Genomic DNA, 113,332 nt, shown 5'->3' on the forward strand with positions numbered 1-113,332 from the left:
TGATCGACGGCTGGCTGGCCCGCCAGGCCCACAAGCGCCAGGTGATTGCCCGGGCCAACAGCTACAGCGCAGCGCTGAAGATGATCACCGGCACTGATTTCATCGTCACCCTGCCCCGGCGAGTGCAGAAACTGCTGGCGGTCGAGCCGCTGTTCGGCCATTGCGAAGCACCCAACGGCCTGCCGGGGTTCACCCTGGAGATGCAATGGAATGAATCCAGCGAACAGGACAATGCCAACACCTGGTTTCGCGAGCAGGTGGTGAAGGTGTGTGGGGCTCAGGGAGTGCTGTAGCCGCTGCCGAGGTATGAGGCTGCGGCTACAGGATTTCGGGGTCAGCCGATGGCGACTTTGCTATAGGACTCGCGATCGATATCCAGCAGTTCGACACTCAGTTGAACGTGCACGTCAGCAGGCCAGGCACCCAGCTCCTGCAGCACCGCCAGCAGACTCTCCGACAACTGCTTCTTGACCTGCGGTGAACGCCCGCTGAGCAACGCCAGCCTCACCGCGACAAAACCCCGTGGCGCCATGGCGGTGCCAACACGGAAACTCTCGACCTTCACCGCGCGGCTTTTGATATCGAACTCGGCCCCGAACTGACCGGAGGCCACCAGCGCATGATTGAGTCGCAGCAGGGCTTTGTCGGTGTCCAGCTCCGGCAGGTTGGCGGTGTATTCCAGGTGCAGGTGAGGCATGAAAAGCTCCGAGTTGCTGTAAGAAAAGAGTCATAGATATAGCACGAGGCCGGACAGTTTTCAGTGTGAGACCACCGCACTGCTTCGCAACGATAGATTCTCCCAGGCGGCCACCAGTACCAGCACTGCTGTGGTCAACGTGCCCAGCACCAACGCCGAGAATACCTGCTGCAAGCCCAGCGGCAACAACACCAGCAACAGCACCAGGCCGCCCACGTGGGAGAACGGCGGCAACGGCCGATCGTTCATGACCCACTTGAACAACCCGCTGCCCAACAGGAACAACAGCGGCCCGGCAATGATCGCCACAATTCCGGCGGCACTGGCATGGCCTGGGTGCACCAGCACCAGTTCATCGGCGACGGCACTGACGATGATCCCGGCGACAATCAACACATGCAGGTAGGTGTAGGCAATTCGCGCCTGGCGGCCAGGGTCGTCGGAGCTGGCAATACGGTGATGGGCGCGCTCGGCGCCGCTATCAAAGTAGATCCACCACAGGGCAATGCTGCCAACCACCGCCACCAGGAACGCCGCCAGACCGTCCAGGCTCAAGGGCAATTCGGCAAAGGTCGCGCCGGTCACCAGCAAGGACTCGCCCAAGGCGATGATCACAAACAGCCCGCAACGCTCGGCCATGTGATTGCCTTCCACATTCCAGTCCGTCAGGGTCGAACGCCCCATCCCCGGCACCCAGAAATACAGCGATGGGGAAATCAGCTCGATCACCAGCGCCACCGCCCAGCACGCCAGGCGCTGATCACCTTCCAGCAACGCCCCGCTGATCCAGAACACGGCGGAACAGAGCAACCACACCAGGATTCGCTGAAAATTGCGGGTCATGTTCAGCGGCGCATCGCGCACCGCCCACAGCGCAAACAATGTGCGACCAACCTGCATGAACACATAAGCACCGGCGAACAACAGGCCACGGTCGGTAAACGCCTTGGGGATCGACGACGACAGCAGCAATCCCGCCACCATCAAGGCGAACAGGCCGAGGCGGACCGGGATCTTTTCCGGATCCAGCCAGTTGGTGACCCAGGAGGTGAAAATCCATACCCACCAGACCGCGACCATCATCAACGCCACCTGCACCGCGCCGCCGATGGACAAATGGGCCAACAGGGAATGGGACAGTTGGGTGACGGCAAAAACGAACACCAGGTCGAAAAACAACTCGACCATGCCGACCTTGCCACTGTCATGACTGCCGCGTCCGCGCAACAATGAACGGGATGGGTTCATGGGTGGATCTCCATAGGGTTTACTCGCAGCACCGAGATAGGTTCAGGGCCTGGACGCCGCGACCGGCAACAATTCCCGATCACTCATGAACGCCTCCAGCCGCGAGCGCATCCAGCGTTCGGCCGGGTCGGTGTCCACGTGGCTGAGCCAGACCATGGACAAATCCAGGGTCGGGGTTTCGAACGGGAATGGCTCACAGAACAGACTGCCCGAGGCGGCCATGGCCTGGGCGGTGTAGTCCGGCAGGCTGGCGATCATGTCAGTCCCGGCCAGCAGCGCCGGCAAGGAGCTGTATTGCGGCACCGACAACACCACATGGCGCTTGCGCCCGACCTCCGCCAGCCACTCATCGGCAAAACCTGCGACGTTGGCGGTATGGGACACCAGCACATGGGGCCGCGCGCAGTATTCATCGAGGGTCAATGGATGTTCCGAAGCATCGGCGCGCAACACGCAGGGGCGAATATGGCGCAGCAACTTGCGCTTGGCATTGGCCGGCAGGCCGCGGGTCTGGGTGATCCCTACGGTGATATCACCCGAGGCCAGCAGGTCGGGGATGCGCCAGTAATCGACGTGCTGCACCACAAACACCACCTGGGGCGCTTCCTGGCGCAAGGTGCGCAGCAAAGGAGGCAACAGACCGAACTCGACGTCATCGGACAGGCCGATGCGAAACGTCATGGTGCTGATGGACGGGTCAAAATCGTGGGTCAGGCTCAGGGCCGATGACAACGAATCCAGCGCCGGCGACAGATGCAGGATGATCTCTTCGGCCCGCGCCGTCGGTTCCATGCGATGGCCCACACGAATAAACAGCGGGTCATTGAACAAGGTGCGCAAGCGATTGAGGGCCGAACTGATGGTCGGCTGCCCGAGGAACAGCTTCTCTGCCACCCGTGTCACGTTGCGCTCAAGCATCAGCGTTTCGAAGACCACCATCAGATTGATGTCGGCCTTGCGTAATTCATTGCGATTCATTGGCGCTCGCCCCACTCCCCAAGACAAGCGGCAGTGTAGAAAGACCGGGGTGGTGACGTCTATGGCGTTATGCACACAAGGACAGTACAGACGCTGCCGAAACCCGCTCAACAACGCCTGTACGTTCAAGACCGGTCTGCCTCACGGCCTGAGCGGGCGTTCCTCATCCTTCTCGGAAAGCTCGGTGCGGTCGTCATGCTTCCACGTCTGGGGCTTTTCTTCTTCGCGTTGTCGCTTGGCACGCTCCTGATCCGTCTCATCATGCGGCTTTTGCTCGTTGGTCATACCCACCTCCCCTGCGCAAGAATTGATCACACTGGGCAAGCATAGAACAGAGAATGTCCATGTGTAGCTCGGATAATCCGCCCCTATTGATAATTCTCACGCATCAATACATGTAAATAACTCACTTTTCATTTCTAAATGTGTCAGCCACTATCGTCGTTCTTAAGCGAAACAAACACTTTAAAAAGAACGCTGGAGACACAAACCATGCAAAGCCCCTCCCGGCCTGACTCTGCCCGCTCGAAAGCCGGCGCGGTGTTGCGCGTCACTTCTGGCAACTTCCTCGAACAGTTCGACTTCTTTCTATTCGGCTTCTATGCCACCTACATCGCCGCAGCGTTCTTCCCGGCCGCCAACGAATTCGCCTCATTGATGATGACCTTCGCCGTATTCGGCGCGGGCTTTTTGATGCGCCCACTGGGTGCCGTGATTCTCGGCGCGTACATCGATGATGTCGGGCGTCGCAAAGGGCTGATCGTCACACTTTCGATCATGGCCAGCGGCACCCTGTTGATCGTGTTGGTGCCCGGCTACCAGACCATCGGCTTGTGGGCGCCGCTGCTGGTGCTGCTCGGCCGTCTGCTCCAAGGTTTCTCGGCCGGTGCGGAGCTGGGCGGTGTGTCGGTGTACCTGGCTGAAATGGCCACGCCGGGACGCAAGGGCTTCTATACCAGTTGGCAATCGGGCAGCCAGCAGATCTCGATTGTGGTCGCCGCCGCTCTGGGTTTTGGCCTGAACCAATGGATGGAACCTGCAGTGGTCGCCGATTGGGGCTGGCGCATCCCGTTCGCCATCGGTTGCGTGATCATTCCGTTCATATTCGTGCTGCGTCGTAACCTGCAGGAAACCGAAGAGTTCGCCGCCCGTCGCCATCGCCCAACCATGCGCGAAGTGCTGGCCACGCTGGTGAAAAACTGGACCATCGTGATCGCCGGCATGCTGATGGTGGCCATGACCACCACCGCGTTCTACCTGATCACTGTGTACGCGCCGACCTTCGGCAAAACCGTACTGAACCTGAGCACCGCCGACGCGCTGTTGGTGACGTTGCTGGTAGCGATCTCCAACTTTATCTGGCTGCCGATTGGCGGCACCTTGAGTGACCGTTTCGGCCGCAAGCCGGTGCTCGTCGCCATGACCACGCTGACTGTACTGACGGCCTATCCCGCGCTGTCTTTCGTGGTGCAGGCCCCCAGCTTTGCGCACATGCTGGAAGCCTTGTTGTGGTTCTCCTTCCTCTACGGCATGTACAACGGCGCAATGATTCCGGCCCTGACTGAAATCATGCCGGTGGAAGTGCGTGTGGCAGGTTTCTCCCTGGCCTACAGCCTGGCCACGGCGGTGTTCGGTGGTTTCACCCCGGCCATTTCCACCTGGCTGATTCATGTCACCGAGGACAAGGCGTCGCCCGCCTACTGGCTGATATTTGCTGCGCTGTGCGCACTCTGTTCGACCTTGATGCTGTACCGCCGCGCCAACTTGCGTACGCAATTGGTTGTGTAATCCAGGAGCCGCACTGATGAAATTTGCATGCAAGGCACTGGCTGTATTGATGACCGCCACGCTGGCAATGACAGCCCAGGCCGAAGCGCTGAAAGTCATGACATCCGGCGGGTTCACCGCCGCCTACCAATTACTGGGCCCGCAATACGCCAGCCAAAGCGGCGATACCCTCGACACCATCCTCGGCCCTTCGATGGGCAAGGCGCCTGAAGCCATTCCCAATCGACTGGCCCGTGGTGAACAGGCCGATGTGGTGATCATGGTCGGCTACGCCCTGGATGAGTTGATCAAACAGGGCAAGGTCGACAAAGGCTCCCGCGTTGAGTTGGCGGATTCGCGGATCGGCATGGTAATCAAGCAAGGCGCCGCCAAGCCGGTGATTGGCAACGATGCAGAGCTGAAGGCCGTGTTGCTCAAGGCCAAGTCCGTGGCGTACTCCGACAGCGCCAGCGGTGTGTACGTGGAAAAGGAGTTGTTCAAAAAACTGGGGATGGCGTCCAAAGGCACGATGATCGAACGCATCCCGGTGGCTTCGGTGGTTGCCAAAGGTGATTACGAAGTGGGTTTGCAGCAAGTCGCTGAGCTGCTGCCGGTCCCGGGCGTAACGTACGTCGGGAAAATCCCCGAAGACGTGCAGTCCGTCACCCGCTTCGCCGCCGGTATCCCGGTCAACGCCGAACACCCGACCGAGGCCAGGGCGCTGCTGCAATTCCTCGCCTCGCCCCAGGCGCAACCGCTGGTGCAATCCACCGGATTGGACTCGGTGTCACCCTGACCGAAACGGCTTCTCCCGCACCAGGCGCTCCAACTCCAGCGCCGCCGGCGTCAACGTACGCCCGCGGCGTTTGATCAAGCCGACATTGCGCACCACTTCCGGTTCCACCAGCGGCACACTCACCAGAATCGGGTGCGCCCCGGCCGGCATCGCAATCGACGGCACCATCGCCACGCCCAGGCCCGCCTCCACCAGCCCGATCATCGTCGTGACGTGATGGGTCTCGCAAATGCTCGGCTTCTTCACCCGTACCCCGCGCAACGCCTGATCCAGCAAAAAGCGATTGCCCGAGGTCTTGTCCACCTCGATGTAGTCGTGCTCATAAGCCTCGGCCCACGTCACATTGACCCGCTCGGCCAACGGATGATCACGCCGACAGGCCAGTACATAACGTTCTTGCAACAGCAACTCGAACTCCACCTCGTCCGCCAGACTGCCGCTGAAACTCACGCCAAAGTCCGCCTCGCCGCTGGCCACCGCCGCACTGACCTCACCGGCGCTGGCATCCAGCACCCGCAGGCGGATCTTCGGGTACAACTTATGGAACTCGGAAATCACGTGAGGCATGAAGTAGTAGGCGGTCGAGGGAACGCATGCGATGGTGACATTGCCCATGCGGGTCGAAGCGACGTTGCTGATGCCCATCAAGGCAATGTCCAGATCGTCCAGCATGCGTTCGACCTGGGGCAGGAAGGCGCGGCCGACCATGGTCAGGCTGACACGGCGGGTGGTGCGCTCGAACAGCTTCACGTCGAGAGCCGATTCTAGTTTCTCAATGCGCCGGCTCAAGGCGGGCTGGGAGATACGGATCGCCTCGGCGGCGGCGCGAAAGCTGCCCTTGTCTACCACGGCGCGGAAGGCTTGGAGATCGTTCAGGTCGAAGTTGATGATCATGGGGGTGGCCGGTCTGATCGAGATGGAGGGCATTATCGTCTGAGCGCAGGCGGGAAGCTAATCAAGACAAAAGGCATGCGCCCTGCCTGAAAACTGCCACTGAATGAGGTTCGGCTTCCGACAGGCAAGTCAGCTTCTTCCGGTTTTTTCTGAAGCAAAGACACCTCTGCCCAGGTTGCCTAGAATCCCGCGTTCGACTCGTTATGACTAAGGATCAAGCCATGGCCGACCCCATTTCAAAAAGCACACCGCTGACGTGGTATGTTGAAAACGTTGCTGCATTCAGCGGCTTCATCACCGTATTCGCCATTGGATGGTTGTTGTTTTTCATCTACCGACGCTCTGGCTCCCTGTTGTTTCTGCGTGACTGGATATGGCGGTTTTTTGGTGGACAACCCCACTTCGAAACCGAACGGTTCGAACGCATGCGCAAAGACCTGCGTGAGCTGGAATACTACCGCTATGAGTTCAACATTCCTGCAAACACCTTGCACGATGCGGACTCGGCTGAAGAGTGGATGTACGACAATGGGTTCACCCCACGCGACTTCGGCCGAGTAAAGCGCTACATCGACTGGAGCGACTTCACCGCCTTGAGTTTCATTACCAGAAAGTTCGCGCAGTGGAAGATCAATTGCTTTTTCTTGCTCACCATCGTGCTGCTGGCAGGTGTGGCTATCACGCCTCGTTTGATTGAGTCCAGGTACCTGATGGTGTCATTGAAAAACTCGCCAGAGGCACCGTCGTTCTATATCTCCGAAAACAACGTGAAATTCGGAATATGGTCTGACGCACGGCTCACGATAGAGCAATGCCGTTCATCCGAGTCACTCCAGGCGTTCATCCTTCCCGATTTGCCGGAAGAAAAGCTCGACATCATCTGTTCATTCTTCATCGATAAAAACTACAGCAAATACGTGCAAGACGGCCTGAGCCAACAGCGCGGGCTCCTGCTGTGGTTCGTCGTCCTTTCGATGGGGGGGATGATCTGGCTAGTAATCCTGATCGCCCGAATAGAAGTCGCCCGCAAGCTCTACAAACAGTGGCTTGCCAAGCGTCCGTGACAATTGCGGTCTGTCACGGTGATTCACAAGGCGTTCCCCTCCCATAATGTCAAGGCTCCCCTCCAAAACGAGGGGGCCAAAGACGTTGCCGTATTCCCGAGCCCGAACGACCATCCAAGGCCGCCCAAGAGCCTCGCATTGATTGCGCTGATGATGACTATCAAACCGACCGACCTGTTTAATTGTCAGCACTGATTCATATAATTGCCTCCAATTTCCCTTCCCCGGCCTGGCTTCAGGCTGCATTCACCCCGGAACCCAACACCATGCCAAGCGCCAGCCAGGCCCCTCGCAGCCTTCCCGAACATAATCAACAGAGTGTCAAACAGCAGTGGCTGGCGATTCTCTCGGTTGCCGTAGGCGCCTTCGCCTTGGTGACCAGTGAGTTTCTCCCGGTGGGCGTACTCAACGACGTCGCCAGCGATCTCGGCATCAGTGCCGGCCACGCAGGTCTGATGGTTACCCTGCCCGGTATAATGGCCGCCCTTGCCGCCCCCTTGCTGTCTGTCTGCATTGGCGCCATGGACCGTCGGTACCTGCTGATCGGCCTGACGCTGATAATGATCATCGCCAACTCGGTCGTGGCCTTCGCCAGCGACTTTAGCCTGCTGCTGTTCGGCCGCGTACTACTGGGCATCAGTATCGGTGGCTTCTGGGCAACTGCCATCGCCCTCAGCGGTCGGCTGGCACCCAAGGGCGTGGGCGTAGCCCAGGCCACCTCGATCATCATGGTCGGTGTGACGTTGGCCACCGTACTGGGCGTGCCCGTAGGCACCTGGCTTAGCGGCCTGATGGGCTGGCGCATGACCTTCCTGATAACCGCGCTGATGGGCGTACCGGTGTTACTGGCGCAGATCTTCCTGCTGCCGCGGCTCAACCCGGAAAAGGCCATTCGCATCAGTGACCTGCCGGCCTTGTTTATCAACCCACAAGCTCGGGTCGGATTGATCGCCGTCTTACTGATCGGCCTGGCGCACTTTGCCGCGTACACCTATGTCGCGCCCTTCTTCAAACACAGCGCCGGCTTCGACGGGCCGACTATTGGCTCGCTGCTGCTGTTCTTTGGCGTGGCCGGGGTGATGGGTAACATCTTTGCCGGTTTCGCTGCCAACCGCAGCGTACGTCACACCCTGATGCTAGTCGCGCTGATGATCGGCACCAGCACCGCCCTGTTCCCCTACTTCGCCACCGGCATGACCGGCGCAGTGATGCTGATCGCGCTCTGGGGTTTCGCCTTCGGCGCCTTCCCGGCCTGCGCCAGCATCTGGATGTTTGTCGTGGCGCCCAAGGATGTCGAACGCGGCATGCCGCTATTCGTCGCCTTGTTCCAAGTGATTATTGCCCTGGGATCGTTCTTCGGCGGGCGGATCGTCGACCAACTGGGCACCTCGGTGCTACTGAGTCTCGCCACGGCCCTGGTGGGCTGCGGTTTTGTGACCGTGCTGGTGCTGGGGCGCAACGTCAGTAACAGCCTGGCGTCCCAACCCGCCTGATCAAACTTCGGAAAGACAAGCTGGCATGTAGGGCAAGGTTTCTGCCCTGCATGCCCTAAACAATATGACGGAAACGAAAAAGCCCCTGAAATGTTTAACCATTTCAGGGGCTTAGTCTTATTCAATAATGGCGGAGAGATAGGGATTCGAACCCTAGGTACCGGTGAAGGTACAACGGATTTCGAATCCGTCCCATTCGGCCACTCTGGCATCTCTCCAACGGCGCGCATCATAACAGCCTGTTACCGGGAAGCAAAGCTCCGAAGAGAATTTTTTCCGTGCTATCAGATGCTTGCGTCGATTACAGCGGTACGCCGAGACGGTTGGCGACTTCTTCGTAGGCTTCGATGACGTCACCGAGGCCCTGGCGGAAGCGGTCTTTGTCCATCTTCTTGCCGGTGTCCTTGTCCCACAGGCGGCAGCCGTCCGGACTGAACTCGTCGCCCAGGACGATGGAGCCGTCGTGGAATACGCCGAATTCCAGCTTGAAGTCCACCAGCAGCAGGCCGGCGTCGTCGAACAGTTTGCTCAGGACGTCGTTGACCTTGAGGGACAACTCCTTCATGCGCACCAATTGCTCAGCAGTGCCCCAACCGAATGCCACGACGTGGGATTCGTTGATGAACGGGTCGCCCTTGGCGTCGTCCTTGAGGAACAGTTCGAAGGTGTAAGGGTTGAGCTTGAGGCCCTCTTCCACGCCCAGGCGCTTGACCAGGCTGCCGGCGGCGTAGTTACGCACGACGCACTCGACCGGGATCATGTCGAGTTTTTTCACCAGGCATTCGTTGTCGCCCAGCAGTTTGTCGAATTGGGTCGGAATGCCGGCCGCTTCGAGTTTCTGCATGATGAAGGCGTTGAACTTGTTGTTCACCATGCCTTTGCGATCGAGCTGTTCGATGCGCTTGCCGTCGAACGCCGAGGTGTCGTTGCGAAACAGCAGGATCAAGCGGTTGGCGTCGTCGGTCTTGTAAACCGATTTGGCTTTGCCGCGGTAGAGTTCTTCACGTTTTTCCATGATGGGCTCCGCTTGCTAAGTAGGTGGGCTAGGCGATGTGTCGCCAGTCGAGCCCTGAATCTTGATCGGCCAGTTGCAGCCAGTCCGGGTCGCACCCGAGGGTGTCGACAAAACATTGCCGGGCCAGCTGCGGCAGGTTGTTCTTGCTGCTCAGGTGGGCCAGGACCAGATGTTGCAGGTCTTGCCAGCCCAACTCATACACCAGGTACGCCGCCTGGTGGTTGTTCAAATGTCCCAGTTCACCGCCGACCCGCTGCTTGAGAAAGTACGGGTAGTGACCGCGTGCAAGCAGGTCACGGCAGTGGTTGGACTCGATCATCAATGCATCGAGGTTCCGGTAACCGTCCAGCACCTTGGAGCAATAAGAACCCAGGTCGGTGAGCAAGCCGAAGCGGCGCTCGCCGTCACTGAATACGTACTGCGTGGGTTCCTGGGCGTCGTGAGCCACGGCAATCACGTCAATGCTCAAGGCACCGATCTGCAGTTGCTCGCCACCGGCCAGGAAACCTGCGGGTTCAATGGGTTTGCGCATCCCGCGCAAGGTACCGCGACTCAGGTACACCGGAAGATTGTAGCGCCGAGACAGCAAACCCACGCCATGCACGTGGTCGGCATGTTCGTGGGTCACCAGAATCGCGCTCAGCTGCGCGGGGTGAACCCCCAGGCGCAGCAGGCGCCGCTCGGTTTCCCGCAGGGAGAAACCACAATCCACCAGGACGTACGTGTCGTCGTGGGCTACAAGCGTGCCGTTCCCTTGGCTACCGCTGCCGAGAACGGCAAAACGCATCGGATCAGCCCAGGTTGTCCTGAATCACGCCCAACACTTTGCGCGCCACTTCTGCCGGCGCCACAGTGTTGATGTTTTTCTCGACGGTGACCTGCACGCTATCGCCGACCTTGCTCAAACGAACCTGATAACGTTCGGCGCGAGTTTCGACTTCTTCCTTGGTCGGCGCGCTGCCGAACAATTTGCTGAAGAACCCTGGCTCGTCGTCTTTCTTCTCGGCTTTTTCGGCCAGGTTGATGTAGTACAGGCCCAAGCTGCGGTTGATGTCTTCAACCCGCCATTGGCCCTGTTCCAGCGCACGACCAACACTCGACCATGCACGATCAAGGTCTTCACCCAAGTTCAGTACGACGTTGCCGCTGCCATCTTCGCTGAGGCTGACACGGCTAGGGGTATCAAAACTGCCTGCGGCGAGCAGGGAGACAGACCCGCCCTTCTCGGAGATGCGGCTCATGCTGGCAAGCATTTCGTCCACCAGCGCGGAATCAACACCAGTGTTGACCGAACGAGTGGTGAAGTCGACGTCGGCCGTGCTGCCCGCAGGACGCTGGGCACTGACCACATAGACTTCACTGGTATTACGCTGCACGCCTGGCTCGATGCGCACCCGAATACGGGTTTCGCCGTCGCCCGCCACACCGCCGGCTTGCAGGCGCTTGGCCATGGTGGCCGACAGTTCGCTCGGTTGCTGCCACGCTGTGGTGAACTCACCGGTTTGCGGGCGCTGTTGATCCATGCGGAAACCGTTGTCCTGGAAGAACTGCACGGCCACCGGCCAGACTTCGGCGGGCGGGCGCTGGGCCATGATCCAGCGCGAGTCACCGCTCTTCTGCAGGCTGTAGTCGCTGGCATCGGCCACGGCCGAGATCGGCTGTGGACGCGGCACTTCGAACTCGCCCTTGGCAGTGTCATCGGCGACGTTGCGCGGGATCGGCAGCAACGGGTCAAGACGCTTGGCGACAGTGACGTCCGGCGGCAATTGCATCGGTTGGGAGGGTTGTGCTTCCAGGTAATCGCTGCCGCGGTCACGGAAGTAGCCTTCCGGGCCCCAGATCCAACCGCAGCCACTGGTGCTGGAGATAATCAAGGCAAGTGCGGAAAGTCCGGCCAATCGCTTCATGCGTAGTGCTTCCTCAATTAAACCAGGACGCCGGACTGGCGCAGGGCCTGTCGCAGCGGTTCGTGACAGGCTTCGCTGAGCCAGGTGAGCGGCAGACGGATACCGTCCGGCATCAGGCCCATCTCATGCAGCGCCCATTTCACGGGAATAGGGTTGGATTCGATAAACAGGTTCTTGTTGAGCGGCATCAGCTTCTCGTGGATCGCACGAGCAGTGACGGCGTCACCGGCGATGGCAGCGGCGCACAACTCGCTCATGGCGCGCGGCGCAACGTTGGCGGTCACCGAGATGTTGCCCTTGCCACCCAGCAGGATCAGTTCGACGGCAGTCGCGTCGTCACCGGAGTACACCAGGAAGTCGCTGCTCACACCGGCCAGGATGTCCTTGGCACGTTGCAGGTCGCCAGTGGCTTCCTTGATACCGATGATATTCGGCACGGTGGACAGGCGAATCACTGTCTCGGCCTTCATGTCGCATGCGGTACGACCGGGCACGTTGTAGAGGATCTGCGGGATGTCTACGGCTTCGGCAATGGTGCGGAAATGCTGGTACAGGCCTTCCTGGGTCGGCTTGTTGTAGTACGGCGTCACCAGCAGGCAGGCATCAGCGCCGGCTTTCTTGGCGTTTTTGGTCAATTCGATCGCTTCGCGGGTCGAATTGGCGCCTGTGCCAGCGATCACGGCAATACGCCCTGCAACGCGCTTGACCACGTACTCGATCACCTTGATGTGTTCTTCCACATCAAGCGTGGCCGATTCACCCGTGGTGCCGACCGCCACAATGGCGTTGGTGCCCTCTTGCAGGTGGAAGTCCACCAGTTTGCCCAGGCTGTCCCAGTCGAGATTACCTTGTGCATCCATGGGTGTGACCAGTGCCACCATACTGCCCGCAATCATGCAACCGCTCCTGCCGGAAAAAGAGAGCGGTAATGGTACTGGCGCCAAGATGCTTGCACAAGCGAAGTACCGTATGAGTACGCGTTATGGATCAACTTAGTCGCTCGCAATGCCATCATTGAGGCAAAGGAGGGTTTGATGCAGCCGATAACGCAATGAAAACGCCACCTCCTAGCCCTTGGCGATGGTTTTCGCTACCCTTCATCCTTTGATTGATACCGCTGTCATCGTATCGACCGCTCATCGCTTTAGGAAGGCTGCATGTCCACCCCCACAGTTCGCGAACAATTCCTTGTCATCAGTGCCCTTGGCGCCAACCCCATGGAGCTGACTAACGTCCTGTGTCGCGCCAGCCATGAAAATCGCTGCGCCGTCGTGACCTCCCGCCTGACCCGCCATGGCGAGTGCAGCGCGCTGGTCCTGCAGATTTCCGGAACCTGGGATGCCCTGGCACGTTTGGAAACCGGCTTGCCGGGCCTGGCCAAGAAACATGATTTCACCGTCAACGTGGTACGCAGTGCAGCACTGGAGAATCGTCCTCAGGCCCTGCCCTACGTGGCCTATGTCAGCTCGGCCTACCGATCGGACATCGTCAACGAGCTGTGCCAGTTCTTTATCGACCATAACGTCGAGCTGGAAAACCTGACCTGCGATACCTACCAGGCCCCACAAACCGGCGGCACCATGCTTAATGCCACTTTCACCGTGACCTTGCCGGCCGGCGTACAGATCAGTTGGCTGCGCGACCAGTTCCTGGATTTCGCCGATGCCCTGAACCTCGACGCACTGATCGAGCCATGGCGCCCACAGAACCCAATGTAAGGAAGTTTTCATGGCTGTAGTCATCGACAAACCGGTAGCCGACTTCGAAGCCCAGGCCACCAGCGGGCAGACCTTCAGCCTTTCCGGACTCAAGGGCAAGCAAGTGGTGATCTACTTCTACCCGAAAGACAGCACCCCGGGTTGCACCACCGAAGGCCAGGGTTTCCGTGACCAGTACGCAGCGTTCAAGGCCGCCAACACTGAAGTGTTCGGCGTGTCCCGGGACAGCGTTAAGTCCCATGAGAACTTCAAGGGCAAGCAGGAATTCCCCTTCGAACTGATCAGCGACAAGGACGAGGCTGTTTGCCAACTGTTTGATGTGATCAAGCTGAAGAAGCTGTACGGCAAGGAATACCTGGGTGTTGATCGCAGCACCTTTCTCATCGACAAGGATGGGGTGCTGCGTCAGGAATGGCGTGGTGTGAAGGTACCAGGCCATGTAGACGCTGTTTTAGCGGCGGCGCAGGCTTTGAGTAAAGCCTGATCCGAGTCCAACCTGTAGGAGCGACCTCGCGCCTACAGGTTTAAAGCAACGGCGCGACAACCGGCTCCTGCCGCGGCCACGCGTCCAGCACGGCCTTGAACAGCGTTGCCAGGGGAATCGCAAAGAACACCCCCCAGAAGCCCCACAGCCCGCCAAACAACAACACCGCACAGATGATCGCCACCGGATGCAGGTTCACCGCCTCGGAGAACAGCAGCGGCACCAGCACGTTGCCATCCAGGACCTGGATGATGCCGTAGACCGCCATCAGGTAGATGAACTGGTCGCTCCAGCCCCACTGAAACAACGCAATCAGCAGCACCGGCACCGTCACCACCACGGCACCGACATAGGGCACCACCACCGACACACCCACCAGCAGTGCCAACAGGGCCGCGTAATTGAGCCCCAACGCGACAAAGCCGATGTAGGTCACGCCACCACAAATAAAGATTTCAATGACCTTGCCACGAATGTAGTTGGCGATCTGTCGGTTCATTTCCTGGGCCACACGGGTAATCAGCGCCCGCTCCCGTGGCAGGTAACCACGCATCCAGCGACCGATCATTTCCCGGTCCTTGAGAAAAAAGAACACCAGGATCGGCACCAGTACCAGGTAGATCATGATGTTGACCAACAGCGGCAGGCTGGACAGGGAAAATGTCAGCGCCCATTGCCCGAACTTTCCGATCTCGCCCCGCGCCACCTCAATGGCCTGCAACACTTGCTCGTCCGACACTAGATGCGGATAGCGTTCAGGCAACAACAGCAACAGCGACTGCCACTTGGCGAGCATGCCCGGCAGTTCGTTAAACAGGGTGATCACCTGATGCCACAACAGCGGCACGACCACCACGATAAACACCAGCAGCACGCCCATGAACAAGGCAAATACCAGGCCCACCGCCGCCCCGCCGGGCAGTCGCAAACGTTCCAGGATAGTCACCAGGCCTTGCATCAGGTAAGCCAGCACCATGCCCGCCAGGACAGGCGCCAGCATGCCGCCCAAGGTCAGTACGGCAGTGAAGGCCAGAAACAGCAGGACGGCCAGCACTACGGCTTCTTCGTCGGAGAAGTAGCGCTGAATCCAGTCACGTAACACTTTGAACATCAATCGACCTCAGGTAATGGGACAGGCACACTCAAAAGGCTTCAGGCCTTGCGCAACCAATAAAGATAGACACCGGCTTCGTCTTCTTCATGCAGCAACGTATGGCCGGCCAGCTTGGCAAAGGTCCGGAAATCCCGCTGGGAACCCGCGTCCGTCGCAATCACCTTGAGTACCGCGCCGCTGGCCAGCCGATTAAGCTCCAGCTTGGCCTTGAGCAGAGGCAACGGACAGTTGAGGCCACTGGCATCGAGTTCGGCATCAAAGGCTACAGCGTCAGTCATGGTTTTACTCCGGGAGGGCATCGGGGGCCGCTTAGAATATCTGGTCCGAAGCTCAGTGTCCGGCTACAGTAAGCTCTTTGTCGAAAGGCTTTGTGCATGACTTTTTTGCGCCCTACCCTGCTGACGCTGGCTTGCCTGCTTGCCTCTCCAGGCTTCGCTGACGAGCTGCCGTCACTTGGCGACGCCAGTTCTGCCATTGTCTCGCCACAACAGGAATACCAACTGGGCCGAGCGTGGCTGGCTTATCTGCGTGGCCAGGTCTCGCAACTTAATGACCCGCAGCTCAAGGACTACGTCGAAACCAGCGTTTATAAACTGGTGGAGACCAGCCAGGTCAACGACCGGCGACTGGAATTCATTCTGATCAACAGCCCGCAGTTGAACGCCTTTGCGGCGCCTGGCGGCATTGTCGGGGTCAACGGTGGCCTGTTCCTCAATGCCCAGACCGAAGGCGAGTACGCCTCGGTGCTGGCCCACGAATTGGCTCACTTGTCCCAGCGCCACTTCGCCCGGGGCATGGAAGCGCAGCAGCGCATGCAACTCCCGATGATGGCAGTCCTGCTCGGCGGCATCATCGCCGCTGCCGCGGGTGCCGGCGACGCAGGTATTGCCGCGATTGCCGGCAGCCAGGCGGCAGCGATCCAGGAGCAACGGCGGTTCTCCCGGCAAAACGAACAAGAGGCGGACCGTATCGGCATTCTCAATCTGGAGAAAGCCGGCTACGACCCACGCTCCATGCCGACCATGTTTGAACGCCTGATGCGCCAATACCGTTTCGACGCCAAACCACCGGAGTTCCTGCTGACTCACCCGGTAACCGAATCGCGGATCGCCGACACCCGCAACCGCGCCGAACAGTCCAAGCCCGGCGGCAAGGAAGACAGCCTGCGCTATCAACTGATTCGCGCCCGGGTTCAGCTGCATTACGAAGACACCCCGGGGCTGGCGGCCAAACGCTTCCGCGCTCAACTGGATGAAAATCCGAAGAACGACGTGGCGCGCTACGGTCTGGCCATTGCCCAGATCAAAGGCATTCAGCTTAATGATGCCAGGGAGAACCTCAAGCCACTGCTGGCCAAGGCTCCCAACGACATCATCTACAACCTGGCGCAGATCGAACTGGATATCACCAACAACCGCCTGCCTGATGCCCAGCAGCGCACAGACCGGATGCTGGCCCAATACCCAAGCAACTATCCGCTGAATCAGGTCCGAGTGGATCTGCTGCTCAAGCAAAATCGCACCGCTGATGCGGAAAAGGCCCTGGAGGGTTTGCTCAAGTCTCGCCCCGACGACCCAGACGTCTGGTACCAAGTCGCGGAAACTCGCGGCTTGTCAGGCAATATCATTGGCCTGCATCAAGCCCGGGCCGAATACTTCGCATTGGTGGGTGACTTCCAACAGGCCATTCAGCAGTTGGACTTCGCCAAGCGCCGTGCCGGCAGCAACTTCCCACTGTCGTCACGTATCGACGCCCGCCAGCGCGAGCTGATCGAGCAGGAGCGACTGGTCAAGGGGATGATGAGCTAAACCTCTCGCCCACAAAAAAGCCCCGCTTCCGATACCGGAGAGCGGGGCTTTTTATTGGGCTGCGGCTAGCGGATCACTCAGCCAGCTTGAAGGTAATGAAGCTGGCACGACCCTGACGCAGGACACGCATCGACACCGAGCGATTCTTCGGCAACGCCTTGGCGATGTCGGTGAATTCCTTGGTGGAGTTGATGGCCTGGTTGTTCAGGTGAGTGATGACATCACCCGGCTGCAGGCCGATCAAGGCAGCAGGACCGTCCTGAACCTCCTTGATCACCACACCGCTCTTGAGGTCGAAGCTCTTCTTCTGCTCATCGGTCAACTCGACCACGGCAATGCCAAGGCGATTGCTGCTGCGCTCGGCACCGGACTTGTTGCCCAAGGCATCAAGTGTCGAACCTTCTTCCGGAATGGCACCTACGGTCAGCTCGACAGCTTGACGCTTACCTTCGCGGATGACTTCCAGATTGGCCTTGCTGCCCGCCTTGAGCGCGCCCACCAGATGCGGCAAGTCAGCCGACATGACGATTGGCTGGCCGTTCATGCTCAGGATCACATCACCTACTTGCAGGCCACCCTTGGCAGCCGGACCATCGTCCTGAATCTGTGCGACCAGAGCACCGGCCGGCTTGTCCAGGCCGAAGGACTCAGCCAGGTCCTTGTTCACTTCCTGGATCACCACGCCCAACCAGCCGCGACTGACTTTGCCACCGCTTTTCAACTGATTGGAAACGTCCATGGCCACGTCGATCGGGATCGCAAAGGACACACCCATGAAACCACCGGAACGCGTGTAGATCTGCGAGTTGATACCGACTACTTCACCCGCCAGGTTGAACAGCGGACCACCGGAGTTACCCGGGTTGATCGGCACGTCGGTCTGAATGAACGGCACGTAGTTTTCGTTCGGCAGGCTGCGGCCGATAGCGCTGACAATGCCCTGGGTCACAGTATGGTCAAAACCAAACGGCGAACCGATGGCAACTACCCACTGCCCGGCTTTCAGGTCCTGGGACTTGCCCAGTTTCAGCACTGGCAGGTCTTTACCTTCGATCTTCAACAAGGCCACGTCAGAGCGAGGATCAGTGCCAACCAGCTTGGCCTTGAGTTCGCTGCGGTCAGCCAGGCGCACGAGAATCTCGTCGGCATCGGCGATCACGTGGTTATTGGTAAGGATGTAGCCATCTGGCGAGATGATGAAGCCCGACCCCAGGGATTGTGCTTCACGCTGGCCGCCACCGCCGCCACGGGGCGAGCGCGGTTGTGGCATCCCACGCTCGAAAAACTCCCGCAACATGGGCGGCAGGCCTTCAAGGTCAGGCATCTGCTGATTGGAGACTTTGCGATCCGGCAGCTTCTGGGTGGTACTGATGTTAACCACCGCAGGCGACGCCTGCTCCACCAGTTGGGTGAAATCAGGCAGCTCGGCCGCTTGCGCGGTAACGGCCTGACCCAGCACCAGCACCGTGGCGACTATGGATAGGTAAGACTTCAAACGTGGTATCGACATACAGCTCCCGTTACGACGAGCAGGGTTGAGCGACAGGGTTCAATAAACGCCGGAAACTGCGCCCGACATTTTTGTTCCGCGAACAAAACAAGGCCAGAGCCGAGAAGCCCTGACCTATAAAAAACATGGGAACATTTTGCAAGTGAAAATGCTGTCCAGACATTTCATGTTCTCAGCAGGCATCGACTTTCTCCTGCGCAACTGTGAAATATCGGGATGAACATAGGATTAACGACTCACGGCTTGTCGGGCGTCTTACCGCTGCGTACGGACAGGGCGATTCGTTCGGCGGTACCGATGGGAATTTCGCCAACCACCGTCACCATCATTTCACCCTCAGGATCGGTCAGGCGCCGTGAAACGGCCACTGTCGGCCCCAACTGGGTGCGAGTCTCGGTGACCGCCGCACCGTTGAGCGGCTCAAAAAACACCGAAAAGCGCGCCAACCCGTCGCCATACATCAGACTGCTGACGATAACGTTGGTCCGGGAGTCCTTGCGGGCGCGACTGCCGGTTAGTTGGAAGCCCGGCGGCAACCAATCCAGCTTCCAGGTTTGAGGGGTATCAACTTCCGACTCTTTAGTGCTGGAGGCCACCACCGGCTTACAGTCGCTGCTGGGCTGCAACTCCTGATCGTCGGGCACATCGGAGGTGTTCAATTGAGTGAACTGGAAACGCTCCAGCAACTGCCCCTGATCGTTGAGCAACAAGGATTTCAATGGCAGCGCAGTTTCACGGTCCAGATGCAGCTCGAAGCCATAACGGTATTGGTCGCGGGGAGTCAGAGCCACGATCACGGCGTTACGGCCGGCGACGCGCGACTTGCCAATCACGGCAAGGTCGTAGAACGCTTTAAGTGCTTGTGGATCAAGAGCGCGGGCGGAGGAGTCAGGTGAGTCGCCGAGTCCGGCAACCAAAGTGCCGCTGACGCACTGGGTACGTCCATCGACACGCACAACTTCCTGGGCTGAGCCGTCGAGCTGCAACAGCCGTTCACGGACATGACCATTCTGGACGCGATGCCAGATGTCATGGGTAGAAAAACTACCGTTACGCTCGTAGATGAAGGTGCCCTGGAAGCTTTGCTGCTGCTCTGCACGCCCAAGACGAGTCAACCAGTCTTGGGCTTCGTCGGCATGGGCGGGCACTGCAAACCAGCCACTGAGCAAGAGCGCAAGGAGCGGTATGGCGCGCATAAGGCTCCTTAGCGGTTTAGCGGTTTTCCAGGCTTGCAGCGCGGGCGTATGGCAGAGCGCTTTCGGTGCCTTTGAGCGCCGATTGCTGGGCGTGCTGGCGCAGGTAACCTGGCAGACGCTGATCCTGCCAGCCGGATTGACCTTGAAGCACACCATTGGCCATTGGCCCGGTAGCGTCAGAGCTTTCCTTGTAACCCGCCAGTACTGCCGGGCCCTTGACCTGCGGACCGGCCATGACCGGTTGCTGGGTTTGCTGGGCCAATTCGGCACCGGCGATTTCGTCCTGGTTGTACAGACGAACACCCGCCAATACTGCCACGGTCACCGAGGCAGCTACTGCCAGACGACCCAGGCTACGCCAAGGACCGCGAGCAGCCTTTGCCGGAACGGCTTCATCAGCCAGTGCAGCAGAAACGGCCGCAGCAATATCCAGACGAGGGATTAGTAGATCCTTGTGCATCACCGCCCGAGCGACTTGGTAACGAGACCAGGTATCACGGGTTTCGGCGTCGTCAAATGCATTAAGCACTCGACGAAGTTCCAGTTCATCCGCTTCGTTATCCATCACTGCGGACAGCGATTCCTGCAGGGCATCACGACTCATGGCGGTTCCTCTCTTGGCTGTCGCCGCTGTCTTTAGTTTTCCTGCAACAACGGCTGCAGGGCTTTATCGATGGCTTCCCGGGCCCGGAAAATCCGGGAGCGAACGGTCCCCACCGGACACTGCATGACGCTCGCAATGTCTTCGTAACTCAGACCATCGAACTCACGTAAAGTTAATGCCGTACGCAAATCTTCTGGTAGTTGCTGAATAGTTCGATGGACCGTGCCTTCAATCTCGTCGCGCAGCAATGCACGCTCCGGCGACTCGAGATCTTTGAGGCCGTGATCACCATCGTAAAATTCTGCATCTTCCGAACTCACATCACTATCGGGTGGGCGGCGGCCGCGAGACACCAGATAGTTCTTCGCCGTGTTGATGGCGATGCGGTATAGCCACGTGTAAAACGCACTGTCACCGCGAAAATTGCCAAGTGCACGGTACGCCTTGATAAAGGCTTCCTGCGCAACATCCTGGGCTTCATGGGTGTCGTGCACAAACCGCACGATCAACCCGAGAATTTTGTGCTGGTATTTCAGCACTAGCAGATCAAATGCTCGCTTATCGCCGCGCTGAACACGCTCGACCAGCTGCTGATCCTCTTCCTGGGTTAGCATGAACACTCCTCGTTGTACCTGGAGGAGGCTTGCATAACTAAACGATCAGGCTTGCAAACATAGACTCGGGCTTTTCGCAAAAGTTCTCCCCCTCCAAGCAAGTTTCCGGTGCGCACTGTTTTGGCACACACGAAAAACGCAGCACGGGCAACCCCGGCTGCGCGAATAATCTTTCCGTCAGTTTTCTGACACGCCCCATACTCAAGGCCGATCAGTAAATCCAACGCTTTCCCAGCTTTAGGGCAACCTGCTATTGAGTCGGGGCTCATGCAAAAAGTTCCCCCCACTCACACCAGGCCGTTTCTGAAAGCCGTGCAGTTCGTTGACAGTAGTCTCACAATGCCACGAATGCCCGGCTATTGTGCCGATCCCCCCCTCTATATACTAGTGGGCCGTGTGACCCTTTGATTCGCCGATCCAGGCGTCCTGTTTGCGCCAACCCTTCGGATCGCTTTTTGCGGAATCCTTCAAATGAGCCAACAGTTTCAACACGATGTTCTGGTGATTGGCAGCGGTGCAGCGGGATTAAGCCTCGCACTGACCTTGCCGAGCCATCTGCGCATAGCCGTACTGAGCAAAGGCGACCTGGCCAATGGCTCGACTTTCTGGGCCCAAGGCGGTGTCGCTGCGGTGTTGGATGACACCGACACCGTGCAGTCCCACGTTGAAGACACCCTTAACGCCGGTGGTGGCCTGTGCAACGAAGACGCGGTGCGCTTTACCGTCGAGCACAGTCGCGAAGCTATCCAGTGGCTGATCGACCAGGGCGTGCCCTTCACCCGCGACGAAGAGTCCGGCACCGACGACGGTGGTTTCGAGTTCCACCTGACCCGCGAAGGCGGCCACAGCCATCGGCGCATCATCCATGCTGCCGATGCCACGGGTGCAGCCATTTTCAAGACACTGCTCGCCCAGGCCCGACAACGCCCCAACATCGAACTGCTGGAACAGCGAGTCGCCGTCGACCTGATCACCGAAAAACGCCTGGGCCTGCCGGGCGAACGCTGCCTCGGCGCCTACGTGCTCAACCGTGGCAGCGGTGAGGTCGACACCTACGGCGCCCGGTTCACCATCCTGGCCTCGGGCGGCGCGGCCAAAGTCTACCTCTACACCAGCAACCCCGATGGCGCCTGCGGTGATGGCATCGCCATGGCCTGGCGCTCGGGCTGTCGGGTGGCCAACCTGGAGTTCAACCAGTTCCACCCCACCTGCCTGTATCACCCGCAAGCCAAGAGCTTCCTGATCACCGAAGCCCTGCGTGGTGAAGGCGCACACCTGAAACTGCCCAATGGCGAACGCTTCATGCAGCGCTTCGACCCACGGGCCGAGCTGGCACCTCGGGATATCGTGGCCCGCGCCATCGACCACGAGATGAAGCGCCTGGGCATCGACTGCGTCTACCTGGACATCAGCCACAAACCCGAAGCGTTCATCAAGACGCACTTCCCGACAGTCTACGAGCGCTGCCTGGCGTTCAACATCGACATCACCAAAGGCCCGATCCCGGTGGTCCCGGCGGCACACTACACCTGTGGTGGCGTGATGGTCGACCAGCAAGGCCGCACTGATGTGCCTGGCCTGTATGCCATCGGCGAGACCAGCTTCACCGGCCTGCACGGCGCCAACCGCATGGCCAGCAACTCACTGCTGGAGTGTTTCGTCTATGCCCGTTCTGCGGCGGCCGACATCCTCGAACAATTGCCGCGTATCCCGGTGCCCGCCGCCCTGCCCCGCTGGGACGCCAGCCAGGTCACCGACTCCGACGAAGACGTGATCATCGCTCACAACTGGGACGAGCTACGGCGCTTCATGTGGGACTACGTAGGGATTGTGCGCACCAACAAGCGCCTGCAACGGGCCCAGCACCGGGTGCGATTGTTGCTGGATGAGATCGACGAGTTCTACAGCAACTACAAGGTCAGCCGCGACCTGATCGAGCTGCGCAACCTGGCCCAAGTAGCCGAATTGATGATCCGCTCAGCCATGGAGCGCAAGGAGAGCCGAGGCCTGCATTACACCCTCGATTACCCACAGATGCTGCCCGAGGCCCGGGACACTATTCTGGTGCCAGCCACCTACGGCGACTGAACTTCAAGCGCACCCGCAGGCGCCGATGCACATCGGCGACCTGCGAATCCCTCGGCACACAGATCGACCGTACCCACCACTCTCCCCGCACGCGAAAGCGCAGCACCACGATCAACGGCAACGCCAGGCTGTCGGGGCGCAGTTGCACGTTGTGCCAGCCCCGCTCGGGGCTCCAGAGCTGCCACCCGTCAGCATCACGACGCAAGCCGCGAATCGACGAACGGTGAGTCAGCAGGATATGACGCGGCAGGACCCAGCCCGCATGAGCCAGGCAAAGAATGGCGCCCAGCACGGCAGCCCAAAGGGAAACGGCAAGCACCATCAATGCACCCAGCGCGAACAGCTGGGCGAGGAGATACGCCACCAGCAACAGCCGTGAGGCCTGCCAGCGGCATTCGAAGCTATTACTTGGGCTGGACACGATCCAGAATCATCCGAACCATGCGCTGCAGCTCCGGATCTTCCGATTCGGCCCGTTCCATGAACCAGCCGAACATGTCCTGATCTTCGCATTCCAGCAGCTTGCGGTAGCATTCACGGTCGACGTCATTGAGGTGCGCATAGACCTCCTTGACGAACGGTACCAGCAACACATCCAGCTCAAGCATGCCACGACGGCTGTGCCAGTACAGGCGATTGAGTTCTACATCTTCGACCATGGAGCGCTCCTCAAATAGAGCGCAAGTATACAGGCCCAAGAAGCTCGGAACAGTCGGCTTTGGTCGGCATATGGAAACTACCCATTTGCCGGACGCCCCTCTATGATGCACTCATAACTTTTCAACCTGCGATGACCCATGGCTGACTCTGCTTTCTTCTGCCCCCTGTCCCACGAAGGCGTTCTTGCCGTCCGCGGCGCTGACGCTGCCAAGTTCCTGCAGGGACAACTGACCTGCAACCTCAATTACCTGAGCGACACCCAGGCCAGCCTCGGCGCCCGCTGCACCCAGAAAGGCCGCATGCAGTCGAGCTTTCGCATCCTGTTGCAAGGTGACGGCGTGCTGCTGGCCATGGCCAGTGAACTGCTGGAGCCGCAACTGGCGGACCTGAAGAAGTACGCCGTATTTTCCAAATCCAAACTGACCGACGAAAGCACCGCCTGGGTGCGTTTCGGCCTCGCGGATGCGGATTCGACGCTGGTCAGCCTGGGCCTGGCACTGCCGCCTGAAACCGACAGCGTCGCCCGTACTGACGAGCTGATCGCCATTCGTGTCTCCCCTGGCCGCGCCGAACTCTGGGCACCTGCCACACAAGCCGACACCGTGCGCAGCCAACTGGCCGCGCACTTGAAAGAAGGTGATCTGAATCAGTGGCTGCTGGGTCAGATCCGCGCCGGTATCGGCCAGGTCATGGCCCAGACCTGCGAACTGTTCATCCCCCAGATGCTCAACCTGCAAGCCGTTGGCGGTGTCAGCTTCAAGAAAGGCTGCTACACCGGCCAGGAAATCGTTGCCCGCATGCAATACCTGGGCAAGCTCAAGCGCCGCCTCTATCGACTGAGCCTGAACGCCAGCGAGTTACCCGAGCCTGGTACGCCACTGTTTTCACCCAACCATAACAGTGCCATCGGCGAGGTAGTGATCGCCGCGCGGGCCGATCAAACGATTGAACTTCTAGCGGTGCTGCAAGCCGAAGCAGCAGACGCCGGCGATGTGCATGTGGGCACGCTGGAAGGACCAGGCCTGCAGTTGCTCGACCTGCCCTACTCACTGGACCGTGATCGTGAGATCCAGCGTTAATCGCCGTACTTTTTTTGCAGCACCCTAGAGATTAGAAATGAACAAGCTGGCGGAAAAAGTCCAACAGGCTTTGGTTGAGGCCATCGATAACGATGACCTGGTTCTGCCAACGTTACCGGAAGTGGCCCTGAAAATTCGTCAGGCCGCGGAAGACCCGGAGATCAGCATCAGCCGTTTGAGCAAGGTGATCAGCCGCGACACCGCCCTGTCGGCGCGGCTGATCAAAGTGGTCAACAGCCCGTTGCTGCGAGCAACCCAGGAAGTCACCGACCTGCACACCGCCATCACCCGGCTGGGCACCAATTACAGCAGCAATCTGGCCATTGGCCTGGTGATGGAGCAGATCTTCCACGCCCGCTCCGATGTCGTCGAACAGAAGATGCGTGATGTTTGGCGCCGCAGCCTGGAAGTGGCGGGCGTCAGCTATGCCCTGTGTCGTCATCACAGCCAACTGAAAGCTGACCAAGCGGCCCTCGGCGGCCTGGTGCATCAGATTGGCGTGCTGCCGATCCTGACCTATGCCGAAGATCGCTACGAGCTGTTGGCCGACCCGGTCAGCCTCAACCATGTGATTGAAAGCATCCACCCGCTGCTGGGGGACAAACTGCTGCGGGTCTGGGACTTTCCGCAGATGTTGGTGGACGTGCCGGGGCAATACCTGGACCTGACACGCGACTCTGAAAAACTCGATTACATCGATGTGGTCCAGGTAGCGGTTCTGTATTGCCACAAAGGCACTGATCACCCGCTGGCCACGGTGCCACTGTCGACCTTGCCGGCCTTCAAAAAGCTGCGCATCGACCCGCAAAGCCGCACCTTCAGTACCGACCTGGATGAAGCGCGTTCGATGTTTTACTGACTATCCCGCGTTAAAGCTCACCCGTACTTTCAACCCCGCCAACTCACCGTCATGCAGACTGATCTGCGCCAGATGCGCCCGGCAAATTTCCCCGACAATCGCCAGACCCAGCCCCGAACCCATACCCTGTTGATTACGCCGATAAAAGCGCTCGAACACCCGATCCCGCTCATCCAGCGGGATTCCCGGCCCATCGTCTTCCACTTCCAGCACCGCTGGCGCCGTGACCCGCAGGATCACATTGCCGCCCGGCGGTGTGTGGGCCAGGGCGTTGTCCACGAGGTTGCTCAGCAACTCGTTCAATAACGTCGGTTCGCCCCGCAACCACACCGGTTCTTCTGCTTCCAACGCTAGAGCAACGCCCCGGGCATGGGCCAGCGGTGCCATCGCCATGCCCAACTCACGGGCCAACTGGCTCAAGTCCAGCAACTGCGCACCGCCCTCGGCAATCGCCCGGGCACCGTTTTCGATACGGGCCAGGGACAGCAATTGATTGGCCAGGTGGGTCAAGCGATCGGTCCCCTGTGCCGTCGTTTCCAGGGTGGTGCGCCAGGTGGCAGGATCTTCGGCACGCAAGCCCAACTCCAGCCGGGCCTTGAGCGCCGCCAGCGGGGTGCGCAACTCATGGGCGGCATCGGCAATAAACTGCGCCTGGCGTTCGAACTGCCCTCGCAGGCGTTCGGTGAAGTGGTTCAGTGACCGTACCAGCGGCCCCAGTTCATGCTGCACTTCCACCAGCGGCAAGGGCCGCAAATCATCTGGCTGGCGCTCTTCTACCGCCGTGCGCAAACGCTCCAGCGGGCGCAGCGCCGCGCTTACCGCAAACCACACCAGCAGCAAGGCGCCAATGGCCAGCATTCCCAGACGCAACAAGGTATCGGCCATCAGGCTGCGGGCCATGCTGACCCGTGCCTCGTCGGTTTCCGCCACGCGTATTTCCGCCATGCCGTTCATGTTCGGCTCCGACACCGCCTTGAGCAGGCTCACCACCCGCACGTTCTGCCCCTGATAGCGGGCATTGTAGAAGCGCGCCAGGGCGGGGTAATCGTCAGTGCGCAAAGTGCCCGGTGGCGGGCCTGGCAAGTTTTCGTAGCCGGAAATCAGCTTCTGGTTAATGTCATTGACCTGATAGTAAATCCGCCCGGCGCTGTCGTAGGCGAACGTGTCCAGGGCCACATAGGGCACGTCGGCGCTGAGGGTGCCGTCACGTTGGGACAGGCCGGCGGAAATGGTCCGCGCCGAGGCCAGCAACGTGCGGTCATAAGCCGTGTCCGCTGCTTCGCGACCATTCCAATAAGCACTCAGGCCGCTGGCCAGCATCAACACCACCAACAACAGCGCCAAGTTCCACAGCAAGCGCCAGCGCAGGCTGCTGGGCTTATGCATCGCGAGCTTCCAGCAAATAGCCCAGGCCACGGAAGGTGACAATGGCCACCGGCTGGCCGTCGAGTTTCTTGCGCAGGCGGTGGACGTAGATTTCGATCGCGTCGGGGCTGGCTTCTTCATCGAGACCAAACACCTGGGACGCCAACTGCTCCTTACTCATGACCCGGCCCGGTCGGGCGATCAAGGCTTCCAGCACCGCCTGCTCGCGAGAGGTCAAGGTCAGCAGCTCGCCGCCCAGGGTGAAGCGTCGCGTATCCAGGTCATATACCAAGACGCCGCACGTCTGCTGGCGCTCGCCGCCCAATACACTGCGACGCAGCAAGGCCTTGACCCGGGCTTCCAGTTCAGTGAGTTCAAAAGGCTTGGCCAGGTAGTCGTCAGCACCCAGGTTCAGACCGTGGACCCGATCTTTCACATCGCTGCGGGCCGTCAGCATCAACACCGGAAGATTTTTCCCGCGGGCCCGCAAACGCGCCAGCACCTCAAAACCATCCATGCGCGGCAGGCCCACATCGAGGATTGCCACTGCATATTCCTCGCTGCTCAAGGCCAGGTCCGCCGCCACCCCATCGTGCAGCACATCGACGGTCAAACCCGTGCTCTTGAGCGCCTGGGCGACACTTTCGGCTAGCTGCAAATGGTCTTCGACCAGAAGGACACGCATGGATCTGTACCTCGTTCAGGGGTGGACGGCGCCGCCCTTTGTTGACCAACTCGCCCGCGAGTTTACAGGCGCTACCTGCGCTGTGAAGCCCGAAAACATTGAAAGACCACTGAAAGGTTAGTGAAAGCTTCGCCCTTTAGCATCCAGCCACGGTGGGTTACGTCTGCCGAGCTATTTCACCGATAGCGCCCGAAAAACGCCTCGATGCGTTTTCGTCAAATAAGAACAATAACGGGAGTACTCCAACGATGCTGTCTTCACAGCCACAGGCTTGCCCGCCTGTTCGTTTTTCTCGCCTGACCCAGACCGCCCTCGCCAGTGCCGCCGCCCTTGCCGGTTTTTCGCCGGTTGGCCAAGCCGCCTTCTTTGAAGACAGCAGCGCGACCCTCGAAACCCGCAATATGTACTTCAATCGCGACTTTCGCGACGGCACCCGCTTGCAACAATCCAAACGTGACGAGTGGGCTCAGGGCTTCATGCTCAACCTGCAATCGGGCTACACCGATGGCACCGTCGGCTTTGGCGTCGATGCGCTGGGCATGCTCGGGGTCAAGCTCGACTCCAGCCCCGACCGCACCGGCACAGGCCTGCTGCCGACTCACGATGACGGCCGGGCGGCCAACCAGTACTCCAAGCTTGGCGTCACCGGCAAGATGAAGATCTCCGCCACCGAGCTGAAAATCGGCTCGCTGATCCCCGAACTACCGATCCTCAAGCCCAACGACGGTCGTATCCTGCCGCAGACCTTCAACGGCGGCCTGCTGACCTCCAAGGAGTTCAAGAACCTGGTGTTCACCGGCGGCCGCCTGGACAAGGCCAAGGACCGCGACGACAGCAACTACGAAGACATCGCCCTCAACAACAAGAACAGCCGTTTCGTCAGCGGTGCCACCGGCAAGCATTTCAACTTTGGCGGCGTAGACTACAAGTTCGCCGACAAGATCACCGGCAGCTACCACTTCGCCCAGCTCGACGACGTGTACCGTCAGCACTTCCTCGGCCTTGTTGCTTCACGCCCCGCGGGCCCTGGCACCTTCGCCGCCGACCTGCGCCTGGCCATCAGCGATGACACCGGCAGCGCGCGCGGCGGCAATATTGATAACAAATCCCTCAACGGCATCTTCAGCTATGCCCTTAATGGCCATAAGCTCAGCGCCGGCTACCAGCACATGTCCGGTGACAGCGCCTTCCCGTACGTGGATGGCAGTGACCCGTACCTGGTCAACTTCGTGCAGATCAACGACTTTGCCGGCGCCGAAGAACGCTCCTGGCAGGCTCGCTACGACTACGATTTCGCCAAACTGGGGATTCCCGGCCTGAGTTTCATGAGCCGCTACCTGTCCGGCGACAACATCAAACTCAAGAACGGCGAGACCGGCAAAGAGTGGGAACGCAACAGCGAGATCAAGTACGTGGTGCAAAGCGGCACGTTCAAGGATGTGGCTGTGCGCCTGCGTAATGCCACGTACCGCTCCAACTATTCGGCCCGTGATGCGGATGAAGTGCGCTTGCTGGTCAGTTACAGCGTCGCACTGTGGTAGTAGCCCCACCTCATAACAACAATGACGGAGAAACCCATGACCCTTTCACTGCGTAAATTTGCCCTCGCCGCCGGCTGCCTACTGTTCGCCGGCCAACTGCTGGCCGACGAACCCAAGCGCCCGGAATGCATCGCCCCGGCCTCGCCCGGCGGTGGTTTTGACCTGACCTGCAAACTGGCTCAAAGCGCACTGGTCAACGAAAAGCTGCTGAGCAAGCCTATGCGCGTGACGTACATGCCTGGCGGCGTGGGCGCAGTGGCCTACAACGCCGTGGTGGCTCAGCGTCCAGCCGACGCTGGCACCCTGGTGGCCTGGTCCAGCGGTTCGCTGTTGAACCTGGCCCAAGGCAAATTCGGTCGTTTCGATGAAAGCGCCGTGCGCTGGCTGGCAGCCGTAGGTACCAGCTACGGTGCCATCGCCGTGAAAAACGACTCGCCCTACAAAAACCTCGACGACCTGGTCCAGGCGCTGAAGAAAGATCCGAGCAAAGTGGTCATCGGCTCCGGCGGCACTGTCGGTAGCCAGGACTGGATGCAAACCGCGCTGATCGCCAAAGCCGCCGGAATCAATCCGCGAGACTTGCGTTATGTGGCACTGGAAGGCGGCGGTGAAATCGCCACCGCCTTGCTCGGCGGCCATATCCAGGTGGGCAGTACCGACATCTCCGACTCCATGCCGCACATCCTCAGCGGTGACATGCGTTTGCTGGCGGTGTTCTCCGAAGAGCGCCTGGACGAGCCGGAAATGAAGAACATTCCGACCGCCAAGGAACAAGGCTACGACATCGTCTGGCCGGTGGTCCGCGGCTTCTACCTCGGGCCAAAAGTCAGCGACGAAGACTATGCCTGGTGGAAAGCGGCCTTCGACAAGCTGCTGGCCTCCGAAGACTTCGCCAAGCTGCGTGACCAGCGCGAGCTGTTCCCGTTTGCCATGACCGGCCCGGAGCTGGACACCTACGTGAAGAAACAGGTGGCCGACTACAAAGTGCTGGCCAAAGAGTTCGGCCTGATCCAGTAATCGCCCCTCTGTGGGAGCGGGCTTGCTCGCGAAAAACTTCAATGATGACGCGTGCTGCATAGATACGCGCGACGTCCTTGTGTTCTTCGTGAGCGAGCTCGCGCCTACAAGAGTCTCCAAGGAGTTCTCCATGCTCTTACAACGCATTTTCGCCGCCGTGCTGTTGCTGGCTTGTGCCTGCCTGGCACTGATGGCCTGGCCGTATCAGGCGTCATTTTCCTACGAACCCGTCGGACCTCGGGCCTACCCATTGCTGATGCTCGGGCTGATGAGCCTGGCGTTGATCTACATGCTGATTCGTCCGCAAGCGACCAGGCACACTGAAGAAGAGCCGCCACTGGACCGCGAAACCCTGATCAAGATCGGTATCTGCGTAGCGCTGCTGCTGGTGTTTGCCGGCACCTTCGAACCCCTGGGCTTCATTCTCAGCAGCATATTGATCGGCATTCCAATGGCTCGGCTGTATGGCGGCCGCTGGCTGCCCAGCGTGGTGATCATCACGTTGATGAGCGTCGGCCTTTATCTGCTGTTCGACAAAGTCATGGACGTGCCACTGCCCCTCGGCCTGCTCGACGTCCTGGAGAATTGATATGGATACTTTTGGCTATCTGGGCCAGGGTTTCGGCGTCGCGCTGAGCCCCTACAACCTGGTGACCGCACTGTGCGGCACCCTGATCGGCACCGTGGTCGGTCTGCTGCCGGGCCTGGGCCCGATCAACGGCGTGGCGCTGTTGATCCCCATCGCGTTCGCCCTCGGGCTGCCGCCTGAGTCGGCCTTGATCCTGTTGGCGGCCGTGTACCTGGGCTGTGAATACGGCGGCCGGATCAGCTCGATCCTGCTGAACATCCCGGGCGAAGCGTCCACCGTGATGACCACGCTCGACGGTTACCCAATGGCCCGCAAGGGCCTGGCTGGCGTGGCCTTGTCGTTGTCAGCCTGGAGCTCGTTCATCGGTGCGTTTATCGCCACCTGCGGCATGGTGCTGTTTGCCCCGCTGCTGGCCAAGTGGGCGATTGCCTTCGGCCCTGCGGAATATTTCGTACTGATGGTGTTCGCCATCGTCTGCCTGGGCGGCATGGCCGGTGACAAGCCGCTGAAAACCTTTGTCGCCGCGTTGATCGGCCTGTTTCTGTCGGCAGTGGGCATCGACGCCAACAGTGGCGTGTACCGTTTCACCGGCGATAACATTCACCTGACCGATGGCATTCAATTCGTGGTGCTGGTGTTGGGCCTGTTCTCCATCAGCGAGATCCTGTTGCTGCTGGAAAAAACCCACCGTGGCCAGGAGGCGGTGAAAGCCACCGGGCGCATGATGTTCAACTTCAAGGAAGCCTCGGCGGTATTCGTGGTGAACATTCGTTGCGGCCTGCTGGGCTTCATCATGGGTGTGTTGCCGGGTGCCGGCGCGACCCTGGCGTCCGCCGTGGCCTACATGACCGAGAAACGTCTGGCCGGTGCCAGTGGCAAATTCGGCGAGGGTGACATGCGCGGCCTGGCCGCCCCGGAAACCGCCATCGGCGCTTCCGCCTGCGGTGCCCTGGTGCCGATGCTGACCCTTGGCGTACCGGGCTCGGGTACAACGGCGGTGATGATCGGCGCGCTGTCGCTGTACAACATCACGCCCGGCCCGTTGTTATTCCAACAGCAACCGGACATCGTCTGGGGCCTGATCGCCTCATTGTTTATTGCCAACATCATGCTGGTAATCCTCAACATCCCGATGATCCGCATCTTCACCCGCATCCTTGCCGTGCCGAACTGGGCGCTGGTGCCGGTGATCGCCATCATCACCGCGATTGGCGTCTACGCCGTCCACGCCACCACCTTCGACCTGTTCCTGATGATCGGTATCGGCATCTTCGGCTACATCCTGCGCAAGCTGGATTTCCCGCTGTCGCCGGTCCTGCTGGGCTTTATCCTCGGCGGTCTGATGGAGCAGAATCTGCGCCGCGCATTGTCGATCTCCAATGGCGAACTGCAAATCCTCTGGTCGAGCCCGATCACCTTTAGTGTGTGGGTACTGACTGCGTTGATGCTGCTGTTCCCGCTCGTGCGTATCTACCGCAAGCGTTCCCTGCAGCGTCGTGCCGTGGCCGATGTCTGAGGCCACCTTTAAAAACTGGTGGGGAACCCCGCTGGTCGGTCTGCTGGGGGGTTACCTCGCCAGCCAGATCGGCTGGCCGCTGCCGTGGATGGTCGGCTCGTTGCTGGCGATCATCCTGGTGCGCTGCCTGACCCCCTGGCAACTGGCGGAAATTCCCGGCGGGCGGAAATGCGGCCAATGGGTGGTGGGTATTGGTATCGGCCTGCACTTCACCCCGGTGGTGATCGAGCAGGTGATGAGCCACTTCGGCTTGATCTTCGTTGGCGCGCTGGTGACCAGCGTGTCGAGCATTGTCGGTGTGTGGTTGATGCGCCGCAGTGGCGAAGACCGCGCCACCGCGTTTTTCTCCAGCATGCCGGGCGGTTCCGGGGAGATGGTCAACCTCGGCGCTCGCAATGGCGCGGTGCTCAGCCGCGTCGCGGCGGGGCAAAGTTTGCGGGTGCTGGTGGTGGTGCTGTGCGTGCCGGCCATTTTCAAATATCTGCTGGGAGGCGGTACACCGCAGCTTCATCCGGCAGCCGTCGACTGGGCCTGGCTGGCGCTGCTGTTTCCCGTAGGTGCGTTAGTGGCCTGGGGTTGGCAGCGTTTGCGTCAACCCAACCCGTGGTTATTCGGACCGTTGTTGGTCGCTGCCACTGCCAGCGTGGTCTGGGACCTGCACATCGGCTTGCCCGATGGCGGCAGCCAGATAGGCCAATGGCTGATCGGCAGCGGCCTGGGTTGCCACTTCAACCGACAATTCTTTCGCCGCGCACCGCTGTTCATGGGCCGCACCTTGATCGGCACGGCATTGACCATGTTGATCGCAACCCTGGCGGCAGTGGGTTTGAGCGCCTTGACCCAGTTGGATCTGCGCTCCTTGACCTTGGGCATGATGCCCGGCGGCATTGCCGAGATGAGCCTGACGGCGGAAACTTTGCAATTGTCGGTGCCGTTGGTGACCGCGATGCAAGTCATGCGCTTGCTGTTTGTGTTGTTTCTGGCGGAGCCGTTGTTCAAGCATTGGAACAGGCAGCCGGAAAAAATTTAAAGCCGTAACACAGTCAAAATGTGGGAGCTGTCGAGCCCCCACATGGGCTAGCCGGTAAATCCTCTTCTCACACCGGCGGCAATCGCCACTCAATCGGCGTCTCGCCATTCTGCTCAAGAAACTTGTTGGTGCGGCTGAAATGCCCACAACCGATAAACCCGCGATAAGCCGACAACGGCGACGGGTGCACCGACGTCAACACCAGATGCTTGGTGGCATCCACCAGCTTCTGCTTGCCCTGGGCATGAGCGCCCCACAACAGGAACACCAGATGGGGCTGGTGCTCACTGACCACTTCGATAATCCGATCGGTAAAGAACTGCCAGCCCTTGCCCGCATGGGCGTTGGCGTTGGCCCGTTCCACGGTCATGGTGGTGTTGAGCATCAGCACACCCTGGTCGGCCCAGCTTTGCAGGTAACCGTGGCTGGGAATGTCGATATTCAGGTCGCGCTTGAGCTCTTTATAGATATTGACCAGGGATGGCGGCGCCGGCACGCCGGGTTGCACCGAAAAACACAAGCCATGGGCCTGGCCCGGGCCGTGGTACGGGTCCTGGCCGAGGATCACCACCTTGACCTTGTCCAGCGGCGTGGAGTTGAGCGCGTTGAAGATCATCGGCCCCGGCGGGTAGATCTCCTTACCGGCCGCGTGCTCCTGGCGCAGGAACTCGCGCAACTGGGCCATGTACGGCTGGTCGAACTCATCCCGCAGGGCGTGTTTCCAGCTGGGTTCGAGTTTGATACGGTCGTCAGTGGTCATGGTTGCATCATCTAGTCAAAAGAATGAGGCGAACCCTAGGAAAGCCTACTCTGCTTGTCAATTGATCTGACGCAGAACCGGCACTTTCCCACGAAGGGATCATACTGAACGTTCAATTTATCGATTGAGGTCACGATGAACCTGCACTTCGAAGAGCTGACCGGCACAGGCGGCGCCCGCATCGGCATCGCCAGCCTGAATGCTGAAAAGTCCCTCAACGCCCTCTCCCTGCCCATGATCCTGGCCTTGGCCGACCGCCTTGACGCCTGGGCCAAGGACCCGCAGATCGTCTGCGTGCTGTTGCGCGGTAACGGTCCCAAGGCGTTTTGTGCCGGGGGTGAAGTGCGCAGCCTGGTGCAGGCCTGTCGTGAACAGCCCGGCGAAGTGCCACCCCTGGCCGAGCAATTCTTTGCGGCCGAATACCGACTCGACTATCGCTTGCACACCTACCCCAAGCCACTGATCTGCTGGGGCCATGGTTATGTGCTGGGCGGCGGCATGGGCTTGCTGCAAAGCGCCTCGGTGCGCATTGTCACGCCGAGCAGCCGTCTGGCCATGCCGGAAATCAGCATCGGCCTGTATCCGGATGTGGGGGCCAGTTGGTTCCTGTCGCGCCTGCCGGGCAAGCTCGGTTTGTTCCTCGGTCTCACCGGTGCCCAGATGAATGGTCGCGACGCTTTGGACCTGGGCCTTGCCGACCGTTTCTTGCGCGATGAACAACAAGACGAACTGATCGACGGTCTGCTGCAATTGAACTGGCAGGAACAAACCGCAATGCAGCTCAACAGTCTGCTCAAGGCCCTGGCCCAGGAAGCCTGCGACCAGTTGCCCGAAGCCCAGTGGCTACCACGCCGCGCGCAGATCGACGAATGGTTGGATGTCGGTGATGTGCGCTGTGCCTGGCGCGCCTTGAGCCAGCTGCGCGAACACGCCGATCCGCTATTCAGCCGTGCGGGTAAGACCCTGAGCGAAGGCTGCCCGCTGACGGCACATTTGGTGTGGGAGCAGATCCAGCGAGCGCGGCATCTGTCCCTGGCCCAGGTGCTCCAGATGGAATACACCATAAGCCTCAATTGCTGCCGGCATCCGGAGTTCAGCGAAGGTGTACGGGCGCGGTTGATCGACAAGGACCAGCAGCCTCATTGGCATTGGCCGAATATCAACGCTATTCCGGAGGCGGTGGCGGAGGCACATTTCCACAAGGTGTGGGAAGGTCGGCATCCGCTGGCGGATTTATCGGACTACTGAGCGTTGGGGCAGATCAGCGCAGGGATTCATCGACCGTGAATGAACAATTGTCCGGTTGACGGTCGTCACACACATAAATATTCAGACCGAACAAGTCGATGGCGGGCTGCCAGTAAGTGGTGTCGACCAGTGACATGTTCAAAACTTCTTCCTCCATGCCATACCTCAAGGTCACGGGACGGCCCCTGTTTGTCAGGTAGATACATTTTTCCAGGTAGCCATTCTTACGCTCTTGCCCATCACCGGGAACAAAGATAGCGCCGACAAACCTGTCGACAAAATCCTGAGACTTCATCTTTGGGCTTTTCCAAAGCGAATGAGCACTGCCCGCTTGAAAAGCATCCTCAATGTATTTGACCGACGACGGATAAGGGCAACCTTGCTGCGCAATAGCTTGAGTGGTCCAGACCAGCCCCAGGAAAAATAAACACAATTCCCGAATATTCATATTTCGTTCCGTGAATTCACTGTCAAATCGGCAAAGAACAACGTCTTTTCCCACAGGGGACTACAATCCAGGGCCTTAAGATAGCTGTGAAATCTGACAGTACGGATATACAACGCCCACAAAAAAGCGGCGCATCAAGCGCCGCTTAAAATGAAAACTGATTACCGGTGTCCGCCACGGCCTCTACCGTGATCACCGCCTCGGCCATCCCCCCGACCACGGCCACCATTGCCCCAGTGATCACCCCAACCTTGATTGCGGTAAGAGTGGTAACCGGCCCTGGGTCCCGCCGGGTAATAGCGAGGTGCCGGCTGGTAATAACGCGGCGCCGAATAATAACGCGGCGCCGGTGCATAGTAGCCACGCCGGTAGTAGGTCGGGCCACCGCCGTAGTAACCGTTGTAATAGACCGGCGCCGGCGAGGTATAAACCTCGGAACGGTAGTAACTCCCGCCTCCGTCGTAATAGGGCACACAGGCAGAAAGGGTCAGACCGAGCAAAGCGATGATAAGCAGTCGACGATACATGGCGGCCTCCTGGACCGCGAGAAAGCACACACCAGCGACGCTGGGGGCAGCAATCAGCTTTCACTGACTGACGAAACATCTGACATCAAAAACCGAATCTGGTGCGATTTGGACACAGATTGATACATCTGTCTGGCGTGAGAATCCTTCGTTTGCAATAAAGAATCGGGGCTGTATCGTGCAAGGCACACCGGGTTCCACCGGGACTTGTCCGATACAGCCTGAACCGACCGATGACCACACCTCAACTTTGCCCCGCCTGTGGCGCCCGCAACGACTGCGCCCTGGCCGATCCGCGTACTGCCGACCAGGCCTGCTGGTGCTACAGCGTTACCATTGACCCGGCGGTGCTCCAAGCGCTGCCTGATGCACTGCGCAACAAGGCCTGCCTGTGCCCGCGTTGTGCCCAGGTCGACGAGCAACTGCGTGGGGCCGAGCAACCGTAATGCGTGTCGACCGTTTCCTCAGCAACCTGCCCCGCTTCAATCGCCAACAAGTACGCCTGCTGCTGGTGGAACGGCGGATCAGCGTCGACGGCCAAGTGGTCAGCGATCCCCACCACGAAGTGCGCGAGTTCAGCCAGGTCTCGCTGGACGACGAAGTCCTGCAAGCCGGCAAACCGGCGCGCTACTTCATGCTGCACAAACCCCAGGGTTGCGTCAGCGCCACGGCCGACCCGCAACACCCCACGGTGCTCGATCTGCTGAATGAGCCGGACAAGGACGAGTTGCACATCGCCGGCCGCCTGGACTTCAACACCACCGGCCTGCTGTTGATCACCAACGATGGCCAGTGGTCGCGACGCCTGACCCAGCCGCAGACCAAACTGCCCAAGGTCTACTACGTCGAGACCGAGCAAGACATCGGCCCCGAGTACGCGCAGACCTTCGCGGCGGGCCTGTATTTCGCCTTCGAAGACCTCACCACCCAACCGGCCGAGCTGCTGGTGCTAAGCCCCAGAACGGCGCGCTTGAGCATCATTGAAGGGCGTTATCACCAGGTGAAGCGCATGTTCGGCCACTTCGACAACAAAGTGATGCGCCTGCATCGCGAGTGCATGGGGCCGCTGGTACTCGATGAAAACCTCGCCCCTGGCCAGTACCGGGCGCTGACAGACGCTGAAATCCAACAGGTCTGATGACCGTTCAGCCGATGATGGAAAAAAACCACGCTTTCGACTGGCGACCTGGCCCTCATCCTGCTTGAATCCAAACGCCAGCCGCACTATGACTGGCGAGTCATCCATAACCTTCCAAGAAACACTTTGCCCGCCCGCGCCGCTTGATCTGCGGGCATCTTCGGCAAATTGCCCGCCATAACAACACCCGTCGGCCAGCCAACACCGGACCGACATGGGCCCTCACTTCCAGGCGTATGCCTACCTGTCACAAAGCTCGTGCAGAGTGATCTGCGCGCACCACCCGCTTGCCAGGAGTCTTACGACATGAGGCCAGAAATCGCTGTGCTGGATATACAGGGTCAGTATCGGGTTTACACGGAGTTCTATCGCGCGGACGCTGCTGAAAAGACCATCATCCTGGTCAACGGCTCCATGGCCACCACCGCGTCCTTCGCGCAGACCGTGAAAAGCCTGCACCCGCAATTCAACGTGGTTCTGTACGACCAGCCCTACGCCGGTCGCTCCAAAGCCCACAACCGTCACGAGAAAATGCTGACGAAGGAAGTCGAAGGCCAGATCCTTCTGGAACTCATCGACCACTTCGCCGCCGAACACGTACTGTCCTTCTCCTGGGGCGGCGCCGCCACCCTGGTCGCCCTCGCCCACCGCCCTCGCCGCGTGGAAAAGGCCGTGATCAGCTCGTTCTCTCCGGTGATCAACGCCCCCATGCGCGATTACCTGGAACGTGGCGTCGACTACCTCGGCAACCTCGACCGCGACCGCGTGGGGCATCTGGTCAACAGCACCATCGGCAAACACCTGCCATCGCTGTTCAAGCGCTACAACTACAAGCATGTGAGCAGCCTGGCGGAGCATGAGTATGGGCAGATGCACTTTCACATCAGCCATGTGCTTAACAGTGATCGGCTGTGCTACCTCAAGGCGGCCAAGCAAATCGACATTCCAGTGTTGTTTCTGAACGGCGAATGGGACGAATACACCAGTGCCCAGGATGCCAAGTTGTTTGGCCAGCATGTGGCGAACAGCAGCTTCGGGACGATTCAGGCGACCGGGCACTTTTTGGATATGGAGCATAAGGCGGCGTGCCGGGACAGTCGGCAGGCGTTGATGAGCTTTTTGCGGCCGGAGCAACAACCGCGCCGGCTTCGTTACCACCAGTCGCAGGCTCAGCATGAATTCGCGATCTGAACCGAGGTCTCTTGTGGGAGCGGCGGTGCGACGATTCGACTTGCCCGCGATTGTCGATAACGCGTGTTTACGGGTTAAACGCGGCGTTCTTGAATCCATCGCGAGCAAGCTCGCTCCTGCGGAGGCTGCGTTCGTCTCCTGGTCCGAAAGCTGCAACCCACACATTTCCCAAGAAAAACTTCAAATCCCCGCGCACATCTGGTACAAAGTCAGCCGCTCTGAGCGGGTGTCGTATAATGGCATTACTCCAGCTTCCCAAGCTGATAACGAGGGTTCTTATGGGACACTCGCTTTAGGTGAGCATTGAAAGATCAGTAACGCGGGTATGGTTTAGTGGTAAAACTATAGCTTCCCAAGCTATCGATGAGGGTTCGATTCCCTCTACCCGCTCCACTGTCAACACCTTCTCCTACCGCTTCCTTAGCTCCCTCCGCCTCCAATGCTCGACAAGTGATACGCCTCCCTGACAACCCAAAGGGTTAAAATCAGGTGCGCCATAGAGACTTGCCAGACGCAACTTGCGAACACAAATGATCGAAGCGCTAGTCCTTCAAACCTTTCCGCCCTCAAATGCTGCGTCCGCCCAGCACCTCCGCTAGACCAAATAGCGCGATACTCACTGTCGTTCTTCACCTCATCCCACCATATCAGCCTGTCCAGACTAGAGATTCATTCGGCGCGTCGAACAGTTCCCGATATGTGGATGGCTGACGGGCTACTAAGCAAGCGCTTACGTACTATCGCTAGTCTTGCTTGACGCGAATGAAAGCCTGACATACAGCACACCTAGCGCGTTCCAGACAGCGAGACGCCAAAGGTTTACTCGATGGTTGGAGTCCTCATTCCAGCTTTGCGCTGCTTGCCCATACCGTCCAGATTTCCCCTTACCAGCATTGCTGATGGAGGGCCTAAATGGACTGAAGCATTAGCTCGCGCACGAGATTTTACGCCGAAACGAAAGGGAGATGCAGCCGAGCGGTCGGTGCTAGTGCCAGAGGAGTCAGAGGAGTAAATCCGCTGAAAGGCAATGAAGAAGTCGAGATAAGTATTATCCGTAGCTATCTATAAAAGCCACTCGATAGAAAATGTCAATTTAACAAAGTATGTTTTAAATGTAGTATCCCTATCTTCTTAAACCATAGCATGCGTGTCAATTTATGGCAAATCTTTTTTCAATCAATTGTCAAACAACGGGTGTCGGGACTTCGATCCGCCGGCAGGAGCGAACAGCCAACAATCCAGGACTGCCTAGTGTGAATGCTTTCGAGCGCTCAAATGCATGAAGAACGTCAAGCTAATCAGCGGATGCAGCCTGCCCAGCCCCCGTCTTTATGACTCTCGCACCGGGGAACCGATTGATTTATTCAATGGCTATGCCGAATATCGCTTCGATCATATCGTCCATAGAACAGCAAATAATACGAACCAGGCTTACACCTGCCGCGTAGCCAAACTTCTCGACTTTCTTATAGAAATAGGGATCCTCGACGACCAGAAGCAGTTTGATTACGCCAGTACGGTTGCTAACCTACCCCTGTATCGAAAATATTTGACTGAGGGCACGAACAGTAAAGACCCAATTATTCAAGAGTTGGCAAACCGCTTGGAGCGCACCGCCATTGAAGGCGAGTCCGCCGATGGGCATTTGGCGGCGGCTAAAGACTTTCTTTCCTACTTACAACTTAAACAGCTTGAACAATGGGAGCTGGAAAAAAGAATTAATCCGGGCACACCAAAGCCTCCTTCATTCATAGAAACAAAACGTGTCCCCCCAAGCCGAGCAGAAGCTGAGTCAATCGCTCGCAACTCCATTATCGGAGCTCATACCGGTGTTATTAAGGTCACAAGAACTAGGGCACTTGTAAGCACCTCAAAGAAAAGAAAAAAAATAAGAATAAAGGACTTTCCAGCCGCTCACATTTTGGAACTTATTCATCATATCCCACATCCGCTTTATCGATGCTTAGCGCTACTCATGGCAGGTGGAGGCCTACGAGAAAGTGAAGCTATCGCAGTTGAGCGAAGCAACATTGTTTTTGATAAAAAAACAATGACCGCAACAGTGACACTGAATGTTGGCGAAATAGACATAGAGAGTCCTGATGCACTTCCCGACATGAGCGGCTCCAAAGGGCGTAAGACCAACAAGGTATTTATGGTCGAACCTCTTAAAACGATTTTCCTCAAAAACTATGCTGAATATCTTGCGATCCGACCTCTATCCGAATCGAAGTATGCGTTTCTATCGGAATCCAAGAATAGCTACGGCAAATCGCTATTTGAAGAAATTAAGCAAAACACTATAAACAAGACCATTAACCGCGTATTGGCTAAGGCACAAAAGAAAATAATTGCCCTCAATGGCAACAAAGCGTTTACCTGCCACAGCTTGAGACATTTTTATGGAATGTGGTTGAGAAATTGTATCTATATCCCAGGCAGGCCTTGGATAGGACTAGAGACTAAGGAAATTCAGATTCTAATGGGGCATGCGAATGAAGCCACTACAGAAATCTATTCGCGGATTAGTCCGGAAAGACTGCACCTTGAGATTGAAGCAGCAGATAAAGCCTTGATCCTTTTACTTCCAAACCACAGCATGGCAGAGTACAAAGGATTAATTTACTCTGAACTAGCTGAGTATCATTTTAATCAGTCGAAAGCTCAATGATCAACCTTACTGAAAAGCTAATAATATTAAAATATGGCGCTCCATCATTGACGGAAATAGTCGATCAGATAGCGCATGAGTGTCGTCCGAAAGCGGAAATGCGCGATTCGCCAAATAAACAGGCTCGACATCGCTATGCGCTAAACTTGTTATTGGAATTGCGCAATGGATCACCATTCAGTTTGGAGGATTTTTCTGATTTATTCGAGCTATCTACAACCGAAAAGCATTCGACTGAAGAGCTCAATTTTTTATATAAAAAATTGAGCGGAGTTAAAGCGCGTTTTATCAGCGACATACATGGCCTCCAAACACCGCTTCGGGCAATATTTATGCAGCTATGGCATGCAGGCGAGGTTCTCCTACCTTACACATTTACAGATGCTGGTGTAAGCACAAAATACCCAAATCTCCGAAACCAAACAAGCTTCATTACCAGCCTTGTAACTAATGAAAAACGGAACCTTCTTACATGCGCAAATTTATTTAAGTATAAGTTCAGCTGGCGCGAACCGATGGATATCAGCTTTGAAGAGCTTTGGGAGGCAGCACCAGCAGTCTGCGAACTTCAGAGCAAACTACGCACAGATAAAACACTTCGTGTACGCTTCAGGTACCTTTCATGGCTCGAAGTATTTGCCGGTCAATATCCTAACATCGTAACCATAGCGCAAGTAGCTTATCTAAAAAAGTATCATGAGCATTTACATGCAAGCGCAACAAGCAACTACGCTGAAATTGCCAAGTCATACGACGAATTCGTTGACTATTGGAAGGTAGATCCACTGAAGTACGACAAACTCTCTGAGAAGGAAAAGAGCTCTTTACGCTATAGGAGCCGAATCAATCCCAATGCGGTAAAGCGCGGAAAAAAAGTCACAAAACAAGAGGCGGAACTTAATTCTTCTCTAACCAGGGCATCAGCAGCAGACTTTGAAGGATACTCCGCATACGACGGCTACCTATTTATCACCAAAAAAAATAGAAAACAAGGCCGCTCCGAGCCAGCACAATGGGTTGCTAATAACTACTATCACGGTGTCAACGGCCTAGACACCGAGGTTACTGGTAGATTTTGGAAAGCCGCAGCCCAAGCTTTGACTGACGATATGAAGTCCCATGGCTACTCCCGAAGTCACCGTAAATCGGTTCAAGCCAACATAAACCTTTTACTTGATTATGTCTTCCTCTACTTAGCTCTGTGGTATCGAGAAAATTTAGTTACTACTTATGAGCCTCCGCTATATGTCAACGATTTTGATCGTACTCGCTTTTGGTCATCTATACGGGATACAAAGTCTCTATTTTTCACACAAGGAGAAGACGCAGAACGACCATTGACGCTATTGGCCATCTATGTAAAAACCAGAACAAAAAAAGCCGCAAAGCGGTTTTGTCGAGATATATACGATTTTTTTGAGTTCTGCAGAGCTCACAGAAAAGAAATATTCGTAAATGGATCTTCTATTGCGCCGGAAGATTTTGACAATCCAGTATTTTTAAATTTGGATGCCCCTGGATCTGGCGGAAGAACTCAAACAGATAAAGTGCCTCTACCTATCGACAGTGTTGCTATCGCTCGTGCCTATATCACCTCACTAGACAGAGTAGGCTGTTTAATTAGGGACAAGATCATCAGCGGAGCAATTAGTGCTGAGTGCGCGAAGTCACTATCCAAAGATACATGGATTGATCTGTCTACAATCGGGATCGAAGAAACGATCATCATTCAAGGAGGTGAAACCGAGAAACTAATAATCCAGCTAGATGAGATAATCAACTCTTATCACTGGAAACTATATGACTACACCAGGCCAGACGGTTCTAAAATTTTTGTAATGTTACCTTGGATGTCATCACTGCGTATGCTTCAAGTAGCGCTTTTCGGCGGGCAACGGGTACAACATGCGCAATGGTTGGACGTATACACTTTTGACTTTTATGAACCGCCCCCTCACGCCCCCTCAAGGGGGTGGTGCTCATTACTCGTAAACACGGACAAGTCCGGTGAAGAACATATATCGAGCATTCCACATAGCGTATTCGAGGCGCTTCTAGACGAACGAAATTTCCAGCTAGAGACCTATGCACTACCGTACACTTCTGTCCATTATGAAAACGATGAAAATAACGGAACTTACGATAAGATTTTTCCCTTATTTCGTAGTTTTTGGAATTCAACAGGTTTGCCGTTTAGCGACACCACATATAGCAAAACCTGGGTAAAAGTTCTCCAAGGAATAGAGCGGGAGTTCAATAAGTTAGTCCCTGAACAGCGCCAACATGCTTTTGTCTACCAAAACGACCAAGGCCAATGCTTTGCTCATCATACTCCCCACAGCCTGCGAGCAAGCTGGATTACTCATCAGAAACTCTATGGCCATCTGGACTATGGCCCAATTGGAAAGCAAGTCAGCCACAAGAGTCCAAGCACCAGTTCCTACTACGTTAAAATTGAGCAGGAATACTTGGAAAATGCCATCTCTATAAGTGATGGAAAAATGATGCAGGCGTCGATTCAAAGGCTGATGGGTGTAACCACCATCCAGCCGTCCAGCTCGAAGTCATCACTTCAAAAAGGATGGAGGGAAGATAGATCCAGATGTCTAGGCCAGCAACACGCAGTTAGCAAATTTTCTGGTCTGATCGAAACCATGCTATCCGGCAAAGATCTTATCAATGAGTCTACGCAAAGTCGCGTCGCTTTTTTGACCATTTGTATTTGTATGCTCAATGGGAAATGCCCCTCAGAACTCTTAGCATTCACCCACTCTCCTCAACATTGTGGTTTGTGCCCATATGCCGTCTTTGGCCTAGACCACTTGGGAGCACTGCATGCCAAAGTCCGACGCTTGACCGATGAGATCGACACTGCAAGGGAAAGGCTCAAATATATCAGCTCCACCCAAGTCAGTTCTCTAGAAAATGAGGAAGCCAATCGCCGTCTAACGCTGTTATGCCTTGAGCAGGCAGGTTACGTTCAAGCAATCGAAATTCTCAACAAGCGGCTCACATTAGAAGGACGTTTAGACGGATTCATTTGCCGCCATCGGGAGATTGATCAGACACTTACCATTGACGTCGACATGGACGATCCGATACAGCGAATTTTCGCACAGATCCTAGACTGGAAACTATATCCTGCGTTTGCTAGCGAACATTATCCCGCAACTCTTTACAAGTTGGCCAAAACACCAGAGCTAAAAAATCTGCTGCCACAAACGCTTGAAGAGAGTGATATCTATGCCAATCAAATCCTCAGCATTATCAGAAGCGGAGTTACTAGCTTCGAAGCTGTCACTCAACTGATGCAAAATAAACCATCAGAACTAGCTCATGAAAAATATTAATACTAAACCTATGGCGGGCAAACCTGACAACCTTGCTAATTTCAAGGCGCTACAAAAGAAAGAGACAGCCAAACGAATTAGACAAGCGATTTCGTATCTCAAACAAAAAAAAGGCAATACTTTTAAAACTAAAACAAAATTGGCCAACGCGCTGGCGAGTCATGCAGGCGTATCGGTATCTCTGATACTAAGGAGCACAAGTCCACACGCTCAATTATTCAACGAGGCAATAACTCTACTCACAGAATCTTGCGTTTTTTCCAAGGAAGCGCGGTCAATTCCTACAGAGGCACTCCTGGCTAAGGTTGCCGAACTAGAAAACAAAGTTACTGCATATGAACGTATCATCCAAGATTTGAGTAAGAGAGTAACGACCTCAAAGCAAAATACAACAACGGGCACTGATAAACGGGATTTTGAATTAACGTGTCGACTGGTATTAATGATCCTCAAGAGCAATCCAACATTGCAATTCGACGGATCCAACCTACTGGACTATGGCTCATTAACCGGCACACCTGAAATCATTGCAACCACTGATGAAACATCCTATTACTTAACATGGCAAGCCAATGTCCAGCACTGACCTTTTAAAGAGGCTCAACGAATTAAATCTTTCAAATTCAACGGCGTTAAAGCTGAGAAATCAGTTTGTTAAACTCCTAGAAAGCGGAGATGAATTGCCCATACTTGGTAAGAGATTGAACTTGTCCGTAGTGGCCCAGTCGATTGGCGCGACTAGGCAGATATTCTACAAGGGCCGGGGTTCTCCTGAGATAGCTGAGCTACGAGCGCTAGTGGAGCACTCTATTACCCAAGCATGTGCTTCCGGTATGGGACATAGCTCCCACACAGACAACCCCACAAACACATTCAACGATATCGCCTCCGAGAACACAAGATTGCAGAGTTTGCTAAAACGTAGCAGAACCATTGAGAGTTTAATTGAGCGTGGGGTACCACTAATCCTATGAAATCCCATACTGCATTTGTATTAGACATACGACAAAATATTAAGGGAGGATACATAGTTGTATACTATCAACGTGGACACACTCAAAGCGTAACAGCTCACCTGACTGAAGATACTTGGCGATCGTCTACATTAGTTCCATTGTTTTCATATAAGCTTACTTTTATTAAGTCCATAGTAGGACTGTCCATTTCGATTGCAGACGAAATCCCTCGCACTCCCCCCGAAACGTGGATTGCATTGAAAGCGCTGCTCAATGCTGAAAATGCTAGGCTGTCAAGGCGATTATTCAAAATGCCGCAGTTGAAAGATATCGACCTAGATGACACAGATGCGCTAAATACTTTAATGTTGATTTCAGACCGCCCTTTGGGTGAATGGGCAATATCGACGTGGAAAAGGCATTTACTCTTAGCAAAAGCTATAAAAAAGCTGGCCAGCATTGGATGCGCTTATAAAAACTGCCGCCATTATTGTGATATTCATGGCGACAAATCAATGTATATGATCGCTTCCAGGCCTCAGACGGTATTACCATTCTTAAACAACGACTGCGCAGAAAAATTTCTATTGCAAAGTGAAAATAACGAGCACAAAGGCTCACTCTCACTTCTTACCGAGTTTTTAAAACATGCAATTAACGGACGAACAGTTATCCGTCGTTCTGAAATTCCGCCGAAACTACTTGATTCAATATCTTTCTGCGTAGACGAGAACTGGGTAATTGTTCATAACGACCATCTACAACTGTCTAGCGTCGGCGTAATCGAAAACATAATTCGCGACTTTTTGACTCAGCACTCCCGAGCTTTTCATCCGAGATACTCAAAACTTGAGGTTCACCAAGCACTAGATCGTTGGAAATGGCTCGCATATTGCCACACAACTTTATTAGACCCCGAAATATATTCAGACCTTTTAAATCATAAAATTATTATGTGGATGATGCTATCGCATAGGACAATTGCACTATCAATTGAAAGTTATCTTGCAATCCACAAAATCGTTGTCAAAACGCCCGTGCACATAGTCGCGTTAAGCGAGCATATCTATAATGATTCTTCCTTAAAAAAATGCTCAATCCCTATTTCCCGAGCCACCGAACCCGCACCGTCCAATTACTCTACCTCCATCATTATTGGCGCGGAAGCTGCTTCGACTCACCAGCTGCATCAACTTTTCAAATCCCTCACTCCCAATACACAAATTATTTTCATGGTCAGTACGTCACCTCATCTACTCAGAGGAAGCCCACTTTACCATTTAATCAAATACTATCCCAACACGTTCCTGCCCAACAATAACTCAACAACATTTGAGAGAAGTGCATCAATACCAATTAATGACATTCTGTCAAAACTCACACCGAGTATCGACGAGCCATACGTAACTGATAACTACGAGCTTTCGAGGCTAATTAACGACAGCCACAAAAATGAAAAAGGAGATAAAATATTAGTAATTTCTGGCGAACCTTTTAACAAAGGCGCCATGGTAAAAATTGAGTTTATGAGCGGCAAGCTCAAAGGAAGCTTACTCCATGGTAAGTTATGCTCCGTTTCAAAAAAAGGGGTGCTAATCGATCATTTTGGCCAGTTCCATCTCATTCCAGAGCATGACGCCTTAGAGGCTAAGTGGAGTCTGGGGTACTCTGTACACATCGCTAATATTCCAAGACTTCGATTGAAGAAGTTCAAGATATTACTATCAGAAAAAACAACTGACCAGATGACTCTCCAATATGTGCAAAGCCTAATAATCGAGCAACAAGGGTCTTCCATTCAGTGGTACGAACCGTCAGATTTTGTATCTGAGACATACCCTAGGTGTCAGCGTATCACCCCGATCATCGAATAACCGCTTTATATTTTTAGAGTATCATTATGAGTTGGAAATTTTGGGAAAAGAAAACTTTATCTTGGAATGAAAGACGTGAGCGAGAGTTCATCGAAGCGATCAATAAGCTTAAAAACTTCCATGTTACCGATCGTGGCGGATATTCTATTGACCCTGAAGAACTGCGTGAGCAAGTGATAGCCAGTCGTCAAGCATACAGCAGCCTTATTGCCGGGTCTTCCCGCCACCAGCAGCAAGCAACACACTCACAGCATGCACCCGCTGCACCAGAGACAACCAAGTCCAAGGTAGGTCAGCCTTATGGTTATGACTATCAGGAGATCGTGACCTGGCGCCGTCTGGCTTCCGGCGCATCAATACGCTACGTATGCCTCCAGGATTTGACAACAAAGCGCTATACCGTCGCCGTGGCCGACTATTTCTCCAGCCCAGCAAAAGACGAGGCCATCTCGCTCGACACAGTGTTTACGCAACGAGTCGCCAAAGCCATTGGTACCGCTGAGTTCGCGTGGTTCGATACGCGCCAAGAAGCTATGGATGCATTGGATAGCGGTATTTGAGCTCGCCCTGGGCCGCCCAGTCTGGAGCTCCAAGGGGCGGACGAGATGACGCAGTCAGCCGCTTCTTCACACACAGAGCTTATATACGCCTAATACAGGAGTCACTCATGGAACAATCTCCATATCTGAAGTACGACGATATTTTGCTGCGTGGTAAGTACGGCACCGCATACCGCATACAGGAGCTTGTGATTGCTCTCTATGACCCAGATAGATTTCGATTCCGTAAGGAAAACTATTGGGGAGGGTTCGATACTCGTCACCGTGGCATCTATCTGGAACTCGAAAACTGGTACCGCGAGCAGGGATATGAACCTTCGCTCGTAGCTGTGTGCGAAGCCATCATAGCTCTAAATGAACAACAGGCTGTGCACTCCCTCGCAGAGCTTATTCAGCTTAGGGCAACACTGCCCAGAGACTACCCTGCGGAAGCGGGGGGGACGAGTGAAGCTTCTTACGAGGCTGCACTTGAAGCCTGTGAGCACCATGTATCAGTTGCTCGCAGAAAAGGCTTTCTGCGCGATTGATAGCCATTACCCCCTTTTTCTCAACTAATTTTTTTATTGACCCACATTAGGCTTGGTAACTATTACCCTCGAGACAACAGCGACAGTTTCCCAAGCGCAAACAAATTACGTTAATACCCGGCAAAGTCAGGATATCTAAACAACGCCCCTGACCTTGCCTTTTCAATCCAATAATAGTTTTTTGCGAAGCTATAGCGCTCAATCAACAACTCTGCCAACTGAGAGCGCCCAAGTGCGAACAAAGTTACGAGAACATTTTCTAACGCGTTAGTTTTTCTAATAAGATGCCTGAAACTTTCCTTAAACCCCTGCCTATCCCTATCGAAATACATCTGCGACTCTTTTAAATAGCTTGCATATATAACAGAATAATACTCAACAAAAGCCTTATCTCTCGCAAAATAGAACAAAGCTTTCATGCCTGCAAGAAACTCCGGCGTCAAACTTACAGATAAAGAATCCCAAATTGCACGTTCAACGGCAAAGCTATCTATAATTTCTTGAAGCATGCTCTCAGACCCAAGCTCGACTACGTCGCTCTTATCCTGCTCCCTAGAATCTGGATACAGCTTTATCCACTCATCAAAAAAACTTATTAATTGATTATCTGTGACACCTGCCAGAGGAATAGTCACACCTATCAAAGATGCCAGATAATAGTGCCCTGTGATTTTATGTATAGCTTTGGATAAATCATTACTGCTTAAATTGAACTCTTCCCTGATATGAGATTTTGTTTCTGAAAACCTTTCATCTCCCCATTCTATTTTTGGCGGCAAATGTGTGGCTAAATGGTAGAGCATCGGACGTGACAGCTTAGACGTAAAAGTCCCTTGTAGATATTCTTCACACAACCATAGATTCAGACGATGGAGCAAGTCCAGGCTTCGTTCCAGCTCTGCGAATTTTTCTTTAAGAACAATAATATTAATTATTGAAACCTCAGTCAGATGCTTTTGACTTTCATTACTCACAGGGTATCGAAAAGTTTGGCCAGTAGAATCGATTGATGATATATCCAAAATGACTTGATTGATTTCTGCATTTAACGAGACATATCGAGAATCGAGAGACTCCGATTCAGACTTAAAAGCACCCCATATATTTCCAATATCATGTGAAGCAGCAGAGTCAAATGTAAAAGCTAGCCCCTTAATCTTTGCAATTTCAAACAACTCATCAATGGCGCCTTTTAATCTAAGCTCAACGGAGTGCCTCATATTAAAGCAGATTGGGTAAATTAACTCGTCAACATATAAATGTATACCGCCATCCTCAATAACCTGATCTAGAAGCATATTAGCAGCCGTGGAAAACCCCTTAGAGTATTCCACATAACTAGGGCTTCCGTTGTTTCCCACGCACGCATTTGCCCAGCTTGGATCTCCACCACAAAAAGTTGAGTTACCTCTCATCAAATCTTACTCCTACTTTAATTTCTACCGATCAAGCGCCACTGGGTAACTCATCAGCCACTGAGTAATCACTCATATTTCATTCGACCAAAGAGGTCGTACATCAAATCCCCATCTAACACCTCAAAAGGTAGCTCAACGTAATGGTCAGGGTGTCGCGGTTTAGCTTTTCCGTCATGAGGTGCGTTCTTAGTGTGTCCTTGCACGAATTCGCCATTTTCCTTTATGTAAGGAAGCACTACGATACGGCCATGATTCTTAGACGATATTGTTCCCTCTTTCCAGAGGGTGAGCCCTTCTTTTCCTTTACCAGATTCTCCTACTTGCTTGACTATCCAACCGACGGAGTCGTTATCTTCATACCAAAACACAAACCCTTCACAAACAACAACGCGCTGTCCTCGTCGTTTAGCGTCGTCGAGCATCAACTTGAACCCAGTTTCATGAAGAAGCTGATTAGCCCTGGGTAGCAAAGAAAATCTTATTGCGGCCTTAGTCTTTCCCCAGTGATCCATACCAGACCGATCAAATCCTCTTGCGACCTTTTCTCGGCTACAGTAAACGGCAGTTTTGCGATTGTGAACTGCTTTCTGAGTCCAGTCATGATCCCCGTTACGTTTCAAGGTAATACCAAATCGAGAAATCCTGGCAAAATGTATATACGGGAATTGCTGAAGGATATTAAATAATGGCTGACGTAGAGCTTCTGAATCAGATGGCAGTAATAAATCCTCAGCCCTCGGGCGCGGATCGCTGGCATGTCGTCGGGATGCTTCACTCAACATCCAGCGCTCTTCATTCATCAAGCGTTCTTCCGCAATAATCGCTTTCTCCACCTTCAATCGGATTGAAAGCCTTTCTTCAGGTAGTAATACTAAAGTATCCAAGACTCCCGTCAACTTCGTATTGGTAGATTTAGCGTCGAGTAATGCTTCTTCCAAATTCCTGTAGGGAGCCGAACCAACATCACCTGGACGACGTAGAAACCAATCAATTGACCCGTCCAGCTTCAGCTGTAAGTCGAACATGTACCAAACATTGTCGGACTCTAACGATTGTTGGGGCCAACAGGCCAAAGTAGGAAGCATTACCCGAGATATTCTTAACGGCTTCATTGCTATCCCCTTGTTTATTGAATTGGTGCAATTCGAATCTTCATTCATTCCAGTAAGGAAGTTTTGAGTCGCCGGGCTGATCAATAACAATAGCTACACTTTGCCTAGCTCTGGTTACTGCAACGTAAAAAGATGCCGCTGAAGTAGCCTCAAGGACAGTCCCTTTCTTTATAAAGTTCTCGATATTCGCGGTCGGTACAATGAGGACACGATCATAGGTTGCCCCCTTTGATATTTTGAAATTTAGAAACTCCAACGCATAAGCCTTACCAGAACTGGAAGAGTGCCTAAGGCATTGAGGTTGGAAACTTGCAACGTAATCATCAACCTGATTTTTCCTGACTAAATACACACCATCATGATCTGTTCTGTCAGTGTTTGCTGAGGTTGTCGCGGGAAAGCCCCACCCCTCATCGAAAATACTATCGGAGAAAGTTGCGATTTCAGAGTGGCATCTGTAGGTCACAGATGAATACTCGATATTCAGCAACCCTTTCTCCTCCCGCTCACGAAACCATTGAATAGCTCCCGCGTAAGCATATTGCTTGTTTTTCTGGGCTCGCGGGCTGGTGGAAAGTACCGCTTGGCGAACATCCCCCACCATACGAACATCGATATCTGAGAGAAGAAGTCGTTGCATGATTTCCCAGTCATAACCGCTAAGATCTTGCACCTCATCAAAAAGGATCTCATCGTATATGCACTCCAGACGATGCATTAACGCGCCCGCACTGGCCTGAATCAACTCGAATGCGAGCCTCCCAAGCTGAGCGGCGTAGACCTGATTTTGACGATTCATGAATCTCGCCTTGCCTTTGGCCTGGAGGTGAGGAAACCCCTCGAAGTCGAACCCTCCCACACGCTCTCCTGGCAGGAAAAAGGGTAGGAACGGCTTAGCAAAATGACGTAGTAAAAAGGTGTACCACCCCAGTACCTCGAGGTTATGGGCGTCGCCTACCTGCGATGAAAGCCTATGCCTAAGCTCCTGTTGATTCGTCTGGGTAAATGTAACGATTGCCACTCGACGGTCGGCTGGAAGATCTTTGCAGTATTCAATAAGACCCTGCGTCTTCCGGCCTCCAGCCACCGCCAGCGTCAGGTGATTAGCCATGAATAAATTCCGCTGCGGCAGCCATATATACTGGCGGCACGAGGGCTTCAGCTGATTCGGCGATACGAATTGCGCCCTCAGTTTTTTCGCGAATCATCCAGGTCTCAAGACTGGCTTTGTCTTGAATGCCAAGAATTGCTCGAAGCGCCTTCTCTCCGTTGAATTTGATGAGCTGAGGCTCCAGAGTTGTGCCATCAGCTACTTCACCTATGAACAACTCCCGACATTTTCCATCCAGCCAGCCCTCTACAGGCTTCCGAAGCTCTGAGGGATCAGTGCCATCGTTATCACGCATCACTGCAACTTGCTTTTTGATGGCCGCACAAAGTTCTAGGCAACGAGCAAGCGCAAGGCCACGCATACTGATGACGTCAACGCCAGCGGCCATCGGAGTTACACCGTGCTTGTCACTGAATACTCGCTCGAAGATGATTTCGTCGGAGGGCCCTTCAACCAGTACCACCTTTTTGGCCAACACCATTCGGAGAGTGTCGTAACCAGGCAGGCGCTGGAAGTACCTCACAGTATCAGCACTCAATGCTGTGATTTTCGCAGCGGTGCTGCGATTCAATAAGAGCAATGAGTCCAGGCCAAGACGGTTAAGCACGTAGGTACTATGGGTCGAAATGAACAGCTGCTGCTGGTCAGTTGAAAGCGCTTCGATTCGAGATAAAAGCGTCGCAAGACTCGTATGCGACAGGTGATTTTCCGGCTCCTCGATCATTACGATATTGGCTTTGCTGGTATGGCGTTTCATTGCCAGCGAAATCTTGATTGTAGCTTGTTGTCCCTGTCCGGCCATGGAGAAAGGAACATCATCTACATGTGGAGTGACCGCCCCCTCCCATGACGTCCGCGAACTTTGATCCATTGCTAACGCCATAGGTTCTTTCTCCAAAGAAGCTTCAAGCTTGGAGAGTCGAGCGTTGACATCTGCCAGAGCGTTGTCGGTCATGGCAGCCTTGACTTGGCGATAGCTGAGCGAGATAGACGCCTTCTCACCTGGTTCAAGGTGGTCACTTAGAATTTGACGAAGGTGATAATCGACGCCGGCTGAGGACTTCACAGTTCCCGAGTCAATTACCGCGACCGATAGAGCTCTAGGACGTTTAGTCAGTTCTTGGTCTGCAAAGCTTCGCCATTCATAGGTGTAATACTCGACGGGAAGCAGCATGGTAGGTGCTTTAAGCCACTCATCGAGCATGTCCTGATACTCCTCATTCGGGAAAATCCTTAGGGACACACCAGGACACGCATTGGTGGGGATATCAGTGTTGATCGCCCCACATAAACTCTGAAGCTCATCTCGACCATCCAGGTAAAGCTCAATCAGAATTTCGGGCAACGCGACTTTTTTACCAGCGAGCCTCGCGGCCACGAACTCTTCCACTAAATCGGTGTTGAACCAGTAAGGATTTAAATCTTCGAGTATTCCTCTCCCGCCGATACGGCCATTCAATGCCAGGCCAATTGCCTCGATCAACGTTGACTTCCCCGCGTCGTTGCCGCCGATCAGAATGTTGAGCTGAGGATTTGGAGACAGCGTGAATTTTCGGTAGATCCGGTAACCACAAATTTTGATTTTGTTGATCAAGGCCATAATCCTTTCGGCAGTGGTATCGACGACGCTCGTAGGTACGGAGCTCATTGACGAGCAGAAAAACGTGATGACAGTCGAGTAGACACTACAGATCCGTCGGTCTCAAGGGTCAGGAACCCACCTAATGGGATAACCACGGCCAAACAATGTGTGGATCGGCGGTTACAGCAGACATGAGCCTGGGTAGACTTGGTTTATCTATAGGAAAGGAGTTCGTATGGGCATCAAGATGGGAAGCGCTCTGGATCGCACAGGCAATGAGTGGCATGCCAATACCTATCAGAAAGGGATGGGAGCTGAGCCACTCAAATGCTTATGCGGCGTCGCTGTCACCCACAACCCGTCCCACACACGCGAGCTTCACGATAAGTCTGTATTCGTTTCTGCGTATTTCAGACTACTTCCTGGTGGTGAGCACGCGGCCAATTGCAGGTACGGTGTCCAAGAGGAAATCGAAGAGATTGCGAAAGAGTCACAAGGTCTCGTCGAGAGCGTAAAGGGTAACCAATACCGAATGCGCCTGGTAATGATCAAAGAGGCGTTGGAGGGCGGCACGGCTACGAAGAACCAAAATGGCGACGGCCCAAAGGCCAGATCCAGCAAGACCTACGTCTCGTCGCCCAACAAGCTGCCTGCTTACATCAACTCGGCGAAGCGGGCACTCAAACTGCGAGCGCTGTGCGCAAGTGATAACGACGTTGAGCAGCACCTAGAGCTCGTGTTTGAAGGCAATACCGTTGTTAATTGGCGGCAGTTTTACTTTGAAACAGAGCGACATATGGAAGCTTTCCACGCCGTCTCCCAAAACACTACACAGCACCCGATTGCCATCCATGGATACGTTAAGAGTGTTCGGCGCTGTATGGGTGATGATAAGGCCAAGAATGTCCTGAACCTCAGGATGAACAAGTATCGCGCCGACTCTGAAAATCCCGAAAACGCAGTAGGCCTTGAGGTCAGTATTTGGTCTCGTCAGACTGACTGGTTTAAGGGCATAGAAAATGACGATGAGGTCGTGGTGCTGGGTATGTGGAAGGCTACGACCACGCCACCCACGACCGCACCAAACGAAGGACGGTTTAAGACTTTTACGAAGAATCGACTCAGCTTAAGCCTTGTCTTGATGGCACAAATAACCAAAGTCTAAACGCTCCTGAATTCGACCCCCACTATGGGTTTTAACAATGCAAATCTGCCAGTAATAATGAGTACGGCTTTTTTCGCTCATAGTTTGCATGGTCTCTCAACTTAGAGGCCAAGCCACCCTTTGAGCCTGCCCAACAATGACGGAGGTGTCGATCCCGAATGTGCTTCGGCTTGGTTTTGCAAAGGCTGATGGCTCGCGTCAACACTCATCGTCATATCAGCCTGACGTCGTGCTTTAGCGTGTACATCTCGCATGCGTCCGGCGTTAATCGCCTCTTGGGACATGTCACCCGCCCATTCGATGCGATTTAATCGTACCCAATAATGAGACCGACACGGGAATGTCCAGTTGCCGATGGAGGGTTTCAGCGAGACCGTTTCACCATCGAAGGACATTTGCCAGTCGGTTGGTGAAAACGGAGTGATCACCTTGTTTCCGCAACCACAGGCGCATAGGTGCGTCGCAGTGGCGAACTCCATTGCGAGGTAGAGCTCGCCAGGTTCCAACCGCTCAGGGAATTGCTCAACGAAGTGAGGTGAGAGATGCTTGATCTTCATTGCCGTTCCTCGCTGTTGCCCATCTCATTGAGGTTCGTCGAGTAGGTGAAATGATCGGACTGGCTGTTATCGACATAGAAGCCGCAGAGCCGTTTCCACATCCCAACTGCCAACACCGCGTTGAGCGCGTTCAAGTCAGCAATTTGAATGTTCGATCGGTAAGCATCCTCTGCAGCATTTTCGGTCAACGGCAGTGTGCGAGCTGCATGATCATGATGCTCCTGAGTGAGGGTCGTCACCCGGCAGATCCCCCATACTTGTTGTGACTCGTCAACCAGGTGCACGCCCATCCCAACGTCCAGCAACGATGTGCGAGTACCACGCAGCTCTCGCACGACCATTTCCCTCACCGTAGTGTTATCGACGCTGAGGAACACGTAGTCGAAGGCTCGAAGCTCACCCACATTGTCCGCGGTGATCATGCATGGATGGGGCATGATCTTACGGTGCAGGTGGGCATACATTTCATAGAGGTACTCTACCTTCTTAAGGGCCCGCTCCAGTGTGGCGAAGGGCACCGCGCCTGGAAAACGAAACGCATTGTGCTGTTGAAGCACGTCCCCATCGAACAAGTGGATCTCCGCGACCGGGGTCTTAGCGACCTGATCCAGGATGTAGGCACCGGTACCGCCCAGCCCCACCACGGCTACCTTCAAGCCTTTGAATTTCTCCGTTGGCATTCCGATGCCTGCTCGTGCAGACGCCGTATCGGTATAAGCGAAGACCGTTTCCTCAACCTCCGACCGAATGGGTGCGAAGATCTTGGCTGTGACGTCCTTCTCGAGGGCTGCGGCAGGCCCACTGAGCATCGCAACGTAAAGCGACACCTTCTCGTAGTAATCGATGTAGTTGCCAGACCGAGGCTTGGCCGAGAAGTAGTGGTTCACTTGCAAGCCAGTCATGAGCTGATTCGTCTGGCTGTTGTTGATGATCTGTTCGATGGGACGCCCTTGTGAATCACAAGGGCAGTCACCAATGAAATGTGCCGTATGGTCGTTCGGACGCTCCGCAACATCTGCCGTCAGATCGAGCATAACTACCAGCACGCCTTTGCATACCTGACGCTGAGCATTAACGTAGGGTACATCTCGAACCAGAAGATAAGGCCCCATGGTATCGAGGTTGTATCCCTCGTTGCGCAGACGCAGGAGGTGAGGACTACGACTTATCAGTTGGTGTGACATTGAAGTGCATCCCCTTCTTGATATGGACGTGCTGGCCATCAACCAGGTTTGTGAGCGAGTTACCTTCGTAACCTTTTGCGTAAGTCACGGTGAAGTGGGAATTAGGGCCCGGTTCCGCCTCCGGGTAGGCGAGCCGCACAACGTCCCAGTAGCTCAGGTAGCGCGAGTGAACGAACACGGGCAACGTGTTGACGAACACCTTGATGTTGATCTCCACCGCAGCGAAGTGCTCAACACCCGGACGCCCCAGATCGAACAGATCACGGTCTTCGATCAGCTCATCGTCATCGCCTGGAACGACCAGGAAGATGTCGTACTTCACCGGATCGGCGCCAGCGAGCTGTTTGAGGGTGCGCCCAGAGATGCGTTGGCCACCCCAATCCTGTGCACGCCCGTCAATGAAGAAGCGGAACGTGCGGTCGTTCTTGAAAGCCAGGAACTTCTCGATACCCGCCTGGCGCAAATCAGTCGTCTCACTGGGGCTGAGCAGCTCCAGGTGACCGTTGGTGAGTACCTGGAAGAGCAGGTATTCGTCGACCGGGCGAAGCTCCGCAGCGTCCAGCACCTGCTGACCGGTTGGAACAGGATCCGCGATCACCAGTAGCCTGTACTCCAGCCCCTCATTGCCGATCTGAATCTTGTACGGGCCATGGTCACGCACCTCGCGGCCCGTCGAGACGGCGGCGGCAACGTCTTCAATTTCTAAATCGTTCAACTGTGTCATGGACAAATCCTCGAAAGTGAACCAAATGAGCCGTTGCCTGCACAGACAACACCACCGCTCTTAAAAAACGACCCTCGGGTCGTTGTCCAGACAGACAACAGTGGACTTCAAAAAAAAGCCGCTTATCATTGGGTCATGAATCGCGAGCTGTTGTCTGGCTAGGCAACAGACTACTCCCGCCCTCCTGGGCAATGCAAGAGGTTGGAGAAAAAAAATGGATTTGGGTGAGTTCATCGCAACTGTGCGTGAACGAAAAGAACTAAGCTTTCGGGACTTGGAGAAACGGGCCGGCGATCTGGATCACGCCTACATATGGAGATTAGAGAAGGGAGACCGGGCAGCTCCGTCCGAAGATGTCGTCATGCGGCTGAGCCAAGCGCTTGAGCTGGATGAACGAGAGAGTGAAGTGTTTCGACTGCTGGCCAAGCCAGTGACCATTGAGAACGCGCTGTACCACCTTATGCTCTCCCGCATGGACATCCCGTGGGAAGATTTTGAAGACGTAGCAACGATGAGCTTCCGAGGTGAGCGTCCAAACACCGAAGAGGCCTGGCTCAAGCGGATCGAACTCATTCAGCAGATGTAACGACGAGGAGCTTCATGGACGAAAATGTTGCGATCTCACGGGCTCGGAAATTATTGAAGGACGCAGGGGTCACGACGGCACCTGTTGATGTTGAGGCGCTTGCTCTTTCACTGGGCTTCCACATATCACGTCAGGAGTTAGCTGATGGTGAAGCCGGCAATACCTTCAATCGACGCGGGAAGAAACATATCTGTGTCAATCAGAAGGACAGCCCACTCCGGCAGCGTTTCACCATCCTTCATGAGATCGCACACGACGTTCTTCAACTACCGTCCAAGCATGGTGAAAAGGTGCCTTCAGATGAACTTGAATGCTTCACTGGGCGCCCCCCGGAGGAAGTTCTCTGCGACGTTTTCGCCGCTGAATGCCTAGTTCCTTGGCAACTGATACAACCGCTGGCAGTAGAGCGAGAGTTCACTCTGGATCACCTCGCGGAATTAGCGATTGAATTCCAAGCATCCCGCTCCTGTATCGCATCGCGGTTTGCCCAAGCTTCAAAAGATCATCTGGCATTCGTCATTGCCGAGGATGGCGTCGTCCAATACTCAATAGTTTCAAAAGCTCTTCGAGAATCGCGAATCTGGATCACCAAAGAAATCCAGTTGCCACGTAACTCTGCTGCAGCCAAAGCTCTCAAGTCAGGTCTCGGAGGCCTCTTTACCGCAGAGTTGGAAGGCTTGGATTGGAGTAGTAGTGATGATGCCCGACGATTCGCCTGCTACGAGGAAGCAACCTACTACGCCCCTGCGAAGCAGACTCAGTCCATCCTCATATTCGAGGAGCTTGACCCCCGCCAGGCTTCGAGTGGTTATCGCACATCTCGCGATGACGACGATGGTCTTCTAGATGAGCTCGACGGATACCCAGGGTGGTCTAAACCCCGGTAGTTGATGGCCACAAAACTAGGCGCCATGGCAGATAGCCGCCCGCTGCCCCTCTAATTATTTTTGCCTCTAGCTGCTCTATGCTTTTCTAGATGCCGCATTTCATTTTGCCATTCGACAAGAAATTTATCCCAATCGCGTGCGTATAGCCCTTCCGGTACACGTGTTGATCCCACGCTGGCACGTAGGAAACGCTCACGCCACGGCTGTGGAATGCTCGACTCGCGAACGATGCGGCAACCTATCGGGTGTGACTTAGTCGGTACGAAACGTAGAACCTCCTCAACGCTGAGAGGCTGTTCCATTGACCCAGTATCAAGCCGTTCTCGCAGCTCAATATCGTCAAGAACGTCCAGCACATCGAGCGCCCTGACATCTCCAGGAAGGATGTGGGCAAGCATCCAAAGTGCTTCTCGCCTTTGGGCCTCACGATGGCGTAGCTCTGCATCAGAAGTCATCGCAATCACCTCCAGCCTGCTTTGAGGTCGTTGGTAGACGTCGGTAAAGTCCTGACAGTAATCGCGCATCGAGCAGCACCTGGTGAGGAAACTCAGGGAGTGCTACGTCTCGAATGTCGTCTGCCTCGATATGTCTGAGTAGCTGGATCAGGTTCGTCGGCCTGTTCACCACATGGCTAGGCCATCGGTGATCCACGTAGGCAAGTTGACAGAAGAAGTCCCAGTCCCAATCCGGCGCGTCTGAGCAAATCTCTAGCGGGCCTTCGATACCATCAAGGAAAGCCCGCAGTGAAGCTTGGGCTTCCACGAGTGACATGCCATAGCGGGGCGGATCCAACTGCGGCAGGACGTTCTTGATTACGAAGTCGCTGCAGTCCTCGACCTGATAGGTGTCGGTCAGCTCCGCATAAAACTCGTCGCCGGCCTCCGAGACCAATGCCAGCGAAATCAGCTTCGTGCCCTGGTTGAGCTGCGTGAACTCACAGCCCAAGAATAGCTTCACCGATTCATTCTCTCCAGACGGCAATCCCTCAAGTGTCGAACCTACCACACTGAGCACATTATTCTCCTTGGCTAGACTGGAACTCAACAGTCCTAATAATCAACCCATGTCTGAATGTGCATGTGTGAATTTCAGCTTGTGCTGAATCCCCGCCAAGAAACTGGCTACTGGTACAATCCTCGTCGCTCGCTCACACCATCAGTTTTACCGCCGTGCAGGATGACAGTCCTCTGTTGTGAGCGGGCTTCCAGCTTGCTCTCTTGGGTTGGTGCATAACCGTGTGCAGCACCCAAAAAAACGGGGGCTAATCCCTAAGGAATACCGCTCTTATGTCATTCACCTTTGAACCCTGGCAAGCCCTGGGCAGCACGCCACTCTCTGAGTGTGCGAGTGATACCTTCGGCTGAATCATCTGCATCGTCTTCTGGGTAGAAGATCAAGTCAGAGCCTGCTGGATGCTCACAGATGGTGTTGAAGTGGTGCACAAGCTTGTTCTCTTCCTCTTCGCTTGCATCGTTCCCGATGATGCGTTGAAGCAGCTCAACGAACTCTTGTTCTGTGTAATCTGAAACGCTGTTCTTCAAAATCATTGTCTGTCTTCCCTGTGAATCTCTACGTGTCGTTTCGGCGTCACTATCGTGAGGTTGTCCACGTCATAAACCGCACCGCCATGCTGAATATTTTCGATGTGATGGATTTCGTAGCGAGCGTTTTCCCCGTTGTGTTCGGGCCTTTGGGCAAATGGTGCTTTGCCGTTCAGTAACTTGCCTTGGTTGGTGGGTTTGAACTGGCTTAATAGTTCTGAATCATTGCCTATGGCAGTCCAGAGTGCGGCTCTGAAATCGTCGAAACGCCTAAACTTTTGCCCTCGCAATTGATCGGCAATTCTCGTGGGGATCCGTACACCAAGTCCGGCGCCAGCACCTGCAAGCCATATGCCTGACACGTCTTGACCTTGACCAGTCACAACGCCTGATTCGTGGCGGGCGCTAACAACAATGTACAACGGTTGAACACCAGATCCAGCCGGGAACACAAGGATGAAGTCTTTGTATTGATCGGGGTATATCGGGCTGACGATGATGCTATCTGCCTGTTCGGTAGGCGGATAAATCCAAATCTGGGGGGCTTGTGGAGCACCCTCTAGCGGTGGAATTCCTGAGGTACTGGATGGGTCAACGGCTGGTGTCCATATGAGGGTTATGCCTTCACCGAAGTCAGCCACTTGTTGGGAGCCTTGGTCAACGAACTGGACTACAGGAATCATTTCCCAGTCGGTGCGCTTCTGGGTGTTGTACCCGTATCCTTTCAAGGTGCCATCGGCCTGCTGTTCGACGTGCAGCCGAACGCGTGTACGGCCTTCCTTTAGCGATTTGAGCTGTTCTTCTGTGTACAGAGAGCTGTCGCCCAAACTCGATGGCCACAGAAATGTAACCAGTCCCCCCAAGGCTCCAAAAGCTACACCAGCAGTAACTACCCCGGCACCGCCAGTAGCACTCGCCCCCGTTGCAGCAGTTCCAGTAGCAACAGCAGCTCCAGCGCTGCAGAGGCCACCACAGGACACGCTAGCAGCAGTGGCTGCTCCGCCTAATAGCAGTGTTCCCAGTGCAGTAGGTAAGGCACTACCACTAATTTTTTTAAGGGGAATGTTCCCGTCTGCATCTGTTTCACGACCACCGAGAATGGCGAACTCGCCGTAGTTGGCCACTTTCTCGACAGGGATAAACCCGGCTGGCTTCTTGTGGTCGATCACACCGTCAGGAAGGTCGCAGCTCTTTGCGAACACACAGCCCACGGTGTTGGGCTTGGCGTCTTCCTTCGGTGGAAGGTCTTTGTATTCCGCCCAACGCTGGGCATGGGTATCAACAGGTTCTACGCCGCTGTTGCGGTAGCCCTTTGGCGGGTTTGGTACGTATCCGCTCACGTTGAGCTTCCTTTTCATCCTTGGGGAATTCCAGCCTGTAGCTGGGGCAGAATGACGTTACCGGGAAGCACTGGTGCAGGCTGTAGGACAAGTCCTAAATGCCATGCTCCGCTTTCCTTTCCATGTCATGCGTGGGAGCAGGATAACCGCTCTTACGCTAGGTTTTGAATGGTGGCTATTGGCCGCGCCGAGGGATCTCACCAGCGAGCCAATACATGCAAATGAGTGTTCAAGTCAGTGCAATGCACGGAGCCCGACTGCCAGCTTTGATTCTCCAGCTTCTGGTGGAGATGCTTGGGCTATAGGTGGCCACGGTCTCCTTGATCGGAGCGATTACTCGTCTACCCATTGAGGTCAATCGACCAACACTGGGGCTAGATCGCGAAAGCTTGCCCCCATCTAGAGGACATACAGTTAAGCCAGCAATGGGATCACCAATCAGGCTCTGGCTCTGGCTCTGTACCCAAATGAATCGACATAACCAACGCACGGCGGTAATGCAGTGGGGTAGCGTTCAACTCTAGGGAAAGAAGTCGGTCGGCCACACCGGTCAAGGTATCCATCCGCTCGCGGGGCACTGCTATATATACAACCAACCGTGTCCCGCTTGCTGTCATCGACCCTATTCCTTTTGGAGGCTCTTTGTCTTGCGACAATCGAGGATCTGCGTAGAGCTGGCACTCGACCCCTGGGTATTTGAAAATCTCCGGGTAGAGCACTTCACCCTTCAGAGTCAGAATCATATGCTCATGATAATGACCTTCGTTAGCCCTCGAATTATTGGGCAGGGCTAGGCTGAACGACCACGTAAAATCCCAGCCGGACAGCTTAATTTGATAGAGGGTACGTTGCGTTTCGAGCCGGGGCCGGCCTCGCCGAGTTTTCGATTTTTGCTGGATTGTACGGGCCATAACGACCTCCACCAGACAAACGGCCAGCAGTGTGGACAGGATCCCGGCTGACCTAAATCCTACAATTATAGTACCGGGGGGAAAGCTCTGCTCTCGACTCTTGAGGGGCCAGCGGGCACTTTATGATGGTTGCGCCATGTATCCCATATCTCGACAATGCTAAACATCACCAAGCATGCAGAAGGCAGCATGGAGCAACATCAGCTAGGACATGGCCTACCTCGGTCACAAGAGCGAGGAGCTCAAGGATTTGCCCGCGTCAGCATACAGGTCGCAGAGCCGCGTCTTCATCACGCGCAGCAATCCAGTGTTGCTGCGAGCCCTCAAGTCTCCCTGGTTAATATTGCATATTTCGAATCAGACACGCAGCCACTGCAGACCGTCCAAGCTACCGATCCGGCACAACACCCAGTCAATATCGTCACCTATCACCTCCAATTGATCACTTTGCCCTCTGGTGTACGAAATCTAGATCAAGGACGATAGGGGAGCAGCTCCGAATGCGAAGGATTGAGGCATATGACACTGACTGGTGCATTGACGCTACCATCAACAAACAGGGGCTTATCGAGTGCCGTGGAGGCAGTCGATAAGTCGTGTTCCGATTCAGAGAAGTCAGATTGGCCGGAGGTGAATTGCCTACGAGTGGTCAGCCGCGATACTGGAGTGGAATATGTACTTCTATGCGGAGATGAGCCTAGCGAGGCCTATACATAATGAGGTTCAAACCAAAGAAACTCACTCTTGACGCAATCGAAAGCTCTTTACATATAGATGGTTGGTTGTCGCAGTTTTCTGAAATAGACGTTATTACCGCGAAGATGATGCTCAGCCGTCTCCAGTTTGTCTCACGCGACACCTACGCGGGCTGGCTTAGATCTGCAGTTTCCAACCTTCCTAAAGGCGAGCAGCACGCAATGTACTCCGTAAGAAAGCTGCCTAAAAATTCCTCACTGTGGGATGAGAAAGGCGATATTGCGCTCCGTCCTGGTGAGTCTCAAGGTAGCGAGGATCTAGTGTATTCATTAATTTCGAACTCTAAGCGCGCTATCGGAGAGTCGCTTTTTGATCACCCATCTTTAAAAGTTTTACGCAAAAATAAAATTCATAGCATTATTCTTATAGATGACTCAATTGGTAGTGGAGATCGGGTATCTAACTTCATAAACTCCATGCTGAGAAACACAACATTTCTGAGCTGGTGGAGTTATGGGCTCATTAGGTTCCACATCCTCAGCTATGCGAGACAACGTCAAGCTGAAAAATATATTATCTCCAAAGTTTGCGGCTCGGATCATAGCAAGCGGACATACCCTAAATCCTCAAAAATCAGCTTCAAAAGTGAAGTCGTATATAGTCAGAGCCACCCTCAATCACGTTGGGGGGACAATTATGAACAGATCCTTGAGCTATGCAAAAAAGTCACTAAAGTGTCGTCAAAATACCGCCTGGGGTACGGCGAAGTGATGGCAAACTTAATTTTTCATCACAGCGTTCCTAATAACATACCTGGAATTTTGTGGAGCGACTCAAAAAAATGGCATGCACTTTTCCCCCGCCGTGCAATCTCTGAGTGGCTTCCACCATTACTTGATAGCAAAGCATCTCATACATCATCCCAAAAGAATTTAGTCACCCCAGATATAATCCGATTGTTAAAGCTTATCAAGATTGGAATTTCCAGTATTGATACGTTGTCTGAGCGGCTGACATGTGACATACCTTATGCTAAAGCTCTGTTATCTAAAGCCCATAGGCTGAAGCTAGTCACTGACAACAATAGATTAGCGTGGGCGGGAAGAAATGAGCTGAGAAAAGATAAAGCCAACGAGAAGGTGACTATTTGGGACACAACCATGTATATTCCCAGCTCATGGTGCGCTGACTAGGAACTTTTTAGCCGCCCTCATGCGAGGGTGAATTGAGATAGCCTTGGCTAGATCGATGGGGATACCGGATAGGCATCTCTGGAATAGTCTGACGTTTGGGGCGGCCAGCCGCCCCACCGATGCCGTGAACTCTGACCGTCGAGGTCTCGGAAATCCACGGCATTGGTGGCCCCCTGGGCCTAAAGGAGAGGGTAAATGGTTTCCTGGTCAGCGCATCAACTATATATGGAAGCTAAATCAAAGTTAGGCACGCAGCAGGCGACTAACTTGCGTCAATACGCACGCGTACTCCAGCGCAAAAATCTACCTGTCGTTTTCACGCTCAATCATTTAGCAAAAATAACAGGTATCAGTCACACGTTACTGCGCGATACTGTTGAGCGAGGTAGAGAGCGCAAAAACTCTAGAATCTACTCCATCAAAAAAAGTTCTGGAGGTGAAAGATTCATCCATGTAATTAATGATGATCTTGCATTTGTTCAAAAATTTATAAACTCTGAAATCCTGCAAAAACTTACGCCCCACCCCTGCTCTTATGCATTCCATGAAAGTGGTGGCGTGCGTGAATGCGCAGAAATTCATTGCGGAGCAAGATGGCTTTTTAAATTTGACTTATGCGATTTTTTTTATCATATAAATGAAAGACATGTGTTCGAGGTTTTTTTGAACGCAGGATATCGCAACCTAATAGCGTTCGAAATGGCGCGACTGTGTACAACTACACGCATGCCAAGTAATCTACACTATTTACTCAAGCCAAATAAAAGCGGAATAGAAACTCAAGATAAAAAATATAGATTCTATAATCAACACAATGAAAAATTAGGATTGTTACCGCAAGGTGCCCCAACAAGCCCAATGCTAAGCAATCTGGTTGCATTTAAGCTAGACCAAAAGTTAGAGACTTTCGCTCGAGAGCATGGATTGACTTATACTCGATACGCAGACGACATAACTTTCTCCACAAGTGATGATTTGCCCGAGAAAACGTCAATAGGATATATTCAGCGTTCAGTCATAAAAATAATCTCCCAGTGTGGTTTCCGGAACAATACTGGAAAGATGCATGTTGCAGGGCCTGGTTCTCGGAAAATTGTTTTAGGTCTTCTGGTGGACGGAGAGAAAGCCCGCATTTCCAAGGCTACATTTAAGCGAGTAGATAGACTGCTTCACTCAATCAAGGTGTATGGTCTCGACGCGGTGTCTGTACATGAGCAGTTTAAGTCACCTGTCGGTCTCTACGAGCATCTTCGGGGTCTTCTTGCCTTTGTTAAAGATGTAGATACGGCCCGCTGGGATGAGTTTAAGATTCAATTTCACCAAGTTACCTCCCCTTGGACTGATGAGCCCATCGTATCTGGCAGTTTATGAGTCGACGATGCATGGTAAAGGAGTTAGCTAGCACGCCACTGCTTCTATCGGATCATCATCCTAGCTAACAATAAAGGGCGAGACCTATCTGAAGAGCATTAACACTCAATATGAACCACCATGAACACTTTTATAGGTCTCTGTTAACAGAACTGCATCCACAAGCTTAATTTGCGCAGCCCAAGCTACCGCCAGAGTCGACAGCATTGCCGTACCAGCAATAATATCTAGTAAAGCTATTCGATGCGATTGCACGACGGCAGAAAGCTTAGGCTCCTCAAGCCTGTCCCGAGCGCGGATCGTTCCTAATCCAGTTTCATCAGCGTGGATAAGATGGCTAGACATTCCGTAAGTATGAAGCATCGACGACAACGGTGATATGTTAAACGTTTCCTTCAACTGCCTATCGATAGTCATTACCATTCTGGTAAAGCCCCAACGTGACTCAACGTCTTTTCTCACGTCCTTTGGGACACGTTGCCTAAGCTCCGCTAACATATCCTCTGAAAGAATAAGTGCCTCGAGCATAGGATCGTGACTGCCTGGAATACTGTCAAGAGTTCGAAAGGCCTTATCATGTTGTTTTAGTCTACTCACAACAGACAAGGTATGCTCATACTCTTCGCAAAGCCCAAGCCTCTTATCCACAGGAGAAAAACACAAATAGCAAATTTTGACATAAGCCTCAATTATAGGGCGCACTAATATTTGAGCATCCCATATCGCCCCCAACTTTATCAGCTCAACAACAGCTTCGCTTCTCGCAGCCATAAAATTAAACAGACCGCCACAAATAGCAACAAGTTTAGGCTCAGCTTTTCTATGCAACACTGCTATTTCTATAGCAAGATCAGCACATTCATTTTGAAACCTAAGAAACCGATCAATTATTTTTACAAGACTTTCGTCACACATACAATCCCTTTCAACTACTTAGCGCCGCAGCGAACGATATAAACGTTCAGACCAAACTGAGCAGCGACACATCAAAGAAACTTTAAGCCCTCTCTTAAAATTCATCCTAGGAAGGCCGCCGCTTAGTCCTACGCGAATGGTCTTCCTCAGATTCTCAGGCCATTAAACCAACGGTTTCAACCTCAAAACGCTTCACCATAGAAAACTCCTTAACGGGCTTCAGCCTTAAACTTATAGGGTCGCCATCTTTGAACTGAGTCGACTTATTTCTAATCTTGATGGTAACTCCTTTTACGTAGAGTACCAGCTTAGGTAGTCGAATGAGTTGACCGAAGATAGCTAGGGCATCTTCCTCATTCTGAACAAACCGCATAGATATAGGTTCACCAGATTTGAATACGGAGATCTGCTCTAGTTTGCTGTCGTAGATGACATCAAAGCTCAGCGATTTTTTTGCATTTTTTCTCGGAATCTGACCGAGCCCCTCAAGAGTAAGACGAACATCATCAAGATCCGCTATGTCCGCGCTCGTGAAAGTAACGTGCCGGGTGAAATAAACTTGCTTCCCCAGCAACATCGAGACGCTTCTTGCAAGCGTTGTGTAAGTCAGTAGGGCATTCATATGCTTGATCTCTGAAGCACACGACCCAAATTGACTCACTCCGCCGAAGACAACCTCTCCCTTGAGTTCAAGAATCACGGAAAGCTCCCAGCCGGCAACCAGCCGCTCATAGAGCTTTGCCATTTTGCTCAGGTAGGGGAGCCTGCATAGAGGCGAGCTTTCCCACTGATTAAGATCAAGGTTGAGTTTAAGCGTTTGGGGGCCCCCTTCACTGGTGAATTTCTTGTTGAAACTGATGTTAATTAAGCCTTCCATCGCTTGCCCCTCAAAGCGCATGGACTTTCTGCCGGCAGTAATCTCGCCCGGCATTTCAGTGAAGAAATCTACCATGTTCGTCTTTGGGTCTATGAGTTCGATCCGCGCCAGCACGTGATGGGTCGCTGGGGTTAAAACAAGTTTTCCTACATTCCGATCTTCTGCAGAGAATATGTGTTCGAGCAGTTTCGACCCCTCCACGGAGGTGTCACAGATATCTATCTCGAGTGATTTCCCATGATCAATGAGCGCTCGGTATCCATCCAGATAGCCGGGGCTTGCGTTCATTTTGACCTTGAATCGGACATCCACTGATTCCTTCGCGTTGATCTCAAAGCAGGAAACGCCTTTGATCAGGCTGGAAGTGACACTAAAACGATTGTCGAGGCCTTCGAGGTATATCTCATTGGCCCGATGAACGTTGGTGATGGCATTGGCCAGGAAGGTCTTGGAAGGCATCTGTGTGGTAGCTTGAAGCAGCAGGGCTATACCGTCATCGGGGGAAGGTGGTTTTTTACCGAGTCGCTCCATGGCCCGCTTTTCTGCCTGGGTTTTCCAGACCCTAAGTTTTGAGGCAGGGAATAGATCGACGTCGCGGTCAATCATGATCGAGCAATTGGCACAGAGCCAAAGGCCATTATCGAAGTGCATGCGTTCTTCGCGAGTCATCTTCTCGTCGTAGCGCTTGCCGCCCGGCGATGCAGCATGAATGTGGGCAGCCACCCCTTCACTGGTGATCCCCAGAGCGCCGCAGGGTGCGCTGGTTGGGGCGTCGCAAGTTGGGTTGGAGCAGTGGCTTCCTGTCCTCAGGCGCAGGACGTTGATAGTCGATTGGAGAAACTCATCTCGTTTGTTCGCAGTTTTCAAATCAAGTATCCGACTTCGTGCTCGACATGAGGTGGATTATACCTGCGAATCAGGCCAGAGGCGGCCTAGGGCCATCCTGTATCTACCTCCAGTAAAAACGTCATAGTGTTGGCATCAATTACGCTGGCGACGATAAGCGGATACATGCATTCTAGAGCCATCATCCACTCCATGATGGAAACAGGCATGCTGAGAAAAGCGGCAAAATTTGTCTTTGATTCGATCCGAGAAGATCTTGGATATCCATCATCCCTAGTGAATCTTATCGCCCAAGAACAAGGTCTTAACGCGCACCTGGTTGAGCATAACAAAGGGATCTCTTCTTGCGAGGTCGTGAAGTGGAATGAGTTCGGTGATCTGCCTTACGAGCGCAGCCGTCCAACCCGCCGCCGACTGAACGGCTGGGGTTATTCTCCAGGCTCACATCGTAACTACGGCTCTATTGATCTTCACCGTGATGACTTGTTGAACCTTGGTACAACTCAGGAGTGCCCTGATTGGGTTTGCGATATTCAAGATGTCGATGGTTTCTCCGCTTCCAAGTCAGAGTTACGCCACTTCAAAAGCATGGATACGATGGTCGAGCGTAACTCCAAAGAGATGATCAATGAAATCACTGCTGAGAAGCTTTCCGAAAACCTAGCTTGGGATGAGATTCGAATCATCAGCCGGGTGGATCATGACTTCTTTCAGACCTGGTCTTGGGATGGTCGAGTTTTCTTGATGAACAGCGGCGGCTCCCACCATTTTGCTGCAGCTAAGTACATAGCTACCCGTATCGGCGCGAAGGTGCCGCTCAAAGGTAAGTACCACGTTCATGGCATCAACCAGGCAGCCCTGGCAAGCCTTAGGCGTGATTTCGACATCTACGTGATGTCATCGCACTACAAACACCAAAATGGCTTCCACGAGGCTATGAGGAACTTCCAGGCCACTTACTACTGGAAGGATCTTCCTCGTCCCTACACAGAGCAGTGTGCGGTGTTTCTACCAAAGGCGGAGAAAAAGTCGGCCAGGGTCGCGAAGATTCTGCATGAGACCGGGTTCCAAGACCTGGGGATCTATCTCAAGAATCTAAGCACCAAGTAAATTGTTGTCGGACTGGGTTTAAAATTTACCAGTCACCCCACCGATCACTCTAATTTTTCCAGCTGCTACGCTTTCCTCTTCATGGAGGAATCCCACGATGCCAAATTCAGACCTGCTTCCTTCCCTGCTTTTCAAGATCAACGAAAATCAACTCGCTCTTGAAGCTGCCATCATGGAGCTCTCAAATTGGGTAGAGCAGCGAGGATCCGCGGACGTCGCCGACAACGTGCGCGGAGCCTTGGCCACAATCGATAAAAACGAAGAGTTCATCAAAATGACGCTCGCGGTGCTCATGACACCGGAGTGGCCCACCCTATAGTCAACGGTCGGCAGGTTGTATCAAGCAACCTCGATCAACGCGATACCCATCGAACCAACCACTCTGCTGCACCTGAACTCTCTCCGCTTCAGGCAGCCAATTCCGACTTCAGATAAGCGCTCAGGACTCTCCTAGGCCGCTGCTGATCAAGCAGCACTCATTGCTCACAAAGAATTGGCTAAGTGATAGGTTTGACGGACACAACGTCGAAATACCTGAACTTCTTCTTTTTAGCCTCATTCTTCGCCTCCTGCTCCGCGACAAGAGTGCTCAATGTGTTCGCGTCATAAATGAACACTTCTACGTCGCCTTCAAATTCCCTTGTCACGTGAAGCACCACCCTGAGCTTCGGCGAAAGCGGTTTAGCAACCGCGCGGGGCTTTGGGCTAGGCCGCTTGGCAAGAGACTCTGGCTCGAGTTGTTTTGGTGGTGCCTCGAGTATGGGTTGGTTTGAGGAGCCGAATAGCGCCTGGCGCATTTCTTCCTCACTCAGTTCTGCGCTCATTTAGGATTTCTCGTCGCTATAAAGTGGAGGCGTGGTATTCAACACACAAAGCCGACATTACAGACCCTTATGGCCTGCAGTTGTATCTGAGCGGCTCGTGGCGCGCAAATATCACATACCCTACGAAACAGTTGCGGTTACCCCATGATCCTCTCCGTGGAAGGTCTTACGTGAGTCAGCCTTTCTGAAAAAGGATTAGCAGGTGCGCCTCAGCTTCGCTGCACTAAAATCCGAGCCAGCAAACCCGCCCCACGACCTAATTTGACCCTTTGCCATCAAACGGTACGTTGAGCAATAACCGGCAAAGGAAGGGCTGTTTAACCGCGCATGACCTTATTCCAATCGATTTCATAGCCGGCGTCCTGCAGTTCCCGGCTTAAGGCTTGTTTCCAACCTTCATCATTCATTGACGCCCAGACGACGCCCGCAAAATCACTCGGAATTTCCAAGGAGCCTCGCTTCAGCGCACACACCTTGTCTCTGCCTAAGTACCCCAAGAAATAACCCAACTCAAGAAGCACGTTCTGGCGAGCGCGAGGCTCCAACGTGCCACCGTTCGCGCACCCTTGGTCGTCAGGCGTGAGGAGTACGACAGCAAAGCCAACCTCCCGGTGACTCTCGATTTTTTCTATGATCGTTCGTCCCCGGTTCGCTTGCTCATGCAAGATAACTGGCTCAATGCCAAGTTTTTCTAGAAAGCGAGCAACTGATTCTCTAGCCCCTTCGTCGTGTCCGTGCACCACAAAAACTTTCCGAGACAAAGGGCCGGGAGCCGGCGCAGCCGTCTCAGGCAAAGACAAATGGTTCAAGTCGTCCAAATCCTCGTTGAGGCTCCGCTGAGCCTGCTGAAGTAAGGCAATAGAGCTCTTGATTTTACGACCAATAGAGCCAACGTAATCCGGCCTATCTCCCCTACTAATATACCTTGGGTAATATCCAAGGCCAGTTGCGCTTTGAAACGTCAAATAAGCTGTAGTGTTATCCCCGAAGCATCTGATAAGCGTGTCTTTAATCGCAACCTCAAGCGCCTTTAGGTCAGGTGTGCTCCCCCCACGGACGGTATTCACATCGAAGGCCTGAAGCTCGTCAATGCGGTCTGAAAGACGAACTAGGTTGCGCTCAATATCTTGAGATGAGAGCACCAGTTTTGGTTCCGCTGCAGTTAATGTGGACGTCTTTTGAGTCATGGAGTGCGCATTCCTTTGAGGCGGTTGCCCATTATTGCCCATACCTAGCCTGGAAGGCACCCACCGGTGGCTGCAGGCCGAGATCACTCGTTCATCATCGAGCACGTTGGTGTAGCTGCTCTGGCAAAAGCGGCGAAAACCAAGAAGCTGAAAGTCTGCACTTCCAGGCACTAACGTTGAAGGTTTGCTGCAGAGGCTGTACGGAGCCACCATCGCCAACTGATGGGCATTGAAGCAAATCGAGTTTTTGGGCACATCCCTTTTCTCGGAAATTAAGCGCCAGCGAGTACGAATCTCAATATGTACAGGGCACTTTGCATAAAAAATCGACGAATTGAACAGCGCTCTTTGTTTGGGCTTATAAATTTTTTACCCATTTTTTGTCTGCGCTAAGTTGACTTTCTGTCAACTTGCACCTCTACAGACCACGATTATATTGAACTACTTGAACGTATATACAGTATGTTTTTGTGAAAGTATCTTGCGCGTCTATTCTTCAGATAAATTTATCTGCCCTCCTGCGCCTTGATTTTATCGTTTCATCAGCTAACAATCGACGAATTGAGATTGTGATTCAATAAATTCTTTGAGAGCAAAGACGCGCATGAGATACAATATTTTTTATACAATTGTGGATACCACTGTTGACGCCTACTCAATGGCAGACCCTGAGAATTTCTGTGGAATTCAATCCGATTTTATTGATACCGAGAACCATCCGCTATACAAACATTGCCGAAACATCCGTGAAATCGAGGTTTCTTACGAGCGATACCGAAACTTTCCAACAAGTGATGAGGACGTGTACTTCCCAACAATGAAGGTAAAAGTCCTTCGAGTAGACCACGCACCGGACATCAAACGAAAGTCACCAACCGCATAAGAAATATCCCCATCAGCGCATGATGCCCACGATGAGTATGGAGATTTGGGCCTCATATGAAATTTTTGATCAGCTACTTGTATGTTGATACAGCTTTTAGCGACAGTGAATTGCTGAGCGCGCTGGCTGATAGCGTTATTTACCATGACGTCGTCGATGCGACCGACCCTTTATATCATCAGTGTGCGAATCTGAAGGAGATCGAGGCTCAGTACGAAGGGATGCAAAACTATCCGGATGAAGGCGACGAAGCAACCTGGCGCGCATTCAGGTTGAAGGTTCTGAAAATGGAACTACTGTAGCTATTCCAGTAATATGACCATTGGCGCAAGCATTGTTTTAAAAAAGGCATTATCTCTTTATCAAACGCTTGCGCCGGATTTATTCAGGATATCGAGTTTCACCGATGAGCCTAGTCGCCTTCCCCGAAACGGAACCTGCCCAATCAGATGCACACGCTCTACTGCACCACAGGGGCCGTAAAGACATAGCGGCTCTGCCTAGCTCGCAGGAATGTCCTGAGGCTAGCCCTACCGTAACCGCGCTTAAAGGTTGCCACAACGTAACGCGAGTTCATCGTGGTGAGTACCCAGAATTTCCCCTCTTTTCTCGCGAAGCAAATTTCTGATGTCCGCACGAAATGCCCGTCTGCGAACCGCCCAAGCTGGTTGTGCTTATCGTGGCCAAAGACCACACCGATCGCCGTACAAGAAGAGATGAACACATCGCTAAGGTATGCGGTGATGGGTTCTTCGAATAACTGAGCGTCTGCTTGGGCAATGCGTTTCAGATGAAAATCTGTAAGGCGTTTACCATGCAGCTCTATGTTGATGGTGTTCAGCATTTAACCGCTCCCAGATGCATATTCATTGGGCTGTAACTCGACGTTTAGAATGTAACAATGGCAATGTTACAGTGGGAAAAATCGTGTTACATGCTTGGGAAACCTTGCGTTTTTAGTAAATCTTCCGAAGGTTTGTCAGAGTGCTGGCATCGAAGGTCGGATCGTGAACGTCGACGTACACGGCACCGCTCTCAACCTCCAGCAAACAAACGGGAACCTCGTTTTTGTCATAGCCGACAGACACTGACATTAACTTTTCCATGCGCCAGCTCTTGCCATTATTGATCCACGGCGGCGTGACGACCTGGAGCTCATCTACGACAAAATCTTCGCCTTGCGCTGTGATGAGTTCGAACAGTTTCGTCTCATCATTAAGCATCTCCACTTGGGAAACAAATCGATCCTCGTGACGCTGCTTAATGCTGACGTGATACCAGTGCGTCGCTAAGCTCCGAGACACCGCGTGCCAGTGCGCAAGGCCTTCTCCAAACATCCCTGGAAGCCCGGCCATTTCATCAGTGTGAGTTCTGAACATATCGTGTCTCGGATTAAACCATCGTCAAAGCAATGCCTAAGCATAGAGGCAGTACAAAGGTTATTCAGCAGAGGAATGCTGCGTCCTATTTACTTATGGAGCTTGCTGAAGCGACTTGAGAGCTCTGCCGCTTCAACGGTCTTCCAAGACTCTGGATCGGATGTCTTTTTCAACATATTCCAGCCAGCCCACAAAAAAAACAGCGCGGCCAGAGCTGCCTCTACCAAAGCCACGACACTTGTGTACTCCATTATCATCGGATGCTGCCCACCAATGAAGTTCATCATGGGCACAATAGAAACCAGCCATCCCACAGGAAAAACTATGCAGAAGGCGAGAACTGCATAAAAAACCATTAGGATCGGAACGGTGAATCTAATGTGAGTTGCAAATAGCTTGGCACCGTTTTCTTTCTGCATGCCGTACACGACGCCAGAATTCTTCTCCTTATTCGCAGAGTTTTTGAATAAACCGTAAAGCGTAACGGTCTCTCTAGCCTCCATTTCTTCGTACATCTTTTTCGAGAGAGTAAGGTTTGGAAGAACCTGGCCGTCAATGCTGATGACAGATTTGTAGCTATCTCCGTGATCAGAGTTAACTTTTATATAGTCGACCTTTCCCGTCACTTTTACACAATCGAATTTGAACACAAAAAGCTCCTGACTTTCGTTATGGGTGTCCGAGCTATAGCCCGACAAGATCTTAAAATTCAGACAAAGAGACGCCATTAAGCTTGCGTGACTGCGAGCCTTGCCAATATCAAATACTGTGATTACTGCTGATACTAATATGTGTAGTGGTTTCTTAGTTCATTGCCTCGATTAGAAAAAAGAGAAGATCGTTTTTAAGCTTGCCACTCTCTCTTGCCCGTCCCCCATGAGCACGTACACGGTGTTCTTAGTTTCAAACATCACGCCATCAAACGAGATGGCCATGCTGCTTCGTACCCAGTCGCCGGGTTGGAAGCGGCCTCGACTGTCATGGACGACCTTGTGGGCAAAAACGAAAAGCGGGAGGTGACCGGCTGCTTGAATCTTTGCCAGGTCGTCGGAGGAGACGTCTACTCGGAAAAGTGTCCATTGCTCGACCAGGCAGAAGGGCTTGGAGGGAAATCGCCTGCGAAAAGTGAGATTAAGCGATTGAACGCTTTCACTGGTGCCTCTGGCTATTTGCTCAGAGCTGCCGAACAGGTCGCCCCACTCTGTGCTATCGGTCACTGCACGCTCCACTGTTCAGTCAATACATTGAAATGATCAATTGGCATTGGCATCAACTGCGCGAAACACACGCACGCTTTGCCGACACATCTCAGAAATCATCTTGAGATCGTTCCATGAGGATTATAATCCCTGTTTAGGAACGACGCAATATGGCTCTATCCTCGCTTTAGCCGGGGATCAGAAATGTCGCTAAACGAAGCCTTAGCTTTGGTCGTGCGAGGCGTCCGTAAAAGCAGAGGGCTTTCTCAAGAAGATCTCAACACAGTCGACCGCTCCTATCTCGTGCGGATAGAAGCTGGACGGGCTAATGTGACCTTGGAAATGCTCCAAAGGATAGCCACATTGCTTGCTCTCGAGTTTGAGGTTTTGGTGTTGCTCACGTCAGCGGTGCGAGTAAATGAGCCAATGACGTCTGTCTGCCAAAGACTCAGCCTGCAAGTTGCGAAAATGCAGGAAGAAGGTATTTTCCAAAGTATTGCCGATGTGACCACGGTTCCGAGAGCCGTCACAGGTCGTGCTAAGAAAGCGAACGCACCACAGAATGCCGCAGCCGCCTTGAGGCTTAAAGAAAGCGGCATGTCCCTCGCCGAAATCGCGCGCGAGCTAAATCTGTCGAAGACAACTATTCACCGTTATCTCAGTAGATGAAGCCTGACTCAGGACGTGAAAACCAGCGTAATGAGGCCAAACGCTAAACTAGCAAAGCTCTGATAATGAACGCACGGTCTACAGCGCTAACGGTGCTCCACAATTGGGGGTTAGACCGTAAATACTCAGCCATGGCATCAACATCCAGATCTTCGGGAAAAGTTGTCTGGGCCGCTAGCCGTTGCAGAGTCTGTATAGGTATCCCCATTTCCTCGAGACCGGCAAGGCCTGCGGGCAGATGGTAATGCTCGAATATACTTCGAAGCTTGGAATAATCGATCTTGCCTGGAATCTGATGCGCACTCTGGTAGAGTTTTACCACGTCCTCTAAGATCGCTAGAACTTTAGGAATAGTATGGCCAAAAATATTGCCCGCAATTTTTAGATCGTCATTTATGCAGGTAGAAAGATTTTCCGCTTCGCCTGTATCAATGCGTATTTTGGATAGAGCTATTTGCTGCTGCACATAGTCATAATACAGCGGCGTATAAACGAACGATGTAATCTTAGCATGAACAACACTAGGCTGACTCGTCGGCAGTTTCGCCCGGCGCAGCGCACCTGCCGAGAACTTGGTTAGTACCTTAGCGAATACAGTTAAAAACTCGCCGGTTGGATGCCAGTGAAATATAAGAGAAGTAAACTGATCTGGCGAAAGCATTTCAATGAAATTATATAGCTCTGCAAACTGCTCAAGCCTGAAGGAACTATGCTTCTTGAGCAAAGCTAAACCAAACCTCTCTATGTTCAAGTCACCGTCAAAGCGGTCTTGAGAATAATCGCTCAAATGTTCAGGTTGCACACCCACTAAGAGATTGAGCGGCGTAGTATCGTCCTGAGTACCAAGAGGGATTTCTACTTCTTGATTGAGGGTATCCTCCGGAATAGCTTCTAGACAGTATACTTTACCGACAAAGTGAACGCCCATTCTCCCTGCGCGTCCCTTGATGTTTCCGTGGGTGAACTTGTCGATACCATAATTACCATCACGATTATCATATATAATGACATTCTTCGCCACAGTGTTTACGCCCTCAATAATTGTTGAGGTGCAAATAAGATATTTGATATGACCACTATTGAAGAGATCAATCGTATACTGCTGTAATGCCCTAGGCAAGCCGCCAAAATGGAGGCCTATACCATGTCGAAGCGCCACGGTGTAGTCCCACTCAGGATCATACTCTGTTGAAACCCAGTCTATATGATCGCTTTCGAATTCATTACCATGATTTCCAGCAATCAATGCGCGGGCTACATCTCCCGCGTAGGCGGGAGATTTACAGTAAATAATAGTAGCCCCCTCACAGCTACTAACTATACCTTCCAAGACCCGCTTCTTAGAAGTGTAGTCGTTGGGTGAAATATTAAAAGTTTTGACGTCCAGTGCTACAGTGTTGAAATCTGAAGAAATGAATGTGTAGTCAAGGCCTAGGGCGGACAATCCTGTAACATTATTGATGAAAGGCCCAGTCATATAAAACTGCTTCGACGCCTTCAACAATTTGCTAAATGCGATATTGAGGTCGATCACCCTTGAATTTTGGTAATCGATTTTCCCATTTTTTTGCTTCTTAAATGCGAGCTTGTAAAACTCATCTATGACAAAAAAGTCTATATCGGTAATATCTTGCCGTTCATTAACCCTTTCTTGGGTCAATACATAAACTGCCCTGTCTGAAGTGGCCTTTTGAGAGCTGTGATGTATTATCTGGTATCTGTCTCCGAACCTTTCTTGCAATCGTCTCCTGGTTTCGTCGGCAAGGGCAATGGTAGGTACAACCAATACAACCCGGCTCACGATACCTAGCCCAATTACCGAGTCTACAATAGCGCTCTTTCCCATGCTGGTCGGAGCACTCAGTACAACGTTGCGCCCATTCTTTAGGAGGTCGAATACATGAAACTGCATTGAGTGAAAAACAAAAGATGAAGAAAACGGCGTTTCATAAACATCCAGAGCTATCTTTTCACTTAAAGTAGTATCTTGGAATTCATTCTTCAGGTATGGATAAAGGCCTGATTTTCTAACGAGATTTCTAAGGAGTGGAGTGTACCCCGAGAATACGGGCCTAGCGTCCAATGCCCTAATCACCAAGTCACGCCCCATGTGTAGTGATATGGGATTGGAAAGCAGAAGGTCGGCTGTACGAAGGTATCTGAAAGCTGATAGTTGGCCAGAGTCCAATTGCTCGCGAGCATTATGGTAGAGTTTGTTCACATCTCATCCTTGATATGTGTTTCGACCATTCTACTTAGCTCCAAAACGCTCGGAGTTGGATATAGAAAAAGGTCAATATTTATGTGGGAGAATGTAGAATTCGTAGAAAGGTCTGAAACAAAGTGATCGAAGAGTGCCTTGGCCTCGGCATATAGATCGTCTTCATGACCCTTCGTTTCTGGATTAGTCAACAGCGCCGAATCGTAACCAACGAATAGCAGAAATCTGAACCGATTGATGTGATCATCAAAAGGATGGCTCGTGTCCAAAATCTCATCAATGTCGTGCCGAAGGAGATAGGAGTCTTCTTTTATATCTAGTATCTTATCGCGCACTTCATCAAAACTACTCATAATATCGTCATACAGTAAGCTGCGAAGACGTGTCAGAATAGTGGGTATATCGCCGCTTTTGATAATCTTGCTAAAACCAATCCATAACTCATCTGGACTATTGTCACTTTGAATAATGTGAACGTTTTCGTAAACCCTGACTTTGTCATCCTTGTCGATGAATAGTGAGACGGGTATAGGCTGGCTATTGTGTGACAACCGAACTGTGGAGTGCAACAAAGCCTTGCCCAAGAATGTCTCCATGTCGCGTGTAGACTCTAAGACTCGCTCCTTTAATTTTTTGAATTTGTCAGTCACTGATAAGCAATTGTTGTCTGCCATCTCCTTCGGACGCAAGAAGAGTTCATCGAGCCATCGACAAACATTTTTAGCGATATGTTCGTATCTGTACTGCCCCAGATGATAGCGCTGATGTAGAACTAATCCATTTCGCGTGCCTACCGGCGTAGAAAATGGAACTCTAAATGGCACAAGGATTTTGGGCAGATCTTTTTTCGCATAGATTTTGCGGTGTGCATTGGATGAATCTAGGAAAATTAGCTCTTGCTTAAACCAGGACATAAAATTGTCTCTGAAGTAAGTTTTGTCATCTTCGATATACACCCGCCTGTCCAAGGCGCTTTTTTTCGACATTGTATTGAGAATATCTATCCAGATGGATTCGGCGAGTTTGTCTGAGCTTAGGGTGACGCCATAAATTTCAGTTGCGGCATAACGAATATTCTTTATACCTATTAGCTCAATTTGATACATGGTGGGTATTACTTGCCACCATGTTGAGTCCACCCAATGTGAGACATCATTCCCTGCTGAACCGGAGTAAGCACCTAGCTTTGCATTAAGCGCTGCAACTATTTCAGTGCGTCCTGGCTTCCCTTTACGCTTTTCACGATCAATCTCTAGGAAATTAAGCGGAAAGGTTGAGTCTTTGGGAGAAACGATACGAAATCTACAAGCGGAAAATGGAGTTGTGGCGCAGCTCATCGACTTGTGGACAATTGAGCTTTCAGGGATATATCGGTTCCCTGCTCCTTTTTTCCTTGTGGTGAGCTGGGGGATAGACCACCTAGGGGTATCAGATGTTTTAACCTGAACATACTCCACCCAGTCGTCGTAGATGATGTCGATGTCATCCGTTACCTCACACCTGACGGCCTTCACCGTTTTATTGAGGAACATCTCAGTCACAAATAATGCTGCTGCACAGTCTTGGTAACGAAAACCGAGCTTAGCTGCAACACCTCCCGAATTGCTCGAGTCCATCACCTACATCCATGGCATTTTAGCTGCAAGGCTATGGGAAAAAGGGGGCGACGTCTATCAAGCAGTAGCCATAAGCCATGAGGAACTTTAGGCATGGCTTGCATCTGCACGAACGTGTTGAGTGAGAGCACTCAATTTTTCGGATGAAACGCGTTTGGCCGTAACGTCTGCATTATTTCAGGTCGGGCCGATCTGCGGTTCCATAACTGCAGGGGAGACCCAACCGAAGACTCCGAATCGGTAACGACAAATCGTGCAGCGCTTCGAATCCCATACGTACCAAGATCGAGTGGGTGGGCTGAATGAGGGGTAGATGGAGCCCATCGATGAATTGCAGCACATGTCTGTGATGGCCGCTCACATGTTGAGCGAAGCAGAACTGCTGCACCATTCCGGACGGGAGCTTTTCGAAGAAATAAGGCAAGTTTAGGTGGTCAAATCCAGACAGAGTTAGGAAAGCTGCTTCGGTTACGAAGGTCTAGGGGCTCGCCTGCCTGATGCACCAAACGCAGAGAATTTCGCAGGCAGGCATTGGCGGGAAACGGCTAATGCCTACATGCATGCAAGATGATCCTCAATATTCACCACTAGGGTGGAAATGGCTGTCCAACGTTCACCAGGTGCATACTCAAACCTGAAGTGCTACTTTTCTTCCAATGCGCTCAATACCGGGGCGTCCAGATGAAAGACAGCGACTACACACCTACACACTTACGTGGGTATGCTGTCCCATAAAGGTTCGATTCCCTTCACCCGCTCCACTCAGATTTTGGTCTCACGCTCGGATGTTTTGGCGGGGGATCTAGAAGCAGAAAAACCGGCTCTTGGTAGCCGGTTTTTTTATGGGCGGGATTTAGTGGTGCGCCTTTGCGCGACCTGATCAGCATGAACTCAAGGCTGCAATCGCTCGCAACAAGACAGCGTTTGAAATCAAAGCCCCACTCACATCATTCTCCGGCGCCTCACCGAAGCCCTCACAGGCTCATCTCTACTGCCAGCCAGTATCCATATGGATACAGTGAGACTCCATGAACTACCTTATCCAGCAAACGCAAACCTTTATTACCTAGCACACAGCAATACGTGATTTGAGCCAAGATCGCTATTGCACGTCGTATAGATCGCGCATCCATTGGCAATCTGGGCGATATAAAAACGGTAGGAGGGGGTGTTTCGGAAATGCGTGTGGATGTCGGTGTCGGCTATCGCGTGTATTTCACACTGCGCGGTAGAACGGTCATCATATTGCTGGCAGGTGGCGACAAATCTTCACAAGACGCCGACATCCGGCGAGCAAAGAAACTGGCAAAGGAGGTTTGATCATAAGCCAAACACTGACGACATTTGACATGGTAGCGCTGCTCGACAGTGACGAAGCCATCAGCGAATACCTTTCTCAGGTCCTGGCTGACGGTGACAACGAGGAGTTCCTCCGGGCGGTTGGGTATGTGGCCAAAGCCCGTGGTATGGCGAAAATCGCCACGGGCACCGGGATGGGCCGTGAGAGCCTGTACAAGGCGTTTGCTCCTGGGGCAAAACCTCGCTTCGAAACAGTTCTCAAGGTGCTTCACTCATTGGGTATTGATCTGCTGGCCCAGCCTGGGCATGTCGCCAACCGGTAAAGGGATGAATCAATTCATTCACACGGTTCCTATAAACCATGCCCAGCCGATCACCGAACACACTTGAAATACACCAGTTCCGGATCCTCATCATCCAGATTTTCAATAACACCACTCGGCACAAAGCCAGCTTTGGCGATGAGCTTTCGGGAAGCCAGATTCGATTCGTTCGCCGAGGTGAACAATTTGGCCGTTTTGCAGGCCTGCTGCGCCGCCGCAAACAGCTGAAGCGCCACGCCTTTGCGCTGATGTGCGGGGGAAACCACCACCAGCGACACAAAGCCGTTCTCGAAAAAATCGTAGGTCAGCACGAGATAACCGACAAGGCGACCCGACTCTACCGCCACCAGGCATTGACGCTTCTCAACCGCCTCGCGAACAGCGGTGCCACGGCCGGAATTCGATTGTGCATAGACATCAAATTCAAGCATGGCTTGTACATCGTCAGGCTTCGCCTCTCGGGTGAGTAGAACCGCGTTTGTCTCGCTGTCGTGGTTTGTCATTGTTCCTGAGTCCTGACGCGTGATACCTCAGACACTAATCCCCGTTGCACGACCCAGGACAACGGTAGCGTCAGCAACAGAGTCCCCGCCAAGAGCATCACCGCCACGGGAATCCCGGTCACATCTCCCAGCCCACCCAATACTACAGGGGCCAACGCCCCTCCCCCAATCGTCCCGGTATAAAACACCGCAAATGCCCGCTCCCGTTTCCCCGCCCCGGCAAGATCCGGCACAGCGCCATACAGCACCGATGACGTGCCATTCAGTGCCAATCCCAGCAACGGCAACATCACCATCAATCCAGCCAGCGGCAGATACACCGCCGCGACGATCAGCATCGCCGTGCTGGTTTCCGTTAGCCACACGGTCTTCATCATGCCGATACGTGCGCCGAGGTAGCCGCAGAGCAATTTGCCGAAGGCGCCGCCGATAAACAGCAGGGTCAATGCCAGGCCGATGCCGGCAGTACCGGCACCTTTGGCTTTGAGCAGGAATGGCAGGAAGGTGAGAAAGCCCATGCGCACGGCGCTGTCGAGGGTGCCAGTGAGGAGCAGAGCACGCAGGCCGCTGGTGGAACCGGCTCCGGTAAGGGGCTTGGCGGAGTGTCCAGAGGTGGACGTAGAGGTTCGTCCTGGAATCAACCACCACAGCCACCCCGCTGCCGCCAGGCCGAGCACACCTAGAACCGTGACGCTGGCCCGCCAACTGATCACCATCAACAGCAGCCCAACGAGTCCCGGAACCAATGTTTTGCCAATATCGCCCGCGAAGTTGTATTGGGACAGGGCTTCCTTGACTCCGCCGCCCTCCTCATAGGTATCAGTGATCATCGAGGAGGCCAGCGGGTGTTGGGTGCTGGCGCCTAAGCCACCAAGCAGCAGCGCCAGCAATAACATCGTCAACCCCGTCGCCTGCCCTGCCAGAAGGTAGGCAACACCGGCCAACGCCGTGCCGCCCACCAGCATCGGCGTTCGTCCCCAACGTTTGGCGGCTCGGCTGGCCAGGAGTTGGAAGCCCGCCATCATCCCGGAATAGGCGCCGCGCAACAGGCCAATCTGGGCGTAAGTCAGGGCGAACTGGGTTTGCCAGATCGGCAGCAGCACATAGATGACGTCGGTGAGTCCATCGTGGACGGCGTGGGCACTGCAACCGGCGATCAGGGAGCGGCGGCGGGCTGAGGTGTCGGTGACTGTTGCGCAGGTGATGTCGTTCATCTTGGACAGGAGCCGATTTTAAGAAAAGTTTGCGTAGCAGCTGGTGTGCTTGCCGGGTGAAGTTCAAGACGATCTCTACGAATGAACGGATGTGGTGGCTGATGGTTTCTTCCAGCCAACCAGGGCGATCAGCAATGACAGCAATTGGAATCCAATAATCAGTGCCACGCACCCTGCCCACCCCCAGCGCCCCCAAATCATCGCAGGGACGATGGCGCCGAAGCTGCCGCCCAGGTAATAACAGGTCAGATACAACCCTACCGCACCCGCTTTGCTATCCCCGGCAGTGGCAGTGGTAAAAGCGTTGGCCGCGGCCTGAGCGAGAAACACGCCGGTGGAGCTGAGGGCCAAACCCAGGACGATGCACCACAAGGACGGCAACAGGGTCAGAGCCGAACCGATGACGCCGAGCACTGCGGCAACCGCCAACAGTTCAGACTGCGGCCGGGATTTGCCCAGACGGCCAGCAATGGGCGTGACCACCAAGGCCAGCAAGAACACCATGTAGATGGTTCCCAAGGCAGCAGGGCCAAGGTTGAACGGCGCACGGCCGAGGTAGAGCCCCGCGTAGGTAAACGTCGCCACTTGGGAGAACAGCACGCAAAAGCCTACGGCATAGGCGGCCAATAGCGGTTTGGCGAGAAGGCCTGCACGAGTGGCAGCAACCCGCGCCACTCGGTTCGAGTTGGCCGGCAACAGAAACTGGATAAACCCGCCCACCACCAGACTCAGCACCGCCAGCAACTCAAAGGCTTCGCGCCAGCCCATATATTCGGTCATCACGCCAATCACAAACCGTCCGGCAAAGCCACCCAATACAGTCCCGGCTACGTAAAGGCTGGTGACTTCGGTGACGGTGCCGCCGCTCCAGCGATCGCCGATGTAGGCCACGCTGGTGGCGAATACTACCGGGATCAACATGCCCTCGATAAAACGCCAGGCCAACAGTAGCGCAAAACTGTTGGTATAGGCGGTCATCAAGGCGGGCAGCGCCAGCAACATCGCGGCGGCAACGATCACCGTCCGCTGCTCAAAGCGTGCAGTCAGGCGGCTGACAAAGGGCGCGGTGATGGCCACGGCCAGGGTGGTGACCGTAATGCTCCACCCCGCTGCGTTGGCGCTCACATGAAAGCGCACGGCCAAGTTCAGGAGGATGCTCTGGGTGGCGTAGAGATTGAGAAACGCCGCGCAACCACACAGAAACAAGGCAAGACGAGCACAATGCAGATGCGGCTTCATGAAACCTCTCGTTTTATTTTGAGAAGGCTTTATAGAATGCCGAACGGGTCTGGGACCAATACCGATTTACGACCGATCAATACTCTTCTGGAGCCAGGATGCTCGACCTACGCAAGTTGCGTTACTTTCTCACTGTCGCCGAAGAACTGCACTTCGGTCGCGCCGCCCTGCGCCTGCACCTGGCACAGCCACCGTTGACCCGGCAAATTTCGGCACTTGAAACCGAGCTGGGTTTTCGCCTGTTCGACCGCACCAGCCGCACCGTTTCCCTCACAGCCCAAGGCCGTTCCTTCTTGCCCTATGCCCGCTCGGTGCTGGAACAGGTTGCACTGGCCGAGGTCATCGCCGGCAAACTGGCCAACGGTTCGGCCGGGCAGCTGGCATTGGGTTATGTCAGCTCGATTGCTCTGTCAGACCTGTTCAGCCAAATCATTCAAGCCTTCGCCCAGCGGTTTCCCGATGTGCAATTGACGTTGGTGGAATGTGCCTCCGGCAGCCTGGGCTCGCAACTGGCCGATGGACGTCTGGATATCGGCCTGAGCCGGTTGTTACCGCAAAGCGGGCAGACGGATGTGCAAGCCTTGTCATTGGGTGAGGAGCGGCTGGTGGCTGCCGTTTCCAGCGATAGTCCACTGGCGAGCCAGACCGAGATAAGCCTGGCGCAACTCAGCACCTATCCGCTGATCCTGTTCCCGGCCGATTACGGTTCGGGACTTAACCAGTCCATCGAACAGCTCTACCGACGCAACGGCCAGCCTTTGCGCCCGGGGCCGTCCGGGCGGCAAATCACCTCAATCATTGCCTTGGTCGCAGCCGGCCAGGGCGTCGCACTGGTCCCCGAATGCACCCAGAGTTTGATGAACAAAGGCGTGACCTATCGACCGCTGACGAATCCTGATGCGTATGCGCAGTTGCTGGTGCTCACCCGGGCTGAAGGGCGAAGCCTGTTGGTCGAGGCGTTTATGGAGGTGATTGATGAGCGGTTGCAGGCTCGCCAACGCCCCTGACCTATTTGCCGAAAAACCTCGCAATATCTCCGTCCGGCAGCTATTCACCGTGCTCTTACACTGCATACACCCACTACCGAAACACCGGTCGTCGACCGATGGTGGGTAGAGTGTTGATAATTTATTATCAGTGGTTATAGTCACCACCAACACACACCACAAGGAGGTGATGTGGACAGCCGATATTTGATAGGTCATATCGTCGCGGATGGCTGGTACCTGGTGCGGATCAGAGGCAGCCACCATCATTTCAAGCACCCGACAAAGCCTGGACTGGTAACGATTCCTCATCCCAAGAAAGACCTGCTGGACAAGACCGCGAAGAGCATTCTGAAACAAGCTCTGCTCAGTTGAACATCGTTTCTGGAGAACAACGAACATGCTGTACCCCATTGCAATTTCAAACGGTGACGAAGACCACGCCTGGGGTGTGGAAGTACCGGATATTCCTGGCTGCTTTTCTGCCGGTGATGACCTGGATGACGCCATGGCCATGGCCCGGGAAGCCATCGAAGGTCACTTCGAGATCCTCGCGGAAGACGGTGCACCGATTCCAAGCGCACAAAAAGTTACCTTGCACGCGGCCAATCCGAAGTACGCCGGCTGTACCTGGGCAGTGGTGGACATTGATGTCACCAAATACCTGGGCAAGGCGCAGAAACTCAACATCACCCTACCCGGCTATCTGCTGAACCGAATTGATGAATATGTGTTGCACCACCCCGAAGAGAAAAGCCGCTCGGGCTTTCTTGCTTCGGCAGCGCTCAAGGTGCTGCAACAGGATCGCTAAAGGCATTTTGAGAAAAAACTGAATGCAGTGGCGGGGATAGACCCGGATGATCGTCAAATCCTCAAATACTGAATCGGGACAATCAGGATGCCATCGTCAAACCAACACAGTTCAAAAGCCGTACTCAGGGCGATAGTGGCTTTGGTGCTGCTTCTCCCTCTGTTGGCCTCGCTGGTAAAGCTGCCAACTTTACTGGCTATAACCATGAGCATGACCGCTATCGCGTCGTCCATTTATGGTGTCTGGTTTGCCGCACGCAATGCTGGCCGGTGGCTGGTGGCATTCGCTGCGATAATTACGCTGCTCAATCTTGTCTCGATGGCCACCCTGGGGACGCCATCGGTACTCAGGGCTCTCTATATCCTTGCCTGGCTTTATGCATACCCGCATGTCTCCAACTGGGTTTACTGGAACCTCTAAATCGACCACGAATTTAACCGCAAGAAACGTAGTTTTCCCCGGGGCTGCCCGATCTACAGTGGCGTCGTACCGTTCACACCTGCTCATCAAGGAGTCCGATCATGTCTTGCGAATACAAACTCATGCCCTCTCCGGTCGGCCAACTGACCCTTGTCGCACGGGGCGGGAAGCTCGCGGCCATTTTGTGGGAGAACGAACGCGCCAATCGCGTGCGCCTGGGGCCGCTGCAGGAGGCAAGCGACAGTCCGGTGCTGGTGGAAACCGAGCGGCAGTTGAAGGAATACTTCGCCGGCACCCGCAACCGTTTCGAGCTGGAACTGGACTTCGCCGGCACCGACTTCCAAAAGAAAGTCTGGCAGGCACTGCTGACCATTCCCCACGGTGAAACCCGCAGCTACAGCCAGATCGCCTTGCAGATCGGCAACCCGAAAGCGGTGCGTGCAGTGGGCGCCGCCAACGGGCGTAACCCGATTTCGATTGTTACGCCGTGCCACCGAGTGATTGGTGCATCGGGCGGGTTGACGGGGTTTGCCGGTGGGCTTGAGGCCAAGCAATATCTGCTGGAGTTGGAACTTGTTGTCTGATCTCTCTGTAGCCGCTGCCGAGGCACGAGGCTGCGATGCGGGCCGCAGGACCGCCCTTGGGGCCGCTACGCACCCCATCGCAGCCTCGTGCCTCGGCAGCGGCTACAGAACGAGGTCAGTACATCGTCGAGTTGCTTAATTCAGCAGTGCTCGGATGTCTTTCAGCAACGCCCTTGGAATCTGAACCCCGCTCTTCAAACTCCGCTCCCTCGCCTCAAACCTTCTCTGCGAAGGCAACCTCGCACCCTGCCCGGTGATTGCCTCGAACAGCCCTTCTGCCCGCTGCAATCCCTGCGTGTAGTCGTCCCCCAAAAACACCTTGGGATCAAACGCCAACACCAACTCCCCATGACACGGCGCCGCGCCCACGCCGTCGTCGAAGGCCATCGACTCAGCGCTGGTCAAATCCCCGATCAACGCTCCCGCCAGCAATTCGATCATGGCGGCCAACGCCGAGCCTTTGTGGCCGCCGAAGGTTTGCATCGCGCCTTTCAGCGCCGCGTTGGCATCGGTGGTGGGTTGGCCGTCAGCGTCGATTGCCCAATGGTCAGGAATCGCCAAACCCTGACGGGCATGAAGCTCGATATCGCCACGGGCAATGGCGCTGGTGGCAAAGTCAAAAACGAACGGGTTGCCGTTTGGCCTTGGCCAGGCGAACGCCAGTGGGTTGGTGCCGAACACCGGCTTGCCGCCACCCGCCGGCGCTACCCAGCTGTGGCTAGGGTTCATGGCGATGCCCACCAGCCCTGCTGCAGCGATAGCTTCGACTTCCGGCCATAGCGCCGAGAAGTGGAAACAACGCTTGATCGCCATGGCGGCCAAGCCTTGGCTACGCGCTTTTTCCACCAACAATGGCAGCCCCGTCTGAAAGCTCAGCAGTGAGTAGCCGTAGTGAGCGTCCACCTCCACCACACCCGCCGAAAGGTGGCGCACGGAAGGCGCGGCCGATGGATCGACCTTGCCTTGGCGCAAAGACCGCACACAGCCCAACAGGCGATAAACGCCATGGGAATGGCATTCATCCCGCTGGGCGCTAGTGATGACCTGCGCAATGGCTTCGGCGTGGGCCTCGGACAGGCCGTGATGGATCAGCACGCTCAACGACAGGTCCTGGACCTCGTCCAGCGAAAGGCGCTCAGTCATGAGCACGCCCACCGTTGATCCGCCGGGGCACACTCAAGGGATTAGCGTCCGCCAACTCCAGCGGCAACAGTGCCGCGGGCAAATCCTGGTACGACACTGGCCGCAAAAATCGATTGATCGCCAGGCTGCCCACCGACGTGGTGCGGGTGTCCGAGGTGGCCGGAAACGGGCCGCCGTGCACCATCGCATGACCGACTTCAACACCCGTGCCAAAGCCATTGACCAGCAAGCGCCCGGCCTTGTTTTCCAGGGTTGGCAACAGCGCACGGACTTGCGGGTAATCCGCCTCGCTGATATGCAAGGCGATGGTCAGTTGGCCCTCCAGAGCGCTCACCACTTGCTTGAGTTGAGCCTCGTCAGCACAGCGCACGATCAACGATGCAGGGCCGAACACTTCTTCACGCAACGCCTGGCGCTGCAAGAAAGCCGCCGCCGAGGTGGCAAACAACGCCGCTCGGGCCTGGTAGCGCTCACCTTCAAGCCCCTGCCCCAATGTCTCGACATCGGCATGGGCCAGCAAGCGCTCGACACCCTGGCAGTAACTGCCGTGAATCCCCGGCGTCAGCATGGTGTTGGCAGCGGCCTTCTCTAAAGCATCGACAGCCGCACCTTCAAACAACCGTAGCGCCGGCCCATCAATCGCCAGGATCAATCCGGGGTTGGTGCAAAACTGCCCCGCGCCCAAGGTCAACGAGGCCACAAAACCACTCGCCATCGAAGCGCCACGCGCCCCTAATGCATGGGGCATCAACAGCACCGGATTGATCGAACTCATCTCGGCATACACCGGGATCGGCTCTTCGCGTGCCGCCGCAATCTTCATCAACGCTACGCCGCCGGTTCGCGAGCCGGTAAAGCCCACGGCCTTGATCCGACGATCCGCCACCAACCCTTGGCCAATACTGCGGCCGGTATCGAACAGCAGCGAAAACACCCCTTCCGGCAAACCATGAATACTGACCGCCTGCTGAATCGCCCGCCCCACCAACTCCGATGTGCCGGGATGCGCCGAATGCGCCTTGACGATCACCGGGCACCCGGCGGCCAACGCCGAAGCGGTATCGCCCCCGGCCACAGAAAACGCCAGGGGAAAGTTCGACGCCCCGAACACCGCCACCGGGCCGATGGCGATGTTGCGCAAACGCAAATCCACCTTCGGCAACGGTGTGCGCTCAGGCTGGGCCGGGTCGATGCGCACATCGAGAAAACTGCCTTGGCGCACCACCTCGGCAAACAGCCGCAACTGCCCGACGGTACGCCCGCGCTCACCTTCGATGCGGCCGCGAGGCAGCCCGGTTTCCAGCATGCAACGCTCGATCAGTTCATCGCCAAGGGCGAGGATGTTATTGGCGATGCTCTCCAGAAACGTCGCCCGTCGCTCCAGTGGCCGTGCGCGATAGTCATCGAACGCAGCCTCGGCAAGCTCACAGGCGCGGTCCAGATCCGCCAGGCTGGCGCCACCGAATGCCGGCTCCAGTGCCTGCCCGGTGGCGGCATCCAGCCCACGCAATTCGCCGTTCTCACCGCGATACGCGCGCTGGCCGATCAGCAGTTGACCTGTCATGGACATGGGTTACCTCTCGCTATACGTCAGGAAAATCATTCTTCGTCGCCATCCAGCACCAGCTTGTGCGCCGGCACGCCGGTGTTGGCGCCCCAGTAGTAAATGCCCAGCGCCATGACCGTGACCGCCAGGGTGTCGTACGGGTGCACCAGCGCACCGATGCCACCGAAACTGCCCAAGTAGGAAATCAAAATCGTCAGGGCATAAAAGGCGATCAGCCACAACGACGAGCGCACTTGTTCCCCCAGGCTCAGGTGGGCGGTGGGCACCAGGCGCTTGCAGCCCAGGTAGATCACAAACATCAGGATTTGCAGGCCCAGCAACCACGACACCGTGCCCCAGCCAGACCAGTAGACGATCAACGCAGCGATCACAAACGACACCGGGCCCAGCACCGCAAAACCGCTGACGCGGAACGGACGTGGCAGGTCCGGCGCGCTCTTGCGCAATGCGGCTACAGAGATCGGGGCAATGGCGTAACTGAGCACCAGCGCGGCCGAGACCACGTTGATCAGCGCTTCCCACGATGGGAACGGCAAGGTCCAGAACACCGATAAGGCGAAGGTCAGCCACAGCGCCGGGCGCGGGATGCCGGACTTCTCATCGATGCGGGTAAAAATCTTGAAGAACGTGCCAGTGCGCGCCCAGCCATAGACCACTCGCGGCGTGGCATTCATGTAGATGTTGCCGCAACCGCTGGGGGAAATCACCGCGTCGGCCACCACCAGGTACGCCAACCAGCCCACGCCCAGGGTCAGGGCGATATCGCGGTACGGCAGGGAGAATTCTTTACTGATCGCGCCCCAGCCATTGGCGAGCATCTCTGTGGGAATGCTGCCAAGGAAGGCCAGTTGCAGCAGGCCGTAGATCAGGGTGGAGAGCAGCACCGAAAGGATCAGAGCGATGGGAATCGTGCGCTGGGGATTGCGGACTTCACTGGCCACGGAAATGATCGGCGTAAGCCCAAGATAGGCAAAAATGATCCCGCCTGCAGAGACCGCCATCTCAATGCCCGACAGACCAAACGGAGCAAAACCCTGGACATGAAAGTTGTCGGGTTTGAAGAACGTGAACAGCACACCGATCACCAGCAACGGCACGATGAACTTGAACAGGCTGATGAAGTTGTTGGCCTTGGCGAAGGTTTTGACGCTGTAGTAGTTCAGCGCAAAAAACAGGCAGAGCAAGGCGAACTGCATCAGCCAGCCGATGATGGTCGGGTTGCTGCTGCCTTCATGGGTCAGGCCGGGAAACCAGGCGGCTGCGTATTGGCGTGCGGCGACCACTTCAATCGCTACCAGGCTGGAGAAGGCGATCAGCGTGATAAAGCCCATCAAGTAGCCCAGCAACGGCCCGTGGGAAAACACCGGATAACGCACCACCCCACCCGCTCGAGGCAAGGCCGCGCCCAACTCGCAATAGACGATGCCAAGCAGCAACACGGCAAAGCCACCCAGCAACCAGGAAAAGATCCCCGCCGGCCCGGCAATCGCCGAGACATGGCTGGCGGCGAACAGCCAACCGGAACCAAAGATCGCCCCCAAGCCGATAAAGGTGAGGTCGACCAGCGATAACTGTTTCTTGAACTTGCCTTGGCCTGACATAGGCGCGCCTTCTTTTATGGAGTTATTGGAATAGGCAGATCGAAATGTCTTTCACAGCAAAATCTTGTTGTGTCGAGCAGGCTTCTCTGTGGCGAGCGGGCTTGCCCGCGTTGGACTGCGCAGCAGTCCCTGCAAGCCCGACTTCAGCCTTACAGACAGACCGCAGCGGCAGATTTTGGGGCTGCTTCGCAGCCCAACGCGGGCAAGCCCGCTCACCACAAGTATTCACTCACATAGAGTCTTTACAGACCGACATCCGGCAGCTGCGGCCGTTCGGCCAACGCCTTGGCAACGATGGCTTTAACCCCGGCCAACGTCTCGCCCTGTAACGCCAGACGCGGCGGACGAGTGATCGACGAGCCACGCCCTACCAGCTCTTCACACAACTTGATGCACTGCACCAAGTCAGGACGTGCGTCCAAATGCAGCAACGGCATAAACCACCGATACAACACCAACGCCTCTTCAAAACGCTTTTCCTTGGCCAGGCGGAACAACGTTTCGCCCTCTTTCGGGAAGGCGTTGGACATGCCCGAGACCCAACCTTCAGCCCCCACGGCGATGCTCTCCACCACCACATCGTCCAGGCCGGCGAACAACACGAAGCGATCGCCCACGGCGTTGCGCAGGTCGATAAACCGTCGGGTGTCACCGGAAGAATCCTTGAAGCAGACGATGTTTTCGCAGTCCTGCAGAGCGATCAGCACGTCGGGGGTCACGTCGTTTTTGTAGATCGGCGGGTTGTTGTAGACCATCACCGGCAAATCGGTGCTGGTGGCAATCGCCCGGAAGTGTGCGGCGGTTTCCCGTGCGGTCGCGGAGTACACCAGGGCCGGCATCACCATCACGCCGTCGACGCCAACGCGGGCCGCTTCCTTGACGGTGTTGCGGGCGAAGTCAGTGGTGAACTCGGCAATACCGGCGATCACCGGGATACGGCCAGCGGCTGCATCCTTGGCCACTTCGATAACCGAAAGTTTTTCCGCCGTGCTCAGGGAGGTGTTTTCGCCGACGGTGCCACACACCACCAGGCCGGAAACACCGTCTTCCACCAGGTTGCGAATCACGGCATGGGTGGCTTCCAGGTCCAGGGAAAAGTCTGGTTTGAACTGGGTGCTGACAGCGGGAAAAACCCCGCTCCAATGAATGGCTTTACGGCTCATGGTCTTGTCCTTATTGGGGTCGGTCTGGCCGACTGGCGTTGGAAACGTAAAACAGATTCCGCCTTTTGCGCCGATGCAGCTTGAGACTTTTCCTACTTGAAGGAGACGAAATCGGCACAATCGCGATCGGCACCTCAATCATGGCAATTGTGCCGATTTCGTCATCCCAACCCGCGAAAACCAACAAGCGAATCCGCCCCGATGCGAGCCACTCTGTAGGCCATTCTCATCAGGTGCTGCCATGAAAAAAATCACCGTCATCGACTCACATACCGGGGGCGAACCCACTCGCCTGGTGATCGCAGGCTTCCCGGATCTGGGCCAGGGCTCCATGGCCGAGCGCAAGCAGATTCTTGAGCGCGATCACGACCGATGGCGCGCCGCCTGCGTGCTCGAGCCGCGGGGTAGCGACGTGCTGGTGGGCGCACTGTTATGCGAGCCGCAAGCTGCCGACGCCTGTGCCGGTGTGATCTTCTTCAACAACAGCGGCTACCTGGGCATGTGCGGCCACGGCACCATCGGCCTGGTGCGCTCGCTGCATCATCTGGGGCGCATCACGCCAGGCGTGCATAACATCGAAACCCCGGTGGGCACCGTACAAGCCACCTTGCATGACGACCAGTCGGTGAGCGTGCGAAACGTGCCCGCCTATCGCTATCGCAAAGCGGTCGAACTGAGCGTGCCTGGCCACGGCGTGATCCAGGGCGATATCGCTTGGGGCGGCAACTGGTTTTTCTTGATCAGCGAGCATGGCCAGCGCATTGCCGGCGATAACGTCGAGGCACTGACTCACTACACCTGGGCAGTGCGTGAAGCCCTGGAGGCGGCCCTTATCACCGGCAAGGATGGCGGTGTGATCGACCATATCGAACTGTTCGCCGACGACGCCCAAGCCGACAGCCGCAACTTCGTGCTGTGCCCCGGCAAAGCCTACGACCGCTCTCCCTGCGGTACCGGCACCAGCGCCAAACTGGCGTGCCTGGCAGCTGACGGCAAACTGGCCGAAGGGGAAACCTGGACCCAGGCCAGCGTGATCGGCAGCCAGTTCACCGCGCACTATGACGTGGTGGGCGAGCAGATCATCCCGACGCTGCGCGGCACCGCCCACCTGAGCGCCGAAGCCACCTTGCTGATCGAAGACAGCGACCCGTTCGCCTGGGGCATTGTGCTGTGAACGCCGAGGCCGATGTGATCGTGATCGGCGCCGGTATCGTCGGTGCGGCCTGCGCCCATGAGTTCGCCCGGCGTGGCCTGAAAGTGCTGGTGTTGGACAACGCCAGCGGTGGCGCCACCGGTGCCGGCATGGGCCACCTGGTGGCGATGGATGACAACGCCGCCGAACTGGCCCTGAGTCACTATTCCATTGGCCTGTGGAATGCCCTACGCGACGAGATGCCCGCCGCCTGCGCTTACCGCAACTGCGGCACCCTGTGGTTGGCCGCCGATGATGCCGAGATGGACCTGGCACGGGCCAAGCAGCGCACCCTGACCGACCATGGCATTGAGGGGCAATTGCTCGACTGCGAACAGCTGGCACAAATGGAACCGATGCTGCGCAAAGGCCTGAGTGGCGCTCTGAAAATCATCGGCGACGGCATTCTCTACGCCCCGGCGACTGCCCAATGGCTGCTGCAAAAACACCCGCTGATCAGCCAGCGCCAGGCCGACGTCAAGGCCGTCGGTCCGCAACGCGTGCAACTGGCCGACCAGCGCACGTTGTCGGCCGAATACGTGGTCGTGGCCAATGGTTATCCCGCCCGGACGTTGCTGCCGGAATTACCACTGCGGCCAAAAAAGGGCCACTTGTTGATCACTGATCGCTACCCGGTGCAGGTCAGCCATCAACTGGTGGAACTGGGCTACGCCGCCAGCGCCCATGCCAGCGACGGCACCTCGGTGGCGTTCAATGTGCAGCCGCGTCCCACAGGGCAATTGCTGATTGGCTCATCCCGGCAATTCGACACCCTGGAGCGTGCGGTTGAGCCCGAGGTGCTCGCACGAATGTTGCAACGGGCCGTGGAGTATTTACCGGGTTTGAGCGACCTCAATGGCATTCGCGCCTGGACGGGATTTCGCGCAGCGACACCGGACGGCCTGCCAATCCTGGGCGAGCATCCACAGCAAAAAGGCCTGTGGATGGCAGTCGGGCATGAAGGCCTGGGCGTCACCACCGCCCCCGGCAGTGCCCGCCTGCTGGCGGCGCAAATGTTGGGTGAAACACCCGACCTGGATATTCGCCCTTACCTTCCCGAGCGCTTCGCTGGAGTGACCGCATGATTATTTACCTGGAGCGCCAACCGCTGACGGTGCGCGACGGCATCACCGTCGCCGCTGCGGTGACGGTCACTCGCACCTCCTGCACCGGCCAGCCTCGAGCAGCGTTTTGCGGCATGGGTATTTGCCAGGAATGCCGAATGACCATCGACGGCCGGCGCCAGCTGGCCTGTCAGACCCTGTGCCGCGAAGGCATGCAGGTGGAGCGCAGCGTATGAATCAAGTGTGCGACATTCTTATCGTGGGCAGCGGCCCCGCCGGTTTGGCCGCCGCCCGTGCCGCCAGCCGCGCGGGATTGCATATCACCGTGATCGACGATAACCCGCGTGCCGGTGGGCAGATCTGGCGCAACGGGCCGGATACTCAACTGGAACCTGCGGTGCTGGAGCGTCTTGCGGTGCTTGAACAACCGTCGGTTCGCTACCTGCCGGGGACGCGTGTGGTTGCGGCGCTCAAGCCAGGATCGCTGCTGCTTGAGAATGCCGAGCACGGCTTTGTCATGATGTATCAACGACTGATTCTCTGCTGCGGTGCCCGGGAATTGTTGCTGCCCTTCCCCGGCTGGACCCTGCCGGGCGTCACGGGTGCAGGTGCCCTGCAAGCCCTGGTAAAAAACGGCTTGTCCATACACGGCGAACGCACAGTGATTGCCGGCAGCGGCCCGCTGTTGCTGGCCAGTGCCGCCACAGCACGCAGCGCCTGCGCTCAGGTTGAAAACGTGCTGGAGCAGGCCTCAGCCAAATCCGTCATGAGGTTTGCCACGCAATTGTGGCGTTGGCCGACCAAGATTCGCCAAGCCCTCGACCTCGCCACCACGGCCTATCGCTGGAACAGTCACGTGGTCGAGGCCCTGGGTGAACAGCGGCTGGAGGCGGTACGGATCAAGGTCGGCGGCCGCCTCAAGGAGATCCCTTGCGAGCGCCTGGCCTGCGGATTCGGGCTGGTGCCCAACACCACTCTCGCCGCGCACTTGGGGTGCGAACTGCAAGGCACAGCCATCGTGGTCGACTCACTGCAATGCACCAGCCTGCCTCAGGTTTACGCCGCGGGAGAATGCACCGGAGTCGGTGGCAGCGAACTGGCGCTGGTCGAAGGAGAGATCGCCGGCCTGGCGGCCAGTGGGCAGCACCCAGAGATCGAGGCACTGCTTGCCCGTCGCGAGCATTGGCAGGTCTTTGCTGATCAGGTCAGGCATGCCTTTGCACTGAACCCGGCGATCTACAGCCTGGCGCAGCCTGATACGGTGCTGTGCCGCTGTGAGGATGTGCCCTTTGCTGCCATGGCTTGCGAAACCTCCTGGACCGCCGCCAAACTGCAAACCCGCTGCGGCATGGGCGCTTGCCAGGGCCGCGTGTGTGGTACCGCCGCGCAAACCCTGTTTGGCTGGGACGCACCGCTGCCGCGCTCGCCATTAGTGCCGACCAGGATCAGTACCCTCTTGTAGCCGCCGCCGAGGCACAGACATGAACGACACCGTGCTGCTCAACAGCCTCACCGCCGCGCCCCAGGATATCGACAGCCTGCTGGGCAGCATCGGGTTGATCCTGCCGCTGCTGGACAGCATTCCCAGCACGGTGTTTTTCATCAAGGACCTGCAAGCTCGCTACCTGACGGCTAACCTGACCCTGGCCCAGCGCTGCGGTTTCAAGACAGTGGCCCCGCTGCTGGGCAAGACCTCCGCCGAGGTCTTCCCGGCGGTGTTGGGGCCGGTGTACACCGAACAGGATCAACGCGTACTGCGTCAGGGCATCACCATCAAGGGCCAACTGGAGTTGCACCTGTATGGCAGCCGCGAACCGGGTTGGTGCCTGACCCACAAGCTGCCGCTGTATGGGCAGGATGGGCAGATCATTGGCATGGCCGGCATCTCCTTCGACCTGCAGGCGGCGCGCGATGCGCACCCGGCCTATCAACGCCTGGCCGCTGTCGACCGACATATTCGCGAGCACTACGACGAAGCGATTCGCATGGATGACCTGACGGCCATCGCCGACCTGTCGGTGGCGCAACTGGAGCGCTACTGCAAGCGGATCTTCCATCTGACGCCGCGGCAGATGATCCACAAAGTGCGTCTGGAACATGCCTCGCGCCTGCTGCTCGGGGAGCTGCCCATTACCGACGTAGCGTTGCAATGCGGTTATACCGATCACAGCGCGTTCAGCCGCCAGTTCAAGTCGCTGACGGGCGTCAGCCCTCGGCAGTTTCGCCAGAGTGCGGCAGGGTAAGTGCCGGCAGCGGCCCGCGCCAAAACGCCTGGTATTCGAACAAGTCCTTGAAACCCATCTTGCGGTACAGAGAAACACCCAGGGCGGAGGCTTCAAGGAAACACCAGCGAGCGCCAAGGCCCACGGCATGCGCCAGGGCGGCCTGCATCAATTGTGTTGCATGCCCTCGGCCGCGAAAGGCTGCATGGGTGCCCACATCGTTGAGCCGGGCCAACTGGTCGGTCATCGACAAGGTCAATGCGCACACCACCGTTCCCTGTATCGTCAGTGTGAAATGGTAGAGGTTTTTATCGCCTTCCATGGCCAACTGATGTCGGGCTTGATAGTGCGCAGTCCATTCGGCAGACATCGCGAACGCGGCGCCCACAGGGCCAGCCCAGTCGTCGAGATTGGGGGTCAGACTGACCTGAGGCGGGATATCGTTGGTCAATCCAGGTGCAAAGGTTGCCAGGTCAAGCACCATCGCCGTAGTGGTCTCAATAACAGTAAACCCCAGGCTCGCCAGGGGTTCCTGCAAGCGCTCGACCTCATCCTGATGCACCGTCACGCGCACCGGCACCACGGTGCGGGGGATCAACTCCAGAATGGCATCCAACCCCTCGCCCAGGGAGCTGCTGCCAACCCGGACAAACAACAGGTTCCACTCATTGACGTACAGATCAGCGAAATAGCCGTTTACACAGGCGGTGAAACGCCGGTGCAAAGGGCATGTCACGGCGAAAAAGTGGTGTTCGGTCTGGTGGTAAAGGCTGGCAAGATCGAGGGGGCCAATGGCGTGCATAACGTGGGTCCGGGCAAAAACCCAGTCTTGGCGACGCTCGTCGACGGCACTGTAAATACTCTCTGAAAAGTCCTAAAGAAAAATCGTATACGTTTGCCCACTTTTTAAAGCGGCGGTTGGAGTTGATCCAACCGCCGCTTTTTCATTTCACCTTCAGAAGTTCTGTCACAGGCATCAGCCTTCGCCCTGGTGACCTTTTCCATAAGTCGAGGCCAGCGCTCTGGCCTTTTCCAACTGGGTTTCCAGCTTGGGCAGGGTCTCGTCCACCAGTGCCTTGATTTCTGGCACCTCGGACGCTGCACCCTCCTGCTTGAACAAGGCGATGGCATCTTCATTGGCCTTGACCTGCTGTGCGGTGTACGCCGCATCGAATGAGTCACCGTCCTTGAGTTCGGGCATCAGGCTTTCAGCCTTATCGACGATCTTCTCCCGAGGGGCCACCGGCAGGTCGAGCTTCTTGGCGATCGCCGCCAGGTGCTGGTTGGCGATGGTGCGCTCGTTGATGACCTCGATGGTGTAGTCCTTGATTTCCTGGGACGAGGTCTTGGCGTGGGCCATGCGACTGGTTTCGATATCGGCCATGCCCTTGGCCGAAGCCTGCTCGATAAATTCGGCAGGCGACTGGGCGAAAGCATTGCTGGCGCCGAGGCCCAGCAGCATCGCAAAACTGGCGGTGCGTAACCGGATAGCCATGCGGCTCATGATGGGTTCCTCCAGGTAATAAACAGGTGTCGGGGAACGAGCCCCGCCCTGAATTTGAATTTTCAAGGCGGCAAAGGTTTAGAAAAAACTGGCCAGTGCGACGAACGGTCGTCAGTGGTTCACGCCTTGTGCCCGAACAGTCCCGGCAATGCATGAGCCAGGGCATTGATGGCAAAGCCAATAAACATCACCCCGCATAACCGAGTAATCATCACTTCATGACGCTGATAAACAGCACGCACCTGCCGGGCGCCGACCACCCCGATGAGGATCGCATAGGCGGCAATACCGCCCACAAAACTGATGAAGATCAGCCATGGCAGCATCGACCAGGTCAGCAATTCAGCACGGCTGGAGAGCAACGCAGTGAAGGTCGCCACAGCCACCGGATACGCCTTGGGGTTGGTCAGGCCGAACAGGATGCCGTGCCAGAACGGTTTACGCGCCGCGCCCTGAGGCGTTTCCCCGCTGCCGCGCTGGGTGCGGATAGCGCGCCAGCCAAGCCAGAACAGATACAGGCCGCTCAGCACACCCAGCACATCAAAGGCACTGCTGCCGATTTCCCGGGCGCCGACGATGGCGATCAACGCGGTGCTGCACCACACCACATCCCCCAGCAAATGCCCACACAGAAAACCCGCCCCGGCCCGACGACCACGGGCGGCACCAATGCCGAACACCGCCAGCACGCCAGGGCCGGGCGTAATGGCGTAGATAAAACCCGAGGCGAGGACGGCAAACAACAAGGATGAAGTCATGGGCGTTTGGCTCTGGCAGTGGGAAAGCGGGTCGGTTGATTCTGCATGTTCTGTGGCTACGGGTAAAACTTCATTCCCGCGTAAGGCTTGTCACGGCAGGCCTGTAGGCGTGACGCCAGATCACCGACATGGATTTCCAGTTTATGGCCATCGGGATCGAGAAAATAGAACGAGGCACCTTCACTGCGGTTGTCCCGCCACTCCTGCACGCCGGCGGCTCGCAGACGCTCCACTTGAGCCGAAAAATCGGCGGCGGCGACGCTGAATGCGTAGTGGGTGTATTCGGCCGCAGGGGCGCAGGGGCGCAACGGGTCCAACGACAGGCACAGCCAGAGCCCAGGCAGCGAGAAGTAAGCGCCGTTGTCCCAGGTGGCATCCAGATGCAGCTGCAACAGGTCGTGGTAGAAGCCGACGCTGCGGTTCAGGTCAGTGACGGACAGGGTCAGGTGGTTGAGGCCTGAGAGCATGTTGTGAGTCCTTTTTGGGCGTGAACATCAAGACAATACATTCTCAACCCGCTCAATCAACCACTGCAACGCCGGATCCCCTCCCCGCCGCGAATGCCAGGTCAGCACAAAGGCAAAGGCAGGGATAGGAAATGGCGGCGGCACGGCCAACAGCCGCGCCTGATCAATGTCGAGCAGGCTGCGGGACGACACGGTGAGAATCAGGTCGGTCCCCTGAATCAGTTGGGGAGCCACGCCCCAATGCGGCAGGCTAATGGCGACATGTCGACGTTCTCGAATCGCCGTCAGCGCCCGTTCGATTTCCGGGGTCCCGCTGCCGCGCATTTCCAGCAGTACATGGGGACGCGCCAGGTAGGTGGGCAGATCGAGGATGCCATCGGCGGGCAGGCTGTCGCGGTCTACCAGGCAGGCATAGTGCTCTTCGAACAAGGGCGTGCTGCGCAATTCCGCAGGCAGGTCGGGAAATACCCCGGCTGCCAGGTCGATATCGCCGTTGAGTACACCGTCGACCATGCCTTCGCGGCTGGCAGGGATGATCAGCAGATCAATCCCGGGGGCTTCCCGACGCAAGGTGCGCACCAGTCCCGGCAACAGCAGTGCAGCACCGTAGTCCGACATGGCCAGGCGAAAGGTGCGCTTGGCCGAGGCGGGGTCAAAACGGTTCGGCGCCAGCAGCGCTTGCACCTGGGCCAAGGCGTCGGCCAACGGCGTGGCCAGTTCCAGGGCGCGAGCCGTGGGCACCAGCGTGCCGCCCTGGCGCACCAACAGCGGATCTCCCAGCAGATCGCGCAAGCGCGCCAGAGCATGACTCACCGCCGGCTGGCTCAAGTGCAGACGCTCGGCGGCACGGGTGACGTGTTGCTCGCTGAGCAAGGCGTCGAGGATCACCAGCAAGTTGAGGTCAATGCGGCGCAGATCATTCATCCGGTGCATGTCCAACATAAGAACCTGGAATTTAAATTTGCGCGACGAATGCTCTAGAGTCCAGAAAAACCTCTGGGAGAATTTTCATGACGACGTTGCATTGGGTAGGTTTGTTGCTGTTGGCGGTGATAGCAGGCGCGGTGGTTCCGTTTCAAAGCGCGATCAACGCCAATCTCGGGCGTGGGCTGGGGCACCCGTTATGGGCGACCCTGGCTTCATTGTTGGTGAGCATCGTGGTGTTGCTGCCCGTCATTGTGGCGCTGCGCTTGCCGCTACCCAGCCTGGACTTCATCACCAGGGCGCCCTTGTGGATGTGGGCCGGTGGCGCGTTCGGGGTGTGCTTCATCTCCCTGGCACTGATCCTGCTGCCCAAGCTCGGCGCGTCGGGGTTTATTGCCTTGGCCATGGCCGGGCAAATTATCGCCTCGCTATTGCTGGATCATTTCGGGCTGTTCGGCCTGGTGGAACGGCACCTGACAGCGCCCCGGTTGATCGGGGCGCTGATGCTGATCGGGGGCGTGGCACTGATTCAGTTCAGTGCGGCGCCGAGTAAAATTCTGACGGCGGTTTGATGATCAGCACTTGTCCAGTGTCCGCAATTTTTGCGGCAAGCCCCAGAGCAACAGCGCCGCTGCGATCAGCGCGCACACGCCAATGACATAGAGCGCGGGGGTGGTGCTGCCGGTCAGGTCGCGGATCCGGCCGACCATCACCGGGCTGACGATGCCGCCGAACTGGCCCAGGGTGTTGATCACCGCGATTCCACCCGCCGCCCCGGCCCCTGCACCGGCCAGCAGTTTCGGCGGCAAGGTCCAGAAGGTCGGAATTGAGGCGATGATACCCGCACCCAACAGGCCCAAGGCGACGATCAGGAATGTGGTGTGATCGGCAAAGATCCCGGCACAGAAGAACCCCACCGCGCCCAGGGCCACCAAGCCGCTGACAAACTTGCGGCGCTCGCCGGTGGCGTCCGATAAACGTCCGATCACCACCATGCTGATAGCTCCGCACACGTAGGGAATAGCCGTCAGCAAGCCGATCATCACCGGGCTTTGGGTGCCGGCGCTGCGGATCAGTTGTGGCGCCCAGAAGTTCAGGCCGTAAGACGCGACCTGGATCAGAAAGTAGATAAACCCAAGCATCAGGAAGCCCGGAATACGTATCGCCGCCAGCAGCGAACCGCCGTGTTTGTTCGGCTCATGCAGGGCAACGCGGCTGGACAACAAGGCCTTTTCCGACGCACTCAGCCAGTGGGCGTCCTCGATGCGATCCTTGAGCAGGGTCAGCACCAGGAAACCCAGGCCGATGCAGGGCAAACCACCCAGCAGGAACAACCAGTGCCAGCCACGCATCTGCAGCACGCCGTCCAGATGCTCCAGCACCAGTCCGGAGAACGGTGCACCCACCAACCCGGCAAACGCGGAGGCCAGGAACAACATTGAGGTGATGCGCCCACGGTAGTGTTGCGGGAACCACAGGGTCAGGTAATACAACACGCCCGGTGCAAATCCCGCCTCCATCGCACCGATGATGAAACGCAGCCCGTAGAACTGCCATTCGGCGGTCACAAATACCATAGCCGCCGTGGCCAGGCCCCAGGACATCATGATCCGCGCGATCCAGCGACGGGCGCCGACCTTGTACAGCATCATGTTACTTGGCACTTCGAAGATCACATAGCCGACGACAAACAACCCGGCCCCCAGGCCGTAGGCGGTGTCGCTCAAACTCAGGTCGGCCTGCAACTGGAACTTGGCGAAGCTGATGTTGATGCGGTCAAAAAAGGCGAACAGGTAGCACACCATGATCAGCGGCATCAGGCGCCAGGCGACCTTGCTGACCAGGGCTTTTTCGGCATCGTGCTCAGCGACCGGGCGCACGCCGGCCTCCAACGTATTAAGGCTCATTGTTTTTCTCCAGGCGGACTGCCCATAGGTGTCCGATTGTTTTTGTTGTCTGGTTGAGACTTACAGCGTCGCGATATAGCCCGGCGCCGGATGCAGATCGCAGTTGCGGCCCGCCTTGGCCACCTGGCCAGGTAATTCGTGGCCGAGCAGCGCCGGCAGTTGCCGGGACATGTGCAACAGGTGAGGCAGGTCGATGCCGGTATGAATACCCACTTCATCACACAGATTGACCAGGTCTTCAGTGCAGATATTGCCCGACGCACCCGGCGCAAATGGACAACCGCCAAGGCCACCCAGGGCCGCGTCAAAACGCCGGGCACCGGCTTCATACGCGGCCAACACATTGCACAGCCCCAGGCCACGGGTGTTGTGAAAATGCAGGGTCAGATCAGCGGCGCTCACCCGCTCCAGCACCCGTTTGACCAGGCGCTCGACCTGACGCGGATTGGCCATGCCCGTGGTGTCGGCCAGCGTCACACCCTGGATGCCCAACGCCAGATAGGCATCCACCAGTTGCAGCACACGGTCTTCGTCAACCGTGCCCTCGAATGGGCAACCGAAGGTGGTCGCGATGCTGCCATTGAGCCGTACCGGGTGGTCGGTGGCAAAGCTGATCACGTCGCCAAAGGCCGCCAGGGAGGCTTCGCAACGCATGCGCATATTGGCCAGGTTGTGGGTCTGGCTGGCGGACATCACCAGGTTCAACTCATCGGCCCTGGACTCGACCGCGCGCATGGCGCCCTTGAGGTTGGGAATCAGCGCCACGTAGATGATGCCTGGGCGCCGGGTGATGCCCTGGAACACTTGCTCGCCATCGCGCAGTGCAGGGATGGCCTTGGGTGAAACGAACGACCCGGCTTCGATTCGCGAAAATCCAGCCTGGGATAACTGGTCAATCAGAGCGATCTTGTCGGCGGTCTCGACCCAGGTCGGCTCGATCTGCAAGCCATCCCGAGGCGAGACTTCCTGCACGATCAAAGGGTCTGCATAGTTTTTCATTGCACCACTCCCGAGGCTTTCAGACGCTGAATATCGACCCCCGTCAGTCCGAGGTCACCGAGAATGTCATCCGTGTGTTGCCCCAGGCTTGGTCCCTGCCAGTTCACCGCGCCCGGGGTTTCCGAGAGTTTGGGCACGATACCCGGCATTTTCACCGTCAGGCCGCCGGGCAGGTCGGCGTTGAGCAGCATGTCACGCGCCTGGTAGTGCGGATCGGCGACAATATCGGCCACGGAGTAGATGCGCCCGGCCGGTACTTCGGCCGCTTCCAGGGCACTGAGCACCTGGTCAATGGGCAAGCTGCTGGTCCAATGGGTGATCGCCGCGTCCAGCAGTCCGCTTTTGGCCGCACGCCCGTCGTTGTGGGCAAACTCCTCGGCTTCGGCCAGGTCGACACGGCCAATCGTGGTCATCAGGCGCTTGTAGATCGGGTCACTGTTGCCGGCAATCACCACATACGCGCCGTCCGCCGTGAGGTAGGTATTGGACGGTGCGATACCCGGCAAGGCACCGCCGCTGCGCTCGCGGACATGGCCCAGCATGTCGTACTCCGGAACCAGGCTTTCCATCAGGTTGAACACGCTTTCCGCCAGGGACACGTCCACCACCTGGCCATCACCCTGGCCGGTCTTGACCCGCAACAACGACATCAACGCGCCGATCACCCCGTGCAACGAGGCCAGGGAATCGCCGAGGCTGACGCCAACCCGCGCCGGTGGCGAGTCGGGGTTGCCGGTGGTGTAACGAATCCCGCCCATGGCCTCGCCGATAGCGCCAAAACCTGGCCGATCACGATAGGGACCGGTCTGACCGTAGCCGGAAATCCGCACCAGGGTCAGCTTGGGATTGAGGGCGTGTAATACGTCCCAACCCAGGCCGAGTTTTTCCAGGCCGCCGGGGCGCAGGTTTTCGATCAACACGTCGGCGTCGGCCAGCAGTTGCTTGATCAGGCCGATGCCTTCGGCGGACTTGAGGTCCAGGGCCAGGGATTTTTTGTTGCGTGATTGCAGGTACCACCACAGCGACGTGCCTTCGTGCAGCTTTCGCCATTTGCGAAGCGGATCGCCCTGTCCCATGGACTCGACCTTGATCACTTCGGCGCCAAACTCGGCCAACAACCGTGCGGCGAACGGTGCGGCGATCAGCGTGCCGATCTCGATCACCTTGATACCGCTCAGGGGAGTCGTCATGGGGTGTACCTCTTATTCTTGGAATGTGGGCCAAGGCTAGAGGACGACGACGGTATAAATCCAATCTTCAGTTGGCAACGAGCGTTCGCGAAACGCGAATTCATAGAGCATTGCCTGACACACCGATCCGTCAGACTTGTGCTTCAGTGCCTTGTAGATACTCGAACAGCAATCGACTGACCGGTGACAACGAAGCCTCATCGCGGATCACCAGAATCAACCGTCGGTCCGACCACCCATCCGTCAACGGCACGGCTTGCAACCCCAAGGCCCGACCGAACAATTCATAGGCTTTTTGCGGCAGGATGCCGATGCCCATGTTGGCCTGGACCATTCGGCACATCGCATCAAATCCCGGCACATGAATCCGCAGGCGCAACAGTTTGCCGGCCTCACGTGCGGCAGCGTGGGTGCGCATATTGATGGAGCTGGCCGAATGCAGGCCGACATAGTCACTGTCCAGGGTGTCGGCAAAGGCCAGGGTTTCACGGCTGGCCAATGGGTGACCCGCCGGCATCAACACCACCAGTTTGTCTCGGCGGTAGGTCACGCTGAGCAAGCCTTTGGTGTCGGTATCGCTGGAGCAGATGCCCAAGTCCGCAACACCGTCGAGCACGCCTTGAACCACGCCACGGCTGGGACGCTCTTCCAGGTCGGTTTTCACCTGAGGATGCAGCCCGGAAAAATCCCGCAAATCTTCCGGCAAAAACTGAATGATCGCCGAGAGATTAGCCAACATACGCACATAGCCGCGTACACCATGGCTGTGTTCACCCAGTTCCAGGCCCATTTTCTCGACGTTGAACAGCATCTGCCGCGCGTGGTGCAACAAGGTTTCGCCGGCCGCGGTGAGGCTCATGCCCTTGGCCCGGCGTACAAACAGACTCACACCCAGCACCTGTTCCAGCTCCATCAGGCGCTTGCTGGCGGCCGAGACCGCAATGGCCTCGCGGGTGGCAGCGCGAGTCAGGGTGCCTTCTTCGTGGACGGCAACAAACAACTGCAGGGTGATCAGGTCGAGGCGACGGATCAGGCTTTTTTGCAGCATCAGACAGGCTCGCAGGCCAGGCGATTAATATCCGCTTGCTCCACCACCGCCTGTGCAGCGCCGTGACGAACGGCCGTCAACATCGCCCGGCCTACGGTTTCGGTGCTCACCACCCAACCTGGCCGTGTGTGGCGAACCAGCGACAGCAACGGGCCTGTCACGGTATAGATCGATTGATAAAGCGGGGTTTTAGAACGTACGCCATGGAGTGGCTGAATGATGCCAGGACGAAACAGGTACACCGCCTTGAACGGCAGGCGCAGCAAGGCGTTTTCAGTCTTGCCCTTGATCCGGGCCCACATCACCTTGCCCGTCTCGGAACTGTCGGTACCGGTGCCGGACACGTAGACAAAGGTCATCTGTGGATTGAGCCGGGCCAGGGTGCTGGCGGCCACCAGGGTCAGGTCATAGGTCAGGTGGGTGTACTTGGCCTCATCCATGCCCACCGAGGACACACCCAGGCAAAAGAAGCAGGCATCAAACCCTTGCAACAGGTTTTCCAGGGGCTGGAAGTTGAGCATGTCGGTGTGCAGCACCTGATGCAGTTTGTCGTGCTCCTGGGTAAGAGGCGTTCGACCGACCGCCACCACTTCCTGCACATCACTGGCCAGCAGGCACTCGCGCAACACGCCCTGGCCGACCATGCCGGTGGCACCGAATAACAGAACTCTCATAAGGGGGACCTCAGCGGCAATCCGCACGCTTCAAGCTGCAAGTAAAAGGCAATAGAGCCATACCTTAGCAGCTTGCAGCGCGCAGCTTACTTCTGCCCTTCTCAAAAGGCGCTGCGAAAGATCTCTTCAATCTGGCGCTGATCGGCACGCCGCGGATTAGTCAGCCCACAAGCATCCTTGAGCGCGTTGCTGGCCAGCAGCGGGATGTCCTGCAATTTGGCGCCCAACTCCCGCAGGCCGACGGGGATGTTGACGTCATGGGACAGGCTACGAATGGCAACAATAGCGGCTTGTGCACCCTCTTCCGGGGTCACGCCCTTGATGTCCGCACCCAAGGCCCGGGCGACATCGCTCAGGCGCTCGGCGCTGACGCTGGCGTTGAAGCTTTGCACGTGGGGCAACAGCACGGCGTTGCACACGCCGTGAGGCAAGTCATACAGGCCGCCCAACTGGTGCGCCATCGCGTGGACGAAACCCAGGGAAGCATTGTTGAACGCCATGCCGGCGAGGAACTGTGCATACGCCATGTTTTCCCGAGCGGTCATATCGTGGCCATCACGCACCGCCAGACGCAGGTTGGCGCTGATCAGTTCGATGGCCTTAATCGCACAGGCGTCGGTGATCGGCGTGGCGGCGGTGGATACGTAGGCCTCGATCGCGTGGGTCAAGGCGTCCATGCCGGTGGCGGCGGTCAGGCCTTTGGGCATACCGACCATCAGCGCCGGGTCGTTGACCGACAGCAACGGCGTAACGTTACGGTCAACGATGGCCATTTTCACGTGACGGCTTTCGTCGGTGATGATGCAAAAACGGGTCATCTCGCTGGCAGTGCCGGCGGTGGTGTTGATGGCTACCAGTGACAGTTGCGGCTTGGCCGACTGGTCAACGCCTTCGTAGTCGCCGATATGCCCGCCGTTGGTGGCACACAGGGCGATACCTTTGGCACAGTCATGGGGCGAGCCGCCGCCCAGGGACACCACGAAGTCACAGGCACTTTGCTCAAGCAGCGCCAAGCCTCTTTCGACGCTCTCGACATTGGGGTTGGGCTTGGCGCCATCGTAGATCACCGAGTCGATGTCTTGCATCGCCAGCTTTTCGGCGATCATGCCGGCCACGCCCGCCTTGACCAACCCCGTGTCGGTGACGATCAACGCCTTGCGAAAGCCGTAGTTGCGGATGGCAGTCATGGCTTCGTCGAGGCAACCGATGCCCATGATGTTGACCGCTGGGATGAAGAAGGTGCTGCTCATGAAGAATCCTCTGGGAGCGTTGATGGCTACAGCATCGACCTCCCTCGTCTGCGGCATCTTGACCAGGATCAAGCCCTGCTCATGATAAAGTCACCCCCCAGCCGTTTTTGAGTAGACCCGCCGCAATGAAGGATTTCCAGGATGTTGACGCCCACCTTGAAGACTGGAGCGCCTTGCGCAACAGCATCGACTTCAACGGGATTCTGATCGGCAACGGCGCCAGCCGCGCGGTGTGGGAAGACTTTGCCTACGACTCCCTGTTCGAAAGCGCCCGCACGGTGGAGGAAAAGCCGCTCAGCCAATCCGAACTGAGCGTGTTCGATGCAATGCAGACCCGCAGTTTCGAACAGGTGCTGGGGGCGCTGAAAACCACCAGTCGGGTCAACAAGGCCCTGGCGGTCAGCTCGGCGGCGCCGCGCAATCGTTACTACGCAATAAAGGAAGCGCTGATCAACACCATCCACGGCGTGCATATTCCGTGGCGCCTGGTGCAGCCGTCGCTGCTTGCGACAATGAATCAGGAGCTGTCCCGCTATTCCACGGTGTTCACCAGCAACTACGACCTGCTCAACTACTGGTCGATCCTGCAGGTACCGGGCATCGATGATCTGTTTCGCAGTGCCGACGCCAGCTTTGACCTGCGTAATACCGCCGGCGACAGCACCCGTATTTTGTACCTGCACGGCGGCCTGCACCTGGTGCGCAACCTGGACGGCACGGCGCGTAAACTACCGACCACCGACAGCACCTTGCTCAGTAGTTTTGCGATCAACAATACGATCAAGACCCTGGACGATGTGCCGCTGTTTGTCAGCGAAGGCAAGGTTGAGGAGAAGCTCAAGACCATCCGCAGTTCCGATTACCTGTCGTTCTGCTACGAGCAGTTGCTGAACCATGAAGGCGCGTTGTGCATCTTCGGGCATCACCTGGGGCCGCAGGATTCACACCTGGTGCAGGCGATTCGGCAGGCCAAGATGAAGACCCTGGCGATTTCGGTATTTGGGCGCAGCGAGGGGTTTATCCAGCAGCAGAAGCGGCGTTATGCGGGGTTGTTCGAAGGGATAGAGGTGCAGTTGCGGTTCTTTGATGCACGCACGCATGCGCTGGGCAATCCGGCCTTGTCGGTTCCCGTGGAACACTGATCTACTGAACAAAAGCGATCAACTGTGGGAGCTGTCGAGCTTTAGCGAGGCTGCGATGCAGGCGCTGCGGTCTGACAGGTACACCGAGGTGATCCTATCGCAACCTCGCTAAAGCTCGACAGCTCCCACATTGACCGGATTCCAAAACAAGGCGGCGATCATTCTTCGCTGCTATGCACCACCACCAACAACTGCGCCTGCACCTCCCCCACCGATCTGATCCGGTGGGGCTTTTGCGCATTGAAGTGCAGCGCATCGCCCCGCTCCAGAATCACCCGCTCGCTCATGAAGTCCACTTCCACCCGGCCTTCATGGACGAACAGAAACTCCTCCCCCAAGTGCTCCTTGAAGGTCTTGTCGGTGAACTCCGCCGGCGGATAGATGATGAACGGTAATAGGCTGCGTTCGCTGACCTGATGGGCCAACACGGCATAACCCGGTGACGCATCCGTGCCCGACAACGCCTGACGTTCGTGGCTGCGCACCAGGCTGTAGCTGTCGAGGCTGACGCTGTCTTCGCTGAACAACTCTTCGACTTTCACGTTCAGCGCCTTGGCCAGTTTCAGCGCAGCGGCAATCGACGGCGTATTGAGACCGCGTTCGACTTTCGACAGGTAGCTCTTGGTCATACCGGACTTTTCGGCCAGAGACTCCAAGGTCACACCCAGTTTTTTTCTCAGTATTTTCAAACGGATAGACATGTGCAGCGGTTAATCCATGAAAGAAGCGATGATGAGTGCTTGCCAATGACACCTTGTGTCATATAGTCTTTTAAGTGTCATTTGCATTCACCCAACAACCTTGCGAGCAGTGGGGGACCAGCAAATCCGACGTCCATTGAACCACCCAAAGGACACCAACATGGCCAAGACATTAGCACTCCCCAAAGACCAACTGGTCAAGCAAGCGCTGAGCCAGATGCAAAACACCCTGGCGGATAATACGTGGACCGACCGGCAAAAGCTGGCGCTGACCTGCCGTATTCTGTTCGAGAACGGCCACGACTCCGGCCTCGCCGGGCAGATCACCGCCCGCGGCCCGCAACCTGGCACCTACTACACCCAACAGTTGGGCCTGGGTTTTGATGAAATCACCGCCAGCAATCTGCTGTTGGTCAACGAAGACCTGGAAGTCCTCGAAGGCCATGGCATGCCCAACCCGGCCAACCGTTTTCACAGCTGGGTCTACCGTGGCCGGCCGGATGTGAACTGCATCATTCACACCCACCCGACCCACATCGCCGCGCTGTCGATGCTCGAAGTGCCGCTGCAGGTGTCCCACATGGACCTCTGCCCGCTGTATGAAGATTGTGCCTTCCTGGAAGCCTGGCCCGGCGTGCCGGTAGGCAATGAAGAAGGCGAAATCATCACCACCGCCCTGGGGGACAAGCGTGCGATTCTGCTTTCCCACCACGGCCAATTGTCCACCGGGACCACCATCGAAGAAGCCTGCGTGATCGCGCAGTTGATCGAGCGTGCGGCAAAGCTGCAGTTGCTGGCGATGGCAGCAGGCACCGTCAAGCCGATCCTGCCGGCACTGGGGCGTGAGGCCCATGACTGGATTTCCAAGCCCAAGCGCCACGGCGCCGCGTTCAACTACTACGCTCGGCAGAACCTGCGCCAACACGCCGATTGCCTGAACTGAAACCCTTTTCGACCGGAGACTTTCCATGTCCAGCCCTTCTATCCACGGCATTATCGGCTACACCATCACCCCATTCACCGCCGACGGTGAACGCCTTGACCTCGACGCCCTGGGCCGCTCCATCGACCGTTTGATCGACGGCGGCGTACACGCCATCGCCCCACTGGGCAGCACCGGTGAAGGCGCCTACCTGAGCGATGCGGAGTGGGACGAAGTCAGCGCCTACAGCCTGCAAAAAGTCGCCAGGCGCGTACCAACCATCGTCAGCGTTTCCGACCTGACCACCGCCAAAGCCGTACGCCGTGCGCGCTTCGCCGAAGCCCACGGTGCCGATGTAGTGATGGTCCTGCCGACGTCTTACTGGAAACTCAGCGAGGCGCAAATCCTTGCCCACTATGCCGCCATCGGCGACAGCGTCGGCGTGCCGATCATGCTCTACAACAACCCGGCCACCAGCGGCACCGACATGTCGGTGGACTTGATCCTGCGGATTCTCAAGCAGGTCGACAACGTGACCATGGTCAAGGAGAGCACTGGCGATATTCAGCGTATGCACCAATTGCACCAGCTGAGCGACGGCCAGGTGCCGTTCTACAACGGCTGCAATCCGCTGGCCCTGGAAGCATTTGCGGCCGGTGCCAAAGGATGGTGCACGGCGGCGGCGAACCTGATTCCACAGCTCAACCTGGACCTGTACCAGGCGGTGTTGGCCAACGACCTGACGAAGGCACGGGAGCTGTTTTATCGCCAGTTGCCGTTTCTGGACTTCATCCTCAAGGGCGGTTTGCCGGCAACGATCAAGGCCGGGTTGCGGCTGACGGGCCTGGAAGTGGGTGATCCGCGGTTGCCGGTGTTCCCATTGGCCGAGGCAGGCCGTACTCAACTGAGCGAGCTCTTGGCCAAGTTGCGTTAAGCCATAACGATTGCGCCACAAAAAAGCCCCGGCGCTCGCGCGTCGGGGCTTTCGTATTGGCAAGGAACCGTCAGGTCTTGTCTTTGATGGTCGCGGTGGGTCCGTTGGTCTTGACGCTTTCGATACCCTTGTCCCGCGCTGCTTCTGAGGAGTACTGCTCGCTGTTACCGATCACTTGATGGTTGGCGGCCTTGAGGTTGAAGTACGGCTGGCCGCTCTTGGCGACTTTTTTCTCATAGCGGTCAATGAGCGGGCTGTTGGTCTGTACCGAGGCGATGCCGTTTTCAGCGGCGCTGCGGGTGGTGTAAAGCTCGCTGGTCAAAATGGTTTCCGCATTGCCTGCCTTGAGGACAAAACGGAACTGCCCATTGCTGCTTTTTGCTAACTCATACCATCCAGCCATGATTTGCTCCCTTTAAATACGAATATGGTCAACGACCTGTAGGATTAAAGGCCACGCTCAGCTTTTTGCCAGCCCAGACCCGTCATCGGTATTTGCCTAGAGACAAATAGCAATAATTCTCGATATCATTCGCGACTTTTCTATAGCGCGCTTCGTCAAGAAGGATATCCATGTCTCGTCCCAAGCCCGACCCGGTGTCGGCCGATGCCTTTCGCGGGTTCTATGCAGACATTCTGCATTTCCTGCGCAAACGCACGGACAACGCCTGCGACGCGGCGGACATGACCCAGGATGTCTTCACCCAATGGCTGGATTATCGCGACCGGGCCAAGGTCGAACAGCCACGGGCATTTCTGTTCCAGATGGCGCGCAATCTGCTGCGTGATCACTGGCGCAAACAGAAGGTGCGCCACACCGTCCATCACGAACAGGCCGACCGGGATGCCGAGCCTGTCACCGACGAGCACAACGACCCCATGGCCGCCGCCCAACGCTTGCAACGCCTGGAACAGTTGAAAGAAGTCCTCGCCGAACTCTCGCCCCGCCGGCGAGAAGCCCTTATGCTTCACCGCTTCGAAGGCTTGAGCCAGGCGCAGATCGCCGAGCGCATGGGGGTTTCGATCAGCATGGTGGAAAAGCACATTGCCTTTGCCCTGCTGCACTGCAAGCAGCGACTTCAACACGTACCCGGCAAGGAGCAGCCAGAATGACCCGCTTGAGCGACATCGACCGCTGTGAAATCGAAGCGCACGACTCTATCGATGCCCAGGCCGCCAGCTGGTTTGCACGTAACCGCAACAACAGCAGTCGCGCCAGCCGCAAGGCGTTTGCCGCCTGGCAAGCCGTGCCGGCCCATGCCCGCGCCTATGCCGAATTCGAACAGCTGTGGGCTGACCTCGCCCAGTTGCAGCAACTGAATAAACCGGTGGCACTGTCCACCCGCAAGCCCGCTGTCTGGCGCCCGGCACTGGCGGTAGCAGCCGCATTGGTCTGTGCTCTGTTGGCCAGCAATATCGGCGCACCACGGACGCTGTTCCACACCCAGGTCGCGGCCCATCACAAAGGCATGCGCACCCTGCACCTGCCCGATGGCAGCACCTTGTACGTCAATGCCAACACGCGTCTACAGGTGGACTTCAATGCCCATCAACGCATCGTTCACCTTGAGCAGGGCCAGTTGTATATCGATGTGGCTGCCGACAAGGAGCGACCGCTGTTCGTACAGGCCGGCGAGGCCAATGTGCGGGTGGTGGGCACCGGTTTCGATGTGCGGCGCAGCCAGCAGCAACTGGTGGTCAGCGTCGCCCACGGTCAGGTCGCCTTCGACCCGAACCCCAAGGCTCGCACCACCCTGCTCGGCGCACAACAAAGAGCCGTCTGGAGCTACGCAAAGGGCACCTTGCAACAACAAACGCTCAATGCCGGCGAGGTGGCCGACTGGCGCAGCGGGCATCTGTCGTTTCGCAATCGCGAGTTGGCCAGCCTGAT

Annotated in this window: 116 protein-coding genes, 2 tRNA genes and 1 pseudogene (2 of these 119 cut by a window edge); 54 read left to right on the forward strand and 65 right to left on the reverse strand. The window is 55.6% G+C overall.

Features of this window, described 5'->3' with window-relative positions:
- A protein-coding gene (locus J7E41_RS20165; RefSeq protein WP_214995558.1) for a LysR family transcriptional regulator crosses the window boundary here: on the forward strand, positions 1-293 show its end. 643 nt of this gene lie to the left of the window's left edge; the window shows 293 of its 936 coding nt (coding positions 644-936); the start codon falls outside the window, past its left edge; its stop codon occupies positions 291-293.
- Between the two features lie 41 nt (positions 294-334).
- Here the strand turns inward: J7E41_RS20165 and J7E41_RS20170 are convergent, their stop codons facing one another.
- From J7E41_RS20170 to J7E41_RS20185, 4 genes are all read right to left on the reverse strand, one after another.
- Positions 335-697, reverse strand: coding sequence for a 5-carboxymethyl-2-hydroxymuconate Delta-isomerase (locus tag J7E41_RS20170; protein ID WP_214995560.1), 363 nt, complete (start codon positions 695-697; stop codon positions 335-337).
- 60 nt (positions 698-757) lie between these two features.
- The gene (locus J7E41_RS20175; protein WP_214995562.1) at positions 758-1,945 is read right to left on the reverse strand and encodes a low temperature requirement protein A; all 1,188 of its coding nucleotides are present in this window, start codon (positions 1,943-1,945) and stop codon (positions 758-760) included.
- A 42-nt stretch (positions 1,946-1,987) separates the two neighbouring features.
- Positions 1,988-2,923 carry a LysR substrate-binding domain-containing protein gene (locus J7E41_RS20180; protein WP_214995564.1) on the reverse strand — a complete coding sequence of 312 codons (936 nt, stop codon included), beginning with the start codon at positions 2,921-2,923 and terminating at the stop codon, positions 1,988-1,990.
- Between the two features lie 141 nt (positions 2,924-3,064).
- Positions 3,065-3,208, reverse strand: a complete 144-nt coding sequence (locus tag J7E41_RS20185; protein WP_214995566.1) for a hypothetical protein — start codon at positions 3,206-3,208, stop codon at positions 3,065-3,067.
- Positions 3,209-3,415: 207 nt separating this feature from the next.
- On the opposite strand from J7E41_RS20185, the gene J7E41_RS20190 reads away from it, so the two are divergent.
- Positions 3,416-4,711 (forward strand): MFS transporter, encoded by a 1,296-nt coding sequence (locus J7E41_RS20190; protein WP_214995568.1) that lies wholly within the window; start codon positions 3,416-3,418, stop codon positions 4,709-4,711.
- A gap of 16 nt (positions 4,712-4,727) precedes the next feature.
- Positions 4,728-5,486, forward strand: a complete 759-nt coding sequence (locus J7E41_RS20195) for a substrate-binding domain-containing protein (protein WP_214995570.1) — start codon at positions 4,728-4,730, stop codon at positions 5,484-5,486.
- On the opposite strand, the gene J7E41_RS20200 is transcribed toward J7E41_RS20195, so the two are convergent.
- The gene (locus tag J7E41_RS20200) at positions 5,478-6,380 is read right to left on the reverse strand and encodes a LysR family transcriptional regulator (protein ID WP_214995572.1); all 903 of its coding nucleotides are present in this window, start codon (positions 6,378-6,380) and stop codon (positions 5,478-5,480) included. The two genes, J7E41_RS20195 and J7E41_RS20200, sit on opposite strands and share 9 nt — an antisense overlap.
- A 221-nt stretch (positions 6,381-6,601) precedes the next feature.
- On the opposite strand from J7E41_RS20200, the gene J7E41_RS20205 reads away from it, so the two are divergent.
- Both J7E41_RS20205 and J7E41_RS20210 read left to right on the forward strand, forming a co-directional pair.
- The gene (locus tag J7E41_RS20205) at positions 6,602-7,444 is read left to right on the forward strand and encodes a DUF6216 family protein (RefSeq protein WP_214995574.1); all 843 of its coding nucleotides are present in this window, start codon (positions 6,602-6,604) and stop codon (positions 7,442-7,444) included.
- 266 nt (positions 7,445-7,710) lie between these two features.
- Entirely contained in the window at positions 7,711-8,937 is a 1,227-nt protein-coding gene (locus J7E41_RS20210) for an MFS transporter (RefSeq protein WP_214995576.1), read from the forward strand.
- 128 nt (positions 8,938-9,065) lie between these two features.
- Here J7E41_RS20210 and J7E41_RS20215 read toward each other — a convergent pair.
- The 5 genes from J7E41_RS20215 to dapA all read right to left on the reverse strand — a co-directional run bounded on the left by J7E41_RS20215 (position 9,066) and on the right by dapA (position 12,755).
- A tRNA-Ser gene (locus tag J7E41_RS20215) sits at positions 9,066-9,155 on the reverse strand.
- Between the two features lie 83 nt (positions 9,156-9,238).
- Positions 9,239-9,952 (reverse strand): phosphoribosylaminoimidazolesuccinocarboxamide synthase, encoded by a 714-nt coding sequence (gene purC / locus J7E41_RS20220; protein ID WP_214995578.1) that lies wholly within the window; start codon positions 9,950-9,952, stop codon positions 9,239-9,241.
- Between the two features lie 28 nt (positions 9,953-9,980).
- Positions 9,981-10,739, reverse strand: coding sequence for an MBL fold metallo-hydrolase (locus tag J7E41_RS20225; protein ID WP_214995580.1), 759 nt, complete (start codon positions 10,737-10,739; stop codon positions 9,981-9,983).
- A 4-nt stretch (positions 10,740-10,743) separates the two neighbouring features.
- The gene (gene bamC / locus J7E41_RS20230; protein WP_214995582.1) at positions 10,744-11,859 is read right to left on the reverse strand and encodes an outer membrane protein assembly factor BamC; all 1,116 of its coding nucleotides are present in this window, start codon (positions 11,857-11,859) and stop codon (positions 10,744-10,746) included.
- A 17-nt stretch (positions 11,860-11,876) separates the two neighbouring features.
- Positions 11,877-12,755: a 4-hydroxy-tetrahydrodipicolinate synthase gene (gene dapA, locus J7E41_RS20235; RefSeq protein WP_169353358.1), complete on the reverse strand. Its 879-nt coding sequence runs from the start codon at positions 12,753-12,755 to the stop codon at positions 11,877-11,879.
- A 261-nt stretch (positions 12,756-13,016) separates the two neighbouring features.
- On the opposite strand from dapA, the gene J7E41_RS20240 reads away from it, so the two are divergent.
- On the forward strand, positions 13,017-13,577 hold the full coding sequence (locus J7E41_RS20240; RefSeq protein WP_003172487.1) for a glycine cleavage system protein R: 561 nt from the start codon (positions 13,017-13,019) through the stop codon (positions 13,575-13,577).
- Between the two features lie 10 nt (positions 13,578-13,587).
- On the forward strand, positions 13,588-14,061 hold the full coding sequence (locus J7E41_RS20245) for a peroxiredoxin (RefSeq protein ID WP_155584969.1): 474 nt from the start codon (positions 13,588-13,590) through the stop codon (positions 14,059-14,061).
- A 40-nt stretch (positions 14,062-14,101) separates the two neighbouring features.
- Here the strand turns inward: J7E41_RS20245 and J7E41_RS20250 are convergent, their stop codons facing one another.
- Positions 14,102-15,172 (reverse strand): AI-2E family transporter, encoded by a 1,071-nt coding sequence (locus tag J7E41_RS20250; protein WP_214995584.1) that lies wholly within the window; start codon positions 15,170-15,172, stop codon positions 14,102-14,104.
- 41 nt (positions 15,173-15,213) lie between these two features.
- The gene (locus tag J7E41_RS20255; RefSeq protein ID WP_214995585.1) at positions 15,214-15,453 is read right to left on the reverse strand and encodes a sulfurtransferase TusA family protein; all 240 of its coding nucleotides are present in this window, start codon (positions 15,451-15,453) and stop codon (positions 15,214-15,216) included.
- Positions 15,454-15,549: 96 nt separating this feature from the next.
- On the opposite strand from J7E41_RS20255, the gene J7E41_RS20260 reads away from it, so the two are divergent.
- Positions 15,550-16,983, forward strand: coding sequence for a M48 family metalloprotease (locus J7E41_RS20260; protein WP_214995587.1), 1,434 nt, complete (start codon positions 15,550-15,552; stop codon positions 16,981-16,983).
- Positions 16,984-17,056: 73 nt separating this feature from the next.
- Here J7E41_RS20260 and J7E41_RS20265 read toward each other — a convergent pair whose 3' ends face one another.
- The 4 genes from J7E41_RS20265 to rpoE form a co-directional block, all read right to left on the reverse strand.
- Positions 17,057-18,493, reverse strand: a complete 1,437-nt coding sequence (locus J7E41_RS20265) for a DegQ family serine endoprotease (RefSeq protein ID WP_214995588.1) — start codon at positions 18,491-18,493, stop codon at positions 17,057-17,059.
- A gap of 236 nt (positions 18,494-18,729) precedes the next feature.
- Positions 18,730-19,689: a MucB/RseB C-terminal domain-containing protein gene (locus J7E41_RS20270; RefSeq protein WP_214995590.1), complete on the reverse strand. Its 960-nt coding sequence runs from the start codon at positions 19,687-19,689 to the stop codon at positions 18,730-18,732.
- Between the two features lie 16 nt (positions 19,690-19,705).
- Positions 19,706-20,293, reverse strand: a complete 588-nt coding sequence (locus tag J7E41_RS20275; RefSeq protein WP_214995592.1) for a sigma-E factor negative regulatory protein — start codon at positions 20,291-20,293, stop codon at positions 19,706-19,708.
- Positions 20,294-20,325: 32 nt separating this feature from the next.
- Entirely contained in the window at positions 20,326-20,907 is a 582-nt protein-coding gene (rpoE, locus tag J7E41_RS20280; RefSeq protein WP_003172477.1) for an RNA polymerase sigma factor RpoE, read from the reverse strand.
- Positions 20,908-21,378: 471 nt separating this feature from the next.
- Between rpoE and nadB the strand changes: the two genes are divergently transcribed.
- Entirely contained in the window at positions 21,379-22,995 is a 1,617-nt protein-coding gene (gene nadB / locus J7E41_RS20285; protein ID WP_214995594.1) for an L-aspartate oxidase, read from the forward strand.
- Here the strand turns inward: nadB and J7E41_RS20290 are convergent.
- Positions 22,964-23,416 carry a hypothetical protein gene (locus J7E41_RS20290; protein ID WP_214995596.1) on the reverse strand — a complete coding sequence of 151 codons (453 nt, stop codon included), beginning with the start codon at positions 23,414-23,416 and terminating at the stop codon, positions 22,964-22,966. The genes nadB and J7E41_RS20290 overlap by 32 nt on opposite strands.
- Positions 23,400-23,654 carry a succinate dehydrogenase assembly factor 2 gene (locus J7E41_RS20295; protein ID WP_155584976.1) on the reverse strand — a complete coding sequence of 85 codons (255 nt, stop codon included), beginning with the start codon at positions 23,652-23,654 and terminating at the stop codon, positions 23,400-23,402. Before J7E41_RS20295 ends, J7E41_RS20290 begins: the two co-directional genes overlap by 17 nt.
- Before the next feature lie 138 nt (positions 23,655-23,792).
- On the opposite strand from J7E41_RS20295, the gene J7E41_RS20300 reads away from it, so the two are divergent.
- Positions 23,793-24,734, forward strand: a complete 942-nt coding sequence (locus J7E41_RS20300; protein WP_214995598.1) for a YgfZ/GcvT domain-containing protein — start codon at positions 23,793-23,795, stop codon at positions 24,732-24,734.
- Positions 24,735-24,771: 37 nt separating this feature from the next.
- Entirely contained in the window at positions 24,772-25,593 is an 822-nt protein-coding gene (locus J7E41_RS20305; RefSeq protein WP_214995600.1) for an HDOD domain-containing protein, read from the forward strand.
- Here J7E41_RS20305 and J7E41_RS20310 read toward each other — a convergent pair whose 3' ends face one another.
- Together J7E41_RS20310 and J7E41_RS20315 are read right to left on the reverse strand one after the other, a co-directional pair.
- Positions 25,594-26,979, reverse strand: coding sequence for a sensor histidine kinase (locus J7E41_RS20310; RefSeq protein WP_214995602.1), 1,386 nt, complete (start codon positions 26,977-26,979; stop codon positions 25,594-25,596).
- Positions 26,972-27,643, reverse strand: coding sequence for a response regulator (locus J7E41_RS20315; RefSeq protein WP_214995604.1), 672 nt, complete (start codon positions 27,641-27,643; stop codon positions 26,972-26,974). Before J7E41_RS20315 ends, J7E41_RS20310 begins: the two co-directional genes overlap by 8 nt.
- Before the next feature lie 248 nt (positions 27,644-27,891).
- Here J7E41_RS20315 and J7E41_RS20320 point away from each other — a divergent pair, with 248 nt between their 5' ends.
- From J7E41_RS20320 to J7E41_RS20340, 5 genes are all read left to right on the forward strand, one after another.
- Positions 27,892-29,184, forward strand: coding sequence for an OprD family porin (locus J7E41_RS20320; protein ID WP_214995606.1), 1,293 nt, complete (start codon positions 27,892-27,894; stop codon positions 29,182-29,184).
- Between the two features lie 36 nt (positions 29,185-29,220).
- Entirely contained in the window at positions 29,221-30,201 is a 981-nt protein-coding gene (locus J7E41_RS20325; RefSeq protein WP_214995608.1) for a Bug family tripartite tricarboxylate transporter substrate binding protein, read from the forward strand.
- Positions 30,202-30,331: 130 nt separating this feature from the next.
- Positions 30,332-30,790, forward strand: a complete 459-nt coding sequence (locus J7E41_RS20330; protein WP_214995610.1) for a tripartite tricarboxylate transporter TctB family protein — start codon at positions 30,332-30,334, stop codon at positions 30,788-30,790.
- A 1-nt stretch (position 30,791) separates the two neighbouring features.
- A complete protein-coding gene (locus J7E41_RS20335; protein WP_214995612.1) occupies positions 30,792-32,306 on the forward strand; it encodes a tripartite tricarboxylate transporter permease in 1,515 nt (504 codons plus the stop codon).
- A complete protein-coding gene (locus tag J7E41_RS20340; protein ID WP_214995613.1) occupies positions 32,299-33,336 on the forward strand; it encodes an AbrB family transcriptional regulator in 1,038 nt (345 codons plus the stop codon). The genes J7E41_RS20335 and J7E41_RS20340 overlap by 8 nt, the downstream gene beginning before the upstream one ends.
- Before the next feature lie 67 nt (positions 33,337-33,403).
- Here J7E41_RS20340 and ung read toward each other — a convergent pair whose 3' ends face one another.
- Positions 33,404-34,096, reverse strand: a complete 693-nt coding sequence (ung, locus tag J7E41_RS20345) for a uracil-DNA glycosylase (protein WP_169353341.1) — start codon at positions 34,094-34,096, stop codon at positions 33,404-33,406.
- A 135-nt stretch (positions 34,097-34,231) separates the two neighbouring features.
- Between ung and J7E41_RS20350 the strand changes: the two genes are divergently transcribed.
- Positions 34,232-35,344 carry an enoyl-CoA hydratase/isomerase family protein gene (locus J7E41_RS20350; RefSeq protein ID WP_214995616.1) on the forward strand — a complete coding sequence of 371 codons (1,113 nt, stop codon included), beginning with the start codon at positions 34,232-34,234 and terminating at the stop codon, positions 35,342-35,344.
- Positions 35,345-35,357: 13 nt separating this feature from the next.
- Here J7E41_RS20350 and J7E41_RS20355 read toward each other — a convergent pair whose 3' ends face one another.
- The gene (locus J7E41_RS20355) at positions 35,358-35,792 is read right to left on the reverse strand and encodes a DUF3757 domain-containing protein (RefSeq protein WP_214995618.1); all 435 of its coding nucleotides are present in this window, start codon (positions 35,790-35,792) and stop codon (positions 35,358-35,360) included.
- Between the two features lie 161 nt (positions 35,793-35,953).
- Positions 35,954-36,319, reverse strand: a complete 366-nt coding sequence (locus J7E41_RS20360) for a hypothetical protein (protein ID WP_214995620.1) — start codon at positions 36,317-36,319, stop codon at positions 35,954-35,956.
- 233 nt (positions 36,320-36,552) lie between these two features.
- On the opposite strand from J7E41_RS20360, the gene J7E41_RS20365 reads away from it, so the two are divergent.
- The 10 genes from J7E41_RS20365 (at position 36,553) to J7E41_RS20410 (ending at position 48,586) form a co-directional block, all read left to right on the forward strand.
- Positions 36,553-36,765 carry a cysteine-rich CWC family protein gene (locus J7E41_RS20365; protein ID WP_214995622.1) on the forward strand — a complete coding sequence of 71 codons (213 nt, stop codon included), beginning with the start codon at positions 36,553-36,555 and terminating at the stop codon, positions 36,763-36,765.
- Positions 36,765-37,457, forward strand: coding sequence for a 16S rRNA pseudouridine(516) synthase (locus tag J7E41_RS20370; RefSeq protein ID WP_214995624.1), 693 nt, complete (start codon positions 36,765-36,767; stop codon positions 37,455-37,457). Before J7E41_RS20365 ends, J7E41_RS20370 begins: the two co-directional genes overlap by 1 nt.
- A gap of 306 nt (positions 37,458-37,763) precedes the next feature.
- Positions 37,764-38,648, forward strand: a complete 885-nt coding sequence (locus tag J7E41_RS20375; RefSeq protein WP_214995626.1) for an alpha/beta fold hydrolase — start codon at positions 37,764-37,766, stop codon at positions 38,646-38,648.
- A 319-nt stretch (positions 38,649-38,967) separates the two neighbouring features.
- Positions 38,968-39,041 (forward strand) — tRNA-Gly (locus tag J7E41_RS20380).
- Between the two features lie 886 nt (positions 39,042-39,927).
- Complete coding sequence (locus J7E41_RS20385; RefSeq protein ID WP_214995628.1) at positions 39,928-41,319, forward strand: tyrosine-type recombinase/integrase; 1,392 nt, start codon at positions 39,928-39,930, stop codon at positions 41,317-41,319.
- Positions 41,316-44,669: a hypothetical protein gene (locus tag J7E41_RS20390; RefSeq protein WP_214995630.1), complete on the forward strand. Its 3,354-nt coding sequence runs from the start codon at positions 41,316-41,318 to the stop codon at positions 44,667-44,669. The genes J7E41_RS20385 and J7E41_RS20390 overlap by 4 nt, the downstream gene beginning before the upstream one ends.
- The gene (locus tag J7E41_RS20395) at positions 44,656-45,255 is read left to right on the forward strand and encodes a hypothetical protein (RefSeq protein WP_214995632.1); all 600 of its coding nucleotides are present in this window, start codon (positions 44,656-44,658) and stop codon (positions 45,253-45,255) included. Before J7E41_RS20390 ends, J7E41_RS20395 begins: the two co-directional genes overlap by 14 nt.
- A gap of 384 nt (positions 45,256-45,639) precedes the next feature.
- Positions 45,640-47,499 (forward strand): hypothetical protein, encoded by a 1,860-nt coding sequence (locus J7E41_RS20400; protein ID WP_214995633.1) that lies wholly within the window; start codon positions 45,640-45,642, stop codon positions 47,497-47,499.
- 26 nt (positions 47,500-47,525) lie between these two features.
- Positions 47,526-48,059 (forward strand): hypothetical protein, encoded by a 534-nt coding sequence (locus tag J7E41_RS20405; RefSeq protein ID WP_214995635.1) that lies wholly within the window; start codon positions 47,526-47,528, stop codon positions 48,057-48,059.
- A gap of 107 nt (positions 48,060-48,166) precedes the next feature.
- On the forward strand, positions 48,167-48,586 hold the full coding sequence (locus tag J7E41_RS20410) for a hypothetical protein (protein ID WP_214995637.1): 420 nt from the start codon (positions 48,167-48,169) through the stop codon (positions 48,584-48,586).
- Positions 48,587-48,696: 110 nt separating this feature from the next.
- Here the strand turns inward: J7E41_RS20410 and J7E41_RS20415 are convergent, their stop codons facing one another.
- From J7E41_RS20415 to J7E41_RS20430, 4 genes are all read right to left on the reverse strand, one after another.
- A complete protein-coding gene (locus J7E41_RS20415; protein ID WP_214995639.1) occupies positions 48,697-50,001 on the reverse strand; it encodes a hypothetical protein in 1,305 nt (434 codons plus the stop codon).
- A 68-nt stretch (positions 50,002-50,069) separates the two neighbouring features.
- The gene (locus tag J7E41_RS20420) at positions 50,070-51,029 is read right to left on the reverse strand and encodes a hypothetical protein (protein WP_214995641.1); all 960 of its coding nucleotides are present in this window, start codon (positions 51,027-51,029) and stop codon (positions 50,070-50,072) included.
- Positions 51,030-51,156: 127 nt separating this feature from the next.
- Positions 51,157-52,227: a UvrD-helicase domain-containing protein gene (locus tag J7E41_RS20425; protein ID WP_214995643.1), complete on the reverse strand. Its 1,071-nt coding sequence runs from the start codon at positions 52,225-52,227 to the stop codon at positions 51,157-51,159.
- Complete coding sequence (locus J7E41_RS20430) at positions 52,220-53,827, reverse strand: ATP-dependent nuclease (protein ID WP_251029593.1); 1,608 nt, start codon at positions 53,825-53,827, stop codon at positions 52,220-52,222. Before J7E41_RS20430 ends, J7E41_RS20425 begins: the two co-directional genes overlap by 8 nt.
- Before the next feature lie 217 nt (positions 53,828-54,044).
- Here J7E41_RS20430 and J7E41_RS20435 point away from each other — a divergent pair, with 217 nt between their 5' ends.
- On the forward strand, positions 54,045-54,974 hold the full coding sequence (locus J7E41_RS20435) for a hypothetical protein (RefSeq protein ID WP_214995647.1): 930 nt from the start codon (positions 54,045-54,047) through the stop codon (positions 54,972-54,974).
- Positions 54,975-55,075: 101 nt separating this feature from the next.
- Here the strand turns inward: J7E41_RS20435 and J7E41_RS20440 are convergent, their stop codons facing one another.
- Genes J7E41_RS20440 through J7E41_RS20450 form a run of 3 tightly spaced genes read right to left on the reverse strand, consistent with a single transcriptional unit; the run spans position 55,076 to position 57,439 of the window.
- Positions 55,076-55,531: a DUF6527 family protein gene (locus tag J7E41_RS20440; RefSeq protein ID WP_214995648.1), complete on the reverse strand. Its 456-nt coding sequence runs from the start codon at positions 55,529-55,531 to the stop codon at positions 55,076-55,078.
- A complete protein-coding gene (locus tag J7E41_RS20445) occupies positions 55,528-56,754 on the reverse strand; it encodes a ThiF family adenylyltransferase (RefSeq protein WP_353049413.1) in 1,227 nt (408 codons plus the stop codon). Before J7E41_RS20445 ends, J7E41_RS20440 begins: the two co-directional genes overlap by 4 nt.
- Positions 56,690-57,439 carry a multiubiquitin domain-containing protein gene (locus tag J7E41_RS20450; protein ID WP_214995652.1) on the reverse strand — a complete coding sequence of 250 codons (750 nt, stop codon included), beginning with the start codon at positions 57,437-57,439 and terminating at the stop codon, positions 56,690-56,692. Before J7E41_RS20450 ends, J7E41_RS20445 begins: the two co-directional genes overlap by 65 nt.
- Positions 57,440-57,653: 214 nt before the next feature.
- Here J7E41_RS20450 and J7E41_RS20455 point away from each other — a divergent pair, with 214 nt between their 5' ends.
- Together J7E41_RS20455 and J7E41_RS20460 are read left to right on the forward strand one after the other, a co-directional pair.
- Positions 57,654-58,025 carry a helix-turn-helix domain-containing protein gene (locus tag J7E41_RS20455; protein WP_214995654.1) on the forward strand — a complete coding sequence of 124 codons (372 nt, stop codon included), beginning with the start codon at positions 57,654-57,656 and terminating at the stop codon, positions 58,023-58,025.
- 14 nt (positions 58,026-58,039) lie between these two features.
- Entirely contained in the window at positions 58,040-58,912 is an 873-nt protein-coding gene (locus tag J7E41_RS20460; RefSeq protein WP_214995656.1) for an ImmA/IrrE family metallo-endopeptidase, read from the forward strand.
- 50 nt (positions 58,913-58,962) lie between these two features.
- Here J7E41_RS20460 and J7E41_RS20465 read toward each other — a convergent pair whose 3' ends face one another.
- From J7E41_RS20465 to J7E41_RS20485, 5 genes are all read right to left on the reverse strand, one after another.
- Positions 58,963-59,367: a hypothetical protein gene (locus tag J7E41_RS20465; RefSeq protein WP_214995658.1), complete on the reverse strand. Its 405-nt coding sequence runs from the start codon at positions 59,365-59,367 to the stop codon at positions 58,963-58,965.
- Positions 59,357-59,926, reverse strand: coding sequence for a hypothetical protein (locus J7E41_RS20470; RefSeq protein WP_353049414.1), 570 nt, complete (start codon positions 59,924-59,926; stop codon positions 59,357-59,359). Before J7E41_RS20470 ends, J7E41_RS20465 begins: the two co-directional genes overlap by 11 nt.
- Before the next feature lie 275 nt (positions 59,927-60,201).
- A complete protein-coding gene (locus tag J7E41_RS20475; RefSeq protein WP_214995660.1) occupies positions 60,202-60,459 on the reverse strand; it encodes a bacteriocin immunity protein in 258 nt (85 codons plus the stop codon).
- The gene (locus tag J7E41_RS20480; protein ID WP_214995662.1) at positions 60,456-61,811 is read right to left on the reverse strand and encodes an S-type pyocin domain-containing protein; all 1,356 of its coding nucleotides are present in this window, start codon (positions 61,809-61,811) and stop codon (positions 60,456-60,458) included. Before J7E41_RS20480 ends, J7E41_RS20475 begins: the two co-directional genes overlap by 4 nt.
- 413 nt (positions 61,812-62,224) lie before the next feature.
- Complete coding sequence (locus J7E41_RS20485; protein ID WP_214995664.1) at positions 62,225-62,704, reverse strand: hypothetical protein; 480 nt, start codon at positions 62,702-62,704, stop codon at positions 62,225-62,227.
- Between the two features lie 716 nt (positions 62,705-63,420).
- Between J7E41_RS20485 and J7E41_RS20490 the strand changes: the two genes are divergently transcribed.
- Entirely contained in the window at positions 63,421-64,593 is a 1,173-nt protein-coding gene (locus J7E41_RS20490; RefSeq protein WP_214995666.1) for a phosphoribosyltransferase-like protein, read from the forward strand.
- A gap of 195 nt (positions 64,594-64,788) precedes the next feature.
- Positions 64,789-65,964 carry a reverse transcriptase family protein gene (locus J7E41_RS20495; protein ID WP_214995668.1) on the forward strand — a complete coding sequence of 392 codons (1,176 nt, stop codon included), beginning with the start codon at positions 64,789-64,791 and terminating at the stop codon, positions 65,962-65,964.
- 105 nt (positions 65,965-66,069) lie between these two features.
- On the opposite strand, the gene J7E41_RS20500 is transcribed toward J7E41_RS20495, so the two are convergent.
- The gene (locus J7E41_RS20500; RefSeq protein ID WP_214995669.1) at positions 66,070-66,879 is read right to left on the reverse strand and encodes a DUF5677 domain-containing protein; all 810 of its coding nucleotides are present in this window, start codon (positions 66,877-66,879) and stop codon (positions 66,070-66,072) included.
- Between the two features lie 154 nt (positions 66,880-67,033).
- The gene (locus J7E41_RS20505) at positions 67,034-68,623 is read right to left on the reverse strand and encodes a hypothetical protein (protein WP_214995671.1); all 1,590 of its coding nucleotides are present in this window, start codon (positions 68,621-68,623) and stop codon (positions 67,034-67,036) included.
- A 186-nt stretch (positions 68,624-68,809) separates the two neighbouring features.
- Between J7E41_RS20505 and J7E41_RS20510 the strand changes: the two genes are divergently transcribed.
- Both J7E41_RS20510 and J7E41_RS20515 read left to right on the forward strand, forming a co-directional pair.
- Positions 68,810-69,712, forward strand: a complete 903-nt coding sequence (locus J7E41_RS20510; RefSeq protein ID WP_251029594.1) for a DUF6685 family protein — start codon at positions 68,810-68,812, stop codon at positions 69,710-69,712.
- A gap of 97 nt (positions 69,713-69,809) precedes the next feature.
- Positions 69,810-70,031, forward strand: a complete 222-nt coding sequence (locus tag J7E41_RS20515; RefSeq protein WP_214995673.1) for a hypothetical protein — start codon at positions 69,810-69,812, stop codon at positions 70,029-70,031.
- 178 nt (positions 70,032-70,209) lie between these two features.
- On the opposite strand, the gene J7E41_RS20520 is transcribed toward J7E41_RS20515, so the two are convergent.
- On the reverse strand, positions 70,210-70,536 hold the full coding sequence (locus J7E41_RS20520) for a hypothetical protein (RefSeq protein ID WP_214995675.1): 327 nt from the start codon (positions 70,534-70,536) through the stop codon (positions 70,210-70,212).
- A 317-nt stretch (positions 70,537-70,853) separates the two neighbouring features.
- Positions 70,854-71,723, reverse strand: a complete 870-nt coding sequence (locus J7E41_RS20525; RefSeq protein ID WP_214995677.1) for a TIR domain-containing protein — start codon at positions 71,721-71,723, stop codon at positions 70,854-70,856.
- Between the two features lie 939 nt (positions 71,724-72,662).
- On the opposite strand from J7E41_RS20525, the gene J7E41_RS20530 reads away from it, so the two are divergent.
- Positions 72,663-72,908: a hypothetical protein gene (locus tag J7E41_RS20530; RefSeq protein ID WP_214995679.1), complete on the forward strand. Its 246-nt coding sequence runs from the start codon at positions 72,663-72,665 to the stop codon at positions 72,906-72,908.
- 158 nt (positions 72,909-73,066) lie between these two features.
- Here J7E41_RS20530 and J7E41_RS20535 read toward each other — a convergent pair whose 3' ends face one another.
- The 4 genes from J7E41_RS20535 to J7E41_RS20550 form a co-directional block, all read right to left on the reverse strand.
- Positions 73,067-73,450: a hypothetical protein gene (locus tag J7E41_RS20535; protein ID WP_214995681.1), complete on the reverse strand. Its 384-nt coding sequence runs from the start codon at positions 73,448-73,450 to the stop codon at positions 73,067-73,069.
- 112 nt (positions 73,451-73,562) lie between these two features.
- Positions 73,563-73,985, reverse strand: coding sequence for a hypothetical protein (locus J7E41_RS20540; protein ID WP_214995683.1), 423 nt, complete (start codon positions 73,983-73,985; stop codon positions 73,563-73,565).
- Positions 73,986-74,074: 89 nt separating this feature from the next.
- Positions 74,075-74,635 carry a hypothetical protein gene (locus J7E41_RS20545; RefSeq protein WP_353049415.1) on the reverse strand — a complete coding sequence of 187 codons (561 nt, stop codon included), beginning with the start codon at positions 74,633-74,635 and terminating at the stop codon, positions 74,075-74,077.
- A gap of 171 nt (positions 74,636-74,806) precedes the next feature.
- A complete protein-coding gene (locus J7E41_RS20550; RefSeq protein ID WP_353049416.1) occupies positions 74,807-75,202 on the reverse strand; it encodes a DUF6957 family protein in 396 nt (131 codons plus the stop codon).
- A gap of 186 nt (positions 75,203-75,388) precedes the next feature.
- Here J7E41_RS20550 and J7E41_RS20555 point away from each other — a divergent pair, with 186 nt between their 5' ends.
- A complete protein-coding gene (locus J7E41_RS20555; protein WP_214995685.1) occupies positions 75,389-75,853 on the forward strand; it encodes a helix-turn-helix domain-containing protein in 465 nt (154 codons plus the stop codon).
- Between the two features lie 43 nt (positions 75,854-75,896).
- Here the strand turns inward: J7E41_RS20555 and J7E41_RS20560 are convergent, their stop codons facing one another.
- Entirely contained in the window at positions 75,897-78,074 is a 2,178-nt protein-coding gene (locus J7E41_RS20560) for a DEAD/DEAH box helicase (protein WP_353049417.1), read from the reverse strand.
- Positions 78,071-79,690, reverse strand: coding sequence for a dsDNA nuclease domain-containing protein (locus tag J7E41_RS20565; protein WP_214995687.1), 1,620 nt, complete (start codon positions 79,688-79,690; stop codon positions 78,071-78,073). The genes J7E41_RS20560 and J7E41_RS20565 overlap by 4 nt, the downstream gene beginning before the upstream one ends.
- Positions 79,691-80,769: 1,079 nt before the next feature.
- Between J7E41_RS20565 and J7E41_RS20570 the strand changes: the two are divergent.
- Both J7E41_RS20570 and J7E41_RS20575 read left to right on the forward strand, forming a co-directional pair.
- Positions 80,770-81,010: pseudogene (locus J7E41_RS20570) on the forward strand (type II toxin-antitoxin system RelE/ParE family toxin).
- Between the two features lie 2 nt (positions 81,011-81,012).
- Positions 81,013-81,312: an addiction module antidote protein gene (locus J7E41_RS20575; RefSeq protein ID WP_169353333.1), complete on the forward strand. Its 300-nt coding sequence runs from the start codon at positions 81,013-81,015 to the stop codon at positions 81,310-81,312.
- A 50-nt stretch (positions 81,313-81,362) separates the two neighbouring features.
- On the opposite strand, the gene J7E41_RS20580 is transcribed toward J7E41_RS20575, so the two are convergent.
- The 3 genes from J7E41_RS20580 to J7E41_RS20590 form a co-directional block, all read right to left on the reverse strand.
- Positions 81,363-81,815, reverse strand: a complete 453-nt coding sequence (locus J7E41_RS20580) for a GNAT family N-acetyltransferase (RefSeq protein WP_214995689.1) — start codon at positions 81,813-81,815, stop codon at positions 81,363-81,365.
- Positions 81,812-83,029: an MFS transporter gene (locus J7E41_RS20585; RefSeq protein WP_214995691.1), complete on the reverse strand. Its 1,218-nt coding sequence runs from the start codon at positions 83,027-83,029 to the stop codon at positions 81,812-81,814. Before J7E41_RS20585 ends, J7E41_RS20580 begins: the two co-directional genes overlap by 4 nt.
- 75 nt (positions 83,030-83,104) lie before the next feature.
- On the reverse strand, positions 83,105-84,268 hold the full coding sequence (locus tag J7E41_RS20590; protein WP_214995693.1) for an MFS transporter: 1,164 nt from the start codon (positions 84,266-84,268) through the stop codon (positions 83,105-83,107).
- A gap of 98 nt (positions 84,269-84,366) precedes the next feature.
- On the opposite strand from J7E41_RS20590, the gene J7E41_RS20595 reads away from it, so the two are divergent.
- From J7E41_RS20595 to J7E41_RS20615, 5 genes are all read left to right on the forward strand, one after another.
- Positions 84,367-85,275 (forward strand): LysR family transcriptional regulator, encoded by a 909-nt coding sequence (locus J7E41_RS20595; protein ID WP_214995695.1) that lies wholly within the window; start codon positions 84,367-84,369, stop codon positions 85,273-85,275.
- 171 nt (positions 85,276-85,446) lie between these two features.
- Positions 85,447-85,629, forward strand: a complete 183-nt coding sequence (locus J7E41_RS20600) for a type II toxin-antitoxin system HicA family toxin (protein WP_003189411.1) — start codon at positions 85,447-85,449, stop codon at positions 85,627-85,629.
- Between the two features lie 25 nt (positions 85,630-85,654).
- The gene (locus J7E41_RS20605) at positions 85,655-86,065 is read left to right on the forward strand and encodes a type II toxin-antitoxin system HicB family antitoxin (protein WP_214995697.1); all 411 of its coding nucleotides are present in this window, start codon (positions 85,655-85,657) and stop codon (positions 86,063-86,065) included.
- A gap of 204 nt (positions 86,066-86,269) precedes the next feature.
- Positions 86,270-86,485 carry a hypothetical protein gene (locus tag J7E41_RS28140; protein ID WP_251029596.1) on the forward strand — a complete coding sequence of 72 codons (216 nt, stop codon included), beginning with the start codon at positions 86,270-86,272 and terminating at the stop codon, positions 86,483-86,485.
- Positions 86,486-86,586: 101 nt separating this feature from the next.
- Entirely contained in the window at positions 86,587-87,069 is a 483-nt protein-coding gene (locus tag J7E41_RS20615) for a methylated-DNA--[protein]-cysteine S-methyltransferase (RefSeq protein ID WP_214995702.1), read from the forward strand.
- Between the two features lie 135 nt (positions 87,070-87,204).
- Here J7E41_RS20615 and J7E41_RS20620 read toward each other — a convergent pair whose 3' ends face one another.
- The 4 genes from J7E41_RS20620 to J7E41_RS20635 all read right to left on the reverse strand — a co-directional run bounded on the left by J7E41_RS20620 (position 87,205) and on the right by J7E41_RS20635 (position 92,543).
- Positions 87,205-88,212, reverse strand: a complete 1,008-nt coding sequence (locus J7E41_RS20620) for an Ldh family oxidoreductase (protein ID WP_214995704.1) — start codon at positions 88,210-88,212, stop codon at positions 87,205-87,207.
- Positions 88,205-89,782: an aldehyde dehydrogenase (NADP(+)) gene (locus J7E41_RS20625; protein ID WP_214995706.1), complete on the reverse strand. Its 1,578-nt coding sequence runs from the start codon at positions 89,780-89,782 to the stop codon at positions 88,205-88,207. Before J7E41_RS20625 ends, J7E41_RS20620 begins: the two co-directional genes overlap by 8 nt.
- Before the next feature lie 29 nt (positions 89,783-89,811).
- Positions 89,812-91,380 carry an APC family permease gene (locus tag J7E41_RS20630; RefSeq protein ID WP_214995708.1) on the reverse strand — a complete coding sequence of 523 codons (1,569 nt, stop codon included), beginning with the start codon at positions 91,378-91,380 and terminating at the stop codon, positions 89,812-89,814.
- A gap of 242 nt (positions 91,381-91,622) precedes the next feature.
- A complete protein-coding gene (locus J7E41_RS20635) occupies positions 91,623-92,543 on the reverse strand; it encodes a dihydrodipicolinate synthase family protein (RefSeq protein WP_214995710.1) in 921 nt (306 codons plus the stop codon).
- Positions 92,544-92,784: 241 nt separating this feature from the next.
- Here J7E41_RS20635 and J7E41_RS20640 point away from each other — a divergent pair, with 241 nt between their 5' ends.
- From J7E41_RS20640 to J7E41_RS20660, 5 genes are read left to right on the forward strand one after another with little or no spacing between them, the layout of a single operon-like run.
- Entirely contained in the window at positions 92,785-93,717 is a 933-nt protein-coding gene (locus J7E41_RS20640) for a 4-hydroxyproline epimerase (RefSeq protein ID WP_214995713.1), read from the forward strand.
- Entirely contained in the window at positions 93,714-94,820 is a 1,107-nt protein-coding gene (locus J7E41_RS20645) for an NAD(P)/FAD-dependent oxidoreductase (RefSeq protein WP_214995715.1), read from the forward strand. Before J7E41_RS20640 ends, J7E41_RS20645 begins: the two co-directional genes overlap by 4 nt.
- Positions 94,817-95,035, forward strand: coding sequence for a 2Fe-2S iron-sulfur cluster-binding protein (locus tag J7E41_RS20650; protein WP_155585011.1), 219 nt, complete (start codon positions 94,817-94,819; stop codon positions 95,033-95,035). The genes J7E41_RS20645 and J7E41_RS20650 overlap by 4 nt, the downstream gene beginning before the upstream one ends.
- Positions 95,032-96,261 carry an NAD(P)/FAD-dependent oxidoreductase gene (locus J7E41_RS20655; RefSeq protein WP_214995718.1) on the forward strand — a complete coding sequence of 410 codons (1,230 nt, stop codon included), beginning with the start codon at positions 95,032-95,034 and terminating at the stop codon, positions 96,259-96,261. The genes J7E41_RS20650 and J7E41_RS20655 overlap by 4 nt, the downstream gene beginning before the upstream one ends.
- A gap of 19 nt (positions 96,262-96,280) precedes the next feature.
- A complete protein-coding gene (locus tag J7E41_RS20660) occupies positions 96,281-97,042 on the forward strand; it encodes an AraC family transcriptional regulator (protein WP_214995721.1) in 762 nt (253 codons plus the stop codon).
- Here the strand turns inward: J7E41_RS20660 and J7E41_RS20665 are convergent.
- The 5 genes from J7E41_RS20665 to J7E41_RS20685 all read right to left on the reverse strand — a co-directional run bounded on the left by J7E41_RS20665 (position 97,005) and on the right by J7E41_RS20685 (position 100,674).
- The gene (locus J7E41_RS20665) at positions 97,005-97,823 is read right to left on the reverse strand and encodes a GNAT family N-acetyltransferase (RefSeq protein WP_214995723.1); all 819 of its coding nucleotides are present in this window, start codon (positions 97,821-97,823) and stop codon (positions 97,005-97,007) included. The two genes, J7E41_RS20660 and J7E41_RS20665, sit on opposite strands and share 38 nt — an antisense overlap.
- 174 nt (positions 97,824-97,997) lie before the next feature.
- Positions 97,998-98,525, reverse strand: a complete 528-nt coding sequence (locus tag J7E41_RS20670) for a DUF4142 domain-containing protein (protein ID WP_214995726.1) — start codon at positions 98,523-98,525, stop codon at positions 97,998-98,000.
- Between the two features lie 119 nt (positions 98,526-98,644).
- On the reverse strand, positions 98,645-99,283 hold the full coding sequence (locus J7E41_RS20675) for a LysE family translocator (protein WP_214995729.1): 639 nt from the start codon (positions 99,281-99,283) through the stop codon (positions 98,645-98,647).
- A 56-nt stretch (positions 99,284-99,339) separates the two neighbouring features.
- A complete protein-coding gene (fos, locus tag J7E41_RS20680; RefSeq protein ID WP_214995731.1) occupies positions 99,340-99,750 on the reverse strand; it encodes a fosfomycin resistance glutathione transferase in 411 nt (136 codons plus the stop codon).
- A gap of 27 nt (positions 99,751-99,777) precedes the next feature.
- On the reverse strand, positions 99,778-100,674 hold the full coding sequence (locus J7E41_RS20685; protein ID WP_435304133.1) for a LysR substrate-binding domain-containing protein: 897 nt from the start codon (positions 100,672-100,674) through the stop codon (positions 99,778-99,780).
- 86 nt (positions 100,675-100,760) lie between these two features.
- Between J7E41_RS20685 and J7E41_RS20690 the strand changes: the two genes are divergently transcribed.
- The gene (locus tag J7E41_RS20690) at positions 100,761-101,246 is read left to right on the forward strand and encodes a DMT family transporter (protein ID WP_214995736.1); all 486 of its coding nucleotides are present in this window, start codon (positions 100,761-100,763) and stop codon (positions 101,244-101,246) included.
- A 3-nt stretch (positions 101,247-101,249) separates the two neighbouring features.
- Here J7E41_RS20690 and J7E41_RS20695 read toward each other — a convergent pair whose 3' ends face one another.
- The 6 genes from J7E41_RS20695 to yiaY form a co-directional block, all read right to left on the reverse strand.
- Complete coding sequence (locus J7E41_RS20695; RefSeq protein ID WP_214995739.1) at positions 101,250-102,581, reverse strand: MFS transporter; 1,332 nt, start codon at positions 102,579-102,581, stop codon at positions 101,250-101,252.
- Positions 102,582-102,641: 60 nt separating this feature from the next.
- Entirely contained in the window at positions 102,642-103,580 is a 939-nt protein-coding gene (locus J7E41_RS20700; protein ID WP_214995741.1) for a hydroxymethylglutaryl-CoA lyase, read from the reverse strand.
- Complete coding sequence (locus J7E41_RS20705) at positions 103,577-104,770, reverse strand: CaiB/BaiF CoA transferase family protein (RefSeq protein WP_214995743.1); 1,194 nt, start codon at positions 104,768-104,770, stop codon at positions 103,577-103,579. Before J7E41_RS20705 ends, J7E41_RS20700 begins: the two co-directional genes overlap by 4 nt.
- 130 nt (positions 104,771-104,900) lie before the next feature.
- A complete protein-coding gene (locus J7E41_RS20710; RefSeq protein ID WP_214995745.1) occupies positions 104,901-105,818 on the reverse strand; it encodes a LysR family transcriptional regulator in 918 nt (305 codons plus the stop codon).
- The gene (locus J7E41_RS20715; RefSeq protein WP_214995747.1) at positions 105,818-106,492 is read right to left on the reverse strand and encodes an NAD(P)H-binding protein; all 675 of its coding nucleotides are present in this window, start codon (positions 106,490-106,492) and stop codon (positions 105,818-105,820) included. The genes J7E41_RS20710 and J7E41_RS20715 overlap by 1 nt, the downstream gene beginning before the upstream one ends.
- Before the next feature lie 101 nt (positions 106,493-106,593).
- Positions 106,594-107,742, reverse strand: a complete 1,149-nt coding sequence (yiaY, locus tag J7E41_RS20720) for an L-threonine dehydrogenase (RefSeq protein ID WP_214995749.1) — start codon at positions 107,740-107,742, stop codon at positions 106,594-106,596.
- Positions 107,743-107,867: 125 nt separating this feature from the next.
- Between yiaY and J7E41_RS20725 the strand changes: the two genes are divergently transcribed.
- Complete coding sequence (locus tag J7E41_RS20725) at positions 107,868-108,884, forward strand: DUF4917 family protein (RefSeq protein WP_214995752.1); 1,017 nt, start codon at positions 107,868-107,870, stop codon at positions 108,882-108,884.
- Positions 108,885-109,042: 158 nt separating this feature from the next.
- On the opposite strand, the gene J7E41_RS20730 is transcribed toward J7E41_RS20725, so the two are convergent.
- Positions 109,043-109,585 carry a helix-turn-helix domain-containing protein gene (locus tag J7E41_RS20730; RefSeq protein ID WP_214995754.1) on the reverse strand — a complete coding sequence of 181 codons (543 nt, stop codon included), beginning with the start codon at positions 109,583-109,585 and terminating at the stop codon, positions 109,043-109,045.
- Positions 109,586-109,745: 160 nt separating this feature from the next.
- On the opposite strand from J7E41_RS20730, the gene J7E41_RS20735 reads away from it, so the two are divergent.
- Complete coding sequence (locus J7E41_RS20735) at positions 109,746-110,528, forward strand: aldolase (RefSeq protein WP_214995756.1); 783 nt, start codon at positions 109,746-109,748, stop codon at positions 110,526-110,528.
- 25 nt (positions 110,529-110,553) lie between these two features.
- A complete protein-coding gene (locus J7E41_RS20740; RefSeq protein WP_214995759.1) occupies positions 110,554-111,441 on the forward strand; it encodes a dihydrodipicolinate synthase family protein in 888 nt (295 codons plus the stop codon).
- 70 nt (positions 111,442-111,511) lie between these two features.
- On the opposite strand, the gene J7E41_RS20745 is transcribed toward J7E41_RS20740, so the two are convergent.
- A complete protein-coding gene (locus J7E41_RS20745) occupies positions 111,512-111,844 on the reverse strand; it encodes a YegP family protein (protein ID WP_214995762.1) in 333 nt (110 codons plus the stop codon).
- 170 nt (positions 111,845-112,014) lie between these two features.
- Here J7E41_RS20745 and J7E41_RS20750 point away from each other — a divergent pair, with 170 nt between their 5' ends.
- Complete coding sequence (locus J7E41_RS20750) at positions 112,015-112,554, forward strand: RNA polymerase sigma factor (protein WP_214995764.1); 540 nt, start codon at positions 112,015-112,017, stop codon at positions 112,552-112,554.
- A protein-coding gene (locus tag J7E41_RS20755) for a FecR family protein (RefSeq protein ID WP_214995766.1) crosses the window boundary here: on the forward strand, positions 112,551-113,332 show its 5' portion. It continues 187 nt past the right edge of the window; the window shows 782 of its 969 coding nt (coding positions 1-782); the start codon lies at positions 112,551-112,553; the stop codon falls past the right edge of the window. The genes J7E41_RS20750 and J7E41_RS20755 overlap by 4 nt, the downstream gene beginning before the upstream one ends.

Origin of the sequence: Pseudomonas fluorescens (genome assembly GCF_018614655.1) — a bacterium.
Taxonomy (GTDB): domain Bacteria; phylum Pseudomonadota; class Gammaproteobacteria; order Pseudomonadales; family Pseudomonadaceae; genus Aquipseudomonas; species Aquipseudomonas fluorescens_BX.

Coding starts and splice junctions, on each gene's coding strand:
- J7E41_RS20170 (WP_214995560.1), bottom strand. CDS start 697: ATGCCTCACCTGCACCTGGAATACACCGCCAACCTGCCGGAGCTGGAC.
- J7E41_RS20175 (WP_214995562.1), bottom strand. CDS start 1,945: ATGAACCCATCCCGTTCATTGTTGCGCGGACGCGGCAGTCATGACAGT.
- J7E41_RS20180 (WP_214995564.1), bottom strand. CDS start 2,923: ATGAATCGCAATGAATTACGCAAGGCCGACATCAATCTGATGGTGGTC.
- J7E41_RS20185 (WP_214995566.1), bottom strand. CDS start 3,208: ATGACCAACGAGCAAAAGCCGCATGATGAGACGGATCAGGAGCGTGCC.
- J7E41_RS20190 (WP_214995568.1), top strand. CDS start 3,416: ATGCAAAGCCCCTCCCGGCCTGACTCTGCCCGCTCGAAAGCCGGCGCG.
- J7E41_RS20195 (WP_214995570.1), top strand. CDS start 4,728: ATGAAATTTGCATGCAAGGCACTGGCTGTATTGATGACCGCCACGCTG.
- J7E41_RS20200 (WP_214995572.1), bottom strand. CDS start 6,380: ATGATCATCAACTTCGACCTGAACGATCTCCAAGCCTTCCGCGCCGTG.
- J7E41_RS20205 (WP_214995574.1), top strand. CDS start 6,602: ATGGCCGACCCCATTTCAAAAAGCACACCGCTGACGTGGTATGTTGAA.
- J7E41_RS20210 (WP_214995576.1), top strand. CDS start 7,711: ATGCCAAGCGCCAGCCAGGCCCCTCGCAGCCTTCCCGAACATAATCAA.
- purC (WP_214995578.1), bottom strand. CDS start 9,952: ATGGAAAAACGTGAAGAACTCTACCGCGGCAAAGCCAAATCGGTTTAC.
- J7E41_RS20225 (WP_214995580.1), bottom strand. CDS start 10,739: ATGCGTTTTGCCGTTCTCGGCAGCGGTAGCCAAGGGAACGGCACGCTT.
- bamC (WP_214995582.1), bottom strand. CDS start 11,859: ATGAAGCGATTGGCCGGACTTTCCGCACTTGCCTTGATTATCTCCAGC.
- dapA (WP_169353358.1), bottom strand. CDS start 12,755: ATGATTGCGGGCAGTATGGTGGCACTGGTCACACCCATGGATGCACAA.
- J7E41_RS20240 (WP_003172487.1), top strand. CDS start 13,017: ATGTCCACCCCCACAGTTCGCGAACAATTCCTTGTCATCAGTGCCCTT.
- J7E41_RS20245 (WP_155584969.1), top strand. CDS start 13,588: ATGGCTGTAGTCATCGACAAACCGGTAGCCGACTTCGAAGCCCAGGCC.
- J7E41_RS20250 (WP_214995584.1), bottom strand. CDS start 15,172: ATGTTCAAAGTGTTACGTGACTGGATTCAGCGCTACTTCTCCGACGAA.
- J7E41_RS20255 (WP_214995585.1), bottom strand. CDS start 15,453: ATGACTGACGCTGTAGCCTTTGATGCCGAACTCGATGCCAGTGGCCTC.
- J7E41_RS20260 (WP_214995587.1), top strand. CDS start 15,550: ATGACTTTTTTGCGCCCTACCCTGCTGACGCTGGCTTGCCTGCTTGCC.
- J7E41_RS20265 (WP_214995588.1), bottom strand. CDS start 18,493: ATGTCGATACCACGTTTGAAGTCTTACCTATCCATAGTCGCCACGGTG.
- J7E41_RS20270 (WP_214995590.1), bottom strand. CDS start 19,689: ATGCGCGCCATACCGCTCCTTGCGCTCTTGCTCAGTGGCTGGTTTGCA.
- J7E41_RS20275 (WP_214995592.1), bottom strand. CDS start 20,293: ATGAGTCGTGATGCCCTGCAGGAATCGCTGTCCGCAGTGATGGATAAC.
- rpoE (WP_003172477.1), bottom strand. CDS start 20,907: ATGCTAACCCAGGAAGAGGATCAGCAGCTGGTCGAGCGTGTTCAGCGC.
- nadB (WP_214995594.1), top strand. CDS start 21,379: ATGAGCCAACAGTTTCAACACGATGTTCTGGTGATTGGCAGCGGTGCA.
- J7E41_RS20295 (WP_155584976.1), bottom strand. CDS start 23,654: ATGGTCGAAGATGTAGAACTCAATCGCCTGTACTGGCACAGCCGTCGT.
- J7E41_RS20300 (WP_214995598.1), top strand. CDS start 23,793: ATGGCTGACTCTGCTTTCTTCTGCCCCCTGTCCCACGAAGGCGTTCTT.
- J7E41_RS20305 (WP_214995600.1), top strand. CDS start 24,772: ATGAACAAGCTGGCGGAAAAAGTCCAACAGGCTTTGGTTGAGGCCATC.
- J7E41_RS20310 (WP_214995602.1), bottom strand. CDS start 26,979: ATGCATAAGCCCAGCAGCCTGCGCTGGCGCTTGCTGTGGAACTTGGCG.
- J7E41_RS20315 (WP_214995604.1), bottom strand. CDS start 27,643: ATGCGTGTCCTTCTGGTCGAAGACCATTTGCAGCTAGCCGAAAGTGTC.
- J7E41_RS20320 (WP_214995606.1), top strand. CDS start 27,892: ATGCTGTCTTCACAGCCACAGGCTTGCCCGCCTGTTCGTTTTTCTCGC.
- J7E41_RS20325 (WP_214995608.1), top strand. CDS start 29,221: ATGACCCTTTCACTGCGTAAATTTGCCCTCGCCGCCGGCTGCCTACTG.
- J7E41_RS20330 (WP_214995610.1), top strand. CDS start 30,332: ATGCTCTTACAACGCATTTTCGCCGCCGTGCTGTTGCTGGCTTGTGCC.
- J7E41_RS20335 (WP_214995612.1), top strand. CDS start 30,792: ATGGATACTTTTGGCTATCTGGGCCAGGGTTTCGGCGTCGCGCTGAGC.
- J7E41_RS20340 (WP_214995613.1), top strand. CDS start 32,299: ATGTCTGAGGCCACCTTTAAAAACTGGTGGGGAACCCCGCTGGTCGGT.
- ung (WP_169353341.1), bottom strand. CDS start 34,096: ATGACCACTGACGACCGTATCAAACTCGAACCCAGCTGGAAACACGCC.
- J7E41_RS20350 (WP_214995616.1), top strand. CDS start 34,232: ATGAACCTGCACTTCGAAGAGCTGACCGGCACAGGCGGCGCCCGCATC.
- J7E41_RS20355 (WP_214995618.1), bottom strand. CDS start 35,792: ATGAATATTCGGGAATTGTGTTTATTTTTCCTGGGGCTGGTCTGGACC.
- J7E41_RS20360 (WP_214995620.1), bottom strand. CDS start 36,319: ATGTATCGTCGACTGCTTATCATCGCTTTGCTCGGTCTGACCCTTTCT.
- J7E41_RS20365 (WP_214995622.1), top strand. CDS start 36,553: ATGACCACACCTCAACTTTGCCCCGCCTGTGGCGCCCGCAACGACTGC.
- J7E41_RS20370 (WP_214995624.1), top strand. CDS start 36,765: ATGCGTGTCGACCGTTTCCTCAGCAACCTGCCCCGCTTCAATCGCCAA.
- J7E41_RS20375 (WP_214995626.1), top strand. CDS start 37,764: ATGAGGCCAGAAATCGCTGTGCTGGATATACAGGGTCAGTATCGGGTT.
- J7E41_RS20385 (WP_214995628.1), top strand. CDS start 39,928: ATGAAGAACGTCAAGCTAATCAGCGGATGCAGCCTGCCCAGCCCCCGT.
- J7E41_RS20390 (WP_214995630.1), top strand. CDS start 41,316: ATGATCAACCTTACTGAAAAGCTAATAATATTAAAATATGGCGCTCCA.
- J7E41_RS20395 (WP_214995632.1), top strand. CDS start 44,656: ATGAAAAATATTAATACTAAACCTATGGCGGGCAAACCTGACAACCTT.
- J7E41_RS20400 (WP_214995633.1), top strand. CDS start 45,640: ATGAAATCCCATACTGCATTTGTATTAGACATACGACAAAATATTAAG.
- J7E41_RS20405 (WP_214995635.1), top strand. CDS start 47,526: ATGAGTTGGAAATTTTGGGAAAAGAAAACTTTATCTTGGAATGAAAGA.
- J7E41_RS20410 (WP_214995637.1), top strand. CDS start 48,167: ATGGAACAATCTCCATATCTGAAGTACGACGATATTTTGCTGCGTGGT.
- J7E41_RS20415 (WP_214995639.1), bottom strand. CDS start 50,001: ATGAGAGGTAACTCAACTTTTTGTGGTGGAGATCCAAGCTGGGCAAAT.
- J7E41_RS20420 (WP_214995641.1), bottom strand. CDS start 51,029: ATGTTCGACTTACAGCTGAAGCTGGACGGGTCAATTGATTGGTTTCTA.
- J7E41_RS20425 (WP_214995643.1), bottom strand. CDS start 52,227: ATGGCTAATCACCTGACGCTGGCGGTGGCTGGAGGCCGGAAGACGCAG.
- J7E41_RS20430 (WP_251029593.1), bottom strand. CDS start 53,827: ATGGCCTTGATCAACAAAATCAAAATTTGTGGTTACCGGATCTACCGA.
- J7E41_RS20435 (WP_214995647.1), top strand. CDS start 54,045: ATGGGCATCAAGATGGGAAGCGCTCTGGATCGCACAGGCAATGAGTGG.
- J7E41_RS20440 (WP_214995648.1), bottom strand. CDS start 55,531: ATGAAGATCAAGCATCTCTCACCTCACTTCGTTGAGCAATTCCCTGAG.
- J7E41_RS20445 (WP_353049413.1), bottom strand. CDS start 56,754: ATGGCCAGCACGTCCATATCAAGAAGGGGATGCACTTCAATGTCACAC.
- J7E41_RS20450 (WP_214995652.1), bottom strand. CDS start 57,439: ATGACACAGTTGAACGATTTAGAAATTGAAGACGTTGCCGCCGCCGTC.
- J7E41_RS20455 (WP_214995654.1), top strand. CDS start 57,654: ATGGATTTGGGTGAGTTCATCGCAACTGTGCGTGAACGAAAAGAACTA.
- J7E41_RS20460 (WP_214995656.1), top strand. CDS start 58,040: ATGGACGAAAATGTTGCGATCTCACGGGCTCGGAAATTATTGAAGGAC.
- J7E41_RS20465 (WP_214995658.1), bottom strand. CDS start 59,367: ATGACTTCTGATGCAGAGCTACGCCATCGTGAGGCCCAAAGGCGAGAA.
- J7E41_RS20475 (WP_214995660.1), bottom strand. CDS start 60,459: ATGATTTTGAAGAACAGCGTTTCAGATTACACAGAACAAGAGTTCGTT.
- J7E41_RS20480 (WP_214995662.1), bottom strand. CDS start 61,811: ATGAAAAGGAAGCTCAACGTGAGCGGATACGTACCAAACCCGCCAAAG.
- J7E41_RS20485 (WP_214995664.1), bottom strand. CDS start 62,704: ATGGCCCGTACAATCCAGCAAAAATCGAAAACTCGGCGAGGCCGGCCC.
- J7E41_RS20490 (WP_214995666.1), top strand. CDS start 63,421: ATGAGGTTCAAACCAAAGAAACTCACTCTTGACGCAATCGAAAGCTCT.
- J7E41_RS20495 (WP_214995668.1), top strand. CDS start 64,789: ATGGTTTCCTGGTCAGCGCATCAACTATATATGGAAGCTAAATCAAAG.
- J7E41_RS20500 (WP_214995669.1), bottom strand. CDS start 66,879: ATGTGTGACGAAAGTCTTGTAAAAATAATTGATCGGTTTCTTAGGTTT.
- J7E41_RS20510 (WP_251029594.1), top strand. CDS start 68,810: ATGCTGAGAAAAGCGGCAAAATTTGTCTTTGATTCGATCCGAGAAGAT.
- J7E41_RS20515 (WP_214995673.1), top strand. CDS start 69,810: ATGCCAAATTCAGACCTGCTTCCTTCCCTGCTTTTCAAGATCAACGAA.
- J7E41_RS20520 (WP_214995675.1), bottom strand. CDS start 70,536: ATGAGCGCAGAACTGAGTGAGGAAGAAATGCGCCAGGCGCTATTCGGC.
- J7E41_RS20525 (WP_214995677.1), bottom strand. CDS start 71,723: ATGACTCAAAAGACGTCCACATTAACTGCAGCGGAACCAAAACTGGTG.
- J7E41_RS20530 (WP_214995679.1), top strand. CDS start 72,663: ATGAAATTTTTGATCAGCTACTTGTATGTTGATACAGCTTTTAGCGAC.
- J7E41_RS20535 (WP_214995681.1), bottom strand. CDS start 73,450: ATGCTGAACACCATCAACATAGAGCTGCATGGTAAACGCCTTACAGAT.
- J7E41_RS20540 (WP_214995683.1), bottom strand. CDS start 73,985: ATGTTCAGAACTCACACTGATGAAATGGCCGGGCTTCCAGGGATGTTT.
- J7E41_RS20555 (WP_214995685.1), top strand. CDS start 75,389: ATGTCGCTAAACGAAGCCTTAGCTTTGGTCGTGCGAGGCGTCCGTAAA.
- J7E41_RS20565 (WP_214995687.1), bottom strand. CDS start 79,690: ATGGACTCGAGCAATTCGGGAGGTGTTGCAGCTAAGCTCGGTTTTCGT.
- J7E41_RS20580 (WP_214995689.1), bottom strand. CDS start 81,815: ATGACAAACCACGACAGCGAGACAAACGCGGTTCTACTCACCCGAGAG.
- J7E41_RS20585 (WP_214995691.1), bottom strand. CDS start 83,029: ATGAACGACATCACCTGCGCAACAGTCACCGACACCTCAGCCCGCCGC.
- J7E41_RS20590 (WP_214995693.1), bottom strand. CDS start 84,268: ATGAAGCCGCATCTGCATTGTGCTCGTCTTGCCTTGTTTCTGTGTGGT.
- J7E41_RS20595 (WP_214995695.1), top strand. CDS start 84,367: ATGCTCGACCTACGCAAGTTGCGTTACTTTCTCACTGTCGCCGAAGAA.
- J7E41_RS20605 (WP_214995697.1), top strand. CDS start 85,655: ATGCTGTACCCCATTGCAATTTCAAACGGTGACGAAGACCACGCCTGG.
- J7E41_RS28140 (WP_251029596.1), top strand. CDS start 86,270: ATGAGCATGACCGCTATCGCGTCGTCCATTTATGGTGTCTGGTTTGCC.
- J7E41_RS20615 (WP_214995702.1), top strand. CDS start 86,587: ATGTCTTGCGAATACAAACTCATGCCCTCTCCGGTCGGCCAACTGACC.
- J7E41_RS20620 (WP_214995704.1), bottom strand. CDS start 88,212: ATGACTGAGCGCCTTTCGCTGGACGAGGTCCAGGACCTGTCGTTGAGC.
- J7E41_RS20625 (WP_214995706.1), bottom strand. CDS start 89,782: ATGTCCATGACAGGTCAACTGCTGATCGGCCAGCGCGCGTATCGCGGT.
- J7E41_RS20630 (WP_214995708.1), bottom strand. CDS start 91,380: ATGTCAGGCCAAGGCAAGTTCAAGAAACAGTTATCGCTGGTCGACCTC.
- J7E41_RS20635 (WP_214995710.1), bottom strand. CDS start 92,543: ATGAGCCGTAAAGCCATTCATTGGAGCGGGGTTTTTCCCGCTGTCAGC.
- J7E41_RS20640 (WP_214995713.1), top strand. CDS start 92,785: ATGAAAAAAATCACCGTCATCGACTCACATACCGGGGGCGAACCCACT.
- J7E41_RS20650 (WP_155585011.1), top strand. CDS start 94,817: ATGATTATTTACCTGGAGCGCCAACCGCTGACGGTGCGCGACGGCATC.
- J7E41_RS20655 (WP_214995718.1), top strand. CDS start 95,032: ATGAATCAAGTGTGCGACATTCTTATCGTGGGCAGCGGCCCCGCCGGT.
- J7E41_RS20660 (WP_214995721.1), top strand. CDS start 96,281: ATGAACGACACCGTGCTGCTCAACAGCCTCACCGCCGCGCCCCAGGAT.
- J7E41_RS20665 (WP_214995723.1), bottom strand. CDS start 97,823: ATGCACGCCATTGGCCCCCTCGATCTTGCCAGCCTTTACCACCAGACC.
- J7E41_RS20670 (WP_214995726.1), bottom strand. CDS start 98,525: ATGAGCCGCATGGCTATCCGGTTACGCACCGCCAGTTTTGCGATGCTG.
- J7E41_RS20675 (WP_214995729.1), bottom strand. CDS start 99,283: ATGACTTCATCCTTGTTGTTTGCCGTCCTCGCCTCGGGTTTTATCTAC.
- fos (WP_214995731.1), bottom strand. CDS start 99,750: ATGCTCTCAGGCCTCAACCACCTGACCCTGTCCGTCACTGACCTGAAC.
- J7E41_RS20685 (WP_435304133.1), bottom strand. CDS start 100,674: ATGAATGATCTGCGCCGCATTGACCTCAACTTGCTGGTGATCCTCGAC.
- J7E41_RS20690 (WP_214995736.1), top strand. CDS start 100,761: ATGACGACGTTGCATTGGGTAGGTTTGTTGCTGTTGGCGGTGATAGCA.
- J7E41_RS20695 (WP_214995739.1), bottom strand. CDS start 102,581: ATGAGCCTTAATACGTTGGAGGCCGGCGTGCGCCCGGTCGCTGAGCAC.
- J7E41_RS20700 (WP_214995741.1), bottom strand. CDS start 103,580: ATGAAAAACTATGCAGACCCTTTGATCGTGCAGGAAGTCTCGCCTCGG.
- J7E41_RS20705 (WP_214995743.1), bottom strand. CDS start 104,770: ATGACGACTCCCCTGAGCGGTATCAAGGTGATCGAGATCGGCACGCTG.
- J7E41_RS20710 (WP_214995745.1), bottom strand. CDS start 105,818: ATGCTGCAAAAAAGCCTGATCCGTCGCCTCGACCTGATCACCCTGCAG.
- J7E41_RS20715 (WP_214995747.1), bottom strand. CDS start 106,492: ATGAGAGTTCTGTTATTCGGTGCCACCGGCATGGTCGGCCAGGGCGTG.
- yiaY (WP_214995749.1), bottom strand. CDS start 107,742: ATGAGCAGCACCTTCTTCATCCCAGCGGTCAACATCATGGGCATCGGT.
- J7E41_RS20725 (WP_214995752.1), top strand. CDS start 107,868: ATGAAGGATTTCCAGGATGTTGACGCCCACCTTGAAGACTGGAGCGCC.
- J7E41_RS20730 (WP_214995754.1), bottom strand. CDS start 109,585: ATGTCTATCCGTTTGAAAATACTGAGAAAAAAACTGGGTGTGACCTTG.
- J7E41_RS20735 (WP_214995756.1), top strand. CDS start 109,746: ATGGCCAAGACATTAGCACTCCCCAAAGACCAACTGGTCAAGCAAGCG.
- J7E41_RS20740 (WP_214995759.1), top strand. CDS start 110,554: ATGTCCAGCCCTTCTATCCACGGCATTATCGGCTACACCATCACCCCA.
- J7E41_RS20745 (WP_214995762.1), bottom strand. CDS start 111,844: ATGGCTGGATGGTATGAGTTAGCAAAAAGCAGCAATGGGCAGTTCCGT.
- J7E41_RS20750 (WP_214995764.1), top strand. CDS start 112,015: ATGTCTCGTCCCAAGCCCGACCCGGTGTCGGCCGATGCCTTTCGCGGG.